The sequence below is a fragment of the Mesorhizobium sp. M0698 genome, from assembly GCF_040320455.1.
In the GTDB taxonomy this organism is placed as follows: Bacteria; Pseudomonadota; Alphaproteobacteria; order Rhizobiales; family Rhizobiaceae; genus Mesorhizobium.
This window is the reverse complement of the sequence record NZ_JAMYPQ010000007.1, coordinates 1-113108: the sequence shown is the minus strand read 5'-3', so window position 1 is coordinate 113108 and position 113108 is coordinate 1. Positions and strand designations below refer to the sequence as shown.

Below are 113108 nucleotides of genomic sequence, written 5' to 3'. Positions count from 1 at the left end.
ACTGGCGCCGCGCCCCAGTCGAGCCCGTCGAGCCGCTGTTCGATGGCGTTGAGGCGACGAACGGCACCCCCGTAGTTGTTTTCGTAGTGGCTTGCCAACAGCCGCTCGGAGAGGCCGACGAGCCGAGGCGGCTTGAACGGCAGCGGCATGATCTGGTGTGGCATCGGTTTCCCCCCCGCTCTGCGGCACGGCCCATCCGTGAGGAGGCGAACGCTATGCCTGAATCGAATATGATACAAGTGTTGCATTTGGCTTTGTTCGTGATACGGTTCACTTATGAGTGAGGGGCAATCACAGGAGCAGCGCTGGCTGCTCCTGATCCATCAGCTGCCAAGCAAGCCCGCCTACTTCCGGGTGAAGATCTGGCGACGTTTGCAAGGTATCGGCGCGGTCGCAGTCAAAAGCACCGTTTACGCCCTGCCGGCCAATGCCGAGATGCAGGAGGATTTCGAATGGCTTCTCAAGGAGATCGTCGCCGGCGGCGGCGAGGCGATGATGTGCGAGGCGCGCCTCGTAGATGGTTTGTCCGACGTGCAGGTCCGCGCGCTCTTCGACGCAGCCCGTGACGCCGACTATGCGGAGATCGTCAAGGAAGCGCGCAATCTGGCCGCAGCGATCAAGACCGACGCGACATCGGAAAAACATGCGGAAGCGCGTCCGCAACTCGGCCGCTTGCGCAAGCGGCTCGCCGACGTCGTGACGATCGATTTTTTCGGCGCCAGCGGGCGGCTCGCCGCCGAGGGACTGATCGCCGAGCTCGAGGCTCAGCTTATAGAGGACAAGGCCATGACCAACGAACCGAAGAAGGCGGCCGAGCCGGGTGAGCTCAAGGGCCGGACCTGGGTCACGCGCCGGGACGTGCATGTCGACCGCATCGCCTGCAGCTGGCTCATCCATCGCTTCATCGATGCCGATGCAACGATCCGCTTCGTGGCGGGCAAGGGATACGCGCCGAAGGAGGGAGAATTGCGCTTCGACATGTTCGAAGGCGAAATCACCCATGAGGGAGACCGCTGCAGCTTCGAGGTGCTGCTCAATCGTAGTGGCATAGTCGACCCGGCGCTGCAGGCCATCGCCGGGATTGTCCACGACATCGACCTCAAGGACGCCAAGTTCAGTCGCGAGGAAACCACCGGCATCGCCAGCCTGATCGCCGGGATCGCCATGGCCAATGCGGGAGACGAGCAACGGATCGCCGAGGGCGCTTCGGTGTTCGACAACCTCTATCGATATTTCCGCTCGAAACGAGGGTGAAGAAAATGAACGAGCCGATGAGGGTGAAGAGTATCGACTCGGCAACAGCTCCGCATGCGGGCATACCCGCCCACGGCATTTCGTTCGGAGAAGCTACTCGGGTTTGGGCGCGTGTCGCCGCGTTGAGCTTCGGCGGCCCGGCTGGTCAGATTGCCGTCATGCACCGGATCTTGGTCGAGGAAAAGCGGTGGATCGGTGAGACGCGGTTCCTGCATGCGTTGAACTACTGCATGCTGCTGCCGGGCCCGGAAGCCCAGCAACTCGCTATCTATATTGGCTGGCTCCTGCACAAGACCAGAGGTGGGCTGGTGGCGGGCATCCTCTTCGTGCTTCCAGGTGTTATCACCATCATGGCGCTGAGCTGGATCTACGCGCTTTTCGGCCATGTCGGCGCAATCCAGGCGTTGTTCTTCGGGCTGAAGGCCGCTGTGCTTGCGATCGTGCTCGAGGCTGTCGTCCGCGTCGGCAAGCGTGCGCTGAAGAACAACGTTATGATCGGGCTCGCGGCGGCGGCTTTCGTGGCCATCTTCTTCTTCCACGTGCCCTTTCCGCTGATCATCCTCGCCGCCGCAGTCATCGGCTTTGTCGGCGGCCGCGCGAGACTGGCTCCGTTCCTAACCGGCAATGGACACGGCAAGATCACAGGCAAACAGGTGGCTGATGCCGATACCGCGCTCGGCGAAGACGTGCCTGCACACGCCCGACCGTCCGTTGGCTGGGCGCTGAAGATCGCCTCGGTGTTTCTGCTGCTGTGGCTCATACCCGTTGTCGGCTTGCTGGTGTTTGTTGGCCCCGGCAACGTGTTTAGCGACATCGCCTTGTTCTTTTCCAAGATGGCGGTCGTCACGTTCGGCGGGGCCTATGCGGTCCTCGCTTATGTCGCGCAGCAGGCCGTCGATACTTACGGTTGGCTCAAGCCCGGTGAGATGTTGGACGGGCTTGGGATGGCCGAGACGACACCCGGCCCGCTGATCATGGTCACCCAGTTCGTCGGATTCATGGGCGCATTTCGTGCGCCGGCTGGCCTCAATCCACTGCTCGCAGGCACGCTTGGCGGTCTCCTGACGACCTGGGTTACCTTTACGCCTTGCTTCCTCTGGATCTTTCTCGGCGCACCCTTCATCGAGGCGCTCCGCGGCAACAAGGCCCTCTCGGCTGCCCTGGCGACCATCACGGCAGCAGTGGTCGGTGTTGTCCTGAACTTGGCGGTGTGGTTCGCGCTTCACGTCCTGTTCAGCGAGCTGCGTGAGGTCAGCTGGCTTGGCATGACGCTGGACGTTCCCGTGTTCAACTCCATCAACCTGCAGTCTCTGGTGCTGACGCTCGGGGCGCTGCTCGCGGTATTCCGTTTCAAGATCGGCATGATCCCTGTGCTCGCGACATGCTCGATCCTCGGCGTGCTCTATGGTGTTGCAACGGGATCGATCTAAGCTGTGCCGCGGGCGCAAACCCCTCTGCGGCAGGAGGCATCCCTGACAGCCCAGACGCCGACGAATGCTTCGCGCGAACCAGCGGTCAAACAGCGGTTTTCGCTGCTGCCTGCCGGTGCCAGGCCGGCAGCTGCCCTTCTGTTGATTCCAGGGGATTGAGGGCATTCGGCGACGGACTCGTCAGTCTTCTGCTTCCCGCCTATTTGGCCACACTTGGTTTCAACGCTTTCAAGATCGGGATTCTCACGACAGCGACGCTCGCGGGTTCGGCGGCGCTCACCTTGACCGTCGGGTTTGTCGCACACCATTTCTCCCGCCGCCCCCTGCTGATCGCAGCTGCCCTCCTGATGGTCGCCACCGGGATCGCCTTCGCGTTGGTTCAGGATTTCTGGCCCTGCTCCTTGTCGCATTCGTCGGAACGCTGAATCCATCCTCTGGCGACGTCAGTGTGTTTTTGCCGCTGGAGCATGCGCAACTCGCCCATAGTGTCACTGACCGCGACCGCACCGCGCTCTTTGCACGCTACAGCCTTGTCGGCTCACTTGTAGGGGCGGTCTGTGCTCTTGCGGCCGGAGCCCCTGACATTCTCCGACAGGTTGTCGGCCTGGATATCAAGCAAGCTCTCCAGATCGCCTTCCTGCTTTATGCCTTTCTGGGACTAGGAGCGCTGCTCCTTTATCGGAAACTGCCGGACGAGCCGCTCGATGCGAGTGCGGTACCGGCGGAGCCACTACGCAAATCCCGAACCATCGTCCTCACGCTCGCTGCGCTTTTCAGCCTTGACGCTTTTGCGGGCGGTTTCGTGGTTCAGTCATTGTTGGCTCTTTGGCTTTTCCAACGGTTCGGCCTATCGCTCGCCGCGACGGGCACAATCTTCTTCTTGACGGGTATCCTTTCGGCTGGGTCGTATCTGGTGGCCGTACAAATCTCTAAACGGATCGGGCTGGTGAACACGATGGTGTTCACGCACCTGCCATCCAGCCTTTGCCTTTTGCTCATTCCCTTCATGCCGAGCCTCGGTCCCGTAATCATACTTCTGCTGATCAGGAGCGCCTTGTCGCAGATGGATGTGCCGACCCGCACCTCCTACGTCATGGCCGTGGTATCGCCTGGTGAGCGGGCCGCAGCCGCGAGTGTCACCGCTGTCCCGCGCAGCCTCGCGGCAGCCGCCAGCCCGATGCTTGCCGGCTCGCTGCTCGCAATGTCCGGTTTCGGTTGGCCGTTGCTCATCGCCGGCGCCTTGAAGATTGTCTACGACATCCTTCTGCTTGCGATGTTCCGCAAGGTTCGTCCGCCGGAGGAACGACGAGACGGGCCATAGTAGCCCGCAGCATGCCCGAGCCAACATGAGAGGCGCGCCCATGTTATTCTGCAGGTCGACGCCTTGGCCACCGCTTGACCAGGGTACCAATGGGTCCATCTTAATCGTACCGGTGGCTCGCTCTTCAGCGCGAGGTGGAACTGATATGTGGAAAGCCCTCTTGGCTTTTGCGCTCGCAGGCGTCTGCCTGACGCCGGCGCATGCCGACAATGTCGATCTGGCGCTAGAAGCTTTTCACGAAACCTGTCTTGCCCATGGTCCAGACTTCGAGCGAACCGCCGCAGTGGCCAAGACGCGTGGATGGACACCGCTATCCGGTGACGCAGCGCTTACTCCAGTCGATGACGTGGATGCCTTTCAGGGATGGACGGTGACTGGCAATGATCTACCTGCCGGAACCATGATCGCGGTGACCAAAGCCACCTTAAGCGGCAAGGCCGTGCAGACCTGCTCCATCAGGCTGTTCGACGTCGACCGCGCGACATTCGAACAGCGTTTCTTCGCCCGGACGGACGCCGAAAAGATCAGCGAGGACCGGAATGGAGATCAGGTCTCCAAACTTTATGTATTGATTGCAGGCAACCGAAAACAGCTTGTCCATTTGACATCGCCGGTCGACATGGGGCGATCGGATTCGATCATTGCAAGCTCGATAGCCGACGACTAGTCAGGCGCCAATGCCTTTTCCGGCCATCCTCTGGAACAGGTCGTCTGCTTGTGCCGGTGAAAGGTTCATGTCGGTGGCGACCCACCAGGCGAGGACCGCAAGAAATGCGCCGGCGATGAACTGAATGGCGAATTCGGCAGGCATGCCGCGATCGCCGATCCGTTTCTCGACGAGTTCTTCCCGGACGCCTCGCCGGATACGCTCACGCAATTCGTCGTGGATCGTATCGCCGCTGCTTGCAAGCAATGCGTGGTGAAGCGGTCGGAATGCATGTGCGTGCTCGAACATGGGCAGGCTGAACTCGAACAGGCGGCTACCTGTTTCTTGACTTGCCGCCTCGCGCCTGCGGCCTATCGACCGCAGATGCGCCTCGATGGTCGCGCTGCGCAGAGCATCCTTGTCGGCATAGTGGGTATAGAAGGTCGACCTGCCGACATTGGCCCGCTGGCAAATGTCATCGACTGTGATGGCAGCATATCCCTGCTCCGGGATCAGGGCGATGAGCGCGTCCTGCAGCAGGCCGCGCGTCCGCGCGACGCGTCGATCGATCGCGTTCCGCTCGCCCGCGCGTTCGATTTTCATGGCCATGGCCCTCTGCGGTGCCCGGTTTCGGACATTCGGCGGTCCGGTGTCCGACAACAGCATTTCCAGACATTGTGTCCATTATGATACGCCAAGTCCAGGAGCTCAAATCGGGTTTGGGCACGCCGCAATGAAGCAGAAGGTCGCCAGACATGCACTCATCTGATCATCACGCCGGTAACGGACCGCATTCGCGCAAGAGGGTGATTGCGTTGGCCCTGCTTGCCAAGCTGTCGCTGGTCGCCGGCTTCCTCGTCCTCGCCGAATTGGGCATGGGCTATGTTCAGGCCGGCGCCTGGACGGCGGCATTCCACGGCCTCGTCCTTGCGGCGATCGCGGGATTGGCGCTGTGGGGCAGCCTGCGACACAGGGGGCTCGTCGGCAACGGTGCGCAGAGCGCGAGCGACAGGGGCATCGGCATCGTCCTGCATCGGGCGGCGGCCTATGACTTGCTTGCGCGCGTTCTGACCTTTGGGCGCGAGGGCCGCTTTCGCGAGCTCATGCTTCGCCTGGCAAAGCTCCAGCCCGGCGAAGCGATGCTCGATGTGGCCTGCGGGACGGGAACCCTTGCCATTGCCGCGAAGCGGCTGGTCGGTTCGGACGGAAGCGTCACCGGCGTCGATGCGTCGGTCGAAATGGTTGAGAGGGCGCGCGCCAAGGCCGAGCAGTCCGGTCTCGATCTGACTTTCGTCAACGGGACGGCGCAGCAGCTTCCCTTCCAGGACGCGCAATTCGACATCGTCGTCGGCACGCTGATGCTGCATCACCTGCCGAAGCCCGTTCGATCGGCCTTCATCCGCGAGGCAGCACGCGTCTTGAAGCCCGCAGGCCGGCTGTTGCTCATCGATTTCGGCAGGCCCATGCGCAAATCCAGATTGCCCAGGCTTCACAAGCATGGTCATGTCGATATGCATTCGGTCGCCTCGCTGTTGACCGAGAGCGGATTCCAGGTCAGCGATATCGGCGCCGTCGGAACCAAGAACCTGAACTATATTCGCGCAACGATGAACAAGGACCAGCCAGGCCAGGCGTCGTGATCATGCTCAGACGCTAGTTGCATGACGACCTGTTCTGGTATGTCCCATTTCGGCCTGCTTGCAATGGCAGGTGTCCTGCCTGATCCGGAATCGACGATCGAAATGTGAGCGAAAAATGCGACTGACAGGCATGGTATCAGGCGCGGCGTGCTCGCTTCCGCCGCGGCGGCGAACGCCCATCCGCATGTGTTTGCCGAAGCGAAGCTGGACCTGACCGCCGGTCCAGACAGGGCGGTCAAGTCGCTTCGGCATTCCTGGCGTTTCGACGACCTCTTTTCCAGCACTGTGCTGATGGAATTCGACAGGAATTCCGACCTTGTCCTTGATGCCAATCTTGCTGGGGTTCCTTCGGCAACCATTTCGGTCGCCAATAGAAAGCGCCGCGGCGAGCTTCTCGCCGCAATGCAGGCGTCATTCATGGTGAATGCGAAACGCCCAGCGCCTTCACCATCGCCGCCGCCAGTGTCGGCGGCGTGGTCAGCGGAATCCGCAGCCGCACCTTGCCGGCGACCTCCAGCTCGATCACCGCTGGTGGCGCCGCCGGCCGCGAAACGGCGACAGGCTCATCGGGAGCCACGACAACTTCGGCAAAGCCCGTCTCGCGGGCTCTCACCGTGCGGCGCCACTTATAGATCAGGCTGGTCGCGACATCGTACTGACGCGCCACCGCCGCCACTGTGGCCCCGGGCGCGAATGCCGCGGCCAATATCCGGCACTGATCCGCTTCACTCCAACGCCGACGCCGCTCCGGCCCGGTCAATAACGTCACATGGCTCATGCTGTGCTGCTAACTTCGCTCGTAAGGACGACTTTAAGAGCGCAGCCTCGCTACCGTGCCATCCTCTCGCAAGGCGGCCTTCGCCCGAGGCGTACCCTAACAGTGCATTTTGAATTTTGCTCCATGACCGCAAGGCGACGGCTGGATCGCATGTATCGACAGGTACTTTTTCGCGGTGAAGGTAGAGTCGAACGCGTAAACGCCGGCCTGACCTAATGAGCTATGATGGGCCCGTTGGAGAAACTGGGCGCCGCATCCAGGCACCCATGGCCTGCATGCTCGGCGGCGATAGGGCCCCGGAGATTGCCCGCGTGGCATTTCTCAGCGCCGCCAAGGAAGCGAAAAGCTTGAACGCCTGACATCTCCCGAATGCACGTTGCCATCCTGGGCTGTGTTCGCGTGTCGGCGCGCCGAGGCCTGGCGTCGTCTCGGCGCTCTCGGTCGCTGGCCTCCAGGCGATGAAGGCCGGCAATCTGCTTCTTTCGGTCGAAGCGATGAGATGGAACGGCGCTGCATGCCGAGCGCGACAGCACCATCGCCGAAGTGCAGATCAAGGCCGGCGACCAGACAATGCCAACGATCTGCTGATCGCATTCGGGTGAATGAGGGTGCTACACCTGAAGGGAAATCGGCCACACACACGCATGGCGCAGGAGATGACCAGCACAGTCGACCTTGGAGTAATCTAGCGTCAAATAATCATTGTTTGCAATTGCGCAGGCCGAATTTTCCAAATAGGAACGCCGGAGATCAACACGGAACGATTTTGATGGATGAAGCAATTGGGCAGCGAAGGGCTGATCTGCTAGGGATGACAGCAGATATCGTCGCAGCCTATGTCCAGAGCAACGCAACGCCCGTGGCGGATCTGCCGAATTTGATCGCCAGTGTTAATTCTGCGTTGTCTGGCCTGGCTGAGTCGGTCGCTGCACCATCGCCAATACTTACGCCCGCGGTAAATCCTAAGAAGTCGATCTTTCCCGAATACATCATAAGCCTTGAGAACGGGCGCAAGTTCAAGTCGATGAAGCGCCACCTGGGCTTGCTTGGCATGACACCTGATGAGTACAGAGCCAAGTGGGGTTTGGCGTGGGACTATCCTATGGTAGCGCCCAGCTATGCGGCTCAGCGGTCTGCGCTTGCCAAAGCTGCCGGTCTCGGCCGCAAGGCGGTTGCCAAGACGCCGCCAAGGAAAGCACCAGCAAAGCGCAAGGCCAAAGCCTGACAGTGCACGACGTTCGGGCCATGCCGTCAGGTCTAGATGGTCTAGGTGGCCTGGCTGGGAAAGAGCTGCCTGGCTTCGCGGTTCAGTAAGCGCCGCTCACGCCACAACACAAGCTTCAGCACGGCTTGCGTCTTCACGTCCTCGTATCCTGATGGGGCAGGAGAGGTCGATCAACGTGCGATCGACAAGTCGAGCCGATACATCGTCGCCCTCGACAGACAATCAAATAATATCGATAAAATCGCACTACATCGATACGTCACGCTCTGCTCGATGCCACAAAGCAACAAAGCCGCTGAATCCAGCAGCGCTCCGTGCTTCAAGGGCATGCCCATACGGGTGCTGGGTAAGCTAAATTTCTTCCCCGAGCAGTATCCTGGCCTCCTTGGCAGCAGCGATGAACGCCTGGCGCGCTATCCTTGGTGGTTTTTCTCCACGGATTACGGCAAGGCATGCTTCGATTGCGGCGAGCCGCGACTTGCCCTCCGGCCTCGGCCAATCCCTCAGCAGAACTTCGGCCGCGTCGGATACCGACGCAACAACTCTGTCGCGATCGATCCGGCCGGGTTGAACGACGACGGGCTTTCTGAAACGTTTCGTACGCACGACAGCCTCCAAGAACAAAATATGTTAGCTTCTGCTGATCCTTTGCGCCACATCAAACGTCCGCAAGCAACAGAAGGCATCCGCTTGGCCCAGAAGCCGCCGCCGCGACGCTGGCCAGTGCTTCAGCCGTCGGGCTTGGCCCCGACTTCGAAGAGCGCATCGCCAATAGCGGCGTTAAATGATCCACAAATACCCAGTGAAGGGGAGTTCTCCGAACACTGCGAAATGGAATCTCGGGCTGAATTTACTCCATATCCGGCACGTCACCGCAGGTGAATAGCACGGTCGGCGGGCCATAGTCGCCAATAGCCGGGCCGGCGTCGCGGCTCCATGCGATTACGCCAACGTGCTTCCCTGCGAGCGCCTGACCGGTGCGGATGGCGCGTTCCTCGCTTTGCTGATCGGCCGGACCAAAGGCGGAAACAGTTCGCCGTCCTCGCCACGATCGAACGCCACGACGACGGTTAGCTTGGGCTTCTTTTGACCGGGCAGAATATGATCAGACATGGCGGGAACCTATCACATGACCGAGGATTGAGTCGCGTTCGAGACTCGGGAGGTGCGCGTGCAAGGGCAAACGTGGCAAAGGCGGCCGGGTTCGCCAACACCAGCACCACGTTGACTTCTAGAAAAGTGATAAGGTCCTGCATGGTCTGTTTGCTCTGGCCTCCGCCGTGATCACCCCAACACAGGTGGCGTGTCGTTGTAGCTGACCTGCACCAGCTCCGGGTGTCGGTAAGCGAGGGTAAGTATTTGGGTCTCAAGCTCGCAGTTGTAGGCCATGAGCGCCTTGACGGTCTCCAGGGGACTCTCGTAGCGGGCGATGAGCTTCTCCGCCTCCGAGTGCAGTTCGGCTTTAGCCGCCGCGTCCAGGTGCATGATGCTCATCGGGGTCCCTCCTAACATCTTGCCCGACGCCGAGCCGAGAGTTCGTCAAGGCGATCGTGAAGGTGGCCATTGAGTACGATCATTTCCTTGAGCGCCTTCACCGCGTCGCCCTTGTGCTGGGCAATGAATTTGTCGGCGACGGCCTGGAGGGCTGCTTCTTGGCGGCTGTCCAGTGTCACGATGTGGTCCATGGCGATTGCTCCAAACGTTCCTGGCCACAGAGAACAAAAACGGCACAAAAGAGTCAAGGACTAAGTGACTCAGCGAGGAATAGGTTCGTATTTATTGACGGCACGTGAGGCAGTGCTCACAGCCATGGAGAGCCGCATGGGCAGACGAAAAAGCCGGTATGACAGACCGTTTGCTCGGGACGTTGAGGGATCATAAGGGAAGCACTAAGCCTTCGCGAGGTGGCGCTTTCGGCGCAACTCAACCTCAAAGCGAACGGTTGGGCTGTTCGACAAATTGCACGAGGTGTTGGCCACTGTCGCGGAGAAGGAGCCTAACTACCGCATGCCGAACCTTGGTCTCCTACCGCTCTCGGAGGACTACTCCACGCGGAAATGACCATGGCCGGGCCGATGGAGTGCGTATGGCGTGCCGCCAAGGCCAACATGCTGCTCATCGTCGAGTGCGGCCACTGCTACCATGTCGGCCGCTTCAGGGCCAATGACGTGGCCACATGGTCGGCTGGAACAAGCCGCTAAAACCCATCAGGTCCAGATGCAAACGTGGCGCAGCAACCGTCCAGGATTCAGACAACAGGACGTTCGTTTAGAAAACAAAACATCCGATTTGATATCCGACGAGTGATGTGCTATGAGTCCACAGCAGAGGGAACTTGCGCCATGGCACGCTCGACCGCTCAAAGCGCTTTGCGCTATCCACTCACCATTATGCTCGGCACCGAAGCAAGCGTAAGATTGCTCCGGGAATTGTCGCGCCACGGCGGCTTGCTTTCTTCTCCATTGCTTGCGACTCGTAGCGGGCTTGCAAGGGCAAGCGTGTGGTCTGCTCTCGCAACCTTGGAAGGGATTGGCATCGTATCTTCAGAGGGAACGGGCAGGGCTCGTCTTTACCGGTTGAATGATCGCCATCCGCTGGCGACATCACTGGAAGCCCTCTTCGAGCAGGAGGCGCTTCGGTATTCCAATATTCGCGCCGTAATCACTGAGGCGGTCTCCGCAGTTCGGCCGAACGTACTCGCGGCCTGGATTTACGGCAGCGTAGCGAGGGGCGAGGACCGTCCAGACAGCGATCTCGACATCGCAGTGGTTACGCCATCCGAAAAGCTAGAAAGCGCGCTCCAAGAAATCCGTGAGGCACTGGTGACCCAAGGTCAAAAGCTTGGCTTCAATCCCTCGGTCGTGGGACTCACTCCGGAGGATGTGGCAAGGCTGTCGAGCACGCGAGACCCGTGGTGGGGCGGGGTCGAAGCCAATGCCCTGCTCGTCTTGGGTTCACGCCCGGACGAACTCGCAACAAAAACTCGCCGGAAGGCGTTGGCATGACCAGAAGAGGTGCGACGAAAGCAGTCGAGACAGGCTTTGGCGAGGGGCGATTGCGCATCGCCCGCTCATATTTGAAGGCTGCCCGTTTAGAGGTGGCAATGTCCGGAACGGGTGACATCGGAAATCCGGCTATGTCGCAGATCGTGAATGCGGCAATAGCATACGCCGATGCGCTCACTGCCCGATTTGCAGGAAAGATCAACCGCGCGGATCATGCGGCCGTGGTGAAAACCATGCGCGACGCGCTTGGAAATCGCCTTCCTGCAGCGCAGGCCAGCAGGTTGCGGAGCATCCTCGATGAGAAGGACGAAACTCAATACGGAATCAGGGCAAAATCATTACCCGAAGCGGAGAGCTTGCTCGACAAGTTGGAAAAGTTCGCGGAGTGGGCGGAAAAAGAACTGGAAGTCTGATCAGCAATGGAGGCGGCATGTCGCTTATGGCGACCTGAATGTTACTTCAGCAGTTTGATCAGCACTGTGAAAGCCGCGTCGATGTCAGCGCGAACCGCGGCCCGGACCGCTTTCGCGTTGCGGTCTCGCAGCGCTGCAAACATCTGCTGATGGTGCTGGTTGGCGGTCGAATAGTTTCCGGAATCGTGCAGCATGTTGAAAAAGGGACTGATCTGCAGCCACAGGTTCTCGATGATGTTGAGCATGTTTTCCGAGCCCGCGGCTCGATAGATGGAGAAATGAAAGGCGTAGTTAGCCCTGAGGTAGGATCCGGAGTGGAACAGCGGGTTTTGACGAAGGTTGGGCACCAGCAAAAAACGTAGGTGAAGCATGGCTGCTCATCAGGAAAGCAAGGACCGCACTGAGCGTACGGCACGGGAGGCAAAAACGGCCAGACTACGGGAACGGCGGCTGAAGACTGGGACTGCTATGCAAGAGCGGAATGATGAGGGCGCAAAACGACCGTCAACACAGCGACGCCGCAATCGGTGACGCCTATCTTGTTGGCAGTTAGGGCCTCGTTAGCTCCCGGGCCTGCTCCGGGGACAAGGCCGAATGGGTCAAGCCCGACCTTGTCGGTCGGGTGAAATTTTGCCGCTCAATTTCCTCGATGAGACCTGACTGCCTTCAGCAGTTCGCGCTCGTCAGTGTGAGCATTTCGAAAAGTCGCCACTACCGTTTCCGCCAAGATTTTGCCCTGTTGGCTTAAAGGGTCGAGGTCTTCGTCTGCGCAAATCTGATCGAAAACGCGCTGGCAAATAGCCAAATCATGAGGACTAAGGCAGGTGCGATTGGTACGCTGGCGCTGCGGCATGTGCGAACCCTCAGGCCCGCTGCCCGTGCAGAGCAGCGGGCCTTTACAGCCAGACCGGAGAACGGAGGAGAGTTCAGTCTCGCGCAAAAAAACGTTTGATGTAGAGTGCTTGTTCCCGGCTAACGAAGTTGGTAATTTTCGTACAGTGCGCCATCTGGGGCCGATTGCCTTCCCGCAAGCAATTAGCCGTTCAACTGTTTCAATGATAGCCTTGGCAAGGGGCTCACCCTCATGCATGGGCTCTTGGCCATAAGAGCGGAAGACAGCCTCCTCGATCGGCAGCACGCCGGCCGGGCAGGTCTCCTCGATGCCACGCGCACCAGAGCAAGGGCGGCCAGGCCTTCCGGACTTGTCTTCGGCATCGATGATTTGATCTGCGTTCGCTAATCCGCCTCATCTCTGAGCGTCATCTTTTTGCGGCGGACAGGCGTCCAGTCGGTGATCGTATCGGCATCCACGGTGATTAGCCCGCCAGCTTTCACGGTCCCCTTTCGATTTTCCTCGTCGACCCGCGTGACCTCGCCAGTGAGCTGGAGCTCGTCACCTGGTTTGGACTTTTTAGGAGCAGGGATCGAATGCGGAAAACCATAGGAGGGGATGCTGACGCTAGCTCTTCCGTCGTCCAGGAGCTTCAGCACCGTCACGGTGATCGCCACCTCATCGCCGATATTGATGTCCGCAATTTCCCAAGCCATGATTCTGGAGCGGCTTTGACGGTAGTCAAGGGATTGCTAATATGCGCAAAATGCCAACGCCGCCAGCGTGCACCTTGTTTCGGAACCGATTCGAACCAGCGATTTTGATTCAAATCGTAGTGTCTGGAGTGCGGGCGCATGCTTCCGTCACAACCCATTTCGGGTAGGCTTGCAACCAAGGTCGCTTCTGGCGTGAACCGCAGTGCGGCAGTTAAACTGTTCGAGTTGAAAACGGCCGGAGCCCGATTGCTCAGCCGATCAGCAACACGGTTGTCGCGCAGGATCACCCAAGCAGAGGAACGCTCGCCCTCTGTCTTTGCTTTGCGGAGAGCCTGCTTCGCAACGCACAAACTTTTCTGATGCAGTGCGGTTTTGGCCTTCGCACCTGCACAGAACTATGCAAAACCGTCACCGCTGGAACTTGACCCGAGGGAATGTGCCCATGAGTGTGGCGGTTGAGACAAAGGCGCTGACGCCGCCGGACATTGTGTCCCGAAAGCACAAGAAGCCGATTGTCTGCCTAACAGCGTATACAACGCCCGTTGCGCGCCTCGCCGATAGGCATTGCGACGTGGTCCTGGTCGGCGACAGCGTCGGCATGGTGCTTCACGGCCTGACGTCAACTCTCGGGGTTACGCTGGAGATGATGATCATGCACGGCAAGGCCGTGCGCCGCGGTCTTGAACGAGCGCTGATGGTCGTCGACATGCCGTTCGGCTCCTATGAGGAGGGCTGCGAACAGGCCTTTCGCAACGCCGCCCGGCTGATGGCGGAGACCGGATGCGCCGCGGTCAAGCTGGAGGGCGGCGAGAGCATGGCTGACACGATCCGCTTTCTTATTGCCCGCGGCATCCCCGTCATGAGCCATGTCGGGCTGACACCGCAAGCGATCAATGTGCTTGGCGGCTACAAGGTCCAGGGCAGGGGCAGAGACGGCGACAGGATTTTGCGGGACGCTGTTGCTGTTGCCGAATCCGGCTCATTCTCCGTTGTGCTGGAAAAGGTGGCCGAGCCGCTCGCACGAAGAATAACCGAGGAGGTTACGATTCCAACCATCGGGATCGGCGCCTCCGCCGCCTGCGACGGCCAGGTTCTGGTCGTCGACGATATTCTGGGCATGTTCACCGGTTTTCGTCCGAAATTCGTCAAGCGTTATGCCGAACTGGGCTCAGAGGCCGAAGCCGCCATTGCGGCTTACGCGGCTGATGTGCGGGAAGGGCGCTTTCCGGCGGCCGAACATCTCTTCGCCGACGCACCGCAAGCCGGAGAAGCCGCGTGAGCGCGCCGATCGTCCGCACCATTGCCGAGCTTCGTACCGCTGTGGCGGGATGGCGCCGTTCCGGTCTCAATATCGCCGTGGTGCCTACGATGGGAGCCTTGCATGAAGGGCATTTGAGTCTCGTGCGTTCTGCGCTTCAAAAGGCCGATCGCGTGATCGTGACGCTGTTCGTCAATCCCAAGCAGTTCAACAGTGCGGCGGATCTTGCCGCCTATCCCCGCACGGAAGACGAAGACGCTGCAAAGCTCACGCGGCTGGGCGCCCACCTGTTTTATGTTCCGGATGCGACTGCGATGTATCCTGACGGCTTCGCCACGACCGTGTCCGTGTCCGGCGTCAGTGAAAGCCTGTGCGGTGCGTTCCGGCCCGGCCATTTCGATGGGGTGGCGACCGTCGTTGCAAAACTCTTCCTGCAGACCGGCGCTGATTTCGCCTTTTTCGGAGAGAAGGACTTCCAGCAGCTTCAACTTATCAGGCGCATGGTCCGGGACCTGGATATTCCGATCACCGTCGTCCCCTGTCCGACAGTCCGGGAAGCCGATGGTCTCGCTTTGTCATCGCGCAATGTCCGGCTCTCGCCGGCAGAGCGCGCCGTCGCCCCAAGGCTAGCATCGGTCCTATTCGATACGGCGTCGGGGCTCTCGAACGGCTCTCCCGTCCTGCCAACGCTTGCCGAAGCGCGCGCAGCGATCCTGTCCGCGGGCTATCGCGAGGTCGAGTACCTGGAACTCCGTGGCGAGGCAGATCTGCAACCGATAGCAAGCCTGGATCGGCCGGCACGCCTGTTTGCAGCGGCCTGGCTCGGCGAGACGCGGCTCATTGATAACGTCAGAACACTGCCGTCTCCCGTTCTTGTTGACAAGCCGCTCGGGCATGCCTTCACCCGTGCCGACGGTCACACCGCAACGCCAGCGATTAAGGATGAGCTTGTAGGCTCTGGCAAACGCTACCCCTGACCAACTCGGCCCTGTGAGCGCTGGATCGTCCCCTCTGGATGAATCACCGCAGCAGGGCGCTGGAAATGTCCGCTGATGCTCGGCGGTTCGGTTGTGGTGAGCATCGCCGTCCTGCCATGTCGGGCTTGGCGACCTGCGACTATTTCAGCAGTTTGATCAGGACAGTGAAAGCCGCGTCGATGTCAGCGCGAACCGCAGCCCGGACCGCCTCCGCGTTGCGGTCTCGCAGCGCTGCAAACATCTCCTGATGGTGCTGGTTGGCGGTCGAATAGTTTCCGGAATCGTGCAGCATGTTGAAATAGGGACTGATCTGCAGCCACAGGTTCTCGATGATGTTGAGCATGTTTTCCGAGCCCGCGGCCCGATAGATGGAGAAATGGAAGGCGTAGTTAGCCCTGAGGTAGGATTTGACGTCGCCGGCGGCATTGGCCTGTTCGAGTGCGTCCAGATGCTGGCGCAGCAGCATCACGCCTTGATCGTCCATGCGTTCGGCGGCCCATGCGGCGGCGATCGCCTCAATTTCGAACCTGACGTTCCTGAGATCGATAAGCCGCGCGCGGCTTAATGCAGGGATACCAATCGAACGGCCCGAAACCACCATCAAGGCGTTGGCGGCGCTCAGACGCCGCAGTGCCTCGCGAACCGGCATCGGGCTGACGCCGAAAGCGTCGGCAAGGCTCTGCACCGTCACCATTTCACCTGGAACGATACTGCCGTCGAGGATCAACTCGGTAACGTGCCGGTAAACCCTGTCCTGCAGGGTTTCCCTGGACAGCGGTGTGATCTCGACGCCCGGCTTCCTGAATGCCGCCCCAGCCATCTCTGCCTACCCTTCCCCATACGGGTGACGCTCTTGTCCTACCCGGCGCCTGTGCCCGGAATGCAAGGTTCGGATTGCCGCGTCAAGCGCCGGCGTATCCGGCTTTTACCTTTTCATCATTGATCTTTGATCAAATCATGATACGTTCAGCTGCGTCGAATGACAAGGAGTACGTTTCGTGCCCTTGGGAGGCATTCGGTCGTCTGAACTGGGAGGAGTTTTGAATGGGTATCGGATCGAAAGCCCGGCGGTTTGCGCTGCTTGCCGGCATGGCTGTTTGCGTTCTTGGTACGTCCGCCGCCGAAGCGGCCGGAAAGCACAAGATATTTCTCAGCATGAGCTTCATCGGCAATGATTGGCAGGCCGAGGCCGCCAACATGGTCAAGGCGATGGCGTCGCACAAGAGCATGGCCGACAAGGTGGACCTCCAGGTCCAGGTTGCGGGGCCGAACGCACAGCGCCAGATCCAGCAGATCAATGCCATGGTCCAGGCAGGCGCCGAAGCCATCGTGATCTTCCCGATCTCGCCGACCGCGCTCAACCAGGTGGTGAAGAACGCCTGCGACAAGGGCGTGAAGGTGTTTGCCTACGATGCCGAGATCACGGAGCCTTGCGCCTACAACGTCCATATCGACCAGGAAGAGGCTGGCCGCGTAACGGCGGAGTGGCTGGTCAAGAAGCTCAATGGCAAGGGCAACATCATCGCGGTGACCGGCGTTCCCGGCACCTCGGTCGATGATCTGCGCACCAAGGCCGCGAAGGAGGTGTTTGCCAAGCATCCCGACATCAAGATCGTCGGCGAGGCTGTCGGCATGTGGAGCCAGGCGGTGGCCCGTACCGAACTTTCCAAGATATTGGCGACGCGCAGTTGGGACGACATCAACGGGCTGTGGATGCAGGTCGGCTGCTTCACCGCCAATTCCATGCAACTCGAGGCCGGCAAAAAGGTCAGCGAACTCCTGCCTTGCGCCGGCGAGGGCTCCAATGGCGGGCGCATCCAGATGCTGCCGGAGGGCACGGAGGTCGAGGGCGCAACCTCTCCCTATGCGCCGCTCGGCGCGCCGCGCATTTCCTACGCGTCGCCGCCTTATTCCGGTGCGCTGGCCCTCAAGCTTGCGGTCGAGGCGCTTGACGGCAAGGAGGTTGCCAAGAAGACGATCCTGCCACTGCCGGTCGTCACCAACGAGACGATAAAGCTTTGTGACGAAGGCACCTGGGCGGAGATGAAGGCTGGCTGCAACGCGTTCAAACCGTCGTTGGTCTCCAACCCCGGCTGGTTCGCCTCGATCTTCTCCGACCAGACACCTGAAATCGGTCTCGCCGCCGCCCTTGTCGGCCAGCCCGAGGAGTAAGGCTCTCCGAAATGGAGCGTGGGGTGCCTTTCGAGGCACTCCACGCACCTTTCATGCAGGCCGGGACTGGGATAATGATGTCAGCGCATTCGACAGCTGTCGGCATAGAGGGCGTCCGCAAGGCGTTTGGCGCAACAGTCGCCCTCGATGACGTTTCCTTCGAGATCGCTTCGGGCAGCGCGCATGCCTTGCTTGGCGAGAACGGTGCGGGCAAGTCCACGCTCGTCAAGCTGCTGTCGGGACTGGTGCGGCCCGACGAAGGGCAAATCACCGTTCTTGGTGAACCGGCGCCACTCGGTTCGCCGCGCGCCGCGCACGCCAAAGGCGTGCAGACAGCCTTCCAGGAAATGACGCTGGTGCGCGATCTCAGCGTTCTCGACAACATGCTGCTGCCCTACGCGCCTGTCGGCCCGATCGGCCTGATCAAGCGGTCGGCCGCGCGCAAGGCGGTGCGCCAGCACATTTCAGATCTCGGGTTTTCGGTCGATCTTGATGCCGAAGTGGCAACGCTCGATCTCGCCGTCCGGCAGAAGATCGAGATCGCGCGCGCGCTCTATCGCAAGCCGCGCATCCTCTTGCTCGACGAACCGACCTCGACGCTGTCGGGCGGCGATGTCGAATGGCTGGGCGGCATCATCGCGCGGCTGAAGGCGGCCGGTACGACGGTCGTGTTCATCACCCATCGCATGCGCGAGGTGCGGGCCTTCTGCGATACGCTGACCATTCTCAGGAACGGCCGTCATATCGTGACCGCACCGGCTGCCGATGTCCCGGATGGAGAAGTAATCGAAAAGATCATCGGTCGCAGCATCGCCCAGACCTTTCCGCCGAAACCCGAAAGCGAGGCCGTCTTCGGTCCTCCGGTGCTCGGCGTACGCGATCTCAAGGCCGGGAGGAAGCTCGACGGCGTCGGTTTCGACCTGCGCAAGGGCGAGATTCTCGGCATTGCCGGGCTTCAGGGCATGGGCCAGCTCGACCTGTTCCTCGCCTGCTTCGGCATGGCCGAGATCGAGCGCGGCCATATCCTGGTCGACGGCCGCATGGTTTGGCTTGGATCGCCCGCCGATGCGCTCAAGCCCAACATGGCGATCGGGCTGGTACCCGAGGACCGCAAGACCGAAGGCCTGTTCCTGAAACTCTCGGGCCGGCAGAACGTATCGCTGCCGGTCGTCGCGCGTTTTACCCGATTTGGCCTGATCAGCAGGGACGAGGAGGCGCGGGCCGTACAGTCCGCCTTCTCGACGGTCGAGGTCGACCACCGCGCCATGTGGACTAGGGCGGGGGCGTTTTCGGGCGGTAACCAGCAGAAGATCGCCATCGCAAAATGGTTGGTCGCCGAAAGCCGCATCCTGCTGCTCTTCGACCCAACCCGCGGCATCGACGTCGGCACCAAGCACGAACTCTACGTGATGATGCGCGACTATGTGGCGGCCGGCGGCTCGATCCTTCTGCATTCAACCGAAATTCCCGAGCTGGTCCATCAATGCGACCGGGTGCTCGTCCTCTATGACGGTCGCCTGGTGGCGGAGCTTGCCGGCAACGACATCACGGAAGGCGCGATCATGCGACCGGCGCTGGGACACGGCGACTTGGTCCGGGAGGCGGCGGAATGAGCGTGACGAGTTTGCCCGCCGCGGCACCGGCCACGACATTGTCGCGGCTTCTCGCGCGGCACAGCGGCGCGATCATCGCGGCGATCGTCTTTGCCGTGCTCCTGCTGATCGTTGATCTGGTCAGTGCCGGGCGGCTCACCTATTTCGACATTTCGTTTCTCTCCAGCGGCGGCGCCACCTCGGCACTGGCGGCGATCGGCCAGACCGTGGTCATCCTGTCCGGCGGTTTCGACCTGTCCGCCGGCGCGGTGATCTCGCTGGTCAATGTCGTCCTGGCAAAAGGCATGGATCCGATGGCGACCGGCACCAGTGTCGCGCTGTGGACCTTGGCCGGAATTGGTGTCGGCATGCTGGTCGGCGCCTTCAACGGCTTCTTCATCGCCGTCCTGCGCATGCAGCCAATCGTCGTCACGCTGTCGACCATGTTCATCCTGCAGGGGGTAACGCTGCTGGTTATGGACAAGCCGGGCGGCTTCGTCTCTCCCGATCTTGGCGCCTTCTATCTCGGTGATGCCATCGCCGGCTGGATACCGATGCCGCTGGTGGTTATTGGTGTCGTCCTGCTCGGCTGGTTCTGGCTCAAAGGCACACGCTTCGGGACGGCTCTCTATGCGATCGGCAGCGATCCGGATGCGGCCACATCGGTCGGCGTGCGCGTCGTTCTCGTGCGCTTCCTGGTCTACGTCGTAGCCGGCGGCTGCTACGGGCTTGCCGGCGTCTTCATCAGTGCCCAGACCGGCAGCGGCGATCCGCTCGTCGGCAACCCGTTGTTGCTGTCGATGTTCGCGGCGGTCGTTGTCGGCGGTACAAGGCTGGGCGGCGGTCAAGGCGGGCCGGTTGGCACTGTCTTTGGCGCCTACATACTGATGATGGTCGTCAACATCCTGCTCGTACTCAACGTCTCGGCCTATTATTCGACGATCGCCGAGGGCACAATCCTGATCCTTGCCGTGCTTGCCGGCTCGCTGTCGCATGGCTCCGTGCTCGCCCGCCAACTGCGTGCGCTACGGGCGCGGTTGGCCGCATGGCGCGCCGGAATGCTGCCCTCGCAGATCGATCGCACCGACCGGCGGCTGAGAATCGCGCGTGGCAGCACCGACGATCAGCAGGCGCCGCAGCCGGCCTTCCATATCCGCAATGCCGAGACGCTGCGTTATGCGCTGCCGGCCTATGTCTGCCTGGCCATCGTCGTGATCGTCACCCAGATCTGGCTCGGACGCGCCATTGTCAACGTCACCTACTGGAACTCGCTGTTCGTGCTGTCGAGCTTCCTCGCCATCCTGGCGCTTGGGCAAGGTAGCGTAATCCTCACCGGCGGGCTCGACCTGTCGGTGCCGTGGATGATCGGTCTCTCGGGCATCCTGCTTGCCGGCATGGTCAACGGCTCGGATGCTGCACTTGCCTATGCGCTGCCGGCGGTGCTGCTCATCGCTTGCCTGATCGGTCTTGCCAACGGCATCGGCATCGTCTTCCTCGGCATTTCGCCGATCGTGATGACGCTGGCCACCAACGGCATTCTGCAAGGCGTCGCGCTGCTCTACTCGCAGGGTACGCCGGCCGGCTTCTCCTCGCCGATGCTGCGCTGGTTCATGACCGGGAAGGTATTCGTTGTGACGCCGGTGGTGCTGTTCATGATCGCCTTCGTCGTCTTTGCCGTGCTGCTGCTCGGCCGCACCGCTTTCGGCCGCCGGGTTTATGGCATCGGCAACAGCCTGCGCGCCGCCCAGCTCTCCGGCATCGCGGTCGGGCGCACGCTCATCCTCGTCTATGTGCTGTCGGCGGTCTGCGCGGGGCTCGTCGGCATCATGCTGACCGGCTTTTCCGGCCAGGCCAGCCTCGGCATGGGTGACGACTATCTGCTGCCCTCGATCGCCGTAGTCGTCGTCGGTGGTGCGCTGATTACCGGCGGGCGCGGGCACTATCTCGGCATGCTGGGGGGCGTGCTGCTTTTGACCGCGTTGCAGATGCTGCTCGCCGGCACGACGCTGCCTTACGCGACGCGGGCGATCCTGTTTGGGCTGGTGGTGCTCGGTGCCGTCATGGCGCTGCGCGAAAGGCGGATTCAGTGAAAGGAATGGAATAATGAGCTCAAGCGCACCGGCATCGGCGGACGAATTCCTGACCGGGCTCAAAGGCCAGCGCGTGCTGGTGACGGCGGGTGCCGGCGGCATCGGCTTTGCCATTGCAGAGACGCTGTCGAGGCTCGGCGCGCGTGTCGTGATCTGCGATATTTCCGACGAAGCATTGGCTGCCGCTCCGAATAAGATAGCGCTTGCCGCCGCGGTCAAGGCCGACGTCTCGCGCGACGACGATGTCGACCGGCTGTTCGAGACCGTCAAGGAGAAGCTCGGCGGGCTCGACGCCCTGATCAACAATGCCGGCATTGCCGGGCCGACCGGCGGGGTCGATGAGATCGATCCGGCAGACTGGCGGCGCTGCATAGACATTTGCCTGACCGGCCAGTTCCTGTGCGCGCGGCGTGCCGTGCCGCTGATCAAGGCGGCGGGCGGGGGCTCGATCGTCTCAATGTCTTCCGCCGCCGGCCGCCATGGCTACGCGTTCCGCACGCCGTATTCGGCTGCCAAGTTCGGCGTTGTCGGCCTGACCCAGAGTCTTGCCAAGGAACTCGGACCCCATGGGATCAGGGTCAACGCCATCTTGCCCGGCATCATCGAAGGGCCGCGCATCGACAAGGTCATTGCCGACCGGGCAAAGCAGCTCGGCGTTTCAAACGAGGAGATGACGCAGCGTTATCTGCAAAACATCTCGCTGCGCCGCATGACCAGCCCATACGATGTTGCCGCGATGGTCGCCTTCCTGCTTTCCGATGCGGGCGTCAATATTTCTGGCCAGTCGCTCGGCGTCGATGGCAACGTCGAGACACTCTGAGGGGGAGATCATGGCGAAGGTAGCAATTGTCGGAAGCGGCTTCATCGGGCGAGCGTGGGCGATCAGCTTCGCTCGTGCAGGCCATGATGTGCGCATGTGGGACCAGGCGCCGGCCGCGGCCAGCGGTGCGCGCGACTATATCGCTGGCGTGCTCGGCGACCTTGCCGCCAACGATTTGCTGCGGGGACAGGCGGTCGATGCCGTGCTTGGCCGCATCACCATTGTGGAGGAGCTTGGCGAGGCCCTGGCCGATGCCGTCCACGTCCAGGAGAACACGCCGGAAAACCTCGAGGTGAAGCGGGAAGTGTTCTCCCGGATCGACGCAATTGCCGGTCCGCAGGCGGTGATCGCCAGTTCCACCTCGGCGCTGTTGCCGTCGAAATTCACCGATCATCTTGAGGGGCGCCATCGCTGCCTCGTCGTGCACCCGATCAATCCGCCCTATCTCATCCCGGCGGCGGAAGTCGTGCCGGCGCCATGGACCTCCGCCGAAACGGTGGAAAGGACCCGCGCCTTTCTTGTCGAGGCGGGCCACGCGCCGCTGGTGATGAAGCGCGAACTCGACGGCTTCATCATGAACCGCCTGCAAGGCGCGCTGTTGGAGGAGGCGTTCCGGCTCGTCGCCGACGGCTATGCCAGGGTCGAGGACGTCGACACGGGCCTGCGCGACGGGCTGGCGCTGCGCTGGTCGTTCATGGGTCCGTTCGAAACGATCGACCTCAACGCGCCTGGTGGTGTGCGCGACTATGTGGAGCGCTATCAGGCGATCTATTCCAACATCTTCCCGCAGATGCTGCGTCGGGTCGACTGGGCCGGCGAGGTCATGGAAACGGTCGAGGCCGAGCGCCGCAAGCGGCTGCCGCGAGAAGAACTCAGCGAACGGCAGGTCTGGCGCGACCGCCGGCTGATGGCGCTGGCGGCGCACAAGAAAAAGTCGGATCAGGAGTTTGGACGATGACGCAAACAAGCCGCAAGCCCGGCGCCCAGCAACCCAGCGGCAAGGTCATCATCACCTGCGCGGTGACGGGGGCGATCCACACGCCAACCATGTCGCCCTATCTGCCGATCACGCCGGACCAGATCGCCCGCGAGGCGATCGCGGCGGCCGAGGCTGGTGCGGCAATCCTGCATCTGCATGCCCGCGACCCCGAGACCGGCAAGCCCGACCAGACGCCAGAGGCGTTCGCGCGTTTCCTGCCACGCGTCAAGCAAGGTACCAATGCCGCCATCAACATCACCACCGGCGGCAGCCCCTACATGAAGGTCGAGGAGCGTGTGCGTCCCGCCGCCCAGTTCAAACCGGAAGTCGCCTCGCTCAACATGGGGTCGATCAATTTCGGGCTCTATCACCTCGCCGACAAATACGAGACCTTCAAGTTCGACTGGGAAAGGCCGCATCTGGAAGCGACGCGTGATCTCGTCTTCCGCAACTCGTTCAAGGACATCGAATACATATTGGCGACCTGCTACGACAATGGGACGCGCTTCGAGTTCGAGTGCTACGACATCGCCCATCTGTATAACCTCTCCCACTTCGCTGATCGCGGACTGGTGAAACCGCCGTTCTTCGTGCAGTCCGTGTTCGGCCTGCTCGGCGGCATCGGCGCGCACCCGGAAGACGTTGCCCATATGAAGCGCACCGCCGACCGGCTGTTCGGCGATCAGTTTCGCTGGTCGGTGCTGGGTGCGGGCGCCAGCCAGTTGCGCATAGCCGCGCAATCGGCAGCGCTTGGCGGCAATATCCGCGTTGGGCTCGAAGACAGTCTGTGGGCCGGCAAGGGCAGGCTTGCCAAGTCAAATGCCGAGCAGGTGGTGCTTGCCCGCAAGATCATCGAAGGCCTCGGCATGGAAGTGGCAACGCCCGAAGAGGCGCGCGAAATCCTGTCATTGAAGGGCGGCGACCAGGTCGCGTTCTGACCGGTTTCTGCAAGGTTCGAACAGAGGAGGACGGCATGAAGATCGAAGTCGTGGTGGACGTGAAGACCACGCTGGGCGAGGGACCGCTGTGGGACGTTGAACAGGAGCGCCTCTACTGGATCGACAGTTTCGACGGGCGTGTGTTTCGGGCGACCGCCGACGGGAGCGAGATCCGTTGCTGGGACGTGCCGATGAAGATCGGTTCGATGGCATTGCGCAAGGACGGCGGTGGCGCGGTGGTATCGCTGCAGCGCGGTTTCCATCTGCTTGATTTCGCCACCGGCGAGGTGACGCCGATTCACGATCCGGAGCCGGACAGGCCGATGAACCGGCTCAATGACGGCAAGGTCGATCGGCGCGGCCGCTTCTTCGCCGGCTCAATGGACACGATGGAAGAGGGACCCTCCGGCGGGCTCTACCGGCTCGATCCGGATTTCTCCGTTACCAGAATAGATTCCGGCATCATCTGCTCGAACGGTCCGTGCTGGAGCCCGGACGACCGCACCTTCTATTTCGCCGACACCTGGACCGGCGAGATCTGGGCCTACGACTATAATATCGAAACGGGTGCCGCCAACAACCGGCGCACCTTCACCCGCGTCGATACCAGCCGGGGAGGGGCGGCTGACGGCTCGACCGTCGATGCGGAAGGATTCCTGTGGAACGCGCTGGTCTATGACGGCAGGCTGGTGCGTTACGCGCCCGACGGCAGCGTTGATCGCATCATCGACATGCCCGTCAAGAAGATCACCAGCGTCATGTTCGGCGGGCCGAAGCTCGACACCCTGTACGTCACTTCGATGGCCAAGCCGCCGCTGCCGCGCTTTCCAAGCGACGGTGTCTTGCGCGGCAGCCTTTTTGCCATCACCGGCCTGGGTGCAACGGGAGTTCCGGAGCCAAGATTTGCCGCATAAATCGGTGTTTAATGGCGATCATTCTCCCCGCCTCTTGGCGCCACCCCAACCTCCCGCCGCAGGGCAACCGGCGCTGGAAGCTCGTGCCGTGCGGTTCTGGCGTGGGGTCGTGTCAGGAACTAAGAGCACCAATGGCGGCAGCACGGCAGGCGCTGCGCGAGCCATCACCAGTCCCGTGTTGAGGCATGTGGGTTTCCGCCATCAACCGCTTCGTCATCGACCACAAGCTGCACGGATAGCGGTCTCGTCCAGTTCAACGCGATCGAGTGGCTCGGCACCGATCGCGACAAAGATTGCAGTTTTCATTCTCAAATTTCCTCTGATCAGGTTCGGCAACATGCCGGACTTGAGCATTGGATCAGGCGACGGACGCGAATGCGGAAAGGCCGCGTGCAATATTTTTCGACCGATTTGTTGCGGTGGATGCGGCGTCCATTCTCGGCGTCGCAAAGTCCATCGATGACGGAGAGATGGCTAGGCCGGGTCGTTCGGCGCCGCGCAAATCGTCGAGGGCGCCGCATAGGCGCCCCGCATCTGCTCATTTCTCGGCGGCGATCGCAGCGGTCGACCAGGCGCGCGCCGTCGCCGCGATGACTGCGAGCGTTGCCGTGGTTCCGTCCGCCTCGCCTTTTTCAAAGTCGCCTTCACTCCGCGCCATGGCATTGGTTACATGCGCGAAGCAGACGACCGACCGTTTCATCGCGGTTGCAAACGCATACAGGGCGGCAGCCTCCATTTCCACGGCAAACGCGCCCAGCTCCCGTGCAGACGCAATCGCGATCTCGGTTTCGCGATAGGGCGCATCCGTCGTCCAGGTCGCACCGCGATGGACAGTGACGCCGGAAAGACCCGACAAAGCCCTCTCGATGCGAGCGAGAAGCCCTGCGTCGGGGGCTTCGGCGAAGGTCGCTGGCGGAAGATAGTGGTAGCTCGTGCCCTCGTCGCGCAGGGCGCGATCGATCAGCACGAAGTAGGGCGTCGCTCCGTTGTCGGTGACCTGGCCAGCGGACGTAACGCTGACGAGCAGGCGGCAGCCCGACGCAAAAAGCTGCTCGGCCACGAGCACTGCAAAGGGAGCGCCCACCGCGCAGCCGATGATGCCGATCTCGCCGATGTCGTCGAGATCGAAGGCAAGAAGCTCGGTGTGGTAGCAGGCCCACCCCTCATGGATTCGTCCCGTGCCCGTTCGTCTGAGGTGCCGCACCACGTCGCCATCGGGATCGAGGACACACACTGGAGGAACGGCGATGAGCGGCAGTCCCTTCTGTCGACGCGCTTCGCGCAGCAGAGCCTCCGGCCGGAACACGGAGGGAGACGCATGGTCGTTGCCGTTCACGATCGGCCACGCCGCGCCCTCTCTTCCCGTTTCGCCTGCTTTTCGATCCATGGGACTAGCGCGTGTGTCTCGTTTCAGCCAACCGCTTCGACCGGCAGCCCTGCAGCCTTCCATTCGGGATAGCCGTCCTCAAGCCGACGGACGAGATAACCCCGCTCTCGCAAGGCGGCGACCGCTTCGAACGAGAGAACGCAATAAGGGCCGCGGCAATAGGCGATCACTTCCCGATCTGCCGGAAGCTCGCCCAGGCGGCGCTCCAGCTCGGCCAGCGGGATGTTGAGGGCGCCCGGGAGATGTCCGACCGCAAACTCGTCCTCCGGCCGCACGTCGAGAACCGTGACCGCCCCGTCATGCAGCCTCGAGACCAGGTCTTCGCGCGACACCGGCTCCAGCGCATCGCGCGCACGAAAGTAGTCGGCCATCACGCGGTCGACCTCGGCCACGTTTCGCTCGCCGACACGGCCGAGCGCCTTGATCAGTGCCACCACCTCGGCATCACCGGCGAGGTTGTAGAGCACATGCTTGCCGCGGCGCGCCGTCTCGACGAGGCGCGCGCGCCGCAGGATCTGCAGGTGGCGCGACGTGTTGGCGAAGCTCAGGCGGGTTCGCGCGGAGAGTTCCTCGACGCTGCGCACCCCTTGCGCCAGGTGCTCCAGAAGCTCGAGCCGGTGGGCATGGCCGAGCGCCTGCGCCACCTCGGCGAGGCTTTCGTAGATCGCTTGTTTCGGTCCGATGCTTGACACGGCAGCTCCTCAGTGGAACAGTCAGCGGAATGATTGAATGTTTCTAACCCTTCGCAGCAGGGAGTGCAACCCCATGATCCTTCGCCAATTCCTCCACACAGATCCGGTCGGCATCTCCTATCTTTTCGGCTGTGGCGGCAAGTCGGCCGCAGCCGTCGTCGATCCAGTCGGCGACATCAAGCCTTACCTGCGCGCAGCTGAAGACGCCGGCATGCGCATTCATTTCGTCATCGACACGCATGTTCACGCCGACCATCTCTCCGCCGGCCGCGCGCTCGCCGAGGCTACCGGTGCGGAGTACGTGCTGTCGACCGAGGCGGACGTCTCGTTCCCGTTCAGAGGAGTACGCGACGGCGACGTCCTCCCGCTCGGCAACGTGAGCGCGACGGTCATGCATACGCCCGGGCACACGCCTGAGCACATCTGCCTGCTCGTGATCGACCGCACGCGGGCCGCCGAGCCCTGGTTTGTGTTGACCGGCCACACTCTGATGGTCGGCGATCTCGGCCGCACCGAGCTAGCGGTCAGCGCCGAAGAAGGTGCCAAAGACCTCTTCCGGAGCGCCGGCCGCCTCAAGGCTCTTCCCGACCATGTCGAAGTCCTTTCTGGGGCCTATGCCGGCTCGGTCTGCGGCCGGCGTTTGAGCGGCAAGCCCTGGTCCACCATCGGCTTCGAGAAGCGCCATAACGAGGCCTTCGGAATCGAGGACGAGGCCGAGTTCATCTGCTTCATGCTCGCCGAGATTCCGCCGGCCCCGCCGCAGGCCGCGCAGATCAGGACCGCCAATTCCAGCCACACGGCTGCCGCGGCCTGACCGATGAGAGTGGCAAAATCGGATTCTCGGTCGGCGAGCTCGGCAGTCAGGCTGGGCCTTAGAGAGAACTGGCCGCAGTTCGCGCTGCTCATCCTGATCAACGCCTTCGTCGGCGGCATGGTCGGGATCGAGCGCACCGTTGTGCCGCTCATCGGCGCCGAGGAGTTCCACATCACCTCGACGACGCTCGTCGTCTCCTTCATCATCAGCTTCGGCCTGGTGAAGGCCTTTGCCAATCTCGTCTCCGGGCAACTCGCCGATATCTGGGGCCGCAAACGCGTTCTCGTCCTCGGCTGGCTTGTTGGCCTGCCGGTTCCCTTCATGATTATCTGGGCGCCGAACTGGGAATGGGTCATCGCCGCCAACGCGCTTCTCGGCATCAACCAGGGGCTTGCCTGGTCGATGACGGTGATCATGAAGGTCGATCTCGTCGGACCGAAGTCGCGCGGCTTGGCCGTCGGCCTCAATGAGTTCGCCGGCTATCTCGCCGTCGGCGTGACCGCGTTTCTGACTGGCTATGTCGCCTCGCGATATGGCTTGCGCCCGGCGCCGATCTATTTCGGCATCGGCTATGCAATGCTGGGAGCCGCGTTGTCGATCCTGCTGGTGCGCGATACGCGAGACCATGTCCGGCTGGAGGCCTCCTCGCACACGCAGAAGGCTGCGCCGATCCGTTTCCGGGAAGTCTTCGCGCTCACGTCGTTCAAGGACCGTAATCTCTTCGCCGCCTCGCAGGCCGGCCTCGTCAACAACCTTAATGACGGCATGAGCTGGGGTATCTTCCCGCTGTTCTTCGCCTCCTTCGGCCTCGGCGTCGAGCGCATCGGCATTTTGAAGGCGATCTATCCCGCGACGTGGGGCATCTTGCAGATCGCAACCGGCCCGTTGAGCGACCGTTGGGGCCGCAAGGGCCTGATCGTCGCCGGCATGTGGGTGCAAGCCGCGGGCCTATTCCTCACGGCCGCAACGCGCCAGTTCGAGTGGTGGCTCGTCGGCAGCCTCCTTCTTGGCCTCGGCACCGCCATGGTCTATCCGAGCTTGATCGCCGCCGTCTCCGACGCCTCGCATCCGACCTGGCGCGCCCGCTCGCTGAGCGTCTACCGCTTCTGGCGCGACCTCGGCTACGCGATCGGCGCGCTCTCCGCCGGGCTCATCGCCGATCGCTTCGGTTTTTCGTGGGCGATCGCTTCGATTGCCGCCCTGACATTTCTCTCGGGGTTGGTCGTGGCCGTCGCGATGCGCGAACCCGCTCTCTCTCGCGCGTCTTCGATGCCGCATCCATCCTCGAGGCGGGCAACCTGACGATGATAGCAGATCGAAGTCCGACTGGCCGAGCAGTTGATCCGGCGCAAATTCGCCGCGCTGCTTTTGACCTAGACTGCGGTTCAAATCGCGACCGCGACTTGCCGGTTTTTGCGTTTGGAAGCCGCAGCCGCAAGCGGGTTGGAACGGCTTCCGCTGAGCTCTGCACAAGAAGGAGGTTCCCATGACGTTGACTGCACTATCACGCGCGACTGCGTTAGCTGCCACCATCGCCACCGGCATGACGGCCGCAGACGCCGGGCAAACAACCGCCGTCGACCCGCACCACCCCGATTCGAGGACTGCACAGGCCACCCCACCTGCTGAGCCTGGAGATGCGGCGGGACAGGACCAAGGAGCACAGCCCGCTCAGCCCGGCGGGACGCCTCCTGGAATGATGGGCCAAGGCATGATGGGTCAAGGCATGATGGGTCAAGGGATGATGGGAGGCATGCCAATGATGCGCATGCACGGGCACATGATGAAGATCATGTTCGCCATTGCCGACACGAACGGCGACGGCGGGCTTTCCTTCGAGGAGATTACGACCATCCAAAAGCGAATCTTCGACAAGGTCGACGCAGACAAGGACGGCAAAGTGACGCCCGAGGAGGTTCAGACCTTCATGCGGGAGTAGCCGCACGTCGGGCGCGGGCGAGCTTCGCGGCCGCGCCGCCCATCCAATGCTGATCCATGATGAAGGTTCTGGTTCCGATATTCGTCGCTGCGGGCGCGGTCCTCGCGCCAAATGCTCTGTGGGCTCAGGCACTTTCGGACGCCGAACGATACGCACGGGGGGCCTCATATGATGGGGTGGGGTGGAGGCTGGCCCATGATTTTCGGGCCGCTGTTCATGATCCTCTTTCTCGCTGTGCTGATCGCGGCCGGGTCCCTCTCGTCCGCTGGGTCGGCGGCCCGTGAAGACAACGGCGCCACCGCATCACACGCTGCCGGCCGCACGCCGCTCGACATTCTCAAAGAGCGCTTTGCGCGCGGCGAGATCGACAAATAGAGTTCGAGGAGCGGCGCCGCGTTCTCGGCGAATGGGGCGGGCTCGTCGCACGGCTGATGGTTGCGGAAGTCGCCTTTTGATGGAGGCGCATTCGAAGAACCGAAGAAAGGGACACCTGTGCAGATCCGGTTCATCCTGAATGACCCGCCCTATGGCACCGAGCGGTGTTACAACGGCCTGCGCCTGGCTCTTGCTCTCATCAAGAACGAGCGCGGAACCGGAGTCACAGTGTTCCTGATGGCCGACGCCGTGGTGGCCGCAAAGGCGGGTCAGAAGACTGCCGACGGCTACTACAATGTCGAGTGCATGCTGAAGGGGGCAATTGCCGGCAAGGGGCAGATCTTGCTGTGTGGCACTTGCATGGACGCGCGCGGCCTGACTGAAGCCGATGTCATGGCTGATGCAAGCCGCAGTACAATGAATGAACTCGCGGCCGCCATCATCGCCGCCGACAAAGTACTGGTGTTCTGATCCGATGGCTCAGATCTATCTCGACTACAACGCCAGCACGCCGATCGATCCCGCGGTGGCAACGGCAATGCAACCCTTCCTCGACGAAGCCTTTGGCAATCCGTCCAGCGGCCATTGGGCGAGCACGCCGGCAAAGGCCGCACTGGAGCGCGCCCGCGGCCAGGTCGCCACGCTGCTCGGCGCGGCGCCCGACGAGATCGTGTTCACAAGCGGCGGCGGTGAGCCAATTACCTTGCCATCAAGGGCACGTTCTTCGCGCTCAAGCACGAGGGCGAGCACATCATCACCACCGCCGGTCGAGCACCCCGCCGTTCTCGCCCCCCTGTCGGTTTCTCGAGCGCCTTGGCGCGACGGTGACCTATCTGCCCGTCGGCTCGACGGGTGGGGTCGATCCCGAAGCCGTGCGCCGTGCCATCACCCCGCGCACCGTCCTGATAAGCGTGATGCACGCCAACAACGAGGTCGGCACGATCCAGCCGATCGAGGACATCAGCGCCATCGCCCGGGAGCACGACATCCGCGTTCATACGGACGCCGCGCAATCGGTCGGCAAAATTCCGATTAGGGTCGATGCACCCGGCGTCGATCTGCTCACGATCGCCGGTCATAAGCTTTACGCACCGAAGGGTGTGGGCGCCCTCTATGTCCGCCGAAGTGTCGAGTTGGAGCCCCTGATCCACGGCGCCGGCCACGAGCAAGGCCGGCGCGCCGGCACCGAGAGCGCACTGCTCGCTGTCGGCCTCGGCGCGGCCTGCATCTTGGCGCAGGACCTCGCGCCAATGGAACGCGTCCAGGCTCTGCGCGATCGCGCAGAAAAATACAACCGCCTTGCGGCGCTTAAAGCCCGCTTCGATCCTTCAAATCTCTTCCGGCTGAACCAGAATATTGAACCGACGCCTTCACTCGTTGCGCTTCGGTAAGTCTGCTTCCCACCCAATTGATACCTAGAACGCTCGATCGCGGTATAATCCCAGCCCATGCGCCGACCGGCTCGGTCGCGCCACTTCCTGACTTTCACGACAACAGCCGACAAGGTCGTGTTGCACTCCTGCAGATCTTCACGATCGGCAGATGGTGCGGGCGGGGTTTGATGAGCAGGCTTTTCGACGGGACATGATCCTCGTTTGTGTCGAGGCCCGCAAGCGGCCGCGCGCAAGGATGCACCACGAGTTCTGACGGTCATCGACGAATTCCTCGACTTCGTGCATGTCAAACCTCACTTGGCAGGCGATGCCCGAAGAGGCAGCACCAAGCTGCGCAGCACGTCTCTGCCATATCTCGTCATCGGCTCACGAGAAAGTTTCGCCAAGGAATCGGTCGAGCGCCGCCTTTCGGGAATCGCGGTCGAGAGCGGAGGTTAGTCTAGTTCAAATCGTAGACCGAACGAAGAAGACCGGTGGCCTCGTCCCGAGAGAGCGGCACATCGAACGCCTTGGGGTCCAGAGTATCGTCGGCTTGAGCAAGTTCGAGGAATTTTCGCAGATCCTCGCGGATCGGGTCGGCTAGCTTGATTGAGGCGTCTCTGCGCAACAACTGGACCAGGCGGAAGACATCGTTGCGATGTTTCTTGATGTTCTTGCCATCGATCTTCTCGCCTGCCTCTGCGCGTTTGGTCAGATCGAGAAAGGCGCGGGACTTGAACGGAATGAGCAGTGTTTCGTCTATGACCGTGACGCCATCCACCTTGCGTTTCGCGGCCTGCAGCGCCTCGTAGTAACCCTCGTCGAGGAGGATCGCCGAGAGACTGACGATGTCCTCTTCGACGGGGATGGGCGTGAGCGCTGCGTCCTCCGGAAGCTCGAGAGCCCCCGGCTTGCGCGAAAAGAGTTCGATCATGAACGGGAAGCTTTGGTTTTTCGGCTTGTGGAAGTGATAGAATTCCTTCTTGCCATCGCTGCGCTCCCGCGCCTGATAGCCGCCTGCATCAAGAAACGCCTTGAAAGCCGCGCCGAATGCGGGATCGACCACCTCGACACAGAGCACCATGTCGATGTCTTTGGTCGCTCTGAACGGAAGACCGGCCGCATCGAAGAGCAGGTCGCACGCGGCCCGCCGATGATCGCGTAGTGATCCTCATGTTGGGCGAAATGCTCCCGGAACTTCTCGATGCCGGTTACCATGCGATGTTCTCCAACAGATGTTCTGCCGCCATGGAGACACGCTCGTCACGGTGGTCCCTGAAGTGCGCATAAAGTGACAGCGGGTCCACGGTGTCGGTATCAGACAAGGCGGCAGGGTCGTACGACCATGTTTCGATGACGAGATCGGCTTGATCGCGGGAGGTTTCAACGAAGCCGGAGGCTTGCGCGATGGCTTTCCAGTTGCCGGCGGCGACGGCGTAGGCAATTATCGACGGCCGGGACAAATCGGTCAGCGCGGCAAGCGCCCATTCGCCCCCCTGCTTGAGCGGTGCCTGGGAGTGATCGCCTCGGACGAATTTCACCGCGCGTACCGGGCTGCGGAGGAGATCGCGCGCTGCCTCGAACAACTGGCGTCCTTCCGCCTTGAATCGGATGTGTCTTTCCTTGCCGTGCTTTTCGGTGCGTGCGAGGCCCGATGCAGCCAGATCGTCGAAAGCACGACCGATCGACATTGCCGAGTAGCGCAGTCGCGCGGCAATGAGCGACGGGATCATCGCCTTGTCGGCGTGCCGCAAGAGATGGTCGAACAACACAGCTTGCGCCGCCGGTGATAGACCGTCGTCATGCCGCTGTCTGGGGGCCCGAAAATGCTCACGCAAATCCATGGCGAGGTCAGGGATGTAGAGCTGGTTCCCGGGAACGACGAATGGGACGCGTTGACCGATCAGGCGTGCGCGGTTGTGTGCGCTCAGTGATGGAGCAGCGAATATGACGATTGCGTCAATCGAGTTGCGGACCAAACCGACGTGCTTGGTAATATCGGAAGGGGTAGCGGCACTGTCCAGGGCGGCAAGGAAGACGCACCGTCTTCCCGCTATCCGCGCTTCGTAGAAATGGTAGGCCCGATCGAGGAATGAAGGAAGGTTTTGTGGGGCTGTAGATTCCTGAACCCGAACGTGGTCATGAAGCGTATCTCCGAGATAGCGCTCAAGCGTCTCGGCGAACGCTCCTTCAGTGCTGATCCGGTCACGTTCTAACATTGATCTGCACGCTAACCCTCGTTAGTGTTATTATGCAAGTGTGATGTTAGAAGCAAATCAGGCAGCAGCTCCGTCCTATGGGGATTACATGACCGCATCGATCAGGCGGGCGTGCGCACCGAAGTTGCGGATGTCACGGCTTTGGCACGAACTCGAGCAACGGCGCGTAGGGCGGCCCCACCAGCGGCGGATAGCGGCGGTAGGTGTTGTAGACCGCTCCGTCCTCCATCGCGAAGACGCTCCACCCTGCGCTCACCGACACGGCCGACTGGAGGTCCGGCGCACCGACGTCGTCCCGGTAATCCTGCAGCCATTGCGGCGCCTCGCGGAGCAGCTGCCCCATGTCGAACTCGTCGCGGGCGATTCCGGACATCTCCTCCCGGTGGAATGCGAAGCCGTAGTCGAACAGGAAGTCGTCGCCGCAGGCCGACACGTAGGGCATCGTCCACCCGCGCTGTGCCTTAGTTGCCATCAGCTTCTCCAGCGGCGCCAGCGACATCGCGATGAGCGTCACGTCGCGGTCGTTCACGTGCGTGATCATGCCGCCCAGCCCATCGCCGACCGAGGTGCAGCCCGGGCACGCCATCTTCCAGTCCTCCCCGAACATCAGGTGATAGATGAGGAGCTGCGAGCGGCCATCAAACAGCTCCGGCAAGGACTTGGGCCCGTCGTCGGTGGCGAAGGCGTAGTGCTTCTCGACCGGAACCCAGGGCAACTCACGCCGCTGCTTGGTGACGCGCTGTTCGTGCGCCGCCAGCTCCTGCTCGGCCGCCAGCAGCTCCTTGCGGGCGGCCTGCCACTCCTGCTCAGTCGCGACCTTCATCCGATCTTCCTATGTTCGACCTCGTCCTTGTTGAAACCGCGCGGGAGCAGAAATCTCATCGGCACCTGGAAGTCGACGGCCTCCGCGACCCGTCCGTCCTCGAGGTGCAGGACGCACAGGGCGAATGGATGGTAGCCCGGCTCGCCCGGCGGGCACAGGTACACCGCGACGGCGGGCTGTAGGTTCGCCGCGGCGGGGACAAGGAGATGCGGGCGGGGCGCGGCGTGCTTGTCGCTGCCGCGGCGGAACGCGTCGAGGCTGTCGTACCACTGCGGACGCGGGCCAGTCAATTTGCGAACGGCGATAGTAGCGCCGGCGCTGCCGCCGGCACTCACGCCGACGTTATAAGTTTGCCCCGTCGTGCATGCACGCCAACGGTGTTGGTCTGATCGATATCGACGACACCCCTCGTGCCGAAATCCAGATCGCTGACAGTCTGAACTTTGCATTCAGCTTGGATCGTGATGCGCACGGTCATGTTGCCGGTCGCCATGGCGGCAAACGCCGGTCCAGCCAGCACAATCGCAGCAAGCGCTGCGATACTTGGCGGGAAAAAGTGGTTCGATCACGCGTTCCGAACGCATGGCCAAGTGGAACGAGATTCTCCGGATAGAGGAGCTGATGTTTCAAGCTCGTGCCTGGCGCCCAATCATGATCTGGCGAGCTCATGCTCGCTCGGATCATCCGGTCACCAAAACAGTCCGCAGCGTCCGCCGCCAATCCAGCGTGGACAGGGCAGGCGGCGTCTTTGCCTGCCGATCCATTGGTGGCAGGAGGTGGAGTGCCGCGAACTGGAGGGCGCCCCGTCATCTGGCGGGAAGCGGAGCGGCCGTTCAGGCCTCTACTACTATTGTCGGCGCGCCGGGCCTGGCATGGCCGATGATGCGAGCCGAAGGATAGCCGTCCGCGACGATCCTCTCGACGAGCGCCGCTGCGTGGTCGGTCTCGCAAGCAACCAGCAACCCGCCCGAAGTCTGTGGATCCGTGAGAAGATGGCGTCGCCACTCGGGCATGCCGGGAGGTAAGCTTACCGCGTCGCCATAGCTCGCCCAGTTGCGCCGCGATGCGCCGGTGACGTGGCCGTCGACCGCGAGCGAGGCAGCTTCGGAAAAGAGCGGCACGTCGTGGCTGCAAATTATCAGCGTGCACCCGGCACCGCGTGCCATCTCGAGGCCATGTCCGAGCAAGCCAAATCCGGTCACGTCGGTGACAGCGTGGACGCTCGCGTCCTGCGCCAGCTCCGATCCGATCCGGTTGAGAAGCGTGGTGGAGGCGATCATTTCGCGATAGCCGCTCTCGGAAAGCGCCTGCTTCTTGATGGCGGCGGAGTAGATGCCGACGCCGAGCCCTTTCGTCAGGATCAAGGCGTCACCCGGCCTGGTGTCAGAATTGCGTCGGATATCTCCGGGTCGGCATGTGCCGATGACTGCGAGGCCATAAATCGGCTCCGGCGAGTCGATCGAGTGGCCACCTGCAACCGGGATTCCGGCGTCGGCGCAGACAGCTTCACCACCTTTCAGGATTTCGCGGACCATGAGCATCGGGATCTTGTCGAGAGGCATCCCGAGGATCGCCAGCGCCATGATCGGCCGGCCACCCATCGCATAGATATCGGACAGGGCGTTGGTTGCGGCAATCCGGCCGAAATCGTAGGGGTCATCTACCATAGGCATGAAGAAGTCGGTGGTCGCGATGACGCAAGTCGCGCCGTCGAGTTGCCAGACTGCCGCATCGTCGCCGGTCTCCGTGCCGACGAGAAGCTGATGATAGGGACTGGCAGCCGCCGGATTAGCGAGAAGCTGCTGCAGCACTGACGGTGCCAGCTTACAGCCGCAACCGCCGCCATGGGCGAGGCTGGTCAGGCGCACAACGGGCGCATCGGTTTTTTCGGGCGAGAGGGCGATTGCCATAGTCGTCGAGCCTCCTCTGCTGGCACGCTTTAGTAGGGATCAAGGTCAACCGGAATGGAAAATACGATCGCGCCAACGCACAGCGCGTTTGGAGCACGCTTGCTCTCAGCGGATTTCATTAAGTTAGGAAAGGCAAGCACCGTATCCGGCGTGCGAGGCATCGCCGTCATTGGGTATCGATCGAAAGGCGCCCCGACCCGCGGGAGCTGTTTCATCACCACGCTTTACTGTATGGTAATGCGTTCGTTTTCGTCAATCGCAGTCGCGGTCACGAAAAGATGACAAGAATATTCAACAATAATACACAATGCCGATTTGCGGGCACAAACCTGTTGCAGGAAGGCGGTTCGGAGGGGCACTTTTGCTGCACCGTACGCACCTCGTTCTTTGGCATTGATTTTATTTGGTCCGAGACTAGTTACTCGGATTGAACCGTTGGTTCGAGTTGCCTTGTGGGGCACCGGCTTCGGGAGGAACCCATGAACATCGATCTTTCTCGACGCGCGTTCCTGCAAACAGCAGGCGCGGGTCTCGCCGGTACTACGCTTGGAGCCCTCGGCTTCGGCGATAGCGAGGCCGCACACGCGGCGGCTATACGGCCCTTCAAGCTCGCGAACACCACCGAAACACGCAACACCTGTCCATACTGCTCGGTGGCTTGCGGCATAATCTTGTATTCGAAGGGCGATCTCAGAAAGGGCGAGCCGGCCGAGATCACCCATATCGAGGGTGACACTGATCATCCGACCAATCGCGGCACCTTGTGCCCCAAAGGGTCGGCCCTGCTCGGATTTGTCAAGTCGCCGACCCGTCTGCAACATCCGATGATCCGCAAACCGGGCTCGGACAAGTTCGAGCCGATAAGCTGGGAAGACGCGCTCGGCCGCATCGCCCGCCTGATGAAGGACGATCGCGACAAGAACTTCGTCGCGACGAACAATGACGGCGTGACGGTCAACCGGTGGATCACCACCGGCTTCCTCGCCGCCTCGGCTTCGACCAATGAAACCGCGTTCGCGACCTACAAGGTGGTCCGCAGCGCGGGCATGCTGGTGTTCGACAACCAGGCACGTGTCTGACACGGCCCGACGGTGGCGAGTCTCGCCCCAACATTCGGCCGCGGCGCAATGACCAATTCCTGGAACGACATCAAGAACACGGATCTCGTCGTCATCATGGGCGGCAATGCCGCGGAAGCGCATCCTTGCGGCTTCAAATGGGTCACGGAGGCGAAGGCCAATCGCGGCGCCAAGCTCATCGTCATCGACCCGCGCTTTACGCGCTCGGCTTCGGTGTCGGATCTTTACGCGCCGATCCGCCAGGGAACGGACATCGCCTTCCTGCTCGGGCTGATCAACTACTGCATCCAGAACGATAACGTGCAATGGGACTATCTGAAGGCCTTCACCAACGCGACGTATGTCGTCAAGGAGGGCTTCACCTATCAGGACGGCCTCTTCTCCGGCTATAACGAGGCGAAGCGAGACTATGACAAGTCCAGTTGGGACTATGACATAGGCACGGACGGCTTTGCCGTTGTCGACGCGACATTGGCCAATCCCCGCTGCGTCTGGAATCTGCTCAAGAAGCATGTCGCGGTCTACACGCCGGAGATGGTCGAGCGCATCTGCGGCACACCCAAGGACCGGTTCCTGAAGGTGGCCGCGATGGTCGCCGAGACGTCGTCTCCGACCAAGGCGATGACCTCGATGTACGCGCTCGGCTGGACCCAGCACTCGAAGGGCTCGCAGAACATCCGCGCCATGGCGATGCTGCAGCTTGTTCTCGGCAATATCGGTATACGCGGCGGCGGCATGAACGCGCTTCGCGGTCACTCCAACATCCAGGGGCTGACCGACCTCGGGCTGATGTCGAACCTGCTGCCCGGTTATCTGACGCTGCCGACCGAGAAGGAGGTCGATCTGGCAGCCTACATGTCGACCCGAGGCTTCAAGCCGCTCCGGCCGAACCAGATGAGCTACTGGCAGAACTACAGGAAGTTCTTCGTAAGCTTCCAAAAGTCAATGTGGGGCAACGCGGCAACGCCGGAGAACGGCTTCGCCTATGACTACCTGCCGAAGCTCGACCTGCCGGGCTACGATCTGCTGCGGGCTTTCGAGCTGATGCACCAGGGCAAGATGAACGGCTATTTCTGCCAGGGCTTCAACCCGCTACAGGCAGCTCCGAACAAGAAGAAGGTGATCGAGTCCCTCTCGAAGCTCAAATACCTCGTCATCATGGATCCGTTGGACACGGAGACGGGCCGGTTCTGGGAGAACCACGGGCCGTACAACGATGTCGATCCGTCGCAGATTCAGACGGAAGTCTACCAGCTTCCCTCCACCTGCTTCGCCGAGGACGACGGTTCGCTGGTCAATTCGGGGCGCTGGCTGCAGTGGCATTGGGCCGGCGGCACGCCCCCCGGCGAGGCCAAACGCGATACCTGGATTATGGCGCAGCTCTATCTGCGCCTGAAGGAGCTCTACACCAAGGAAGGCGGCGCCTTCGCCGAGCCGATCGTCAAGCTCAACTGGCCTTATGCCGATCCCGGCGATCCGACGGCCGAGGAGCTTGCCCAGGAGATCAATGGTAGGGCGCTCGCCAGGGTAACCGACACGGCCGACCCGACAAAGGTGCTGGCCGAGGCCGGAAAGCTCTTGCCGGGCTTCGCCGCGCTGCGCGACGACGGCTCCACCTCCTGCGGCTGCTGGATCTATTCCGGCTGCTTCAACGAAAACGGCAACAACATGGCCAGGCGGGACACCACCGATCCTGACGAAACCGGCGCCTATTCCAAATGGGCGTTCTCATGGCCTGCCAACCGCCGCATTCTCTACAACAGGGCGTCGGCTGACCTCACCGGAAAGGCTTGGGATCCAAGCCGCAAGGTGATTGAATGGGACGGCACGAAATGGTCGGGCTACGATGTCCCCGACATCTTGCCAACGGCAAAGCCCGATCAAGTAGGCCCGTTCATCATGAATCCGGAGGGCGTCTCGCGCCTCTTTACCCGGGGCATGATGCGCGACGGACCATTCCCGGCGCATTACGAGCCATTCGAGTCGCCCATCGCGAACCCGATAGCTCCCAAAGTCCGCGGCAACCCCGCAGCGCGGGTGTTCGAAGGCGATATGGCCCAGTTCGCCGAATCGGCTTCGCAGGAGTTCCCCTACGCGGCGACCTCCTACCGACTGACCGAGCATTTCCACTTCTGGACCAAGCACGTCATCACCAATGCGGTGATGCAGCCGGAGTTTTTCGTGGAAATTTCGGAACAGCTTGCGGCCGAGAAGGGCATCACCAAAGGCGGCTGGGTGCGCGTCTGGTCGAAGCGCGGTTCCGTTGTGGCGAAGGCCATGGTGACCAAGCGGATCAGGCCGCTCACCTGCGATGGCAAGACCGTCCACATCGTCGGAATACCGCTGCACTGGGGCTTCACGGGAGCGGCGAAGAAAGGCTTTGGCCCGAACATGCTCACCCCCTTTGTCGGCGACGCCAACATCGAGACGCCGGAATACAAGGCGTTCCTTGTCAACATCGAGCCCATCGCCGGGCCGGTAGCGTAGGAGGAGTAAGCGATGTTTCCTCCACTTCCAAATCCTTCGACGACGGATACCGCACCGCGTTTTTCCGACAAGGACCTCATCCGCCGCTCTGCCTCGACGGTTCCCGCGCCCGAGCAGCAATTGACGGAAGTCGCCAAGCTCATCGATGTTTCGAAATGCATCGGCTGCAAGGCATGCCAGACGGCCTGCATCGAGTGGAACGACACGCATCCGGAGATCGGCTTCAATGCCGGCGTCTATGAGAATCCTGCCGATCTCACGCCGGACATGTTCACGCTGATGCGCTACAGCGAATGGGACAATCCCGAGACGAACGAACTCGAATGGCTGATCCGCAAGGATGGCTGTATGCACTGCGCTGACCCGGGCTGCCTCAAGGCTTGTCCGGCACCAGGCGCCATAGTGCAGTATTCGAACGGCATCGTCGATTTCGTCCATGAGAACTGCATCGGCTGCGGCTATTGCATCAAGGGTTGCCCGTTCAACATTCCGCGCATCTCCAAAGTCGATCACACGGCCTACAAATGCACGCTCTGCTCCGACCGCGTGGCTGTCGGCCAGGGACCAGCCTGCGCCAAGGCCTGCCCGACCCAGGCGATCGTGTTCGGTACAAAAGACGAGATGAAACAGCACGCCGACGGCCGCATCAAGGACCTGAAATCGCGCGGCTATTCGAATGCCGGCCTCTACGATCCGCCCGGGGTCGGAGGGACGCATGTGATGTATGTGCTGCACCATGCCGACCAGCCGGAGCTCTATTCGGGTCTGCCGAAGGAGCCGAAGATCAGTTCGCTCGTGGAGGCGTGGAAGGGCGTGACCAAATATGCCGGCCTCACCATTCTCGGCGTGGCGGCCGGCGTCGGCCTGCTTCACCATCTGGTGATGGGACCGAACAGGGTCTCCGAGACGGATGAGGAGCATGCCGAAGAGCTGACGGAAGGCGACAACGATGGCCGCATATGACGTGAAGCCGAACGAGCAGGTACATCCCGGCAAGCCAGTCATCGTGGACCGCTACACGGTGGGCGCGCGGATCAACCATTGGATCACGGCGGCCAGCCTGATCCTGCTCGCCTTGTCCGGCCTTGCCATGTTTCACCCGAGCCTGTTCTTCCTGTCGGGGCTGTTTGGCGGCGGCCAGTTCACGCGCTTCGCTCATCCATGGATCGGCGTCTTGCTCTTCTGCAGCTTCCTTGGGCTTTTCCTTCGGTTCTGGAAGGCCAATTTGTGGAGGCCCGAGGACGGAACGTGGCTCGCTCGTTTCCGTGACGTATTGTCCAATCACGAGGACAACGTCCCCGAAGTCGGCAAGTACAATGCCGGCCAGAAGCTCGTCTTCTGGTCAATGTCGATCCTCATCATCATCCTGATTTCGAGCGGCATCGTCATCTGGCAACAATATTTCGCCGCTTACACCACGATCGGTCAGCAGCGGGTGGCGCTGCTTGTTCATTCGATCGCTGCCGTGGCGATCATCGGCGTCTGGATTATCCATTTCTATTCGGCCATCTGGGTACGCGGCACCATTCCCGCCATGACGCGCGGACGGGTGACCGGCGGCTGGGCTTGGCGGCATCATCGCAAATGGCTGCGTGAACTGATCGCAGGCAAACCGGACGGACGTTCGGGATCGAATCCCGCCGAATGAGCGGGTATTTGTTTTTACGCAATTCCGGACGGAAAACCGTTATACACTTTTCGTGGAATTGCTCTGGAGCAGTATCAAGCCGACCACGTGGCCCGTGAGGTTCGTGAGGTTGAAATGCCAAAGCAACAAGATCCGTCACGCCCTGACCCGACTGTAATCGGCGAGGTCTCGGCCCCACCCTTTGCGCGCCTGCCTGATCCGCGGACCTTGTTCATTCGCCGCTCCGAGCGATTGGATGTGTTGGCGGATGACCACCAGCTCGGCCCCTATCTCCGCTTCCTCTCTGCACTGACGGATGCGCAGCACCGCATCCAGGACGGCTTGCCGGAGATCGAATTGCCGAGCGCGGAGGCGCGCGAGCGCGCACGAACCTTCGGTATGCCGCCGCTCGATCGCAACCAATCCACTTCGGATGCCGCCCTTGGAATGACGCTCGGCCGCCTGTTCGAAGTGGCAGCCACGATCGAAAAACCCAAGGCGGCCGCAGCCGCCTTGGACAGGCTGGCGAATATCGATGCGTCCGGGGTCGAATCCATGGTGCGCAATGTGCTCACCGATGCGATTCCAATGAACGCGCTTGCCGAGCATGTCTATGTCGCGGCCGCGCTGCAGGTTCACTTCGCCCGCCTCGCGGCATGTCTCGACAGCTCGAAGCTGGTTCCGGTTGCCGACGGCGCCTGTCCGGCCTGCGGTGGGCCGCCCGTATCCTCGATCATCGTCGGCTGGCACGGCGCACACGGGGCGCGGTTCTGCGCCTGCGCGCTGTGTGGAACATTGTGGAACCACGTCCGTGTCAAATGTACGCTGTGCGGCTCGACCAAGGGGATAGGCTATCAGGAAATAGAGGGAGGCCCTGGCACGGTCAAAGCCGAGACCTGCGATGCATGCGGCTGCTATGTAAAGATCCTGTACCAGCACAAGGATCCGGCTCTCGATCCGGTCGCCGACGACGTGGCGACGCTCGGCCTCGACCTGCTCGTCCGCGAGGGTGGCCATCGCCGCGGATCGTTCAATCCGTTCCTTGTTGGCTATTGAGGATACGATGACCGCTTCATCCGCAAACCCTTTGCGCAATCTTCCGTCGGTCGACCAAGTGCTGAGGACCCCGCTGGCGGCGGCCGCAATCGAGCGCTTCGGACGGCAGGCCGCGACGGAGGCCATTCGCCGAGCCGTCGCCGATGCGCGAATGGCCTCCCGCAATGCCGGAGCCGTCGTGCCGGAGGCAAACGATCTTGCCGGCGACGCGCTCGTGCAGCTCAGGGACGGCGAACGCTCTTCCCTGCGCCCCGTTTTCAACCTGACCGGAACGGTGCTGCATACCAATCTCGGACGAGCCCTCCTCGCGAAAGAGGCGGTCGAGGCTGTTCGGCTGGCGATGCGCGAAGCGGTGGCTCTCGAATTCGATGTCGAGAAAGGCGAGCGCGGCGAACGGGACGATCATCTTCGATCGCTCGTTTGCGAGCTGACCGGAGCCGAGGATGCAACCGTCGTCAACAACAACGCGGCTGCCGTCCTTCTCGTGCTCAACACGCTGGCGCTCGGTCGCGAAGCGATCGTTTCGCGAGGCGAGTTGATCGAGATCGGCGGCTCTTTCCGGATGCCCGAGATCATGACGCGCGCCGGCGCCAGGCTTGTCGAGGTCGGCACCACCAACCGCACGCATCGCAAAGACTATGTTGCGGCGATCGGCCCGGAGACCGGGCTCATCCTCAAGGTGCACACGTCGAACTACCGGGTCGAAGGATTCACGGCCGAGATCCGGGCACCCGAGCTCGCTTCCATCGCCAAGGCGCATGGGATACCGCTGGTCCATGATCTCGGCTCGGGCACGCTGGTCGATCTAGCCCGCTACGGCCTTGGGCGCGAGCCGACCGTGCGCGAGGCGGTCGCCGACGGCGCCGATCTCGTCACATTCTCCGGCGACAAGCTGCTTGGCGGTCCGCAGGCGGGGTTCATCGTCGGCCGCAAGGACCTGCTCGCAGCGATCAGCCGCAACCCGATGAAGCGGGCGCTCAGGGTCGACAAGCTTCGTTTGGCCGCGCTCGAGGCGACGTTGAAGCTCTACCGCGACCCCGACCGCCTGGCCGAGCGCCTGCCGACGCTAAGGCTGCTCTCGCGCTCGGTGTGGGAGATTGCAGCGCAGGCAAAGCGCCTTGCTCCCCTGGTTGCTGAGGCCGTGGGCGAAGCCTTTGCGGTCGACACGGTGGAGTGCCGGAGCCAAGTCGGATCCGGCGCGCTGCCGCTCGAAACGGTGCCAAGCGCCGGGCTTGCTCTCAAGCCGCGCTCAGGGAGCGGTCGGGCGCTCGAAGCGCTTGCGGCTGCGCTGCGTGGGCTGGGCGTCCCCGTGATCGGGCGCATCGAAAACCAGGCGCTCGTGCTCGATTTCCGCTGCCTGGAAGACGAGGCGAACTTCATCGCTAATCTAGCCGGCTTAAATCCGGGAGGAACCGATGCGCTGGCTTGACCGCCTTGCGCGCCGCCCAGCCGAGACGCCTGTGGCCGCACGCATGACCGAGGCCCTCGAAGCCGCGCGGCGAGGCGATCATGCCGTGGCTCTCTCCATATGGGAGCCGCTGGCTCACCAGGGCGTTGCCCGCGCTCAGAACAATATCGGCGCCTGCTTCGCCGAAGCGCTCGGCGTCGAGCGTGATGCGGAAATGGCCTTTCGCTGGCTGGCGCTCGCCGCCGAGGCAGGGGATCCTGTCGGGCAAAGGAATTTGGCGTCGCTCTATTTCCGCGGCGAAGGAGTCGAGCAGGACTTTCGCCGGGCGGCCGAGTTCTATCGGGCCGCAGCGGAAACTGGCGACGGACCGGCGCAGGATATGCTGAGCTGGATGCTGCTGGAGGGCGAAGTGATGGTTCCCGATGTCGGCGAGGCGCGACGTTGGGCGCTTGCCGCGGCCGATCAAGGCATCGCATCCGCGATGACCCGGATCGGCATGCTCTATCACAATGCGCTCGGCGTGCCGCGCGATCCGGACGAGGCTGTCCGCTGGTGGCGCCGTGCTGCCATGCGAGGAGACGCCGAAGGGCAGGCAATGCTCGGGGCCGCCTGCCATCTTGGCACGGGCGTGCCGGCTGACGCGGTCGAGGCGCTGGTTTGGCTCCTGCGTGCCGAGGCAGGCGGCAGCGCCCTTGCCAGCCGCTATCTGGCTGCAGTGCGGGCCGAATTGAGCGCGGGCGATGCCGCCGAGGCCGAGCGTCGCGCCGCCGCGCCGTGGCCGGAGACCGCATTATCATGATCGTTGGCACGGCGGGACATGTCGACCATGGCAAAACTGCGCTGGTGCATGCGCTGACCGGTATAAACACCGATCGTTTGCAGGAGGAAAAGACACGCGGCATGACGATCGATCTCGGCTTCGCCTATTTGCCGGTGCCGGGTGGGGATAGCATCGGTTTCGTCGATGTTCCCGGGCACGAGCGTTTCGTACACACGATGCTCGCCGGCGCCAGCGGCATCGACTTCGTGTTGCTCGTGGTGGCCGCCGACGACGGCGTCATGCCGCAAACCCGGGAGCATCTCGCCATCGTCGACCTGCTCGGTGTCAAGCGCGGCGCCGTCCTGCTCACGAAATGCGATCTGGCCGGTCCCGAGCGCCGCACCGCGGTGGCGAGCGATATCCGCTCGGTGCTTGCCGGGAGGATGCTTGCCGAGGCCCACCTGATTCCCGTCTCGGTCGTTACAGGCGAAGGTATCGATGAACTCAGGTATCTCTTGTTCGAGGAGGCGTCGCATCTTGCCCGGCGTGCAGTTTCGGGCCGTTTTCGATTAGCGGTGGACCGCTCTTTCACGCTGCGCGGCGTGGGCACCGTCGTGACGGGCACCGTGCTTTCGGGTTCTCTCGGTATTGGGGACAACGTGGTCGTAAGCCCGTCGGGATTGCTTGCGCGGGTTCGATCGATCCACGCCCAGAACCGGCCGACTGAACGTGGTCGGTCGGGAGACCGTTGCGCGCTCAATCTGACCGGCGAAAGGGTTTTCAAGGAGGCGATCCGGCGCGGCGACGTAATTGTCGATCCGAAGCTTCACGCGCCGTCGGACCGGATCGATGCAAGCCTTCGCGTTCTGCCGGGTGAACGCAAGCCGATCGGCCAATGGTTTCCGGTGCGGCTCCACCATGCCGCGACGGAGGTCGGGGCGCGCATCGTACTCCTCGGAGACGAACCGATCGAGCCTGGCGGCACGGCCAATGTTCAATTGGTGCTGGACAGTCCGATCGCGGCCGCTGCCGGCGACGTTTACGTGGTGCGCGACACCTCCGCGCAGCGAACCATCGGCGGCGGACATTTTCTCGATCTGCGGGCGCCCAGCCGCAAACGCCGCGCGCCGGAACGGCTGGTCCAACTCGATGCCCATGCGCTATTGGCGCCCGAACTGGCCGCCGCCGCACTCCTTGATGCGCCGCCCCACTATTTCGACCTGAAGGCTTTCGCGCGCGACAGGGCGCTTAGTGACTGCGAGACGGAAGGCCTGATCGATCAACTCGGGCTTGTCCGTTTTGCCGTCGGAGAAATGCTCCTCGTGCTGTCGCCGGAGCGCTGGTTGCGATTCAAGCGCGACTTGGCCGTGACCCTGGAGACCTTCCATGCCGACAATCCGGATTTGCCAGGCGTAGGAATGGAGAGACTGCGTATTGGGCTTGATCCACGTCTGCCGGCGCCCGCTTTCACGGCAGTTCTGCGGAGCCTTTCGCACGCTCGAGAAGTTGCCTTGGACGGCGCCTGGGTGCGGCTGCCCGGTCATGAGGCGCACCTGACGGCAAAGGATGAAACTCTCTGGCTGCAAATCCAGCCTCTCATCGGCGGACCCGAACGGTTCCATCCGCCGAGAGTGTGGGATATTGCCGAGGTGCTGGCCGCGCCGGAGACGGAAATCCGGCGGCTTCTGAAGCTTGCCGGCCGCATGGGGAAGGTCCACGAGGTCGCTCATGACCACTTCTTCCAGCGCGAGGCGTTGGCGCAGATCGTGGAGATCGCGCGCGACCTCGCTGCGTCGATGCCCACAGAGCAGTTCACCGCTGCTCAATTTCGCGATCGCGTGGGCAGCGGACGCAAGGTCGCCATCCATATCCTCGAATTTCTCGATCGGCACGGCGTGACGCTGCGGCGGGGAGACTTGCGCCGTCTGAACAGGCGCAGGCTGGACCTGTTCCGCCTGACAGGCGAGGGTGAGCCGCCGATGGCGCAAATTTCTGGAGGAGCATCGTCCCCGGTGGGGCGTCCGGACTTCAAATCCGGGAGGGGCCGCGAGTCGGTCTCTGGTGGGTTCGACTCCCACTCTCTTCCGCCATCCTAGTGAGCCAAGATGAACCCGACGGCTTCCTTTCTGAATGACCTGAAAACGACGGCTGAGACCGCCAGGACAACCGAGGCAAGCTTCAGGCGACAAGCGGCCAATCAGATCGCGGTTCTGGAACAGGAGCGCGCTTTCGCCTTTAGGCGGCTCAATCTCATGCAGGCGATCTCGGACGCCGTGGCCTCAGCCGAAAGTGAGGAGATCGCCGTGGCCAGCGCTTTGGCCGTCCTGCGCTTGCGGCTCGGCTGGAATGCGGACAGCGAGGCGCGCACGGAAGCGATCACGCATTTTGGCCCCGTTGCGCTTGCGTTGTTCCAGGCTGCGAGGCTGCCCGAGGACGAACCCGCCACCAATATCGGCGAGGCCCTTGCGATTTTTGAGCATTGGTACTCCGAATCCCGGGGATCGCCGTTCTGGTTGCTATTCGAGCACCAGATCGTGGACACGCCGCTGGTCGACTTTTGACCGACGGACTTTTCGGCATACCCGGATGTGAAAGCAGAGAGCGCAACGTCGCTTTATTACCGACGACACGATGCGGTAACCGGCGCGTCGGTCACCGCCGCAAGCAGCTGCTTTGGGGGCGGACGCCGGAAGGCGTTCACTCCCATGACATAGGAGCCATATTCGAGCCTTATGTCGTCGAGGTTGACAAATTGACCGGCTACCTAGAGATCGCGCGCGCTCTCAAGCCAGGGGATATGTCACAGAACGAAAGGCGCTCGGCGCCAGGAACGGCGCGCAAGAAGACAGAGAGCAATCAGCAGGCGGCCCGCGGAGCGCGGCAGCATGGCCACTCGCACTTCCTCTTTGGTGTCGAAACCCGGCCGAATCCGGCTAACTGAGCCAATGGTGCGTGGCATTTGGGCATTGACAGGCGATGTACGCGGAAAGGCGAGCTGGCCGACCATGCACCAGGACATAGGTGGTTGAGTTTGTTCGGTAAGTGACAACAACGTACGTCCGACGTTCACTTTGTGAGGCATTCGCATCAGATTCGCGACAAACAGATAGCCAATGCCGCCGACGCTATCCCTTGACCGCCGAGCCGACGATCGAATCCACGAAGAACCGCTGCAGCAAGACGAAGAGCACCAGTGGCGGGAGCACGGCAAGCGTCGCCCCAGCCATCACCAGTCCCGTGTTGAGAGCGCCTCGATTGTAGCTGAGCAGGCGACTAAGGCTGATGACGATCGGATATTCGTGTGCATTGCCCTGTAGAACGGTCAGCGGCCAGAGATAGCTGTTCCAGTGATAGACGAAGGCAAACAGCGCCAGTGCCGCGATTGCCGGCGCCACGCTCGGCGCGACGATCTTGAAAAGGATCAGGAGTTCCGACGCCCCATCCATCCGTGCTGCGTCGATCAGATCGTCGGGCACGCCGGCTATGAACTGGCGCATCAGGAAGATGCCGAACGCATTGGCGAGATTGGGCACGATGATACCGGCAAGGCTGGCGTTCAGGCCGATTGATCCGACGAGACGGTAAAGCGGGATCAGCGTGACGATCGGCGGCAGGAACATGGTGGCGATCAGCACCGAAAACAGCAGTGAGCGGCCGGGAAAGTGATGCTTGGCGAAGGCGTAGCCAGCCATCATGCTGGTGACCAGAATGCCGGCGGTGGTGATCGTGGCGATCACGAGCGAATTCCACATCGAGCGGCCGACATTGATGACGCCGGACACTTTCTCGTAGGCTTCGAGGGTCGGCGTGCGCGGTATCCACACCGGCGGCACCTGCATGGTTTCGGCCGGCGTTTTCAGGCTGGAGAGCACCATCCACAACAGCGGGAAGGCGGAGGCCACGGCAACCAGCAGCATCAGCGTGGCGAGCAGCGCTCCGCGGCCCGCCAGGCGTTTGCGCGCCAACCGGCTCGATGCTGAGCGGCCCGGCGCGCTCATTCGTCATCCTTCCGGTTGGCGAATGCAAACAGCGCACACACAATGACGATCAGCGCCAGCATCAGCATCACTGCCATGGCCGAGCCCAGGCCGCCTTGTGCCCGCTCGATGCCGACTCGGCGGATATGGTAGGTCAGCACGTTGGTCGAGCCGACCGGCCCGCCTTGGGTGATCAGCGCCACCGGCTCGAACACCTGCACGGCGTTGATGATGGCAATGACGGCGCTGAACAAGAGCGTGCGGCTCAATAGCGGCAAGGTGATGAAGCGGAACTGTTCGCGCCGGTTGGCGCCGTCAAGCGTCGCCGCCTCGTAAAGACTGCCCGGGATCTGGGTCAGCCCGGCAACGGCCAGCACCGTAAAATAGCCGATCTGCTGCCAGACATTGAGGACGACGATCGAGATCAACGCCGATCTTGGCGAGGACAACCAGAGTTGCGGGCCGATGCCGGCGAGACCGAGCACCTGGTTGAGCGGCCCCTCGCTCGGCGAATAGAGCTTCGACCAGACCAGCGTCACGGCGATCATCGGCACCATGTAGGTGGAAAACAACACGGTCCGCAGCGCCGTGCCGCCTGCGACATCGCGCTGGTGGACCATCAAGCCGAACACTACCGAAAGGGGCAGGATGAGCATCACCGACAATGCCGTGTAGATGGTGGTGTTGAGCAGCGCTCGCTTGAAATCCCGCCCGACCGAGGTCGGCCCGAATATTTCGCGAAAATTGTCGAAGCCGATGAAGCTCGCATTGGAAAAAGGCGTCTGCGTCGACCAGTCCTGGAATGACAGCCAGATGGTGAGCAGCATCGGCAGCAGGATGAAAACGCCGATCAGTGTCACGGCGGGCGCCAGCATGATGCCCGCCGAGGCACGATAGGTCCTGATCATCGCTCTGCTTCCAAAGCGTCGGGCTCTCGAAACAGCGCCTTCGCTATTTGGCGGCACGCTGCAGGATCGAGACGGCATCGGCCTGCGCGTTCGCCTGCGCATCCTTGGCCGAGAGCTGCCCATACTGCAACGCCTCGAGCGTCTGCTGCAGCGATTCGCTGAACTCCTGGCCGCCCGGGACGACAGGGAAGGGCTTGGCGTCGGCAAGCACGCTGACATAGCCGGACAGGAACTCGGAACCGAGCTTGTCCTTATGGGCTTCGATGTCGGAGGTCCGCGTCGGCAGGATGCCCATCGACATCAGAATATCCGACATTGCCGATGCGCCGTTCTTGCCGGACTTCGGACTGTTCAGCCATACCAGGAAATCCCATGCCGCTTTTTGTTCGGCCTGACCGGCATTGGCGTTGACGACGGTCATCCATGAATAGGAGATCGAGTGCGGCTTGTCGCCGCTCGGACCGACCGGGATGGGTGCGGTGGCGATATTGGAGAACTTGTCGCCCATGCCGCTCTTCAATGCGCTTTCCCACCAGTTGGCCATGATGATCATGCCGGTCTTGCCGGAGACGAAATTGTCTAGGAAGGGGCCGGTTGTGTTGGCGTCGGCCGTGGCCATCGCCGGATCGCTGGCGCCGGACTTGATCAGGTCCTCGTAAAGCTGGAAAGTCTCACCGGCTTGAGGACTGTCGAGCATCGGTTTGCCGTCCTTGACCAGCTCGCCGCCATTGGAGACCAGCAGCGAGGCGAAGGGATGGACGACGCCCGCCGCCCAGGAATTGATCATGCCGAAGCCTTGCTGGCCGGCATCTTTCCTGGTCAGCTTCTGGGCCGCATCCTTCAATTCGGACCAGGTCTTCGGCGCGGCTGTGATGCCTGCCCGTTTGAACAGCCCCTTGTTGTAGTTCAGCGCATAGACGTCGATCTCGTTTGGAATGCCGTAAAGCGTGGCGCCAACAGAGGCCGCACTGACGACACCGGCCGGCCACGCACTCTTGACCTCGCCGGCAACCGCATCGGGGGCCGGCGCGACCAGCTTGTCTCGCGCCAGTTCGGGCAGCCACAAATCATAGATGCCGCCGATCGTCGGCCCTTCCGAGCTGCCGCCCTGGGAACGCAGTGTCGTCAGGAGATCGCCGAAGGGGACGGCGCGCACGGTGACGGTCACATCCGGATTGCTCTTGGTGTAGTCCTTGGCCGCGGCGTCCAGCAAAGCGACCGTTTCGGGCGACCAGTGGGTCAGATAGGAGATGTTGACCGATTGGGCCCAACCAATGGTGGGCGAGGCCAGCAACCCTGCAGCCAGTGCCAGTTTCGAGATCCAAGCCAAAGACATCCGACCCTCCGCGTAGCCACACAGCGATGTCCATGACGTTATGACAACGTGAAGCAACGATGCAAGCGCTATCTTCGTGGAGAGCTCCTGCCGGTGTTGCGGCGTTTTCTTACTGCGGTCCACAAAAGCATGCGATATTACTTTGTGAAAACAAATTGTTAGCTGATACAGTTCGAGCTGATTCTCCCCTGCCGGCCATGCCCGAACATAGTGCAAGGCACTTGCGGTCGAAGTCATGTCGTTATAATGACATGGGAAAAGCTTATGACTGCCTCTCGGCTTTTGAACCGCCGTGGGAATGACAATCGACAAGAATGGGAGACTGAGTATGTTTTCAATTCATCGACGCGCCGCACTCGGCCTGATCGGCGGCTTTGCCGCAGTCTGCACCGGGGTCTTCACCGCATTGCCGGCAAAGGCTGACGACACCGTGACCCTGTGGAGTTGGCGCACCGAGGACGAGGCTGCGATGCGCCGCATCTTCGACGCCTTCGAGGCCAAGACTCCCGGCATTAAGGTCAACATCCAGTTCACCCCCGACGCCGACTACCAGAACCGGCTGAGCACGGCGCTGCGTGGCGGCCGCGGGCCTGATATCGCCCAGCTCAAGGCTTACGGCGAACTGCAGCCGTTCATCGAGGGTGGCTATCTCGACGCGCTCGACGACAGCGTGCCGGAGCTGAAGAGCATGCCCGATCGCGCGCTGGGCGGCGCTCGTGGCCGCGCCGACGGCAAGATCTATGGCGTGCCCTATTCGGTGCCGATGATGGGTGTCTTCTACAATCAAGACATCTTCGCCGCCCAGGGCATCGAAATCCCCAAGACCTACAAAGATTTCGTCGCCGCCTGCGAGAAGCTGAAAGGGGCGGGGATAATGCCAATAGCCGCCGGCGGCGCCAACGGCTCCGCCTGGGCGCTGGAGATCGGCGTCGGCGTCGTCGGCCCGACCATCTATGGCCCGGGCTTCTACGACGAAATGATGAGCGGCAAGGCGACCTTCGAGGATCCGCGCTACGTGGCTGCCCTGAAACGCTATGCCGAGTTGAAACCGTATTTCTCCGACGGCTTTGCCGGGGTCGATTACACCACCTCGACACAGCAATTCATCGGCGGCAAGGCGGCCATGTTCTTCGGCGGCTCGTTCGAGAACGGCAGCTTCAAGGCGCAGAACCCGAAGCTGAAATTCTCGATCTTCCCGTTCCCCGCCGACGATCCTGCCACCAAGCTCTACACCTCAGCCTTTTCAGACGGCTCCTATGGTCTGGTCTCTGAAAGTACCAACAAGGAGGCAGCGATCAAGGTGCTCAACTTCATGGCTTCGGCCGAGTTCGCGCAGCTCTTCGCCGACGAGTTGGGCTGGCCGCCGGCCCGTACCGACGTCACCGTGAAAGACCCGGTACTCGCTACGATGATGGAGATGTCGAAGAATTCCACCCCCTATCTGACGCTTGTCGGCTTCCGCTGGCAGACGCCTACGGCCTCCTCGATCCTGCAGTCCGAGATCATCGACATGGTCGAAGGCAACATCACGCCGCAGAAGCTGGCGGCCGACATGCAGGCCGCCGTCAGCAGCTGGTTCAAGCCGAAGCAGTAGGCGCTCACACTCTGCGCGAAACAGCACATGATCGCCCGTCGCCGCAAAAGCAGCCTCCAGCGCACCCAGCAGCGCATGGCCGTGCTGTTCATCCTGCCGGCATTGGTGGTTTATGCGCTGTTTGTCCTTTATCCGCTGCTGATGTCGCTGTGGGGCAGCTTCTTCGTCTGGAGGGGCCTGCGCATGCTGGAGTTCGCCGGCCTGTCGAATTTTACCCGCCTGTTCGTTTTCCCGAGCGGTGGGCGGCTCTACGGAGCGCTCTGGCACAACGTCGCCTGGTTCTTCGGCATCATGCTGTTCCAGAACGGCCTTGGTCTGCTGTTGGCCTGGCTGCTGTTCCTGCGCGCCAAAGGAGCGGCCTTCTTCCAGTCGGTCTTCTTCTTCCCGGCAGTGCTGAGCCCGGTCATCGTCGGCGCCCTGTGGCGGCTGCTGCTGGCGCCCGGCGGCACCATCGAATGGATGCTCAACGGCCTTGGCCTGCATCAAGGCAGCCTGACGGTTCTCGGCAACAGCCACACGGCACTCGTGATGCTGATCGCCGTCGACGCCTGGAACTGGATGGGCCTGCCGGTGCTGATCTACACCGCCGGTCTCAGGCAGATTTCGTCCCAGATATTCGAGGCTGCCAGGCTGGATGGCGCCGGCAGCGGCCGCATGCTGGTCTCGGTTGCCCTGCCTTTGCTGATGCCGGCCGTCGGCACGTTGACGACGCTGTCATTCATCAACACCTTCAACCAGTTCGACATCGTCTATGTCATGCAAGGCGTGCAGGGCAATCCAAGCTATTCGACCGACACGCTGGTAACCTATTTCTACCGGCTCGCTTTCGGCGCCGAAGGCGCGGTCGGTATCACCGATATAGGCCTGGCGCTGGCGCTCGGCACGCTGCTGTTCCTGATCCTGAGCATCGGCACGCTTTTGATGTTGCGCTTCTTCGACCGCCGCACGGTGCAACTGTGAACATGCTCGCCGTTCCTCAACAGCTTGCTCGGCTGCCCGGCTGGACGGCGCTCGTCTTGTGGACCGCGGCGGTGCTGCTGCCGCTCTACATTCTCGTCGTCTCCTGTTTCAAGACCACGGCGGAGATCTACGACAACAGGCTCGGCCTGCCGCAAAGCTTTGCCTTCGACAATTTCGTGGCGGCCTGGACGCGCGCCGATCTCGGCCAGAATTTCGTCAACAGCCTGATCGTCACCGGCGGCGCGGTGATCCTGACCATTGTCGTGTCGGCAATGGCCGCCTATCCGCTGAGCCGCTACCGGCTGGGATGGAACGGCATCATGCTCGGCCTGTTCCTGGCCGGCATCATGCTGCCGATCCGGCTTGCCTCGGTGGAGCTGTTCACGCTGATGCGCAACCTTGGCCTGCTCGATTCGCTGACCGGCCTGATCCTCGTCTATTCGGCCATCCGCATTCCCTTCGCCGTCTTCATCTTCGCAAACTTCATGCGGGTGCTGCCGTCCGAGCTCGACGAGGCTGCGCGCATGGATGGGGCCGGCGAGGCGCGCATCCTGTTCCAGATCGTGCTGCCAATGGTGAAGCCAGCCGTATCGATCGTTGCCATCTTCACCGCTATCGCCGTCTGGAACGACTTCTTCTTCCCGCTGATCTTCATTTTCGACGACCGCTACAAGACTGTTCCGCTGGCGATCAGCGTGTTTGTCGGCCAGTTCCGCACGGATTGGGGCCTGGTGTACGCCTCGCTTGCCATCTCCATGGCGCCCATCCTGATCATGTACTGTCTGCTTGCCCGCCAGATTCGCGAGGGCGTTGGCTCAGGGGGAGGCGCGAAATGATCGAGGACAAGGTCTATGCCGCACGCTCGATCCTGGTCGTCGGAGCGCACGCCTTCGATGCCGAGGTGATTGCCGGTCCACTGGCGGCGACGGTGGTGCAAGGCGGTGCCGAAGTCACCTTCCTGCATCTCAGCATGGGCGAGCAGGGCCATCCAAGCCTCGCCCCCGAGCACTATTGCGTCCAGAAGGAGGAGGAGGCCGCAAAGGCAGCCGCGCGGCTCGGGGTCGGCATGCGCAGTCTCGGGCTGCACGACGCCTTCTTGCCTTGCGACGACGAGACGGCGCTCAAGGTTTGCGATGTTGTGCGCGAGTTGAAGCCGCAAATCGTCATCACCCACTGGCATGGCAGCTGGCACAAGGACCATCGCGCCGCGGCCCGACTGACACAGACCGGTATTTTTTTTGCGGCATTGCCTACGCTGAAGCGCGACCATGGCGCATACACGCCGCAACTGCTGCTGTTCGGCGAGAACTGGGAGGACGACGAGGGCTTTCGTGCCGAGCATCTCGTCGACGTCAGCGACGGCTTCGACGCCTGGAGCGAGGCGGTGCAGGAATACGAACTTGCACGTGGCCTGAGCAGTTTCCCCTATGTCGATTATTACAGCGCACTTTATCGGCTGCGCGGCTGCCTGCGCGGCACGCGCTACGCGCAGGGTTTTGTGACAGCGTCGCAATCCTGGCATGCCGGCAGCGGGCTGTTCGCGCCGGCTGCCAATCGGAGCCGCTCTCGATGACACGCGTTCTGGCCATCGATCTTGGCGGCACCAATTTGCGCGTCGCAATCCATACCGGCGATGTTCGCTGGCTGGAGATGCTGAGCCGCGAGCCTGCGCCGGCAAGCCTTGATGCCTTCGTCGCCCGAATCGGTGCCTTGCGCGCCGAGGCCGGTCCGGTCGAGGCACTTGGCCTGGCGGTGCCGGGGCTTGTCGAGGGCTCGATCTGCCGCTGGGTTCCGAACCTGCCCTATTTCGATGGTGTCGACGTCGCGACCTTGTTTCCTCGTCTGTCTGTTGCCATTGGCAACGATGCGCAGATCGCCATGCTGGCCGAGGCGGTCGAAGGTGCCGCAAAAGGCCTGTCTGATGCCATCCTGCTGGCGATCGGCACCGGCATCGGCTCCGCCGTTCTGGCCAACAACCGCATCGTCGCCGGCGCACGGGGCGGCGCCTGCTCATTCGGCTGGGCCTGCGCCGACATCGAGGATGAAGGCGAGGACCGCAGCGGCTGGCTGGAGCGCTTCGCTTCCGGGCGGGCGTTCGACGCCGCGGCGCGCCAGGTCGGGCTGGCCAATGGCGGCAGGCTTGTCGAGGCCGCGCGGGCTGGCAACACGGCCGCACTTGACGCCTTGGAACTGCCGGCGCGCCGGCTGGGCACTGCCCTTGCGGGTGCGGTCGCGCTGCTCGATCCGCAGGCGATCCTGATTTCCGGCGGGCTTGCCGATGCGCTGGACGTGGTCGGACCGCCGCTGCTTGCGGCATTGCGGCGTCAGCTGCCGCCGCATCTGCGCGATGTCGTGCTGCGGTCCGGCGAATTCGGCTCCCGCGCCGGTCTCGTCGGCGCCTCGCTGGCCGGTCTCGCCGGAGCACAGTGGAGGCAGATAAGATGAGCCAAGTCAGCTTCCAGCTGCCCGACCGCCGAAGGCCCGAGCCGCTCTGGTATCAGGTGGAAGAGGCCATCCGCGCCATCGTCAAGAGTGGCGAGTGGGCGACTGGCGACCAGATTCCGGCCGAAGACAGACTGTGCGCCCTTTTCGGGGTGAGCCGCATCACGCTGCGCCACGCGCTGCGCAATCTGGAGGAGCACGGGCTGCTCAGGCGCGAACATGGCCGTGGCACCTTCGTGCGCTCCACCACGCTGGTCGCTGGCACCCGCGAACTCACCAGCTTCACGCAGGAAATGGGCAATATGGGCGTGGTCGCCGGCTCGCGCTTGCTCGACTGCAGCCTGACCACCGCCAATGCCGCTGCGGCCGGAGCGCTGGAGATCGAGGAGGGCGACCCGGTGGTGCGCATCCGGCGGCTCAGGCTCGGCAACAACGAACCGATCGGTATTCAGACTGCGCAGCTCTCGGCCGCGCGCGTGCCCGGCTTTCTCGATGCCGGCCTGTTGCAGGGCTCGCTCTACGAAGCGCTGGAACGCCATTACGGCATCGTGCCGGTCGCGGCACGCGAAAACTACCGTGTTGGCGCGGTCGGGGCGGCGGATGCCGAGTTGCTCGATCTGCCTGCGGGGAGCCCCGCTTTCGTGGTCGAGCGCATCACCACCGACGAGCGTGGCGCATTCGAATTCACCGTCTCGGTCATGCGTGGCGACCGCTACGAAATCCGCTCGACGCTGCGTGCCGGTCGCGCCGCGCCAACCGCAAGAAGCTGAGCCATACCCAAGCCGACCCATAACAGGAGTACCGACGTGTCCGATCTTTACATACCTCGCCTTGCCGCCCTCATCGAACAGGCCTCGAAAGCCAATGCCGAAGCCTTTGGCGAGGCGGCCAGCCGCTTTGCCGACACGCTCGAGAGCGGCGGGTTGGTTCATCTTTACGGCTCGGGTCACTCGGTGTTGCCGGTCCAGGAAGTGTTTCCGCGCTACGGCAGCTATGTCGGCTTCAATCCGCTGACCGACCCGCGTGTCATGTGGCATAACGTGCTCGGCGCCGGCGGCGTGCGCGAACTTCTGTGGCTGGAGCGGACCGAGAAATACGCCGAGAAATTCCTCGACCACCAGCCGCTGAACAAAGGCGATTCGATCATCATCTTTGGCCACAGCGGCCGCAATTCGTCCGGCATCGACACCGCGCTTTATGCAAAAAAACGCGGCATCTTCGTCGTTGCGATAACTAGCAAGAACAATCTCGACAAGCCGGCGACGCACTCTTCCGGCAAACGGCTTGCCGATGCCGCCGACCTTGTCATCGACACCTGCTCGCCGATCGAGGATGCCATCGTGCCGGTCGAGGGCTGGAGCCGACCGGTCTCCGGTTCGTCGACCGTGCTTGCCATGATCCTGGCGCATGAGCTGATCGCCCGCACCGCCGAGGCGCTTTCGAAACGCGGCATCGAACTGCCGGTTTTTGCCTCGCCGACAATTGCCGGCGTCACACTGCACGACACCGACGTCATCTATGGCGTCTATCGCGAGAAAATGCTCGAGGCACAGAAGAAGCACCTGCCGACCTTCCAGGCGACCATGCGCGGCGAATGACAACCGGGGAGGGCACGCAAAACGCCAGGACGTAGACTCATTACCGCGTAGCCAGATGCGAGTTGAGACGAGTCTCAGGGCAGCAAGGTAGTTTTCTGCCAGCTTGTCATATCGAGTTGCGATGCGACGCAACTGCTTGGCCTTGTTGAAGAAGCGTTCGACGAGGTTGCGGGCCCTGTAGAGGAAGGGGCTGAAGCACATCGGGTCCTTGCGGTTGGCCTTGGGCGGGATGTTGGCCCATGCCTTTTGCTCGGTGACGGCATTGCGCAAGGCGTTGGCATCATAGCCCTTGTCGGCGAGCAGCATGGCACCCTCGGGCAAATCCTTGATCAAGTCCGCTGCGTAGGCGATGTCACTCATTTGACCTGCCGTGAGCGTCAGCTTGATCGGCATGCCTTCGGCGTCGACAAGAGCATGGATTTTGGTCGTCAGCCCGCCTCGGGAACGACCGAGACAATAATCTCGATCCCCCTTTTTGCTGTCGCGCCATGCTGATGGACGCGAACAATGGAGGTATCGATCATCTGCATCGTTGCATCATGGGCTTTGGTGATGCCATGCATGAGGCGGTCCCACACACCTGCTTTCCGCCATCGAACGAAGCGATTGTAGCAGGTGGTGCGTGGGCCGTATCGCCCCTGGCAGATCGCGCCATGGCGCACCCGATCGCAGCACCCAGAAGATGCCGTCTGCCCGCTGTGCCTGGACGGTGATCGTGCCGAAGAAAACCAGTGCTGCAGCGAACGTTCCTCGTAATATTGCGTTTAACCATGAAAGACGACGATTCGCCCAAAGCATGCAAAAGGGCCCATCGGCTCTCGCGCCGCGATGCAAGGCCAGGAAAGCCTTACGCCAGATCAGTTTGTGAAAAGTCATTGCCCTTGTAAAGCAGGGCAAGCCGGTGAGCCTTCGCGCAAGCGTAGGCAAAACAATCGCCGAAATTGAGATCGGCTTTGTGCCCGACTGCTTTGCCGTATTTCATGCTGGCTTCGATCGCCCGGTCGCCGATGTCGCCGGATATCATGATTTCTTTGCCGGCGATCTCGATCAAAAAGGCGTCGACGGTATCACGGGCTTGCGCCAGCATGTCGGCCGTGGGCTTGGCGTTCTTTTTGATGGCTTCGGCCGACGCTCGCGCGAGACCCTGGACTGCCTCGAACCGGACGAGCGGGGAGATATACAGCGGCTTGGTCGCGGCCGCGAGCCGCTTTTCCAGTTCTTCCGCGCCAGGTTCCTCGTTCAGGATGGCAACGATCACCGAGGCATCGACGAACATCAGTCGTCGCTCCACATTTGGTCGGTGAATTTCTTCATATCGAAATCAGGGTTGGCCGGCCCGATCCGCCGCGCCATTTCCTTGACTTTGGCAAGTCTCTCGCGCAGCGGGACGCTGCCGCGGTTGCGCTCGATCTCGTGGCGCAAGGCGGTTCTGACGGCCTCGGTCTTGCTGCGCGCGTTGGTAATGTGCTGCAGCTCGACGGCCATGGCGTCGACGTCGGGATCGCGAATGAAGAGCGGCATTTTGTATATCCTCATGAGTGATATATGTATATCATACCGGAGATATACTCGCCAGCGAATTCGCGAGCGGCGGTTTTGATAAGGAGGGGAGGGAGGAATGCAGCTCGCGAAAATCCGTCGGGAGGTTCGGTTCTGGTGCTCAGTCCTTGGAATTGCTCGGCGTCTGAAACACGTCGCTCCGGCCATGTCACTGTCAACGCCGACATGCCCAAGGCGTATCGACGCTACGTGCGCCGACGCATGCGCATCCCAACATCCGCGGCGACCGATTGATGTCGATAGACCGCCCACGCGCCCGACGAGGCCAGCGCCAGCTGCATCGATTGCGTCAGGTTCATAACGGCCATAATCCCGGCCCAGCGAACTCTCTCGTTAGGGCAGCTCGGGGAATGCTACGGCTGGATGCTCTTGGGAACATCCCGAGCGCATGATCCGGCGGCGAGGATAAACAATCTGAACCACGCGCTGCCTCCACATGATGGCGCCGGCGAACTTAACGAAGCCGTGCCGCCATTCGTGGTGAACTGGATAACACGGCCTATCTTCTCGCTCGAAAATTCGGCGGCCTCGACAATCATTGCCGGGGTTACCTCGACCGATCCCTTCGCCGTCTATCCGCGTCTCATCGGCTGTCGCTGATCCGGATTGACAGCCACCCGCAATTAAAGGGCCGTTTGATGACACCTAGGCCTCCCCAGCAGTATTAGTTCACAAAGCAGGTCGGCACCTCTGCGATCCGCTGGATCCGGTCAGCGTGTGCTTCGGGTTCGGGGTGCAAGATCAGGCGGTGCCATTTGCACGGATGGCAGCGAACCAACCACCACGGCAGGGGCGCCAGATTGCTCACCACGTTGGCTCTCTAGTTCGCGGCTCATACTTTGGTGAGCAGCTTGCATCTCCGGAACGGTGAAAACCGGCACCTCGCCCTTGAAACCCTGGAGTTCAAAGGCGCCCGCCTGGACGACCGGCATCGATGCTCCTTCGGCAAAGCCGGGGCCAAGCACCAGGGGGATGCCCAGCTTCTTGGTCGTCGACTCGAGCCGTGCCGTGCGGTTCACCGGGGAGCCGATCGCGGTGTAATCGAAGCGCCGTTCGGAGCCGAAATTGCCTACCGAGCAAATGCCCGTCTCGATGGCGACGCCGATTGCGATGGAGGGGTGGCCGTCCGCGCTGAAGGCGGCGTCTTCACGCTTCACCCGTTCGATCAGGGCAAGCCCCGCGTCGAGCGCGCGCTCGCGATGGTCCGGCTGATCAAGCGGCGCGTTCCAGAAGGCGAGCACCGCATCGCCCATGAACTTGTCGATAGTGCCGTCGCGCTTGAGGATCTCATCGGTCGCAATGCCGAGGAAGTGGTTGACCACCTTGGCGATTTCCTGGGTATCGAGTTGTTCGCTCATTGTCGTGAAGCCGCGTATGTCGCTGAGCAGGATCGTAATCTCGCGCTTCTCGCCGGACAGGATTGCCTCGGTGTCCGAGCTTGCGAGACGCTGCACCACGGAGGGCGACAGATATTGGGAGAACTGTCGTGCCAGGGTGGACCGGCGCTGCTCGCTGCGCCGGTAGAGGACATAGCCTTCGAAGCCGGCTACCAGGATCGTCGCAAGCGCCGGCTGCAGCGGGTCATAGAGTGCACCCTGCAGGCTGTATTCGAGAGCGCCGAACACGAAAGGCGTGACGGCCAGCAGCGCGAGAGCCAGGGCACCAAGCACGACACGCCCGGCGAGCACTCCGGAAAGCCCGATGAAAACGATGGCGCCGAGGACAAACCAGAGCCGCTCAAGCGTACGTGCGTGCGTTGGCTCTGCAAGGTAGCGCCCGGCAAGCATCTGGCCGATCGCATCGGCGTGGATGTCCGCCCCTGGTCGCGCTGGACGCGTCGGGGTGGGCAGGTACTGCGTCAGTCCCACGGCCGACAGATCGACAATAGCGATGGCCTCCCGCAGCCGCGGATCGCCATGGCCCGAAAGGATAGTGCTGGCAGATATACGCGGCGTATCCGTGGCGGTTTCCCAGAGGCGGATGCTCCCCTCCGGCTCGAGCCGCACAATGGCGCCGGCCATCCTGAGTGCGTCGAACCCGGCTGCATTCATCCGGGCTATGTAGCCGTCCTGTCCGGCGTAAAGGCGCAGGAGCTCGAGTGCGAAGGACGGCCACAGCTGCACGCCTTGAGCGGTGTTGCGAAGCCACAGCAGCGGCACATGGCGCAGTACGCCGTCGGGATCGGGCAAGGTGCGAATCACGCCGAGGCCCGCGGCGGCGTTCGAGAATTCGGCAAGCGAGCCGGTCAGGCCGGTGAAGCCGGGAAGTGTGTCGGGTACCTGCCCGACGATCGACCAGCCGGCTTTGGGTTCTGCTTCTGAAACCGTCGCCTCATTGCCTAGGCTGACGGCAAGCGCCGTTCGATTTTTGGCCAGCGCCGCTGCCAGGCGCTTGTCTCCGGCGATGCCCTCAGGCGAGGTGTCGGCCTCTGGCAGTACCAGCGCAAGCCCGATCACCGCCGCGCCGGATTCGGTGATGCCATCGACCAGATCGGCCAAGAGGCCACGGTTCCAGGGCCATCGCCCATGTGCCTTGAGGCTGGCGTCGTCTATCGAGACGATCACGACAGGATTGCTCGTCGCCTGGCGTGGGGCGAGAAACTGGTAGAAGTCGTACGTCCGCTCACGCAGGCGCGACAACGGCCCGTCAAAAGCCAAATGGCAAGCGAGCAGCAGGAGCACGACCACAAGGCCGGATATTTTGCGCCTGCCAGCTTGCCGCCAATCAGCCCAGCGCCAACCGACCAAGAGGCTCATGTCGTGCGGCCAGGCCTAATTGCAGTAGTAGCAGCAACCCTCACCCTCACACTCGCCCTTATCCACGCCCCCGCCCACAGGTGGCGTTAGGCTGTCGGGGAACTCCATGACCACTCCTGGCAATGCGCCGTCCGTGGACTCACAGACTTTGAGCGAGCCGCCGAGTGCCGACGCACAAATCGCGCTTACGTCCAATCCAGGACCCGGTGCGCCTGGCAGGCCGGTGCCGGCTATCCGGTCGATGCTGTCCAATATCGGGAAGGTGTCGATTCCGCCGTAGCCGGTCAGCAGCTTGCCATCTTCCGATGTGCAGGCGTAGCCCGGGTTTGTGATGACCAGCCGTTTGCCATTGATCGTGCAGGTCATGCGGCCGGCGCGCAGTATGCCGACGGTCTGGCCGGCTGCCACCAGCACTTCGATGATGCCGCCTCTCGCCCCCAGCACCATGTGCGGCGTCGCAACCTGCATGACGCCCCCTTTCGAAACCTGGCCGCCATAAAAACGGGCCAGGCCGCTGTTCATCCCGATGTCGATCTTTCCCGATCCGGAGCCCGGATTGTAGACGAATTCATCGATCGTCAGGCTGGTGTTCGGACCAATCTTGGCGCTCGATTCGTCCCGGAACACCAGCATTCCAAGACCGGTGGGATTGCTGCGCAGCTGGTCGCCGAGTTCGACGCCGGCACCAACGTTCATTGTCCCGCCGTTGTTGCGCACGATGTTGGTCTGATAGGCCGTCATCGACCCGACCGTCTCAGCGGCGGATGGTGCCGCGAAGGCAAGGCAGGCGATAAAAATGGCGATCTGACGGTACGGGGTCCTCATCGCGGCCTCTTTCAATTGAGCGTCAACGTATAGCTCATGAGCATTTCGAACGATTTTCGGTCGCGGTTTGCGATGTCGAAATTGGTTTCGCGATAGGCGAGATCGACGCTGATCTTCTGCGCCTCCGTCAGCTGAAAATCGCTTTCGGACGCAATGCGCCAGAAGTCGCTCTTGATATTTGTGCCGATGCCGACAGACAGATCGGGAGTGTCGCTGTGGCCAGCCGAGAAGGCGATCTGGTGCGACCATGCGAAAAGATCCGGTACGTTCATCAACAGGCCGCCATAGCGGACCTCGCCCGTGTAGCTGTGGCCGATTTCGCCAGATCCGGAAGCGAAGTCATTCGAGCCGACCAGCCGCAGTCCGAGCGCCTGGCCATTGCGGAAGCGGTAGCTGCCGCCAGCCTCATAGAAAACCCTGCTATCGGCGAAAATGCCTTGCGAGGCGCTTAGATCGATGTAGCCGCCGCCTGCGAAAAGCGTCGTTTCGACCGTCGGGCGCACAAGAAAGCGCCCACTGACGCCGATGCCGGTCTCGTGGATATCGCTGTCGAAACGATCCGTAACTGTGAACGCCGAAAGCAACAGGCGCAGCGAATCGATCCCACTGTTCGGCAGCCCCTTGTCCCAGGTGATTGCGGCGTTGCCGTGGATGAAGGTCTCCTTGCTACCCGGAACCGACAGGTCTTCCGTGAAAAAGCGCTGTGTCGCCGTCAACGACCCTGAAAGGACGAGAGCGTCGGCGCTTGGCGTGCCGAGGTCCCACCGGACAAAGCCTTCCGCCCGCCCATAGGGCGAGGCGAAGCTGTCGTCGTCCTGCGCCCCGCCGGGCTCAAAGTCGGTAAATGCGCTGAACACGCCGCCGGTCAGGGCGAGTTCCCAGGTGACGCCACGCAACGCGCGCTCGATGCGGGCGAGCAGGCGAACGGCTTCCTGCTGCTCACTTGCGGTCAGGCCTCCGACTTCGATGCCGTACTGCACCTGCCGCCGGGCCAATTCATAGGAGCCGACATGATAATACAACCGGCTGGCCGCCAGCCGGGCGCGCGCATCGCGGGGATATTTGATCAGATACTGCTCGATTGAGGAGATCGCCTGATCGTATTGCCCCGCGTTGACGGCAACTGTGACGAACTGGGCGAGCGTTCCGTTGTCGGCCGGACTGGCTATGCGGGCCGAAAACGCATCGTCATATGCCGTAAAAAGACCTTGTGCGCCGGCCGGCAATACGCCGGTACAAAGCAGCGCCGCGGCGAAGCCGAAGATCGTTCGAAACGAAGATTGCATGCCGAGAACCCACCCCAAACCCGACTAGTGCGAAGGATTTAGCACGACTCTAAGAAAAAGGCGACTGAACTGTCACCAGACCATGCGAGTCTCAGCAGCTGTTGCAGCGGCGCAACAAACTATCGGGTTTATTCGTATTTCGGCTGCGCTGGTTGTCAAAATATCTTCTCAGCGTTGCTGTACATGATTGAAGTATTCGGCACCAGTGGCAACTAACTCAAATCATCATCAGTGGCGGATCGCGCAGCCGACAAGATTAATATTGTTTGCGCGATTCTGCGCGAATCTGGTCACCGAATGAGGCTTCAAGGTCATCCAAAGGTCTTCCGTCGCGTTGCGCAAGGGGTCGGAGAGCTGCCGGAAGGTGCTTCTCACGACGCGTGCGCGATGCGGCCTGGCTCTTGCTACTTCGTTGAACGCGACGAGGTCAGCTTATCGCCCCCGTCGCCCAGGGACGCGTCACCGGACGCGTCTTGCTACAGCACGAGCATGGTGGCCAGCCCCAGCATCAGGCCCATGCCTACAATATCGGTCACGGTGGTGAGAAAGATCGCCGAAGCGACCGCCGGATCGGCGCCGACCCGGCGCAGGCCCAGCGGGATCAGCACGCCGGAGATTCCGGACATGAGGCACGATCCGGACATGGCAAGCAGGATCACAAGTGCCAGCATGGGCGCCTGGGCCGCCGATTCCGGTTGCCTCGAGGCGTAGAACCACATCGCCGCAGCCGCAACAAGGCCGACGAGCACGCCGTTGGCGATCCCGAGCGCGCCCTCCCGCATCACCAGGTGCAGCTTCGGTCGTTTGTCCACATCCCCCAGGGCAAGGCCGCGCAGCGTCATAGCGAGTGCCTGGCAGCCGGTGTTTCCGCTCTGCCCGGCCAAGACCGGGAGGAACGCCGCCAGGGCGACGATCTTCTCGATCGTGCCTGTGAACGAACTGACCACGAAAGCGGCCATGAAGGCCGTCAGCAGGTTCAGCTGCAGCCACGGATGACGCTTCAAGAAGGCTGAAAACAGCGGCGTAAAAGAACGCTCCTCCTTCTGGACACCCACCATCTGGCCAGACTGGGCGGAAATCTCGATGATTTGCTGCTCGAACAAGCGCCAGCCGCGAACCTGCCCGAGCAGCCGGTTCTCCGCGTCCACCACGGGATAGACAGGGTACTGACGGCGTACTGCTGCCTTGCAGGCGTCGCTCAAAGACAGACCGACATTAAGGGCGAACGGCCTGGGCAGCATGATCTGATCCACCGTCGCGTCCGCTTCGCTCAGCATCAGATCGCGCAGGACCACCAGGCCAACCAGTTTATTACCCTCGTCCGTGACATAGAGATAAGTGAGCTCGGTCGGCACCTGGGCGCGTCTGACTGCCTCCACTGCGGCGGCAACCGTCGTCGCGAGAGGAACGCTGGCGGGAATCGGGTCCATCAGCTCGACGAGCGAGTCGGGGACCGCGAAATCCTTGCCACCGCCATGAGACCTGATGGGCCGCATATGCGGTGGCAAATGCTCGGCCACCTTACGGGCGTGCCCGTCCGGCAACAGCTTTAGCGTGTCGCGGATGAACTCGGGAGATTCTCGGGCCAGCAATTCAGCCGCGTCATCAGGTGCTCGAGCACGCAATGTGCGCACCAACTTCTGAACGTCGTTCTCTTCTTTCATTTGCTACGGCCCCCAAATTGCTAGTGTCTTGCCTCTGACAGTATGACACGGATCGGATCGCTCTGTCTGGCGCGCAGTGGCCCAAGCGCCTCGATCCCGAAATCTTCGCCTCTCTGGCCCGAGTGGACCGAACCCAGACAGATCTGCGTCATTGCGTGGGTGCATACAGGCGGGCTGTAACGTCAGAGTGTCGCCGAGAATTTGACGTGTTGCGAACTTCACCGGTCTTTTGGGCTTTGCGAGCACGCCGCACCCATGAAACTTAAACCCGAAAATTCTGCAGAGGCAGGCTCTCCGGCGTTCGAATTGATTGCCTCATCCGGCGCATCTTGCCAGTTTCACCAGCTATTGACGCCACGGCCGGTTAAGATCTGCGACTGCTTGCACAGAAGGATGTGGAGCACGAGCTCCTTCGAGGACGATTTCATGACGGTCTTGCACCAACGCAAAAACTTCGGCAAGTTCGTTGCGTCTTGGGAGAGGGCAACAACAATGAAATTAGCTTGCGTAGGCATGATGCCGGTCGCGGCAATGGTGATTTGCGCAAACTCGTTCGTTCCAACCGCCGCCCGCGCTAACTCGGTTGCCTTCGATTATGGATATCAGATGGCGGCTTATTTGTTTTGCTCTCAATCGATCTATAACGACAGACGTTTTGGCGACTTTCTTGTTGAGGGTGGGAAGTATGACAAAACGAAAGAGTACAATCGTGGCGTTGCCGCTCTGAAAGCCGGGCTCAAAGGCCCCCACCCTAGGAAAGTGTGCTTCGATGCCGCCCGCGCCAGCGGTTGGTGGACCGACCGCTGACGGCTTTCGAACTCGGTCTTTAGTTGGTTGCTTATCGGCTTCGGCTCACCGCCAATCGGCAGGCCGTCGAAGCCGTGCAACCATGCCTCGGCACGCTCGCTGTCGCGGCGCTGGCAATCCGGCTCCACGATTGACGTCCGGGGACGGATCTCGAAAGCCGGCGACTCGGATGTGCGGCGTGCGCTCTGCGAGGCGGTATCGGGTCTGGTGATCCGCTTCAAGGGCAGGGACAAGGTCAAGAGCTGGGGTGAGGCGACCGCCAAACGCTCCTGCCACTGCAGAGCCAGCATCGCGGTGGCCCCGCAAGCTGGCGGTGATCATCATCGCCTTTGAGAACCTCTTCGCCATGGAACCGGGTCAGTGCCGGTAGACCCCGGCCGAGGTGGCGCAGACGGTTAAGGCGGTCGGCCATCCGAACTTGGTGGCGCTTATCGATTTCAGTCACGCCTATATTGAATCCACCCATCGCGACCTGAACTTCCGCGAGCAGCTGCGGGCCATGACGCCGGTGGCAGGGCACCTGCATGTCCATGATTCCTTCGGGGCGGCCGTCTCCATCGAACCTACCTCCCGCAAGAGGATGCAGCACTAGGTTTGGGCGACCTGCACATGCCGCTCGGCTGGGGCGATATCGACTGGGATGACATCTTCAGTGAGTTGGTCTTCTTGCCGGGACCGTCCTAATCATGGAAATCGGACCCCGCTATCGCAACGAGCAGCCCGATTGCCTGGCCGGGCAAAAAACCTCATCAGCTTGAACAATCGCGCTGAGCACCGAGCGGCGGGGTAAAGGTCGAGTACCGCCCCCGCGATGCTGCCAATGTCGGCCAGAGCTGCCGAACTCGTTGGCAGCGAGCTGTGCCGCATTGGCAAGATCGGCCGCAACGAGTCTTGTCGATCCTGTTTTCAATGAGATTGTAAGAAGCGTGCGCCTGCCGTTCTACGATACGTCGGCCAGCATTTGGCTTGGCCAGTCCTTGGCGGTCGAGCACGGGCAGGGGCCGGAACGTGCCAGTCACCCACCCGTTGGCCAGCCGGGCTGTCGGCTGATTTCTGCCCTATGCAATTCGCATGCCCGCGCGCCAATTCGGCTTTGAGGTCGCAGGATGCTCCCGCATTTCGAGTGAGAGCAGTCGATCTGCAACAATTACAATCGTAAGTGGATCTGTAGATGGACAAACAGCAACCACTGTCGAAGACACTAGGCCGGAGATGGATGAACGAAGCCTTTGCCGTCCGTTTGGTGCAAGTCATTCGCTTTCCAGAGGGCGTGCCAGCCGAACGCCAGGCCCGCCGCCATTTTCGGGAATGAATTCGACGCCACCTGCCTCCAACGCACGCTTCAATGCTTCGATCGTTACCTGGTTGGCCTTCAACATGCCAGCGATTGGCTCAAGCCGCTTAATGGTCGCGACTGACACTTTTGACTTCGCGGCGAGGGCTTTTTGATCCCATTGCAAAAGTGCGCGGGCGGCCCGCAACTGCTCACTCGTTATCATTATTATACCTAACGCATCATTTGATGCCAAAAGTCTTGACTATGCCGGCGGTTTCGTTTAAGACTCTAGAGTGGACACTGCACTCGCTCAGCCCCAGACAATACTCGACCGAGGCAGGACGAGCCCGTGTGAAACGGCCGAATAAGGTGGTGCAACACCTTACCCGGCCTGACCACAACCCTAAGCTTCTGAGGAGCTCGGATCATGACTGATTCCGACAATATCACGAGTCTGCCATTCGTCACCCGCAGGCGCGTGCTTGCGGGAACAGTGGTGGCTACTACCGCGTGGACACTTGAAGGTAACGCGTCCGCAGGCGACGCCGGAAGGACCAATGTGCCTTCGGACCCAGCGCTGGCGCTTCGGCGGGAATGGCAGACAGCCCACAAGTTGACCAATCGGCTTTGCCGCAGGCAGCAGCGCCTGGAGACGAGGCTTGTCGAATGTGTCGGCTTTCCTTGTGTAGACGTCCGCCTTCCCGATGGCGAAGAACTGACAGTCTACTCGATTGAGGCGCTCAATCAGGTGCTCGGCAACGGGCCGGATACCGCCGCTCTCCGAGAGAAGGCCGAAACTGAGTTTGCTGCGCATCAGGCACGCTGGGATGCGGCTGCCGAGAAGACCGGTTACATTGCTGCGCTCAGAGCTGAACGCGAAGCTGGCGAGCGGACGAAGGATCTTCTGGAAACCTTCTCAACGACCCCTGCTACGACTCTCGCCGGTGTGGCGGGCAAGCTCGATGCCGTGTTGCGCGAGGGCGAAGCCTGGGAGGAATGCTCCGAGTTTCCTTGGCCGCAAATCCGCTCAGCGCTCTGCGATCTGGTGCGCATCGCCGAAGGCTTTGGTGCTGACCGGGTGCGGCGCCGAAGGATCCATCATGACCAAGGTGAAACTCTCCGCCATTCCCGATGACCGTCCGGTCAAGATCACGGTCGAACTGCCCGGCGCCGCTCATCGCGATCTTGTCGCCTATGCTGAATTGCTCGGCCGCGAGACCGGACAGATAGTCACCGATCCGGCAAAGCTGATAGCGCCGATGCTGACCCGGTTCATGACAACGGACAGAGCCTTTGCCAGAGCCGAAGAATCCTGAAGCCGGGATGACTATTCGGGTCATTGCGGTCGGACGGCTGTCAGGACCAATACCTATCGCGCAAGAATGCGATGAAGACCGTCAGGGCAGGATTGGCATTGTCCGGACGCCAACGGGCAAAGCTAAAGATTTGGATCGGCTTGCCCCCGATCCGCAGCTTGCGGCAGACGGCGCCGTCAGGGACGCTGTTGGTGTCTCCATCGTGGACCAGAGCGACTCCAAGGCCGTTTCCGACAAGGCGCAGAAGGATGCCCGCACTGACGTGATGTTCGACAATTGCGGGAAGCTGCACGCCATTTCCAACAGCGTCGGCGAGCAGAAATGCTTCGCCCCTACGCACGAGCAGCGTCTCTTGGCCCAACTCCAACCACTCGATCACGGGGCGGCTTGCGAGAGAATGATTTGAAGCGACAACGACGGCCAGAGTATCCTTCCACAACATTAGTTCGAATGGGCCGCCATTGGAGCGCGAGGAGGAGGTCACGGTGACGTCGACCTCCGCGCCGCCCAGAGCAGCCCTGGGCTCGGTGTGAGGCCCCTCTATCAAGCTGACGGTCACATTTGGATGACATTTCCCGAACTCGATAATCGCATCCAGCGCTCGCCCGGCGAGGATGAGTCCGTTGGAGCCGATGGAAAGCCTTTGTTGTTCATCTTTAATGCCGGTCCTGGCCAGCGTGAGAGTATTGTCCAGTTCGAGCAGCACGGAGCGCAGACGATCGAGGAAACGCTCGCCGGCCGGGGTTGGCCCAACGCCTCGAGCATGGCGATGAAATATCCTCGTTCCCATCGCGTATTCGAGATCGCGTATGCGCCGGCTGAGCGCGGAGTGATCGATACCGGCGCGCCGCGCCGCGCGCAGAAAGCTGCCCTCCTCGGCGACCACAAGCGCATAATTAAGTGTCGCGAGTTGAATGGAGCTCCGCATCTCTGCTCAAGGTCAAGGTAGCAACAAATCGCAGAGATTTGAGCGCTTTTGACGCCGGCGGGCTATCCCCAGATCTCGGTATTGACATGGAGTGAAACCATCCAGGCCTCTTTTAAACAGGATCATGAGAACAAGGACGCAAGAGGCGTGCAGCAAGACTTCCGCGATAATCGGAACATGCTGCGACGGAACGCGTGGGCTCCGCTCGTGGGGGCTCGCATAGCAAATGAAGCGAGCTCGTTTTGGCAGGCTGTGCTCGCAACGACAATCCCCGGAAGACACTCACCAGAGGATATCATTCCATTTTTCGGGTGAGTCTTATGGAGGGGACGTCGCAATCCAGGAGGAGAGCACAACTCAGACTGGTCACTTCGCTTGGATAATCCGGTGCTTGAACAAAGACGGAGCGGCGGACCGGCTCGAAGGTCCGCCGTTCCGGGTCGTTCAGACTACAAGGAACGAACCTGCTGCAAGCGACAGACCTGGAGAGAGAGTGGCGAACTGTATTTGAGCTGCGCCGCCGATCCCGTCGCTGTCGAAAGAGAGCGCTCCGGTTGAGTTGTTGTAGATGATATGGTCGGAGCTATCATGCGCGGTCGTACCGGCAAAGAAAGCATCGGATGAAAGGCCTCCCAGCTTAAGCCCGGCAAAAATGGCGTCGTCGAGCTGAATCTTGTCTTGGAGCTTGTTGAAGTCGGTGACCTTATCGATATTGCCGGCTCCAAGAGCGCTGTTGAACAGGAAGGCATCGTTACCGCCCCTACCGGTTAAGAAGTCGGCACCGCCGCCTCCGTTGATGATATTAGCGCCAGCATTGCCGAAGATGCTCTGGCCGAACTCGTTGCCAGTGAGGTTGATTGCCGTCGTGCCGGATGGGTCCTTGGCGACGAGAAGCTCAACCGACGAGCCAGGCGAAAGAGCATAGCTCACGCTGCTGAGCACCCTGTCGGCGCCCCCGCCCGTCACCTCATTTACCTTGTCTCCGGCGTTGTCGACAAAGTAGACGTCATTGCCGCCATAGCCGGTCATCGTGTCGGCACCGGCGCCACCATCAATAAGGTTGATCGCGGCATTGCCCTGGATGGTCTGGGCGAACGCATTGCCGGTCAGGTTGATCGCCGTGGTCCCGGACGGATTGTTGGTGGCGAGAAGCTCGATCTCGGAGCCGGCCGCAAGCGCATGACTTACGGAGGCGAGTACCTTATCGGTGCCGCCGCCCACCACCTCAAATACTTTGTCGCCGGCATTATCGACATAGTAGGTGTCGTTGCCGCCTCTACCGGTCAAGAAGTCGGCACCGCCGCCTCCGTTGATGATATTAGCGCCAGCATTGCCGAAGATGCTCTGGCCGAACTCGTTGCCAGTGAGGTTGATTGCCGTCGTGCCGGATGGTTCCCTGGCGACGAGAAGCTCCACCGACGAGCCAGGCGAAAGAGCATAGCTCACGCTGCTGAGCACCCTGTCGGCGCCCCCGCCCGTCACCTCATTTACCTTGTCTCCGGCGTTGTCGACAAAGTAGACGTCATTGCCGCCATAGCCGGTCATGGTGTCGGCACCGGCGCCACCATCAATAAGGTTGATCGCGGCATTGCCCTGGATAGTCTGGGCGAACGCATTGCCGGTCAGGTTGATCGCCGTCGTGCCGGACGGATTGCTGGTGGCGAGAAGTTCGATTTCCGATCCGGCCGCAAGCGCATGACTTACGGAGGCGAATGCTTTGTCGGTACCGCCGCCCGCAGCCTCGATCTCCTTGTCGCGGATGTCATCGACATAATAGGTGTCATTGCCACCATAGCCGATCATTGTGTGGCCGCCGGCCCCGTGAAACACATCGTCGCCGCTGGTGCCATACAAGGTGTCGCTTGTGTCGACGGGAGGCGGAGTGGTCCCCGTCGTTGCAAGGTTGTGTTCCCGGAAAACGGCCTGCAGTTCCGAAGAGCTCTCCAACGCTGTGTCGCCTCGCTGCGAACCCCAGGCGTATGCGTAGTCGAAGGCGGGTGACGGAACCAGCTTGGCCCAGTGGTCCATCATGGTTTCCATCTGGGCGGCGGTGGGCACGACATATTTGCCACCCATATCGGTGTTATACTCGCCGCCTCCAAACGCCTGGTAGCCCGGAACGATCTGGCTCGTCGGGATGCCCGATGCCTGAGCGGCGGCAACGAATTTATCGATCATGTTGTAGTCGACCGGGCCATCCGTGCGGACCGGATAGACATCTATGCCGTAGTAATCGATACCGGTATTGGCGGGATTGTACGTGCCTCTGAAATCCGGATTCGCCGACGTCCCCAAGCTCATCATTGTGATGTAGGTCTTGGCGCCTGGAAAATGCTCATGGATCCAGTCGGATTCTGCCTTCAGATTTGCGGCAGAGGCGTAGGTGCCCCATTGGCCGGTGGGATCCGGCTCGTCAACCAGGAAGAACCCAAATACGTTCGGATTGCCGAGGAAAGGAGTAACCTTGTCGATAAAGGATTGGGTTACTCCGTTGGCCTCGTCGAGGTAGACCAAGCCTTTCATGCCCTCTGGCAGCTCGTTGACCTGGTCAACATATTGCACGCTAGCCAGATTGAATCCGGCTTTTGCAATGTCCGTGCCGGATCCGCCCGACGTGTAATGGAGAGTCGCCATCCATAATCCCTCATTTTGATTCGATAGCGCCCCGCGGATGCCTGCCTACTAGAAGGTGTATATTAGCGCCAAATCACATACCTGCACGCCCTGATAGAATGATTGATCGGCGGCAGGATTCTCACGTTGCGGCGAAAAATATACTTACGGATAGTCGACATTGTGCGATAAAAGCAAATTTAACGTCAGAGATGCCCACGTTGTTTTCCGAGATATGCTTATTGATATTTCTACGACATTCTACTTGTTGCTGACAGCACAAGATAACATGATCACCGTCGTTAAAAACGAAATTGAATTTTATTAAAATTAGTTTGATGATTGCGCCGGTTACTACTAGAGAGGCGTTGGAGGCGCTGACTTATCTGAAGAAAAGCGACAAAAAAATCCGATGTTTTGGATTATAAAAGTCTCAAACTATAAGATCGAACGTCAAGCCGTGGCAGAAAAACTGCTTTTCTCCACAAGATGCATTTGACTGCCGGCCAATTGAGCCGACATTAAACTAAGATGCCAGCCGCATCGCGCTCTCTGCCGGAGACACCAATTTGTTGTGGACAGATACCGCAGATACCAGTCCGCGACCAAGGTGTCTGCAACTGAGATTACGACTCGGGAGATCGTCAGAATTTGGAGAACTGGCTGGGGCGCCAGGATTCGAACCTGGGAATGTCGGTACCAAAAACCGATGCCTTACCACTTGGCGACGCCCCAACAGCCGGAGCCTGCCCGCTGTGCGCGCGGCCTTATAGGACGAGCCGGGAGAAAGCTCAATGCCGACTATGCGCGACCGATCCACCAGTTTTGCAATCGCTACTTTGAACGGATCTATTCACCCCACACCGCCATTTCATTGCCGGCCGGATCGACGAAATGGCACCGCCTGCCGCCGGGGAATGAAAAGATCGGCTTGACGATGGTGCCGCCGGCATTTTCGACGGCGCTCAATGTTTCCTCCAGCCTTTCGGAATAGAGCACGGGCAGCGGCTTGGCCGGCGCATCTTGGCCATCCGCCCGAAAACCGCCGTCCAGCCCTTCGGCAAAAGCTGAATAGGTCGGCCCGTAATCGGTGAACGACCATGAGAAGGCCGCGCTGTAGAAAGCCTTCACGCTGTCCAGCGTTCCGCCCGTCGCCGGCATTTCCAGATAATCGGGCTTTCCGGTCATTCTCATCGCTCTACCTTTTGTTCTCGTTATGTTCTACAACAAAGCTTCCCAAAAAGCAAGTCTTTTCGACGCCGCTTTTCCTTAATCGATTGTAGAGGCCGGCCGGCTTGGTCGATGCCTTGCCTTTCGCACTGCAGCATCATATCGCTCGATTTGCCAATATTTCCAATCTTCTGCAACCGGGGAGCAAGCATGACCAAATGGGTGTACACCTTTGGCGACGGCGCCGCGGAAGGCCGTGCCGGCGACCGCAATCTGCTCGGCGGCAAGGGCGCCAACCTGGCCGAAATGTGCAGCCTGGGCCTGCCGGTGCCGCCAGGCTTCACCATCACCACCGAGGTCTGCAACGCTTATTACGCCAACGGCCACGCCTATCCGGCCTCGCTGGAAGCGGATGTGGCGGTCGCCCTCGATCACATCGGTCGGCTGACCGGGCGGCGTTTCGGCGATCCGTCGAAACTGCTTTTGGTGTCGGTGCGCTCCGGTGCCCGCGCTTCCATGCCCGGCATGATGGACACCGTGCTCAATCTCGGCCTCAACGACGAGACGGTCGAAGCCTTGGCCGCCGATTCAGGCGATCCGCGCTTTGCCTATGACAGCTATCGCCGTTTCATCCAGATGTATTCCGACGTCGTCATGGGCCTCGACCATGAGGTCTTCGAGGAGATCCTCGAAGACCAGAAGGGTGGGCTCGGCCATGAGCTCGACACCGAGCTGACAGCCATCGAATGGCAAGGCGTAATCGCACTCTACAAGGCCAAGGTCGAGGAGGAGCTCGGCAAGCCGTTTCCGCAGGATCCAAACGAGCAGCTGTGGGGCGCCATCGGTGCGGTGTTTTCCAGCTGGATGAACAACCGCGCGATCACCTATCGGCGCCTGCACGACATTCCCGAAAGCTGGGGCACGGCGGTCAATGTCCAGGCCATGGTCTTCGGCAATATGGGCGACACCTCGGCCACCGGCGTCGCCTTCACCCGCAATCCGTCGACCGGCGAAAAGCAGCTTTATGGCGAGTTCCTGGTCAACGCCCAGGGCGAGGATGTCGTTGCCGGCATCCGTACGCCGCAGAACATCACCGAGGCGGCGCGCATTGCCGCCGGTTCCGACAAGCCGTCGCTGCAGAAGCTGATGCCTGACGCCTTCCAGGCTTTCGTCAGCATCTCCGACCGCCTGGAAAAGCACTACCGCGACATGCAGGATCTCGAATTCACCATCGAGCGCGGCAAATTGTGGATGCTGCAGACCAGGTCCGGCAAGCGCACCGCCAAGGCGGCGCTGAAGATTGCCGTCGACATGGCCAGGGATGGACTGATTTCGAAGGAGGAGGCCGTCGCCCGCATCGATCCGGCCTCGCTCGACCAGTTGTTGCATCCGACCATCGATCCGAAGGCGGCGCGCGACATCATCGGCGTCGGCCTGCCGGCCTCGCCGGGCGCTGCCACCGGCGAAATCGTGTTTTCCTCGAACGACGCCGAGGAGGCCAAGACACAAGGCCGCAAGGCGATCCTGGTGCGCATCGAGACCAGCCCCGAAGACATCCATGGCATGCATGCGGCCGAAGGCATCCTGACGACGCGCGGCGGCATGACCAGCCACGCCGCTGTTGTGGCGCGCGGCATGGGTAAGCCTTGCGTTTCGGGCGCAGGCTCGCTGCGCGTCGACTACAAGGCCGGCACGCTGATGGCGATGGGATCGACGTTCCGCAAGGGCGACATCATCACCATCGACGGCGCCAACGGCCAGGTGCTGAAAGGCGCGGTACCGATGCTGCAGCCGGAACTCTCGGGCGATTTCGCCGCCATCATGGAATGGGCCGACGGCGCGCGCCGCATGAAGGTGCGCACCAATGCCGAGACGCCGCTCGATGCGCGCATGGCGCGGTCCTTCGGCGCCGAAGGCATCGGGCTTTGCCGCACCGAGCACATGTTCTTCGACGGCGACCGCATCATTGCCATGCGCGAGATGATCCTGGCCGATACCGAAAAGGACCGGCGAACGGCGCTGGCCAAGCTGTTGCCGATGCAGCGCTCGGATTTCCTCGAACTGTTCGAGATCATGGCCGGGCTGCCGGTGACGATCCGCCTGCTCGATCCGCCGCTGCACGAATTCCTGCCCAAGACCGAGGAGGAGGTGGCCGAGGTCGCCGCCGCCATGAATGTGTCGCCGGACAAGCTCCGGCGGCGCACCGAAGCGTTGCACGAGTTTAATCCGATGCTCGGCCATCGCGGTTGCCGGCTTGCCGTCTCCTATCCGGAGATCGCGGAGATGCAGGCGCGCGCCATTTTCGAGGCGGCCGTCGAGGCCGGCAGGAAGGCCGGCGCGCTGGTGGTGCCGGAGATCATGGTGCCGCTGGTCGGTCTGGTGAAGGAGCTCGACTACGTCAAGGCGCGGATCGATGCCGTCGCCAAAAGCGTGATGCAGGAAACCGGCGTCAAGATCGACTATCTTACCGGCACGATGATCGAACTGCCGCGCGCCGCGATCCGCGCTCATGTCATTGCCGAGGCGGCCGAATTCTTCTCTTTCGGCACCAACGATTTGACCCAGACCACCTTCGGCATCTCGCGCGACGATGCGGCCTCGTTCCTCGAGACCTACCGGAAAAAAGGCATCATCGAGCAGGATCCGTTCGTGTCGCTTGACATAGACGGCGTCGGCGAGCTGGTGCGGATGGCGGCCGAAAAGGGCAGGGCGACGCGGCCCGACATCAAGCTCGGTATTTGCGGCGAGCATGGCGGCGACCCGGCCTCGATCCATTTCTGCGAAAAGGTCGGCCTCGACTACGTCTCGTGCTCGCCATACCGGGTGCCGATCGCCAGGCTGGCCGCGGCGCAAGCGGCGGTGCAGGCTGCAAAGAACGGCCGCGGATAGGAGGTGGAGTCCACCGGCATCTGACCTTACCGATTTGTAACCGAATTCACGCGAACGTGCGTGTGTCGGCTCCAAATCCCGACATCGTTTCTGCCCAGTTTCCGGCCCTCGAACCCGCCCCGGTGCCAGAAACAGATGTTGCAGAACCCGCCCACGCACGTCCGCTCGATTCTCATCCTCCAGACGAAATTCATCGGCGATCTTGTCCTCGCTTCCGCGCTCGCCAGAAACCTGCGCCTCCAATATCCAAAGGCCAGGATAGTGTTCCTTTGCGAGGCGAACTTTGCCAGTTTCCTGTTGGCTCATGGCATCGCCTCGGACGTGGTGGCGTTCCGGCGCGTACGGATGCGTGGCACCCCTGTGCAGCGTGGTCGCGAGCTTTACGCGATGGTGCGCGCTCTGCGCCGGTTCGGGTTTGACCTGAGCATCGACCTGGCCGATTCCAAAACCTCACGCATCATCGTCAGGCTCGTCAATGCCAAGACCCGCGTCGGATACGATCCTCCCGAAAAACCGTTGCGCTGGCTGGAAAGTCAGCCCGCAAACGTCGCAGCCAAGCCGTTTGGCTTTGGTCGCCAGCACTATCTCTACCGCTATCTTTCGCCGCTTGAGGCGCTTGGCGTGGAGTTGCGTGCGCCTGTCCCGACGATTGAGCCGCTGCCGCTGGAGACCGCCAGGGCATTGGCGCTTCTCGACCGGCATCATCTTCGGCGTAACGCCTTCATAGCCGTTCATGCAGGAGCGAGCTTCCGGGGGCGGCAATGGCAGCCGGAACGTTTTGCGCTGGCGATCGACGAGATCTCGCGGCAGACCGGGTTGGACTTCCTGCTTGTCGGCGGCCCCGATGAACGGGCATCTGCCGAGCGCATCGTCGCCAAGGCCGCTTCGCCGGTCGTCAACGTGGTCGGGGCGCTGTCGCTGGCAACGCTGCTGGCGGTCCTCGGCCAGGCACGCCTGTTTCTGGGAAACGAGAGTGGCCCGATGCACATGGCCGCCGCCGCCGGCACGCCGGTTGTCGGCCTCTTCGGCCTGACCGACCCGGCCGTCTGGGGGCCTGTCGGCGTGGCCAGTGTTACGCCGCGGCCCTCCATGCCTTGCGAGTGCATAGCCAGGGACCTGTGCCGCCGACCCGATCCGAGCAAGGCTTGCTGCGTCTGGCGACTTGAGGTCAAAGCGGTGGTCGACGCGGTGCTCGCGATCCTTTCACGTAAGGTTAAGGACGTGGAGCACGCATTGTGACCTCGCGCTTGCCAAAGGTCAGGCCGGCGGTCAAATTGCCGCTGCCGACGCTTTTGCAGGGGCATCGTCCCGATTTCCGCCTTGATGGCGGTCTTGGGGTCGCCGCTTCAACTTTGATCCGGCCGACCTGGAAATAATCGATGCGCCCGTTCCAAAAGTATTTTTGCGCCATTGCGATATCGCTGTGGGCTGTTTCTCCTGGCAACGCCCAGTTGCTCGTCGCACCGACGCTGCACATCAAGGCCGAGGCGGGCGGCGGCCGCGTCGCGCTGACGCTCGATGCGTGCGGCGGAAGGACCGACACACGGATTCTCTCGGCGCTGGTGGAAAACAAGATTCCTGCCACCATTTTCGTCACCGGCATCTGGCTGAAGCACAACGCCGCCGCCGTCGAGATCATGCGGGCGCATCCCGAACTGTTTGAATTGGAAAACCATGGCGGCCGTCATGTCCCCGCCGTCGACACGCCGCAAAAGATCTACGGCATTCGCAGTGCCGGCAGCCCGCAGGCCGTGCTGGCCGAGGTCGAATCGGGTGCTGCCGCGCTTGCCGTGACCGGCGAACCGGCGCCGAAATGGTTTCGCGGCGCAACCGCCGAATACAGCCCGTCGGCAATCGCGATGATACGCAAGCTTGGTTTCAAGATCGCCGGATTCTCAATCAACGGCGATGGCGGCTCATTGCTCGGCGCAAAAGAGACCGCCCGGCGCGTCGCCGCGGCCAAGGACGGCGACGTCATCATCGCTCACTTCAATCAGCCGACCCATGCAGCCGGCGAAGGCGTGGTGCAGGGACTTCTGGCGCTGAAGGCCAAGGGCCTCACCTTCGTGCGTCTCGACGATGCCGACGGCGTCGGCGATGAAGGCACCACCGACTGATCAGTCGGGCGTCGCCTCGATGGTCACCTTGTTCGGATAGAACGCGCCGTGATCGCGGATATCGGCCATCTCGTCGAACGGCCGCTCATAGGCCCACATCGCATCCTTGCCTGCATCGCCGGCGGGCAGCACGCTCCAATAGCTGGCATCGCCCTTATAGGGGCAATGGGTCGAGTGTTCGGTCTTGCCAAGCTGTTTGAAGTCGATGTCGCCGAACGGAATGTAGAAAACCGGGGGGTAGGGCGATTCGGTCAGCACTTTGACCTTGTTGGACGAAGCGATGACGACATCGCCGGCGCTGACCGTCACGGTGCCCTTGTAAGGCTCGACTGTGATGACCTTGCCGGGATTGCGCTGAAAGCCGGGTGACCGGTTTGCGATCTGGTCCATATCGGATCTCCTTGCCTCTACCCCAAGATGTGTCTGGCAAGCGCGTTGCGCAAGACCTGCCCGCCATCGGCGGGCATCGCCCCACGGGGGCAAGTCTCGCGCTTTCCTCCGATACCTCGCCTAGAATTAGGCGGCGGCCTGGAATGCGTCCATCAGCCCGGCATACGCGGCGGCAATGCCGGCCACCGGATTGGTGCTTTTCGAGGTGGTCTCGACCTTCAGCGCACCACCGCTGGTCGGCAAGGTGAGCAGCAGGAACTGGCGATTGCCGCCGTCGCCGACGCAGGCGGCAGCGACGTGCTGACTTTCGCCCTCGTTCTCGACGCACATCTTGAACAAGAGCGTGCCGCCGACCGCTTCGAGGGCGCCACCGACGACCTCGACGAATTCATCTTCGGAAACGGCTTTGGCGTCAGGCACCAGATCTGCCTGCGCGACGTCGGCCGCCACCAGATCGGCCAGACTCTCGGCAAGCGTATTTTCGAGGGCTTTGTCGTCGAGCTGCGCGTCCATGCGAACCTCTTTCATTCGCCAATCACACCCCGCCTGTTAATCAACGTTAACGCCGAGCATGGCCGGATTGTGGCGAATTCCGGCTCATTTCGCTCTGTTCGCCGCTCCAGTCCGGTCACGGCTGGACAATCCGCCGGTTCGTCCCACAATGGCGAAAAAATAACGGGAGGAACAAGATGCTCGGGCTGATGCAGGAATGGCCGCTGCTTTGCCATAAGCTGATCGACAATGCCGAGCGGCAGCACGGCAGCCGCGAAATCGTGTCGCGTTCGATCGAGGGGCCGATCGTGCGCAGCACATATGCCGAAATCCATGATCGTGCCCTGAAGGTCGCCGAGCGGCTCGAGCGTGACGGTTTCGGGCTTGGCGACCGCATCGCGACCCTGGCCTGGAACACCGCGCGCCACATCGAGGCCTGGTACGGCATCATGGGTGTCGGCGCCATCTATCACACGCTCAACCCGCGGCTCTTTCCCGAGCAGATCACCTGGATCATGAACAATGCCGAGGATAAGGCGATCTTCGTCGATCTGACCTTCCTGCCGCTGCTCGAAAAGATCGCCGGCGCGGTCAAGTCGCTGAAGCAGGCTATCGTGCTGACCGACAACGCGCATATGCCGGAGACTGCGCTGCCCAATGTGGTTGCGTACGAAGAATGGCTTGCTGAAGCCGACGGCAACTTCGCCTGGAAGACATTCGACGAAAACACCGCCGCCGGTATGTGCTACACCTCGGGCACGACGGGCGATCCGAAAGGCGTCCTCTACAGCCATCGTTCGAACGTGCTGCACGCCATGATCGCCGCGATGCCCGACGCCATGGGCCTGTCGTCGCGCGATACCATATTGCCGGTCGTGCCGATGTTCCACGCCAATGCCTGGGGCCTTGCCCAGAGCGCGCCGATGGTCGGCGCCAAGCTGGTCATGCCCGGTTGCAAAATGGATGGCGCTTCGCTCTACGAGCTGCTCGACACCGAGCAGGTGACCTTCAGCGCCGCCGTGCCGACGGTGTGGATGATGCTCCTCCAGTATCTGGAAGAGACCGGCAAGAAACTGCCCTATCTGCAGAAAGTCGTCATCGGCGGCTCGTCCTGTCCACGCGCGCTCACGACGAAGTTCCAGGACAGTTACGATGTCCAAGTCGTCCACGCCTGGGGCATGACCGAGATGTCGCCGCTCGGCACGCTGTGCACCCTAAAGCCGGATTACGCCGGGCTGAAGGGCGAGGCCCGCCTCGGCGTCCAGCAGAAACAAGGCTTTACACCGTTCGGCATCGAAATGAAGGTGACGGACGACGCCGGCAACGAACTGCCATGGGACGGCAAGACCTTCGGCCGGCTCAAGGTCCGCGGGCCGGCCATCGCGCGCGCCTATTATGGCGGCATCGGATCCGAACAGTTCGATCAAGACGGCTGGTTCGATACCGGTGACGTCGCGCATATCGACCCCGGAGGCTATATGCAGATCACCGACCGCGCCAAGGACGTGATCAAGTCGGGCGGCGAATGGATCTCGACCATCGAGCTCGAGAACCTCGCGGTCGGCCATCCCGATGTGGCGGAGGCCGCCGCCATCGGCATTCCGCATTCGAAATGGGGCGAGCGGCCTTTGCTCGTGGTCGTGCGCAAGCCGGGCAGGGAGCCGACCAAGACGGATATTCTCGCTTTCATGGACGGCAAGGTGGCGAAGTGGTGGATGCCGGACGACGTCGCTTTTGTCGGCGAAATCCCACACACCGCTGCCGGCAAGATCCAGAAGATTACCTTGCGCCAGCAGTTCCGGGATTATCACCTGCCGACGGATTGACCGGAGATGCGGCGTCTTTGCGTCTTCAAGCCGCCGCTGAAAGGCACTATGCCTGTGTTCGGGTTGGGGCAGCGCGGAAACCAATGACGGGAATTCCCGAGCGACAAACGTCGAGGGCTGCCGGTTGGTCGCGGCGCGCCGGCGCGTTTTCGGCAGTCCTGCTGCTGACCGCTCTCATCGGCCATCGCTATGACCTCGTCGAGACCCAAGCTTTCCTATGGGTGCTTGGCATTGTCGCCTTGCTGGCCGCGTTTGCGCTTTTGTTTGCCGGGTTTGCCTTCGCGCGATTGTGGAACTTCGGTGATCGTGGCGGCCAAGACCTGACCGCCGGCGCCTTGCTGGCGTTTCTGGTGCTCATCCCTTACGCTGTCGGGGCCTATTGGGCGGCGACCTATCCGCCGCTGCGCGACGTCTCGACGGATTTCGACGACCCGCCGGCGCTCGATATTTCTACCCGGACAAAGGATATGAACGAGCTTTTGCCGCCGACACCCGGCGAGCAGCGCCTGCAAATCGAAGCTTATCCGCTTGTTACCGGACGCAGCTACACCTTGCCTTTCGATCGCGTTCTGGAGGCGGTCAAAACGGTGCTCGATCGGCGCGGCTGGCAGCTCACGGCGCCGTTTCCAGACGCAGCAGGGCAAAGCGACGTGACGGTCGATGCGCTGGCCAAGAGCTTGCTGCTTGGTCTTCCCGCCGATGTCGCCATCCGCGTGACCGACGACGGCGATGTGGTCATCGTCGATATGCGCTCGGCCTCGCGTTACGGCCGCCATGACCTTGGCGACAATGCAGCGCGCATCACCGATTTCCTTTCCGAACTCGACCAGGAAGTCGCCGGCCAGGTGGGCGTGGCGCCGGCGGAATGATATCCGAAGTGTGCTACGTTGCCGGCGAATAGATGCCGTCGATAGCCGGCGCGCCGTCGGTGTGGACCAGGCCCTGCGCCACCAGGTCTTCCAGATGGGCAAGCACCGACAGGCCGGCCGCGCCATGCAGGCGCGGGTCGGTGTCGCGATAGATCGCGTCCACCATGTCCTTGATTGTCCGGTCGCCGTTGTTGATCCGCTCCAGAATTGCGCGTTCGCGCATTTTTCGATGCGTTTTCAATCCGCGCATGAAGCTGCGCGGCTCGGTCACCGGCCCACCATGACCGGGCAGCAGCAGCCGGTCGTCACGTTCGATCAGCCGATCGAGCGATGTCATGTACTCGGCCATCGCGCCATCCGGCGGTGCGACGATCGTGGTTGCCCACGCCATGACGTGATCGGCTGAGAAAAGGATGCCGGTTCCCTCCAGCGCGAAGCCCGCGTGATTGGCGGTATGGCCGGGCGTCAGCACCGTCCGGATCGCCCAGCCGTCGCCGTCGATCACCATATCATCCGGCAGCGCGATATCAGGAACAAAGTCGGTGTCGGCGCTGGCATCGAGTGGATTGACCTCGCCGGTGCGCAACGGCCGCGCCGGGCGATGCCGGCCCTCCGCCAGAACCACCGCACCCGTATGCTGCTTTAACCGAGCCGCCAGCGGCGAATGGTCGCGATGCGTGTGGCTGATGAAGATATGGCTGACCGGCCTGGTCCCGATCGCTTCGAGCAGTGTTCGAAGATGTGCCTCGTCATCCGGTCCGGGATCGATCACCGCCAGCGTCTCGCGCCCGACGATATAGCTGTTGGTTCCGTGAAAGGTGAACGGGCTTGGGTTCCTGGCGGTGATGCGTTGAATACCAGGCGCAACGGCTACGCCCTGGCCATAGGCCGGATCGAAGCGTGTATCGAATTTCAGCGCCATGCGAACGTCGCGACCTTTTTTGGGGCGAGGGCAAAACCGATTGCCGCATAGCACGGAAGCCAATATAGGAAAACGCAAGGCCGCGTTCGGCGGCAATCCGGAACGGGGAAGACTATGGCAATTACAACGACGATGCGTCCGCTCATTTCTCTCGCTTTGCCTGAAAAGGGCGCGGCCCGGCTGGCAGGACAGCTTTTGCTGGCGATCGCCGGAACGTTGCTGCTGATCTTGTCTGCCAAGACCAAGGTCATGCTCGGACCGGTAGACATCTCGATGCAGACGCTCGCCGTCTTCCTGATCGCTGCCTCCTTCGGCATGCGCCTTGGCGTCGCTACGCTGCTTCTCTACATGGCCGAGGGCGCGTTGGGCCTTCCGGTCTTCCAGAGCACGCCCGAAAAGGGCATCGGTATCGCTTACATGCTCGGTTCGACCGGCGGTTATCTAGCCGGCTTCGTCGTCATGGCGGCGATCGTCGGCTGGGCTGCCGACCGTGGCTGGGATCGCCATCCTATCAAGCTCTTCAATGCCATGCTGGTGGCCGAGATCGTCATGATGGCAATGGGCTTTGCCTGGCTGGCGCTGTTGATCGGCCCGGAAAAATCCTGGCAGTTCGGGGTGTTGCCCTTTATCGTCGGTGATCTGATCAAGGTTGCGCTGGCCGCGAGCTTGGTGCCGGCTGTCTGGTCGCTGTTGAAGCGTTCGTGAAGCGGGTCGAGCGGTGATAACCTGTTCTGCGCGACAGTGATTTTTCGCCGCAGTTGGTGTGGCCGTGCAGGATCTTTGTCGCTGGCGGCAGGCTTGTGCGCGACGCCATCCGTCACATTAGCTTCAAGTCGACGGACTAAGTACCAGAACCAACGGGCGATTCGTCACGACCAGCGTAACCAAGCACCTACGCATGGAAATAAATTGCTCGACATAGCATCTCAGCCAGCTGAAAAAGAAAGCGGCTCGATGCTTATTTAGGCAGAGCTAAATTTCTGGACAATGTATAGGAAATTCTTAACCCAACCGCCTTGACTCTAGTGGCTTGGTTGCTTGCTGGTATCCACACACTGTCGTAACCGTTGACCTGAGATCATGCCGCCGACCGCCGAAGGAAGAAGGAAGACACGTGAGTAGCGCGGAAAAAACAACGACCAACGCGACCCTGTCGCCAGAGCCGGCCGCTGCGCCGGCAACGCGCTGGTATGCGGCCAGCGTCTTTCCCGGGAAGGAGCATGTCGCAGAGCGGCATCTCCGGATCCAGGGATTTCAGCCCTTTGTGCCTCGCTGCGAGAAAACCGTGCGTCATGCCCGGCGCCTCGAAACCCGGTCGGCCGCATATTTCCCGGGTTATATGTTCATCGCCCTTGACCTCGGGCTGCAACGTTGGCGCTCGGTCAATGGAACGTTCGGCGTGCGCTCCCTGGTGATGCAGGGCGACCGGCCTTTGCCGGTCCCCTCGGGTCTGGTAGAGCGCTTTATTGCGCTAACCGGCAGGCACGGCCTGCTCGATTTCAGCGGCGGCCTCGCAGCCGGTGCTTCGGTCCGGATTCTTTCCGGCCCGTTCGCGGAAATGATCGGTCGCCTTGACCGGCTCGATCCAGCCGGAAGGGCTCGGGTTCTGATTGCGATCATGAATGGCGAGATACCTGTCGACCTTGATACCAGGGATCTCGTCGCCATCGCATAGTCGTAAGCATCGAGGTGCGGCGAGGCGATGCAAATTGTTGTAGGATCGGCTCTCGGGTTTTCACCCGGGAGTGCGGTAGCCGTTCTTCGGTGGGACTAGGCGCTGTCTGACGAGATCGTCTCGTCGGCGCTGATGAGAGTACGCGATATGCGGATAACAATGATTGGTGCCGGCTATGTAGGGCTCGTCTCGGGCGCCTGCTTCGCCGATTTTGGCCATCAGGTCTGCTGCGTCGATCGTGATGCGGAAAAGCTTGCCATGCTCAAACTCGGCAAGATACCGATCTATGAGCCAGGGCTCGACGACCTCGTCACCACGAATACCGCGCAAGGTCGCTTGCGTTTCGACGACAATCTGGCCGATGCCGTTTCTCAATCGGATGTCGTCTTCATAGCCGTCGGCACGCCGTCACGGCGTGGCGATGGGCACGCCGATCTGTCCTTCGTTTACGATGCGGCCGCCGAAGTTGGCCGCGCGCTCAAAGGATTTACGGTCGTGGTGACGAAATCGACCGTCCCTGTCGGTACCGGCGATGAGGTGGAACGGATCATCCGCGAGCAAAATTCCGCCGCCGATTTTGCGGTGGTCTCCAATCCGGAATTTCTTCGCGAAGGATCGGCCATCGAGGATTTCAAGCGGCCCGACCGCATCATTGTCGGGACCGAGGCCGAAAGGGCCAAGGCGGTCATGGGCGAGATCTACCGTCCACTCTCGTTGAATGTCGCGCCGATATTCTATACGAGCCGGCGTACGGCTGAGCTTACCAAATATGCTGGCAACGCATTTCTGGCCATGAAGATCACCTTCATCAACGAAATAGCCGATCTCTGCGAGCGGCTAGGGGCCGATGTGCAGGATGTCGCGCGCGGCATCGGCATGGACAATCGCATCGGCGCAAAGTTTCTTCACGCCGGGCCGGGCTATGGCGGCTCCTGTTTCCCGAAAGATACGCTGGCACTGGTCAAGACCGCGCAGGACGCGGCAAGCCCGGTGCGGCTGATTGAAACGACGGTCTCGATAAACGACCAGCGCAAACGGGCGATGGCGCGCAAGGTGGTCGAGGCCTGCGGCGGCTCGGTTCGCGGCAAGGCCATCGGCATCCTTGGCCTTACGTTCAAGCCGAACACCGACGACATGCGCGACGCCCCCTCATTGGCCATCATTCAGGCACTCCAGGACGCAGGCGCTTCGATCAAGGCTTATGATCCGGTCGGCATGGAGCAGGCGCGCAAGATGATCGAGGGTATTGAGTTCGCAGAGAGCGCCTACGCGGTAGCCGATGGATCGCACGCAATCGTCATCGTCACCGAGTGGAACGCGTTTCGGTCGCTGGATCTGAAGCGGCTCCGTGCAATTATGGCGACACCGGTAATGGTCGACCTTCGAAACGTCTACCGCGGCGAGGACGTCTTGAAGGAAGGCATAGCCTATTCGAGCGTTGGCCGAGAGCGCCACTTTGTCAGGTGAACGTCCAGGTTTCCATGGGACCCGGGTTGCGGGATTCAATTTGAGCACCACCACTGTCCAATTGCCGAATCGAAGGCATCTGCTACTCCGGATGCGCTTTCAGCTGCTTGGCGGATTGACATTCGCTATCCTGCTGCCTGCGCTGATCCGCATGTCGTTTGATCAACAGGTTATCCTGTACTCAAACTTGCAGGTTACGATCGTCGCGGCAATCATCGCTCATACGACAGGCTACTTCCTCTACAAGCGCATCGGCAATTTCCCAGGCGTCGCGGCGGCTGGCTACATTCTGCCAACTTTCGCGCTGACCTATGGCCTTGTGTTCGTCACTATCTTCTTCTTCAGATTTGATTACAGCCGATTCCAGGCCGCCGCGAGCTTCATCCAGTCAACATTGTGGTACTTTGGCCTGAGCCTGGCCACGCGACGGCTCGATGCATATCGCCTGGCGATAATTCCTGGCGGAGATGTCGACAGGCTGGAGACAATACCGGGTGTGAGCTGGCATAGGATCCATTCGCCCGATACGGTTGTCGAATACGCCAGCGGCGTCGTGGCCGATCTTAGGGCCGATCTTTCAGATGAATGGGAGCGGTATATTGCGGACCGCGCACTGTCGGGAACACCAGTCTATCACGTCAAGCAAATCAGCGAATCGCTCACAGGCAGGGTGGAGATCGAGCATCTTTCTGAAAACACTCTAGGCTCTTTGAATCCAAACCAGGCTTACCTGAAAATAAAACAGTCGGTAGACTGGGCTTCTGCGTTGTTTGTGCTTGTTGTTTTCTCGCCATTGCTCTTGTTTGTGGCGATTGCCGTAAAGATCGATTCGCCCGGACCCGCACTATTCAGACAAAACCGGATGGGCTACAGAGGACTTCCTTACGACGTCTATAAGTTTCGAACGATGAAGCTCAGCGCCACCATTGGCGATGAGAAGGAAAACGCCATCACAAAGCCCGGCGATGCGCGCATCACCCGCTTGGGACAGTTCTTGAGAAAGTCCAGGATCGACGAGTTGCCGCAGGCCTTCAATATCCTGCGCGGGGAGATGAGTTGGATCGGTCCGCGGCCGGAAGCACTCGTGCTCTCGAAATGGTACGAGGCGGAACTGCCATTCTATCGCTACCGCCACATCGTGCGGCCCGGCATTACCGGATGGGCACAAGTCAACCAGGGGCACGTTGCGGCCGTGGACGACGTCCTGGAAAAACTTCACTACGACTTCTACTACATCAAGAATTTCTCCCCTTGGCTCGACGTGCTGATTGTGTTTCGTACCATCCGAACCATGCTGACCGGCTTTGGCGCACGCTGACAAGGCGATAAAGATCGGTAGTCGACGTAACCAAGCCGCCGGTCACGAACTTGGGGATAGTCTCCAGTTTTATGAAATGAGTATTTGTAACGTCCAAAGCCACGCTGATCAGCGTTGGGAATATCGCCTGTCGACCCCGGAGAAGTACAATGACTAGGAAAACCGCACTCATTACCGGCATCACCGGCCAGGATGGCGCCTATCTGGCGGAACTTCTTTTGGCAAAGGGCTACAATGTCCATGGCATCAAGCGGCGTTCCTCTTCGTTCAACACAGGTCGCATCGACAATCTCTACCAAGATCCGCATGAAAAGAACGTAAGGCTGTCGCTGCACTATGGCGACATGACCGACGCCACCAACCTCATCCGCATCGTCCAGGAGGTGCAGCCCGACGAGATTTATAATCTCGCCGCGCAATCGCATGTCCAGGTGAGCTTCGAGACCGCAGAATATACGGCGAATGCGGACGCGATTGGCACATTGCGTCTCCTCGAAGCCATCCGACTGCTTGGCTTGACAAAAAAGACGCGTTTCTATCAGGCATCGACGTCCGAGCTCTACGGCAAAGTGCAGGAAATCCCGCAACGGGAGACGACGCCTTTCTATCCTCGGTCACCCTATGCGGCCGCAAAGATCTATGCCTATTGGATCACCGTGAATTACCGCGAAGCTTACGACATCCACGCGTCGAACGGCATTCTCTTCAATCACGAAAGCCCGATGCGCGGCGAGACATTTGTCACCCGCAAGATCACGCGCGCGGCTGCTGCAATCAGCCTCGGCCTTCAGGACAAACTCTACCTTGGCAATCTATCGGCTGAACGGGATTGGGGGCACGCCCGCGATTATGTCGAAGGCATGTGGAGAATTCTCCAGCATGAGGTGCCCGACGATTATGTCCTTGCAACCGGCGTAAAGAATTCGGTCCGCCGCTTTGTCGAGCTTGCATTTAACGAGGTCGGGATCGAGATCCGATGGGTTGGTTCCGGCATTAACGAAAAAGGCGTTGATGCAAAATCAGGAGCCGCTCTGGTCGAGGTGGATCCGCGTTATTTCAGGCCGACCGAAGTGGAGCTTCTGATCGGCGACGCCTCGAAAGCGGAGCGCGTTCTCGGGTGGAAGGCGACAACGTCGCTCGCCACGATGGTCCAGGAAATGGTCCAGTCCGACCTCGAAACGGTAAGGCAGGAATCCGAACATCGACGCCTGGACGAGGATCGGAATCGCGTTGCGGCACAGTAAGCGGGCGGCATTGGGCCGGGTCGACATGAAAATCTCCGTCTTGACCGTCTGTTGGAACTCTGCGGCGACTATCAGGCATACGATCGACAGCTTCCTGGCCCAGGATCATGACGACAAGGAGCTGGTGGTCATCGACGGCAACTCGTCGGACGAGACGCTGGAAATTATCCGGTCTTACCCTCAGGACCAGATCCGGCTGGTCAGCGAGCCCGACAGCGGAATGTATGATGCCCTCAACAAGGGGCTGCGCCTCTATACCGGAGACGCGGTAGGCGTGCTGAATTCAGACGATTGCTTTCATGATCATGCGGCGCTGGGACGGGTCTCCGCAGGCCTCGCAAAGGCCGATATCCTGCATGGCGACCTGGATTTTGTCGAAGACCATCTGTGCAAGCGGATCGTGCGCCGTTGGCGTGCTGCGGCTCGACCCGCCAAGGGCTTTCGGACCGGATGGATGCCGGCCCATCCAACATTCTACGTCAAGCGCAATGTTGCCGACGCGGTCGGTGCATTCGACCTCAGCCTCAAAGTGGCATCGGACTATGATTGGATGCTGAGAGCTGTTGAACTCCACGGATTCCAAACTGATGCCACCAGCCATGTGCTGGTGGACATGATGGTTGGTGGGGCCAGCACGCGAAGCCTTGTCTCGCATATCAGGCACAATCTGGAAGCGCTTCGGTCGCGCCGCCGCTGGCTGGGGTCAGGTCCTCTCGACTACGCGCTTGTTGCCAAGCCGGCGCGGAAGCTAGGGCAGTTTTTGTCCAAACCACGTCGAAGCAATAATCGTTCCGCTTGAAAGGCGACAGTTCGGCTCCTTGCGAGGCGGCCGGTTTCTCGATCCGTCCTGAAGCAATGCCTAGCGATGGAGTCCTACACGTTATATGGATCCTCAACCATGAATGGCCATGAATTGAACAATCAACAATGTCCCAAATTGCAGAACCTCGACCATGAATGAGCCAAAGAGCATCTTCGAGCCGATCGGAGGCTATGTCCTTGATGTCGTTGCAAAACTGCGCAACCGGCAGTTTGTTCCGCACTCGCTGACGAAGCTTCACAATATGAAAACGTGCAGGGACATGACAGGCGCGACGACTGCGGTAGAGATTGGCTCCTACAAAGGGATCACAACGAAGCGTCTCTCTTACCTTTTCGATAAGGTGATCTCGGTAGAGATTGACGAAGCTCTGTACCAGCAGGCCAGCAAGCGCTGTGCGAGGCGGAAAAACGTGGAGCTGCTGCTGGGGGACGGCGCAAAGCTGCTTCCAGAAATAGCTGCGCGGGCGCGAACAGCGCTTATTTTTCTGGACGGTCATTTTAGTGGCGGCCTCACCGGTCAAGGTGACGAACCGGAGCCTGTATTGAAGGAACTGGATCTCATCCAGGCAAACTTGGACCACTTCTGTGCGGTCATCGTGGACGATTTCCGTCTGTTTGGCGTCGAGCCCGGATGGCCGCGAAAAGCCGAAGTGATGCAGAAGTTGGAAGATGTTTTGCCGACGAGCGAATGGGCTCACAGCGTCCTGAACGATCAGTTCATAGCAGTCCGTAAAAAATCGGCAAAATGACGAGCGAGCATTGCATCTCGTCGCATCCAAAACAGGTCGGAGTCAGTGCGTATCCAAACGCCGTGGAGCGACCTGGGCAAATATGCTCTTCGTGACAGCGCGTTCAGCAATTCAACTTACAGGTAGCAAACAAGGAACCATTTCATGAGGGTGAATCTGGCGATCGCAGCGCAGCGATTTTTCGGTCTATTCGGCTACCACTTGAGAAAGCTTGATCGCGGCGTTCACATCGATGACTCTATGGAGGAACAATTGCGTCTCGTAGGTGACGCAGTGTCCACGATTTTTGAAGTTGGCGCTGCCGACGGACGTGACACGGGCACCTATGCAAACAGATGCCCTAAGGCGACAGTTCACGCCTTCGAACCATTGCCAGAAAACTTTGCGAAACTTAGCGCTGTCGCTGAGCGTGAGCCGCGAATCGTTCCGGTCAACATGGCCGTCTCTTCAGAGGAAGGAATATCTTCCTTCCATGTCACCGCGCTGCCAGACGCCAGTTCCCTCTTTAGTCCGAGATCTACCGGTTCAACATTTGACAAATATATGTTAGAAGAGAACGTGGTAGAAGTTAACGTTACGAGCTTGGCTGAATATTGCAAAAAAAAGGGCATAAAAAACATAGACCTGCTAAAGATGGACGCGCAAGGGTCAGAGCTAAACATCTTGAAGGGTGCGGAGCACCTAATCAAGGAGAAGCGAATAAAGCTTATATATTCGGAGGTTTTATTTATGAAAATATACGAAGGGTGTTGCCAATTTCATGAGGTGACAGCATATCTTGATCGATTGAATTATCGACTACATGCGATATACAACCAACATCATAATCAATCTGGCCAACTGGCCTGGGCTGATGCCATCTATCTACCGAATATTGACTGACGCGCCGATTTGGATAAGGCAGGCGGTCATGACACATCTCTATGGATATCCGGATATCGGCCGCTTCGGTCTCGGCCACAGCATGCTAGCCTGGGCGCGTTGCGAGATATGGTGTCGAAACAACAATGCGCGGATGCTCGGGCCGCGCTGGTTGCGCCCGCGCATCGGCCCCTATTTGCGCCGTGAACGGGACAGGCGCGAATATTTCAAGCTTTTTACCAATGATGGCTATGTGGGAGAGCCGTGGCGCACGGTGCTTCTCGCCACGGCGCGCAAGATTCCGGCAGATGCCGCTGAGCCTGCGGAATATACGGGGAGGAACACCGTTGTGGTCTTCAAGAACACAGGGACCTCGAACTTCGAAAGTCATTTCCATGAAGTCCGCGGCCACGGGCGCGTGCTGTACGAAGCATTTCGCCGGATCACCCGCAAAAAGTACCTGCCGCACGCGCCGGTGGCACCTTTCGTGGCCGTCCATGTGCGACTTGGCGATTTTACCCGCTTCGATCAGAGCAGGGTCAAGGCGGGAATGCACAACAACCGGCTTCCAATCGAATGGTATTGCGATAGCCTTACCGCGCTTCGCGAGGGACTGGGAACAAACATACCAGCTCGCGTCTTTTCTGACGGAAGCGATTCCGAACTTCTTCCGCTGCTTGGTCTGCCGGACGTACGGCGAGCAGATGATGCGGAATCGGTCACGCATATGCTTGAAATGGCTCAGGCAAGTGCGATCATCGGAGCTGGCTCGAACTTCAATCTGTGGGCTGCCTTTTTTTCACAGGTTCCGCGGATTACTTACCCAGGCCAGGCGATCGTAACAGTGAACGACGATCCCTCCTGCGAAACGAGTTTCCTCGACAACATTCCGCTTCCTGATTTGTTTATTGACCATGTCAGGAGACAATTCCCGCAATGAGGGGCGTGAGGCAAATCGGGCTGATTGATTTGACGTCTCTAGTTTGGATGGCGTCCGCCCCAGGAGCTTCAGCCAGACTGCAGATGGATCGCAGCTTTGAGTGAGTATCTAGAAAATGCTGTTCGGCTTTTGCGTGAGGCCCCGAGCGGCATTTTGCGAAAAGGGCTTGGGCGAAATTCGGCGCTGTCGTTCGCCCAAGGCGCGGTCGGAACAATCTGCTATTTTCTTGTGTACCGCCTACTGATTGCCGAGGCGGGGACCGAAGTATTGGGCCTCTGGTCACTGACTGTTGGGATTGTTGCATTCGGACGACTAGCTGATGTCTCGGGCGGAGCAGGTCTGTCGAGGATGGTAGCCATCGCTGATCACGATAGTGAAAGTGCTGCCGTTTACATCGACACCGTTACAATAGCTACAGCGATTTTATATACGGCGATCATAGTGGCTACCTTAATTCCGTTCAGCAGAATGGTGGTTGCAAGTATCGAAGATAGATTTCACGAAATCGGGCAATGGCTCGTCGTTGTCACTTCAATGTCGCTTTTCTTGAATGTCATGGTTAGTAGTCAGCTGAGCGCTCTAGATGGATTGCATAGATCAGACATCAGGTCAATTATTCAAATCTGCGGATTTCTTATATTCATTTTATTGAGCTACGCGCTTATCCCGCATATCGGCGTAAAGGGTATGGCGTTGTCACAAGTAGCACAGTTCGTTCTTGTTCTTGTGTTAGCAAGGGCTGTTTTGGTCGCAAAGATATCTGGGTTAGGCTTTGTTCCAATGCAGTTCTCACGCAAAGCTTTTTTGGAAACGATGAGCTATGGAATAAAGTTGCAGGTTACATCACTAGCGGGGCTAGTGTTTGATCCGCTGTCTCGAATTATGATCAATCACTTCGGAGGGCTGTCGGTCCTTGGTATTTACGATCTTGCTTACAAGATAACAGCGTACACTCGTATGCTCATAGTGTCAGCTTCGATGCCGCTCATCCCAGAATTCTCAAGGCGCTATATACATGATCGGGCAGCCGGCAAGAATCTTGTGAATACGGTCTTTCCGAAGTTTGCCGCTTTGACTGCCTTGGCTTTCGGTATGACCTGTCTCTGTGCCCCCTTGGTTTCCTATTTTGTGTTGTCGCAGATATCATCGATTTTCATCATTAACGTCGCTGTGCTTAGCATTGGATGGTACATCTCGACCCTTGGTAATGTGATCCAATTGTATGCACAGGGAGCAGGGATGCTGCGCTGGAACATTGCTGGCCAGTGGGCTATCGCGGCAGGAAGCGTCATCTTCGGGTACATAGCTGGGGAAGCCGGCTACGGTGCTTATGTTGCAGTTGGGGTTGCGACCGCTGTCGCCTTCGGCTCCCTGGTCGGGATCGTTGGAAATCTGCGCCTTTATGGGCTAAACGTTAATCTCGTGCCTTTGACGCGATCGTCGCTGCTGTCGTTGGCTATGTTCATTGGCTCGCTTGGTTTCTTGTGTGTGGTGGCCTGGCGGTGAGATGCGCGCGTTCCCAAAAGTAGCCATAGTCATTTTGTATGAAAGATGACGGGCGGTCGTCGACACGAGCAGAAAACTCTTAGCCGAGAGCGAAAGTGGTTAACTTAAAAGACCCATATATCCTGCTATGCCTTACGGGCATTTTTGGGTTTCCACTCTTGGCGGCGACGATGGAGTTTGTGAGTCCCGGTAACGCGAGTGTATCGATAATTTTTCGCGGATTCGTGTTAGCACTCTCAATACTTGTTATTTGGGGTGGATACCGCTTCAGAAACAACGCTATATTCAACGTCGATATAGCATTGTTTATGGCGTTTTGGGTCGTATATTTCTTCCGTATTCTTAATGATACTATTCTGCAGGACGTTCCACTCGGCAGACCACGGTGGTTCTATTGGGTCTGGGCATTCGGCGTCTGTTTTGCTCCAGCTTTAGCCCTTATTCTCCCTCGGCAATGGGTTAAATTCGATGCCCTGGGAGTTGTGCTGCTCTATGCCGGCGCAATTTGCAGCGTGCTCATATTGGCAAAAGGGAACTTCGACTTTGTTACGAGTTCGGGAGATGTCGTTGACGGCGGAAGGCTGAACGTAGCAGCCCTCAACCCGATCTTCGTAGGACACGTTGGAGTATCCTCTTGCTTGCTGGGTGCCTGGATGTTTTTCAAGGCATACCTTCGTGGCTCGGGCTGGATATCGAAGGGAATTGCGGTCTTGGCGATGATAGCTGGCACCATTGTGCTCATTAAAGCGGACTCGCGAGGTCCGCTTGCAGCTTTGCTTGTGGTTTCGCTTTTTTGTCTGGCGTCGCTGCGGATGTCCAAACTAATAGTCGCATCATTATTCGCGCTATCCGTCGGCATCATCTTCATGCAAATGGGTGTCATTGACAATCAATTGTTGGACTCTGTGGGGCTAAGCCGTGTCTCTGCCTCGTTTTCCGACGAGCTTGACATATCTGCCAGGCAACGGCAGGTAAGTGCTCATTCCGCTTACAATCAGTTTTTAGAGAATCCGATCGTTGGAGACGCTCTCGAGGAGCGGACTACGCTGTTCTATCCGCACAATGTCGTCATTGAGAGCCTAATGGCAACTGGCATACTCGGCGGGGTCCCCTTTATTTTACTTCTATTCCGAATTTCATTTCAATGTTGGAAACTGCTGCGGGCAGGCGACTCAAATGCCTGGGCATGTCTGATATTTCTGCAGTACCTGGTCGGAGCACAATTTTCCGGATCGTTGTACACCTCGTATACGATGTGGGCATCTCTTTCTATGGTCTCGCTTCTGTTCCAACAGAGATGGTTTCCCTACAGGTATATTCGCCCGCAGCTTATTCCGAGATCGGCGCAGCCTTTGGTTAACCGATGATTCAATTTCGAAATTTGCGAGGCAGCAGGGTCAAAGGTACTCAAGCTGTGGTCTCTGACGGTAAAGTGACAACGAATATGGGCAGCCGAGAACGTGTTGCGGTAGTGTATTCACATTTTCCGCACTACAGAGAAGCGATATTCAATGAGCTGAATAAGAGCGAAAAATACAGCTATACGTTTTTTGTCGGGTCAAAGAACAGATATGACTTAAAATCTGGGACAAGAACAGGTGGAATTGTTCTCGTAAGTCAAATGGTCATTGGACCTTTCACGATTCAGATCGGGCTAATGAGAAAGCTCCTGGCCGGAAAATTTTCACACATAATATTTCTCGGAAATCCTTATATTTTAACAAATTGGCCTTATGCGCTACTCGCACGCTGGACTGGTTATAAAGTTTACTTTTGGACTCACGGCTGGCTGAATGCAGAAGGTAAATTACGCCAAGTGTTGCGCAATTTATACTACCGGATACCGCACGGATTGATGCTATATGGAGTTCGAGCAAAGAGCATTGGCGCCGGATTTGGATTTAAGGAAAGGAATTTGCACGTAATCTACAACTCTCTCAATTATGAGTCGCAAAAGACAGCGAGAATTAGAATTGAGCGTGAGGATAACGATGGTTCGCACCTCAGCGATTACATAGTTTGTGTTGCTCGCTTAACCAGGGAGTTGAAGATCCATCAGGCCATCGAGGCCCTGAATGTCGTCTATCGAAACACGGGCAAAAGTATTGTGTTGCAGTTGATCGGAGATGGGCTCTTACGAGATGAATTGGAGGATTTAGCTAGAAAGCTAAACGTGAATGTAGTCTTCAACGGCGCCATCTATGATGAGCAACGCATCGCAGACATTGTCTATCACGCGCGAGCAATGGTTTCTCCGGGGAAGGTTGGTCTTACGGCGATGCACGGACTAGCCTACGGGATTCCAATAATCACGCATGGAAATTTTGACAATCAGATGCCAGAGGTGGAAGCGATTGAGCCAGGAATTACTGGTGATTTTTTCAAGGAAGACGACGTCGAAAGCCTGGCGGCTGTGTTGACGAAATGGATGGAAACACCACGCACGAGGAAAGAGCGATTGCGTGCCATTGCAACGATCGAGGATCGGTATACCCCCCGGTCACAAGTTCTGATGATCGAGTGCGCCCTAGCCTCCGGAGACCGTTGATGAGCGGAGGGTTTTTTGCTGCTCGCGTACGGCCGTTTATTCGGCAACTCCGTATGAGCTTCAATCGAATGAGGTATCGCGCGTTTTCCGTAGATAGCACCAGCTATCTGGCCGCGGGTTCAGACATTAGCCGTGATCTTCAGATGGGCCCTTATGGCTATATAGGGCCACGGGCCCGAATTTGCGGATCTGTGGAAATGGGAAAGTATGTTATGATTGGCCCCGATGTAGCTATCGTCGGCAAAGAGCATAACTATGACAGGATAGGAGTCCCGGTAATATTCTCCGGGAGGCCTCCTTCGGAGAGAACATTAATCGGGAACGACGTCTGGATAGCGACTCGGGCAACCATACTTGCAGGCGTGACCATTGGTGAAGGCGCTATTGTTGCGGCCGGTGCGTTAGTTGTAAATGATGTTCGACCATATGAAATAGTTGGGGGGGTGCCTGCAAAAGTTATCGGTTGCCGATTTTCTAACGAGGAGGGAACAAGACATTCGGAGCTGCTTCGCGGACCCGCGCGCTTAGGAAAATTTGCTTCTCGGATAGTCTGAACAAAGCCGACGTTAACGGACCTTGCCTAATTCGCGCAAGAATCTCAAAGTTGCCTGCCACCACTCGGCGTTTTCGTCCCACTGCATCGGGCGATATGTTGGCCCCGGGGCGCTCGTTCCCCAGATGACGATCCCGTCAGCCAGTCTCCTGCAGGTATCCAGTTCGGCATACCAGAATTCGCCAGGCAGAAAAGCAAGGGTTTTTGGAAACTGGGGCCATAGGAAGCAGTAGACCGGCCTTCCTTGTGAAATTCTTCGCGCTTCCTCGATGTTGGCCTGCGCGTAGGTCACCCAAGCGTCTTGGTCGCCGTACGGGGTGTAGAGGGACGGAAAGAGCATATCGACATGGGGGATGAGGGCGGAAGCAATCTCGGTGTTTCGAGACCTCCATCCCTTGAGTCCATCCTCCCCTCGCGCGCCGATCGCACGCCAGTAGTCTGCAACTGGCAGGACGTTATAGAGCCCAAGCTTGAGGTTTGGATCTGCCTGCCTTATGGCACTGAGGGTCGCCTCATAGTTGGCGATCGACGAGTCACGATCCGCTTCGGTGCCTGTCAGCGGCCAGTGTTCAATATCGATGGCCAAATATTGGTTTTCTCTCGGAAGGGCGAGAGCTTTTTGCACCTGGTCAATCTTGGGAACATCATACCCTAGAACGTGAGGATCGGCGATGGTGAGGTGCTCGAACCCGAACGACTGAAATTCGCGTGGTCCGCCGGAGAAAAACAGGTTCTCGAACAGCCTAAATGGGACGGGGGTCTGCGCCGTTGTCGGCAAGGAGGTAGCGGCTATGCACGTCACAAACAGGACCGAGAGCCTCAGCAGTTGGTGTCGCCAAGTTGAAAATCTTTGCAATAGTGAGCCCTGCATGGTTCGAACCTCTGATTTCAGATTCATCGTCACCCGATCAGAATAGGCCATGCCCGAATTGACCCCACGACACCTCACGTTAAAAACGGTTCCCACGCCGGGGTTCAAAGACAAATCAAGACGACTGATTTGGCAAATTGTGGAAGCTACATTGTACAGATGGTCTCCCGTTCCGGCTCACGGCTGGCGCCGTTTCCTATTGCGACTCTTTGGCGCAACTGTAGCCAAGGGAGCTCATCCATACCCATCGGCACGTATTTGGGCGCCGTGGAACTTGCGTCTTGGTGCCGTGAGCAGCCTTGGGCCTAGAGTGATTTGCTACTCGGTCGGGCCGATTACGGTTGAAGACTACGTCACCGTGAGTCAAGGTGTACATCTCTGCGCCGCGACGCATGACTATCGGAATCCTGCGTTCCCCCTTGTCGTGGGAGCGATCTGGATTGAGGCAGGGGCGTGGATAGCGGCTGATGCGTTCATTGGCCCCGGAGTGCGTGTAGGGCGTGAGGCAATTGTAGGGGCGCGTTCGGTGGTCACAAAGGACGTCTCTGATAGAGCTATCGTAGTCGGCAACCCTTCCCGTCAGATAGCGTCCCGGTAGTCCGTTGCAATTTTTGTTCAAGCTACTAATGGCGTCCCCAGCATGATCGGCAATGACAAGCCTACGGCGAGAATCCACGGCGTGATTCTCACCTTAAATGAATCTATCCATATTGCCCGCTGCATAACGAGTATTAAAGACCAGGTCGAAAGCATCACTGTTATTGACAGCGGGTCCACCGATGAAACGGTCGAGATAGCTGAAAGGCTTGGCGCAGAGGTAATTCACCATCCTTGGGTAAATTATGCGACCCAACTGAATTTCGGCATTTCCGCACTTGCCGCCAAAGGCGGGTGGCTCCTTCGGATCGACGCGGATGAGGTCTTAGATCCAGCAACACCAAGTCGGCTTACCGAAGTTGTGTCGCAAGTTGGCTCCGATTGCGACGGCGTCCTAGTGCGGCGCCGAATATACTTCCTTGGCCGACGGATGAGGCACGGAGCAATTGAGCCCAGTTGGCAACTGCGGCTTTGGCGTAATGGCCGTGGGCGCTGCGAGCAGCGTTGGATGGATGAACATGTCATCGTAAATGGGAATGTCCAAAAGTCGGAGATAGTAATCTCAGATATCAATTTAAATTCCTTAACGTGGTGGTCAACGAAACACAATCAGTACGCCTCTAGAGAGGCTATCGATCTGCTCAACGCAAAATTTCAATTTTTAAAAGCAGATAAACTTCCAGCTTCGGGCTCTAGCCGTCAAGCGCGTGCGCGCCGTTTTCTTAAGGAAAAGATTTATTTACGGACCCCCGCCGGCGCTCGAACGATTGCTTACTTCATGTATCGGTATTTGTTACGCCTAGGATTTCTGGACGGCAAACCCGGGTTCTATTTCCACTTCTTGCAAGGGCTATGGTATCGAGGTTTGGTTGACGCCAAGGTCTTTGAGATAGAAGCACTCGCGGAGCAGAAAAATACGTCCATAGTGAGCGCCATCAAAGATCGCACCGGATTTGTCGTAGACGATGGTTAGGGTAGACCTTAGTTTAATTGCATCGATTGTTTAACGGTAAAGTAGCAGTTTCTAGGAGAGTTGCATGAGCGAAGAACAAAATGCCGAATATCTCTATGTCTCTCATGAGACAAATGATTCTCACAATATATTATTGCCTGCTGTTGACAAAATCGTGAAGGAATTTTCTCCCTCTACTATCTTTGATTTAGGTTGTGGAAACGGAAGTGTTGCTAAACACCTTAGCGACAGGTGTGTGGTAACGGGGATAGATCCGTCAAAGTCCGCTGTGGCGATCGCCAATAAAGCCTATCCAGACATCAGGATTGAGAACGGATCTGCATACGATGACCTGCGAGCCCGCTATGGTACATTTGACATGGTCCTCAGCCTCGAAGTCGTCGAGCACCTTTATGATCCGAGGGCATTTGCTAGGAACGTTTACGAACTCCTCAATCCAGGTGGCGTAGCGGTCATTTCTACGCCGTATCACGGTTACATCAAGAATTTGGCTCTGGCTGTAACTGGCCGTATGGATGCACATTTCTGGGCGTTGTGGGATGGTGGCCATATCAAATTTTGGTCAATCCAAACCCTTAGCGCGCTGCTCAACGAGGTCGGGCTGGAGGTTGTACGTTTCGAACGGGTGGGGCGTATCCCTTCGCTTGCGAAGAGCATGATAGCGATCGCGCAAAAGCCTAAGTAAATACGCTACAAGATAGCAACTGCCAGGGAGAGGGGCTTTGTCGCTCAGGGTGATCGGATTGCTCGCGCTTGCGATCCTGCTATTTGTTGTTGTTTTTCTTGTGATTATCATAGAGATGGGAACACTCCGTCGCCCGCCGGGTCCAAAACCACGCGAGATACTCGCACCATTCGACGGCCAGCTCTATGTTCTCTCCCTCGACGACCTCCGCGTCGGCCCCCGCAAGATCGTGCTGTGCGGCGTGACTTTCAGCAAGCCTCAATCCATGCGGCCGGCGCTAACGTTGGAAGCGCGCCGGTATCAGGGGCTCGCCTTGACGTGCAAGCCCGTAGGCTCGGGGACGCCTTGCGACGGCAACGTCGCGCCAAAGTTTCGTGACGCCGTCGTGGTGCAGTGCCTCACGTCCGACGGTACGGATCTGGCTGCAAAGCTCGTCGAGGCCGGCATCCTATGCGGACAGCCCGCGCAAGCGGGCTCGACCTACAAGTCTTGCTCGCCAGGCTCGTAGCTCCTGCGGACCCCTGCGCAAAGCGCCGAAACGATGGCGACGCCATCGCCGCTAGGGACGCCAGATTGGCTCGCTGGCAACCGGCTCTATTGCGGCCGGTTGTAAAGATGATACATTTCGACATTCTAATGGTGTCTAATGGTGTGTTCAATCAACCACACCGAAACCAAAAATTATCTCGCACCTGCGAAACGGGTTGGAATTGGCGCAGAAAGCTGTTACGCGCTTTTGAGTACCTTAGCGGTTGGGTGGGCCTCAGGTAACGTGGGACAGAAGGATTGATGCGGATGAACCTAGTTTTGAAAAGTGCGTTGGCCGGAGTTGTTGTGTTGGCCGGCTTCGCCCCGGTGTCGTCTTTCGCGCAGGATGGGTCGTGCACCTGTGCAACCGCCTATAACGGCGTAAATCCGATTGGATCGCTCGGCAGCGTCAATGGCGACGTCATGATCTCGCAGGTGGCTGGCTATGGCCCGGCGCAAGCGGGCGGCGCGCTTGATTTCGGCAGCCGTGTCGTGGTTGGCTCCAAGGGCTCGGCTTCGGTTCAGGTTGGTGGCTGCAATGTGAGCGTCCCGGCGAATTCGACGCTCGATATCTCGCGTGTCGAGAATAAGATCTGCCTCAATGTCCTGGGTTCTGAGAAGACCGCCCAGACGGGCAATACCAACGGCACCAACTACACGCCGGCCCTTATTTTTGGCGGCATGGCTCTTGGGGCTGGTGTTCTGGCTGCAACGGCGGACAAAGATCACGGCCACGCCGTTAGCGACTAAGTTGACCGCGTAGTAAATAAGGCAACGGCAGCAGAGGCGTATGGCGCTTCTGCTGCGCGTCTATTGTTGGCGACAGGACGGCCCTGGCGTGTATGCTGGTGTCGTAGCCGGTGTGTCAGCCGGATCGCTTAGGCCAAGGTGACACGCGGATGTCTGAGGCTAGCGAACATGCCGGGATGAAGGGCGAAATTCCGATCTATCCAGCCAACATGGCCGAATCGCAATCGTCCGTTTCGCCGTTATGCGTCGGTGTGAATTGCAGTTTCGACATTCCGGCGGCGGTTAGAGTCGATCCCGGGAAAGGCGGCATGTGCGTAGTGCTGGACACAGCGGGACTTCGCCTTGCGCCAACTCTGTTGGGTGGCGCTGTTGTCGGCCTGTGTGATGACAACTCTCTCAGCCAGTAGCTGGAGCCTAGGCTTCATCGCATCGCATGAGCTTGACACATGCGCCACTCGCGGTACGGCGGGTGACGCATTTATGTGTTTTTGGAATGACGTCGCTACATTGCTTTGTTGCAGTCACAAACGCCCATGATCGATCTGCATTCCCATATCTTGCCCGGCCTCGACGACGGCTCACCCAGTCTTGCTGAATCGCTGGAAATGGCTCGATTGGCGGTGGCCGACGGAACGACCCACATGGCGTGCACACCGCACGTGACTCCCGGCGTTTACGAAAACGGAACATCGAACATTGTCCGGGCGGTTCAAGAGTTGCACCAGGCGCTGCGCCGCGCCGCCATACCACTTGCTCTCTACGTCGGCGCCGATGTTCACATAGCACCGGATCTTCCGGATCAATTGGCCTCTGGCAGCGTCCCGACCTTAAACAGGTCCCGCTATTTTCTGTTCGAACCGCCTCATCATGTCCTGCCTCCACGAATGGAGGATCTTGCCATACGCCTCATAAACGCCGGGTTCATCCCGATTCTTACTCACCCCGAGCGTTTGACCTGGATCAAAACGAACTACGACGTTATCGAGAGGTTGAATGCAGTGGGCTGCCTTATCCAGCTTACCGCAGACTCGATTGTTGGTGCTTTTGGACGCACGGCGCTTTATTATTCGGAAAAGCTGATTGACGAGGGCAGGGTGGATATCATCGCATCGGATACGCATAGCGCTACCCGCCGCCGTCCTGGGCTTTCGCAGGCGGTTGCTGCTGCCGCCAAGCGATGCGGGGAAGACGAGGCCCGCAACATGGTGTTGAAACGTCCAGGCGAAATATTGGCGAACCGGCCCATCGAAGCGGTCGGAAAAGCACGTCCGAACAAAACAAACGCCGGCAATGCTGGCCGCTTTGGAGGTTTGGGCCGCTTGTTTAAGGGCGGGACAGCGTAATGGGAATTTTTCGTTTTGCAGAAGGCCACATAAACACGATACTCGTCTTGCTTGCTTCACTTGCAATATCGGCATGCACGAGCACCTCGTCGACGACACCATCTTCATCGAGTTCGGTCGATGCGCTTCAATTGACGTCGTCATCGACGCCACTTGCGGGTGGCGGTGCTCTGCGGGTGGTGAAGGACTTGCCCGCGCCCCAAAATACCCAGAACGGCAGCGAGCAGCCATTATCTCCGAACGATGTGCTCGAGGTGAATGTGTTCCAGGTCGACAATCTGAACAGAACGGTTCAAGTCGATGCTGGCGGGCAGATTTCGCTCCCGCTTATCGGAACCATCACCGCGGCAGGAAAAACCGTCCGTCAGTTGGAGCAGGAAGTCGAAACCTCCTACGGCGCCAAATACCTGCAGTCGCCTGACGTAACGATTTTCGTAAAGGAATCGATTGGACAGCGCATAACGGTCGATGGCGAAGTCAACAAGGCTGGTCTCTATCCGGTGTCGAGCAATTCGTCTCTCATCGATGCAATTGCTCTGGCTGGAGGGTTCAATAATGTTGGCGATGCAAAAAAGGTCTTTGTCTATCGCAATATCGGTCCAAACAAATTGGTAGCTAATTACAATGTGGAGGCGATTCGTGGTGGCAAGAGCGGCAATCCACGCATCTATGGCGGCGACACGATTGTCGTCTTCGCCTCAAAATCGAAAATTGCCATGAACAATCTCAAGGACGCCCTCGGTGTCGCCTCAAGTGCGGCCCGAATTGCCGTGGTCCCGGGATTATAGGTCGCAGCCGGTCATAATATTGTCGAATCTAGGATCACCTCGCGCCATGCTCGATCGCAACAGGCAGCATCAAATTGCAGGTCCAGGACATGGCCAAGCCTTGTCCGCCGATCTCTATTATGATGGTGGGCAAAACTATAGCCCCTATGGCCGCGACTATTCGGAGCAGGAACAAGGCTTCAATCCACTCAAGCTATTCTTCTACGTCGTCCAGTATCGGTGGCTGTTCGTCATTATGATGGCGGCCGGGCTTGTCGCCGGTGTCATCATAACGATGATGCAAACCCCGAAATACCAGGCAACGACGCAATTGGAAGTGCTGGTCCCTTCGGCCAAGGTCTTCCAAGACATAGAGGTCGTTTCTGAAAATGCCGACGTGCGGGCCTTCCTCACTGCCCGTGAAAAGCTTAAAAGCCGTGCGTTAGCGCAGCGTGTTGTATTTCAACTAGGTCTCAGCGAAAAACCGGACTTCCTGTTTCCCACGCCGAATTTCTCACTCGGCAATATCTTCTATCGCGCGTTCGGCGTTTCCAAATCGCCTTCCATTGAGGAGAAAACGCCGGAGCAGCGTGAGGAAATTGCGATCAGGCGCATTTTGGACGACCTCACGGTCAATCTGGTCACCAGCACAAGCCTACTGTCGATCACGTTCGTTGACCAAAAGCCAAAATATGCAAGTGATGTAGCCAACCAGGTTGCGCAAAGCTTTATTGACCAACGCCTCGACCAGACCAGCGAAACATCCGACCTGGCGCGGCAATTCATTCAGGAACAGGTCCTGCAGGTAAAGCAGAAGCTTCAGAAATCGGAAGAAGAACTGGTCGCGTATGCGAAGGATGCCGGCATCACGATAACCGGTGACGACAAGTCGCTAATAGGGTCGAACATCGAGGCGCTGAATACCGCCCTTGCGACGGCCATTCAGGATCGTCTCGATGCCGGACGTGTGGTGGACCAGATAGACAAGGGCCGGGGATCGAGCCTGGCCCCAGTCCTGGAAAGCGAAGGTCTGCAGAAGCTCAGCGACAAGCTGGCAGATTTGACCAGTCAATACCAGCAGAAGCTGGGTATCCTGAAACCCGGCTTCCCCGAAATGCAGCAGCTTCAATCGCAGATTAAGGAGCTGCAACGTCTCTATAGCAATGGTGTTCTCGCTATAACGGATTCACTCCGGCTGAAATATCAGGAGGCGCAGAACAAGGAGGCCGATCTCAAGTCCAAACTTGCTGAGATGGAAAAGCAGCAGGTCATCTTCAACGACAAGAACATCAAATACACAATTCTCAAGCGCGAGGTCGATTCGAACCGGTCGCAATATGACAACCTTATCGCCAAACTGAACGAAGTTGGTGTCAGCTCCGAGCTCAAGACGCAAAGTGCCGCAATCGTCGATTTCGCGGCAGTGCCGGATCACCCATATTCCCCACGCTTGACCATCAATCTTGCGATTGCGTTGGCCCTTTTCATGGCTCTGAGCGCGTCGGTCATTTATGTCATTGAACTGCTGAACAACACCTTCACCAATCCCGAGCAGGTTGAAAAGGAGCTCGGCTTGGCGATGCTCGGCATCTTGCCGCTGGTCGATGACCGGGAACTCATGGCCAGTATTGCCGATCAGAAATCCGGCCTGTCGGAGGCCTATCGTTCGCTTCGAACATCGCTGCAGTTTTCCGGTGCGGAAGGCGCGCCACGATCACTGGTCGTCACGAGTTCGGAGCCTTCGGAAGGCAAGTCGACCACATCGTTCAAACTCGGCCAAGATTTTGCAGCACTCGGCGCAAGGGTTCTCATTGTGGACGGCGATCTTCGCAAACCGAACCTTCATCGCCTGTTTGGTCTCGACAATACGATCGGGCTAAGCAATCTGCTGACAAATACCGTGCGCAAGGAGGATCTGGCGAGCATCTTCAGGGCGACCAAATATCCCAACGTGACGGTTCTAACGTCTGGAACGATTCCTCCAAATCCCGCCGATCTGCTCTCCTCACCGAAAATGGCTTTGATCATAACCAATCTCGGCAAGCGCTTCGATCTTGTTATCATCGACGCGCCGCCGATCGTCGGCCTTTCGGACGCTCCTATTCTAAGCCGGCTTGCCGAAGGCACATTGATGGTCATCTCGACAAATCAGGTGACACGCAAGTCGGCCAAGACCGCGTTGAAGCGCCTGCGAGCTGCTGGCGCAAACGTGGTGGGAGCCGCGATGTCAAAGTTTGCGGTGAACAAATTCGACTACAACTACTCCTACAAATACATGAACTATCAGTACTACAACTACGGCACGGACACGAGTACTCCGAAGATTGAGGGCAAAGTCGATGATGGAGCAGGCCAGCCCGCTTATGCAAAACCTACGGCGTTCAAGCGTTTGGTTCGTCGCGTCCGTTCTAGTGTTGGTGGCTTCCTCGATCGGGCTAAGTCGATTTCTTGAGACCGAAACACCAACCGTCTCTCTTGCGCTCGATCCGTTCAACGTTGATGCGTTAGTAGCTGAAATCACCAGCGAGCTGAACGACACGAACAATTCTCCCGATCTTGATGCCTTGCTTGCCAAGGCCAGGCGCGCGCTCACCTTCGATTTGGCCGATGCACGTCTCTATAGCCTGATTGGTGAGATCAAATACCGGCAAGGCGAAAAAGACGAGGCCTACCAGCTCTTCGATCAAGCCCGAAAATTGTCCAAGACAGAGATCCATGCGCTACAGAGGTCAATTGGCCGCAACATCGAAGCAGGTGATTTGCCCAAGGCCGTTGGCGAGATCGACATCTTGCTGCGCCGCTGGCCGGACCAATTTCCGGCGATCGCCGAGGGCATGCCGCCAATTCTCTCGAATCCCGATGGCTATCAAGCCGTGCTGACGGCCATCAGGGCGCAGGCGCCCTGGAGAGCCAGTCTGATCTACGCTCTTATCAAAACTCCTGAGCAGATCAATTTCGCAAATCGGCTGCTGCTCGATTTGACCGGATCAAGCGCACCACCGAATTCGAGTGAACTCACAGCCGCGATCAGCGGCTATATTCGTCAGAAGCAATATGAACCAGCCTATCGGCTGTTTCTTTTCACCCTGTCTGAGCAAGAGCGAAAATTAGGCGGATACATTTTTAACAGCACGTTCGAGCCGGTCCCCAGCGGCAAGCCCTTCGATTGGCAGGTTCCCGGTCAATCGGGCTTGGAAGTGACATTTGCAGCATCCCAGGATGCTGTGGAGGGCGAGGGTGGGGCAACGGTCCGGTTCTTGAATACCCCGGTCAAGAACACTGCCCTGCAGCAATATGTTCAATTGCCTTCAGGCTCGTATAAGATTTCCCTCGTTGCCTCTGCGCGAAACCTGAAGCTTCCAAAGGAATTGTTCTGGTCGATCAAATGTTTGGGGCCGGCCGGCGAAATAGCAAGGGTCAACATCCCCGAGGGCACATATAACCGACAAAAGCTGAGCCAGGACTTCTCGGTTGTACCGACTGGCTGCCCCATGCAACTATTGACGCTGCAGACCGCCGCCATTGCCGAGAGCTGGCGATTTCGCTATGTCGGAACCTTGATAATGCACAAATTGAGCGTTGAGAGACTTCCATCTTGAACGACCGGCCGTCGGAATGGGATAAATATCTCCTCGGCACGGTCTTGTTTGTATCGCTGCTGATCGGTGGTGGTACTGCGAGCGGCCTTTACACAGACACTCTGATCGAGGTCGCGGCGATAGTTTCGGCCGTGGCCGTCTTTTCGCAAACCCCCGGCCAGAGAATCCCCCGGCCCGTTCTGTGGCTGCTGATCTTCGCTGTGGCGTTGATCGTTTTGCAAATTGTCCCGCTGCCGGCGGCCATATTCAACGGGTTGCGGCCGGAGCTGTTGCTCGGAGATCCCTGGGTTGGAGAAAGCCGATTTCGTTTCATCAGCGTAGGGGTCGGCCGGACGGTCGAGTGCCTGCTTTATCTTCTGGCCGCCGCAGCGTTTTTTTTGGCCGTATTGCGTTTGCGTGCCGAGCAGGTCAGCGCGCTCCTTCCGTTTTTCTTCATGGGTGTTATCTGCAATGGTTTGGCGGGTGCGATTCAATATTCGCTCTCAGACGACATCGCTATTGAGGGACTGTTGCCGTTTACGATCAATGCAGGGCTTTTTGCCAACCGGAATCATTTCGCGGCTTTGCTTTTTGTGTCGATCCCCTTCGTCGTTTACCATGGTCTCTTCCGTGGGCGCCTTTTGTCCGGGTCGCTTGGATTGGTCACACTTTTGCTGCTGCTTTTGGCAGCCGGTTCGCGTGCCGGTGTTCTGATCGGGTTGGCGATCACCGTATTGTCCGTGATCTTTCTCTCAGCTCGTTCAAGGGCGAGCGGGTTCAGCGTTCTCCTGATTTTTGTCGGGCTTTCGATCTACACGATCGGCGCTTGGACCAAGATCGACGTGGAGGCAATCGATCCGGCTTTTGGGCGAGGAGAATTCGCCCGAACCACAATCGAGGGGATAAAGAACAATTGGGCGACAGGTGTCGGATTTGGGAATTTTCAAAACGCCTATCAAATTTACGAAAAGGAGGGCATGATTTTCAAGCAGTATGTGAATCATGCCCATAATGAATACCTTGAAATAGCTTTCGAAGGTGGATTTCCTGCTATCCTGCTTATGGTAGGCTATTTCGTACTGCTTTTCGCTGCACTGGCCAGGGTTCGCCGTGACCCCCTTCAGAAGGCGGCATTCCTCTCGGTGTCTTTTCTTCTCATTCATTCGCTGGTCGATTATCCGCTGCGAACCGGGGCGCTGGCGATGACCTTTGCCTATATGAACGCCATCATCTTCCACAAAGGATTTGCCGAACGCTTGAGCCGCAAGAGCGAGATGATCGAGATCGATCACAACGGTGACAAGCTGTTTGTTCCCATCGGAACTTCGTCCTAGCGACCTCGTCGCCACGGCTGGCGTCGCCAGAACATGGCGGACCGCTGTGGGGCGAGCCGGCTCCTGGCTCTCGGGTTCCGAGGCTCAGGCAACATTTTCCTGCCCCTACCAAGTGCAATCGCTCGCTGAGCAGAAATTTCCCGATTTTGCCGGCCGTACGGAAAATTCATTCCCGAACCATTCGGCCGCTGGCTTGTCTTGCATTGTTCTGGGCAGGAACGATCTGCTAGAACGCCCGCACGAGAATAGATTGTCCGGAAGTGCAGTTTGAATCGGGCGGCTGAAGGTCGCCTCCGATGCAGGGCCTTCCGTGGGTCGGTACGAAAGAACGTTCGCAGTCCATGAACATCGCACTTACGCACCTTCAGCGGCTTGAGGCCGAGTCCATCCATATTTTTCGCGAGGTGGCCGCAGCTTTCGCAAAGCCGGTCATGCTCTATTCGGTCGGCAAGGATTCGTCCGTGCTCATGCACCTGGCGATGAAGGCGTTCTATCCCGCCAAGCCGCCCTTTCCCTTTCTCCATGTCGACACGACCTGGAAATTCCGCGAGATGATCGCCTTTCGCGACCAGATGCAGCAAAAGCTCGGTTTCGACCTCCTGGTCCATGTCAATGAAGACGGCGTGCGTGACAACATCAATCCGTTCGAGCATGGCTCCAACACCCATACGCATGTGATGAAGACGGTGGCGCTGCGGCAGGCGCTCGACAAATACGGGTTTGACGCTGCCTTCGGCGGCGCCCGTCGCGACGAGGAGAAGTCGCGCGCCAAGGAGCGCATCTTCTCGTTCCGCAACGCCCAGCATGTCTGGGATCCGAAGAACCAGCGGCCGGAGATGTGGAAGATTTTCAACACCCGCATCGCTGCCGGTGAATCGATCAGGGTGTTCCCGTTGTCGAACTGGACCGAGCTCGACATCTGGCAGTACATTCTCCAGGAAGACATCCCGATCGTGCCGCTGTATCTGGCCAAGGAGCGGCCGGTCGTCGAGCGCGATGGCATGCTTATCCTGAGGGATGATGAGCGCATGCGACTGCGGCCCGGCGAGACGGTGGAGAACCGGATGGTGCGGTTCCGCACGCTCGGCTGCTATCCTCTGACCGGCGCGATCGACTCGGAAGCCGACACTCTGGAGGCGATAGTCGGCGAAATGCTCACGGCGCGCACTTCCGAGCGGCAAGGTCGCCTGATCGACCGCGACGAAGCCGGCTCGATGGAAAAGAAGAAGCGCGAGGGGTATTTCTGAGCATGCGCCACATCATGGCCAAGAGCCTCGCCCCAACCGACGGCGTCCGTGACTATCTGGCGGCGCAGGAACGAAAGTCGCTGCTGCGCTTCCTGACCTGCGGCTCGGTCGACGACGGCAAGTCGACGCTGATCGGGCGTCTGCTTTCCGATACCAAGCAGATTTTCGAGGACCAGCTGGCCACGCTCGAGCGCGATTCGCGCAAGCACGGCACCACCGGCGACGACGTCGACTTCGCGCTGCTGGTCGACGGCCTCGAGGCCGAGCGCGAGCAAGGCATCACCATCGACGTCGCCTATCGCTTCTTCGCCACGCCAAAGCGCAAGTTCATCGTCGCCGACACGCCCGGCCACGAACAATACACGCGTAACATGGCGACGGGTGCATCGACGGCGGATCTCGCCATCGTACTGATCGATGCCCGCCAGGGCGTGCTGCGTCAGACCAGGCGGCATTCGATCATTGCCTCGCTGCTTGGCATCCGCCACATTGTGCTCGCCGTCAACAAGATCGATCTTGTCGGCTTCGACGAGGCGGTTTTTGAACGGATCGTCGCGGATTACGCACAGTTCTCACGTGAACTCGGCTTCCAGACGATCGTGCCCATTCCGATGTCGGCCCGTTATGGCGACAATGTTACCGGCCGTTCCGATAGGACGGACTGGTATTCCGGCCCGACGCTGATCGAACATCTCGAAACGGTCTCGGTCGACGAGGCCGCGGTCGAACTGCCGTTCCGGTTTCCCGTCCAATATGTGAACCGTCCAAACCTCGATTTTCGCGGCTTCGCCGGCACCATAGCGTCCGGATCGGTTGCGCCGGGCGACGAGGTGGTCGTCGCGAAATCCGGCAAATCCTCCCATGTCAGGCGCATCGTTTCGCATGGCGGCGATCTTCAGCAGGCTATTGCCGGCCAGGCCATCACTCTTGTCCTCGATGACGAGGTGGAAGTCTCGCGCGGCAATATGCTGGTATCGCCGGCAGCGCGGCCGCAGGTCGCCGACCAGTTCGCCGCCAACATCGTCTGGTTCGACGAACATGCGCTGCTGCCTGGCCGCTCCTACATCCTGCGCACCGAGACCGACCAGACCAGCGCCACCGTCACCGACCTGAAATACCGCGTCAACGTCAACGACTTTGCCCATGAGGCGGCCAAGTCGCTTGAAATGAACGAAGTCGGCATCTGCAATATCTCGACGCGGTCGCCGATCGCCTTCGATCCGTTTGCCGAAAACCGCACCACCGGCGCCTTCATCCTGATCGACCGCATTACCAATGCCACGGTCGGCGCCGGCATGATCCTGCATTCGCTGCGTCGCGCCGAAAACATCCACTGGCAGTCGCTCGATGTCGGCAAGCGCGCCCGCGCCGATATGAAGAACCAGCGGCCGGCCGTGTTCTGGTTCACCGGGCTTTCGGGCTCGGGCAAGTCGACCATCGCCAATCTGTTCGAAAAGAAGCTGTTCGCCACTGGACGCCATACGTACATTCTGGATGGCGACAACGTCCGTCACGGCCTCAACCGCGATCTCGGCTTCACCGACGCCGATCGTGTCGAAAACATTCGCCGCGTCGCCGAAGTCGCGCGCCTGATGGCCGACGCCGGGCTGATCGTCATCGTGTCGTTCATTTCGCCGTTCAGCGCGGAGCGGCGCATGGCGCGCGAATCGATGGCCGACGGCGAATTCGTCGAGGTGTTTGTCGACACACCCTTCGAGGAATGCGCCAGGCGCGATCCGAAGGGCCTTTATGCCCGGGCGTTGAATGGCGAGATCAAGAATTTCACCGGCGTCGATTCACCGTATGAGGTGCCGGAAAAGCCCGAAATCCATCTCAAGACACTCGGCAAATCCGCCGAGGAGATGGTAGAGGCCCTGGAACACTGGCTGATAGAGCGCGACATTGCCGAAGACCAATATGATAGCGGCGGCGGTATCTGACGACGAAGCGATGCTCGCCGTCTTCGAGCACCTTGCCTTGGCGGCAGGGCGCGAGGTGATGCGTGTCTTTCGTGTCGGCTGTGCGGTCGACAGCAAGTCGGACAGTTCGCCAGTGACGGAGGCGGATCGCGAGAGCGAAAAGATCATCCTTGCCGGGCTACGCGCCGCATTTCCAGAGATTCCATGCGTGGCAGAGGAGGAAGCCTCTGCCGGCATCATGGCGCCGGATCTCGGCGACGCCTTTTTCCTGATCGATCCGCTCGACGGCACCAAGGAATTCGTCAACCGCCGCACCGATTTCACTGTCAACATCGCGCTGGTTCGCCATGGCGTGCCCGAGATCGGCGTCGTCTTCGCGCCTTGCACCGGCCGCTTCTTTTCCGGCCGGCCGGGCAAAGCGGAAACGATCGAGATCAATGACGACTACGAGATCGTCGATCGCCAGCCGATTTCGGCAAGGGCCGGTATGGTGCCGCTGACCGTCGTTGCCAGCCGCTCCCACAACACGCCGGAAACCGACGCCTATATCCGCGCGCTTGGCGCCGCCGAGATCGTCTCGGTCGGCTCGTCGCTGAAATTCTGTCTCGTCGCCGGCGCCGAGGCGGACGTGTATCCACGCTTCGGCCGCACCATGGAGTGGGATACGGCCGCGGGCGATGCGGTGCTACGCGCTGCCGGCGGCATGACGCGCACGCTGGATGGCGAGCCGCTCGCTTACGGCAAGCGCAACCAGAGCGATGACGAGGATTTCGCCAATCCGCATTTTATCGCCAGCGGCAAGGCTGCTCAATCCCCATAGACCTTGGTTGCGCAAATCAAAGGACCGCGTCAGACCTGACCGGCGTTCTTCGGATGCACGACCTATCGCCTCCGGTAAGCGCAGTTCCAGACCGGTGTGAAAGCGCAGGTGTGACGGTGTGACACTAACTGCTGGCCGCGATCAGAGCTTCTCGGATCGATGATCGAATAGGGAAATTGGCTGTCGGAATGTGCAGCGTGACGCGATCCGCGATGCGCTTGCCCACAGTAGCGATGATCGCCACCAAGGATGGCGTCGGGAACTTCGCGCTCTCAATCCGAATTGTGTTGCTCCGGCCGTTCGGCGATAAAGAGAGTATCGGGGAGAAGCCCAAGACGCTCGCGATCGGCGGCAGGTATACGGTCTGAATGTATTCGAGCGACCGTAAAACCCACGGTAAGCGGGTAGCTGATGCCGTTCAGCGGTGGTAGTTCCAAGGCATGAGCGCCTCGATAGCGCTGTTTGGCCAGCCATTGGCGATGCGCTCGAGGGTCTGGGTGAGCCAGGCGTGCGGATCGACCTGGTTCATCTTGGCGGTGGTCA

Annotated in this window: 106 protein-coding genes, 2 tRNA genes and 10 pseudogenes (1 of these 118 running past the window's edge); 82 read left to right on the top strand and 36 right to left on the bottom strand. The window is 60.1% G+C overall.

All coding sequences use genetic code 11. From position 1 onward, the window contains the following. Positions 1-164, bottom strand: partial view of a Fe-Mn family superoxide dismutase gene (locus NKI16_RS16845; protein ID WP_352622633.1) — the beginning only. Its footprint begins 811 nt before the window's first position; only the first 164 of its 975 coding nucleotides appear in the window; the start codon lies at positions 162-164; the stop codon falls past the left edge of the window. A 112-nt stretch (positions 165-276) separates the two neighbouring features. On the opposite strand from NKI16_RS16845, the gene NKI16_RS16840 reads away from it, so the two are divergent. The 4 genes and pseudogenes from NKI16_RS16840 (at position 277) to NKI16_RS16825 (ending at position 4672) form a co-directional block, all read left to right on the top strand. Beyond that, positions 277-1254: a chromate resistance protein ChrB domain-containing protein gene (locus tag NKI16_RS16840; protein ID WP_352699565.1), complete on the top strand. Its 978-nt coding sequence runs from the start codon at positions 277-279 to the stop codon at positions 1252-1254. 17 nt (positions 1255-1271) lie between these two features. Beyond that, positions 1272-2684, top strand: coding sequence for a chromate efflux transporter (gene chrA / locus NKI16_RS16835; RefSeq protein ID WP_352644500.1), 1413 nt, complete (start codon positions 1272-1274; stop codon positions 2682-2684). 155 nt (positions 2685-2839) lie between these two features. After that, positions 2840-4005, top strand: a pseudogene (locus tag NKI16_RS16830) (MFS transporter). Between the two features lie 145 nt (positions 4006-4150). Further along, positions 4151-4672 carry a hypothetical protein gene (locus NKI16_RS16825; RefSeq protein WP_352842438.1) on the top strand — a complete coding sequence of 174 codons (522 nt, stop codon included), beginning with the start codon at positions 4151-4153 and terminating at the stop codon, positions 4670-4672. Here the strand turns inward: NKI16_RS16825 and NKI16_RS16820 are convergent, their stop codons facing one another. Then, positions 4673-5260, bottom strand: a complete 588-nt coding sequence (locus tag NKI16_RS16820) for a TetR/AcrR family transcriptional regulator (RefSeq protein WP_352842439.1) — start codon at positions 5258-5260, stop codon at positions 4673-4675. It abuts the gene before it with no gap. Between the two features lie 146 nt (positions 5261-5406). Here NKI16_RS16820 and NKI16_RS16815 point away from each other — a divergent pair, with 146 nt between their 5' ends. Both NKI16_RS16815 and NKI16_RS16810 read left to right on the top strand, forming a co-directional pair. After that, positions 5407-6291 carry a class I SAM-dependent methyltransferase gene (locus tag NKI16_RS16815; protein ID WP_352842440.1) on the top strand — a complete coding sequence of 295 codons (885 nt, stop codon included), beginning with the start codon at positions 5407-5409 and terminating at the stop codon, positions 6289-6291. A gap of 135 nt (positions 6292-6426) precedes the next feature. Then, positions 6427-6618 (top strand): annotated as a pseudogene (locus NKI16_RS16810) (DUF1007 family protein); the annotation flags it as partial. Positions 6619-6706: 88 nt separating this feature from the next. Here the strand turns inward: NKI16_RS16810 and tnpA are convergent. Beyond that, positions 6707-7069, bottom strand: a complete 363-nt coding sequence (gene tnpA / locus NKI16_RS16805; protein ID WP_352621733.1) for an IS66-like element accessory protein TnpA — start codon at positions 7067-7069, stop codon at positions 6707-6709. A 392-nt stretch (positions 7070-7461) separates the two neighbouring features. Here tnpA and NKI16_RS16800 point away from each other — a divergent pair. The 3 genes and pseudogenes from NKI16_RS16800 to NKI16_RS34065 form a co-directional block, all read left to right on the top strand. Next, positions 7462-7671 (top strand): annotated as a pseudogene (locus NKI16_RS16800) (biotin/lipoyl-containing protein); the annotation flags it as partial. Positions 7672-7838: 167 nt separating this feature from the next. Next, on the top strand, positions 7839-8294 hold the full coding sequence (locus tag NKI16_RS16795) for a Ros/MucR family transcriptional regulator (RefSeq protein ID WP_352644347.1): 456 nt from the start codon (positions 7839-7841) through the stop codon (positions 8292-8294). Between the two features lie 45 nt (positions 8295-8339). Then, positions 8340-9176, top strand: a complete 837-nt coding sequence (locus NKI16_RS34065) for a hypothetical protein (protein ID WP_502897604.1) — start codon at positions 8340-8342, stop codon at positions 9174-9176. On the opposite strand, the pseudogene NKI16_RS16785 reads toward NKI16_RS34065, so the two are convergent. The 3 genes and pseudogenes from NKI16_RS16785 to NKI16_RS16775 all read right to left on the bottom strand — a co-directional run bounded on the left by NKI16_RS16785 (position 9145) and on the right by NKI16_RS16775 (position 9979). Next, a pseudogene (locus NKI16_RS16785) lies at positions 9145-9407 on the bottom strand (hypothetical protein). The gene NKI16_RS34065 and the pseudogene NKI16_RS16785 overlap by 32 nt on opposite strands. Positions 9408-9578: 171 nt before the next feature. After that, complete coding sequence (locus tag NKI16_RS16780) at positions 9579-9788, bottom strand: hypothetical protein (protein WP_352699576.1); 210 nt, start codon at positions 9786-9788, stop codon at positions 9579-9581. 11 nt (positions 9789-9799) lie between these two features. Beyond that, positions 9800-9979, bottom strand: a complete 180-nt coding sequence (locus NKI16_RS16775; RefSeq protein WP_352621744.1) for a hypothetical protein — start codon at positions 9977-9979, stop codon at positions 9800-9802. A 378-nt stretch (positions 9980-10357) separates the two neighbouring features. Here NKI16_RS16775 and NKI16_RS16770 point away from each other — a divergent pair, with 378 nt between their 5' ends. From NKI16_RS16770 to NKI16_RS16760, 3 genes are all read left to right on the top strand, one after another. Next, positions 10358-10495 carry a hypothetical protein gene (locus NKI16_RS16770; protein WP_352621746.1) on the top strand — a complete coding sequence of 46 codons (138 nt, stop codon included), beginning with the start codon at positions 10358-10360 and terminating at the stop codon, positions 10493-10495. Positions 10496-10636: 141 nt separating this feature from the next. Continuing rightward, positions 10637-11299: a nucleotidyltransferase domain-containing protein gene (locus NKI16_RS16765; protein WP_352644342.1), complete on the top strand. Its 663-nt coding sequence runs from the start codon at positions 10637-10639 to the stop codon at positions 11297-11299. Further along, positions 11296-11712 (top strand): hypothetical protein, encoded by a 417-nt coding sequence (locus NKI16_RS16760; RefSeq protein ID WP_023722279.1) that lies wholly within the window; start codon positions 11296-11298, stop codon positions 11710-11712. The genes NKI16_RS16765 and NKI16_RS16760 overlap by 4 nt, the downstream gene beginning before the upstream one ends. A 41-nt stretch (positions 11713-11753) precedes the next feature. Here the strand turns inward: NKI16_RS16760 and NKI16_RS16755 are convergent, their stop codons facing one another. After that, entirely contained in the window at positions 11754-12083 is a 330-nt protein-coding gene (locus tag NKI16_RS16755; protein WP_352644340.1) for an FCD domain-containing protein, read from the bottom strand. An 865-nt stretch (positions 12084-12948) separates the two neighbouring features. Next, positions 12949-13260, bottom strand: a complete 312-nt coding sequence (locus NKI16_RS16750; protein ID WP_352923416.1) for a hypothetical protein — start codon at positions 13258-13260, stop codon at positions 12949-12951. A gap of 442 nt (positions 13261-13702) precedes the next feature. Between NKI16_RS16750 and panB the strand changes: the two genes are divergently transcribed. Together panB and panC are read left to right on the top strand one after the other, a co-directional pair. Continuing rightward, positions 13703-14539 (top strand): 3-methyl-2-oxobutanoate hydroxymethyltransferase, encoded by an 837-nt coding sequence (gene panB / locus NKI16_RS16745; RefSeq protein WP_352923413.1) that lies wholly within the window; start codon positions 13703-13705, stop codon positions 14537-14539. Continuing rightward, positions 14536-15495 carry a pantoate--beta-alanine ligase gene (gene panC, locus NKI16_RS16740; RefSeq protein ID WP_352923410.1) on the top strand — a complete coding sequence of 320 codons (960 nt, stop codon included), beginning with the start codon at positions 14536-14538 and terminating at the stop codon, positions 15493-15495. The genes panB and panC overlap by 4 nt, the downstream gene beginning before the upstream one ends. Before the next feature lie 139 nt (positions 15496-15634). Here panC and NKI16_RS16735 read toward each other — a convergent pair whose 3' ends face one another. Beyond that, positions 15635-16315, bottom strand: coding sequence for a GntR family transcriptional regulator (locus tag NKI16_RS16735; RefSeq protein WP_352923406.1), 681 nt, complete (start codon positions 16313-16315; stop codon positions 15635-15637). Between the two features lie 224 nt (positions 16316-16539). On the opposite strand from NKI16_RS16735, the gene NKI16_RS16730 reads away from it, so the two are divergent. The 7 genes from NKI16_RS16730 to NKI16_RS16700 all read left to right on the top strand — a co-directional run bounded on the left by NKI16_RS16730 (position 16540) and on the right by NKI16_RS16700 (position 25000). Next, entirely contained in the window at positions 16540-17667 is a 1128-nt protein-coding gene (locus NKI16_RS16730; protein ID WP_352644330.1) for a sugar ABC transporter substrate-binding protein, read from the top strand. 74 nt (positions 17668-17741) lie between these two features. Next, positions 17742-19280, top strand: a complete 1539-nt coding sequence (locus tag NKI16_RS16725; RefSeq protein WP_502894611.1) for a sugar ABC transporter ATP-binding protein — start codon at positions 17742-17744, stop codon at positions 19278-19280. After that, positions 19277-21349, top strand: coding sequence for an ABC transporter permease (locus tag NKI16_RS16720; RefSeq protein ID WP_352906994.1), 2073 nt, complete (start codon positions 19277-19279; stop codon positions 21347-21349). The genes NKI16_RS16725 and NKI16_RS16720 overlap by 4 nt, the downstream gene beginning before the upstream one ends. A 13-nt stretch (positions 21350-21362) precedes the next feature. Continuing rightward, positions 21363-22169 carry an SDR family oxidoreductase gene (locus tag NKI16_RS16715; RefSeq protein ID WP_352644326.1) on the top strand — a complete coding sequence of 269 codons (807 nt, stop codon included), beginning with the start codon at positions 21363-21365 and terminating at the stop codon, positions 22167-22169. A gap of 10 nt (positions 22170-22179) precedes the next feature. After that, entirely contained in the window at positions 22180-23127 is a 948-nt protein-coding gene (locus tag NKI16_RS16710) for a 3-hydroxyacyl-CoA dehydrogenase (RefSeq protein ID WP_352678607.1), read from the top strand. Continuing rightward, positions 23124-24086, top strand: a complete 963-nt coding sequence (kce, locus tag NKI16_RS16705; protein ID WP_352906993.1) for a 3,5-dioxohexanoate:acetyl-CoA acetone transferase — start codon at positions 23124-23126, stop codon at positions 24084-24086. Before NKI16_RS16710 ends, kce begins: the two co-directional genes overlap by 4 nt. Positions 24087-24121: 35 nt before the next feature. Then, positions 24122-25000, top strand: a complete 879-nt coding sequence (locus NKI16_RS16700) for an SMP-30/gluconolactonase/LRE family protein (protein WP_352579365.1) — start codon at positions 24122-24124, stop codon at positions 24998-25000. A 538-nt stretch (positions 25001-25538) separates the two neighbouring features. On the opposite strand, the gene NKI16_RS16695 is transcribed toward NKI16_RS16700, so the two are convergent. Together NKI16_RS16695 and NKI16_RS16690 are read right to left on the bottom strand one after the other, a co-directional pair. Further along, the gene (locus tag NKI16_RS16695) at positions 25539-26387 is read right to left on the bottom strand and encodes a nucleoside phosphorylase (RefSeq protein ID WP_352906992.1); all 849 of its coding nucleotides are present in this window, start codon (positions 26385-26387) and stop codon (positions 25539-25541) included. A gap of 23 nt (positions 26388-26410) precedes the next feature. Further along, positions 26411-27079: an ArsR/SmtB family transcription factor gene (locus tag NKI16_RS16690; RefSeq protein ID WP_352644317.1), complete on the bottom strand. Its 669-nt coding sequence runs from the start codon at positions 27077-27079 to the stop codon at positions 26411-26413. A gap of 73 nt (positions 27080-27152) precedes the next feature. Between NKI16_RS16690 and NKI16_RS16685 the strand changes: the two genes are divergently transcribed. The 7 genes and pseudogenes from NKI16_RS16685 (at position 27153) to NKI16_RS16655 (ending at position 31598) form a co-directional block, all read left to right on the top strand. Further along, positions 27153-27893 carry an MBL fold metallo-hydrolase gene (locus NKI16_RS16685; protein WP_352906991.1) on the top strand — a complete coding sequence of 247 codons (741 nt, stop codon included), beginning with the start codon at positions 27153-27155 and terminating at the stop codon, positions 27891-27893. A gap of 9 nt (positions 27894-27902) precedes the next feature. Then, a complete protein-coding gene (locus NKI16_RS16680; RefSeq protein ID WP_502894609.1) occupies positions 27903-29195 on the top strand; it encodes an MFS transporter in 1293 nt (430 codons plus the stop codon). A 184-nt stretch (positions 29196-29379) separates the two neighbouring features. Further along, on the top strand, positions 29380-29832 hold the full coding sequence (locus NKI16_RS16675) for an EF-hand domain-containing protein (RefSeq protein ID WP_352923403.1): 453 nt from the start codon (positions 29380-29382) through the stop codon (positions 29830-29832). A gap of 195 nt (positions 29833-30027) precedes the next feature. Next, positions 30028-30207 carry an SHOCT domain-containing protein gene (locus NKI16_RS16670; RefSeq protein ID WP_352877083.1) on the top strand — a complete coding sequence of 60 codons (180 nt, stop codon included), beginning with the start codon at positions 30028-30030 and terminating at the stop codon, positions 30205-30207. Positions 30208-30324: 117 nt separating this feature from the next. Beyond that, positions 30325-30678, top strand: coding sequence for a DsrE/DsrF/TusD sulfur relay family protein (locus NKI16_RS16665; RefSeq protein WP_352906989.1), 354 nt, complete (start codon positions 30325-30327; stop codon positions 30676-30678). Beyond that, positions 30629-30853, top strand: a pseudogene (locus tag NKI16_RS16660) (aminotransferase class V-fold PLP-dependent enzyme); the annotation flags it as partial. The gene NKI16_RS16665 and the pseudogene NKI16_RS16660, both read left to right, overlap by 50 nt. A gap of 178 nt (positions 30854-31031) precedes the next feature. Continuing rightward, positions 31032-31598, top strand: coding sequence for a cysteine desulfurase family protein (locus NKI16_RS16655; protein ID WP_352923400.1), 567 nt, complete (start codon positions 31032-31034; stop codon positions 31596-31598). Between the two features lie 442 nt (positions 31599-32040). Here the strand turns inward: NKI16_RS16655 and NKI16_RS16650 are convergent, their stop codons facing one another. The 4 genes and pseudogenes from NKI16_RS16650 to NKI16_RS34060 form a co-directional block, all read right to left on the bottom strand. Then, positions 32041-32664 carry a hypothetical protein gene (locus NKI16_RS16650; RefSeq protein ID WP_352923397.1) on the bottom strand — a complete coding sequence of 208 codons (624 nt, stop codon included), beginning with the start codon at positions 32662-32664 and terminating at the stop codon, positions 32041-32043. Positions 32665-32791: 127 nt separating this feature from the next. Then, entirely contained in the window at positions 32792-33799 is a 1008-nt protein-coding gene (locus NKI16_RS16645) for a hypothetical protein (protein ID WP_352923394.1), read from the bottom strand. A gap of 133 nt (positions 33800-33932) precedes the next feature. Next, entirely contained in the window at positions 33933-34622 is a 690-nt protein-coding gene (locus NKI16_RS16640) for a DUF899 family protein (protein ID WP_352923391.1), read from the bottom strand. A 278-nt stretch (positions 34623-34900) separates the two neighbouring features. Then, positions 34901-35163, bottom strand: a pseudogene (locus NKI16_RS34060) (spore coat protein U domain-containing protein); the annotation flags it as partial. 41 nt (positions 35164-35204) lie between these two features. On the opposite strand from NKI16_RS34060, the gene NKI16_RS16625 reads away from it, so the two are divergent. Then, positions 35205-35522, top strand: coding sequence for a hypothetical protein (locus tag NKI16_RS16625; protein WP_502897607.1), 318 nt, complete (start codon positions 35205-35207; stop codon positions 35520-35522). Here the strand turns inward: NKI16_RS16625 and selD are convergent. After that, positions 35456-36532 (bottom strand): selenide, water dikinase SelD, encoded by a 1077-nt coding sequence (gene selD / locus NKI16_RS16620; RefSeq protein WP_352923379.1) that lies wholly within the window; start codon positions 36530-36532, stop codon positions 35456-35458. The genes NKI16_RS16625 and selD overlap by 67 nt on opposite strands. A gap of 479 nt (positions 36533-37011) precedes the next feature. On the opposite strand from selD, the gene fdnG reads away from it, so the two are divergent. The 9 genes and pseudogenes from fdnG to NKI16_RS16575 all read left to right on the top strand — a co-directional run bounded on the left by fdnG (position 37012) and on the right by NKI16_RS16575 (position 47510). Then, positions 37012-40098, top strand: coding sequence for a formate dehydrogenase-N subunit alpha (gene fdnG, locus NKI16_RS16615; RefSeq protein WP_352923376.1), 3087 nt, complete (start codon positions 37012-37014; stop codon positions 40096-40098). Positions 40099-40110: 12 nt separating this feature from the next. Then, positions 40111-41061, top strand: coding sequence for a formate dehydrogenase subunit beta (gene fdxH / locus NKI16_RS16610; RefSeq protein WP_352923372.1), 951 nt, complete (start codon positions 40111-40113; stop codon positions 41059-41061). Further along, the gene (locus NKI16_RS16605) at positions 41048-41746 is read left to right on the top strand and encodes a formate dehydrogenase subunit gamma (RefSeq protein WP_352699605.1); all 699 of its coding nucleotides are present in this window, start codon (positions 41048-41050) and stop codon (positions 41744-41746) included. The genes fdxH and NKI16_RS16605 overlap by 14 nt, the downstream gene beginning before the upstream one ends. Positions 41747-41860: 114 nt before the next feature. Further along, positions 41861-42781: a formate dehydrogenase accessory protein FdhE gene (gene fdhE / locus NKI16_RS16600; protein ID WP_352923368.1), complete on the top strand. Its 921-nt coding sequence runs from the start codon at positions 41861-41863 to the stop codon at positions 42779-42781. A 7-nt stretch (positions 42782-42788) separates the two neighbouring features. After that, a complete protein-coding gene (gene selA / locus NKI16_RS16595; protein ID WP_352923365.1) occupies positions 42789-44210 on the top strand; it encodes an L-seryl-tRNA(Sec) selenium transferase in 1422 nt (473 codons plus the stop codon). Further along, on the top strand, positions 44197-44988 hold the full coding sequence (locus NKI16_RS16590) for a tetratricopeptide repeat protein (RefSeq protein WP_352923362.1): 792 nt from the start codon (positions 44197-44199) through the stop codon (positions 44986-44988). Before selA ends, NKI16_RS16590 begins: the two co-directional genes overlap by 14 nt. Continuing rightward, a pseudogene (gene selB, locus NKI16_RS16585) lies at positions 44985-46820 on the top strand (selenocysteine-specific translation elongation factor); the annotation flags it as partial. The gene NKI16_RS16590 and the pseudogene selB, both read left to right, overlap by 4 nt. Before the next feature lie 123 nt (positions 46821-46943). Then, a tRNA-Sec gene (locus tag NKI16_RS16580) sits at positions 46944-47039 on the top strand. A 15-nt stretch (positions 47040-47054) separates the two neighbouring features. Next, the gene (locus NKI16_RS16575) at positions 47055-47510 is read left to right on the top strand and encodes a hypothetical protein (protein WP_352923359.1); all 456 of its coding nucleotides are present in this window, start codon (positions 47055-47057) and stop codon (positions 47508-47510) included. 564 nt (positions 47511-48074) lie between these two features. On the opposite strand, the gene NKI16_RS16570 is transcribed toward NKI16_RS16575, so the two are convergent. The 3 genes from NKI16_RS16570 to NKI16_RS16560 are packed head-to-tail and all read right to left on the bottom strand — an operon-like array spanning position 48075 to position 51170. Beyond that, a complete protein-coding gene (locus NKI16_RS16570; RefSeq protein WP_023678712.1) occupies positions 48075-48947 on the bottom strand; it encodes a carbohydrate ABC transporter permease in 873 nt (290 codons plus the stop codon). Further along, a complete protein-coding gene (locus NKI16_RS16565; RefSeq protein WP_352923356.1) occupies positions 48944-49834 on the bottom strand; it encodes a carbohydrate ABC transporter permease in 891 nt (296 codons plus the stop codon). Before NKI16_RS16565 ends, NKI16_RS16570 begins: the two co-directional genes overlap by 4 nt. A gap of 43 nt (positions 49835-49877) precedes the next feature. After that, positions 49878-51170 carry an ABC transporter substrate-binding protein gene (locus NKI16_RS16560; RefSeq protein ID WP_352923353.1) on the bottom strand — a complete coding sequence of 431 codons (1293 nt, stop codon included), beginning with the start codon at positions 51168-51170 and terminating at the stop codon, positions 49878-49880. 328 nt (positions 51171-51498) lie between these two features. Here NKI16_RS16560 and NKI16_RS16555 point away from each other — a divergent pair, with 328 nt between their 5' ends. The 7 genes from NKI16_RS16555 to NKI16_RS16525 are packed head-to-tail and all read left to right on the top strand — an operon-like array spanning position 51499 to position 57764. Beyond that, positions 51499-52764: an extracellular solute-binding protein gene (locus NKI16_RS16555; protein WP_352756160.1), complete on the top strand. Its 1266-nt coding sequence runs from the start codon at positions 51499-51501 to the stop codon at positions 52762-52764. 27 nt (positions 52765-52791) lie between these two features. Continuing rightward, on the top strand, positions 52792-53724 hold the full coding sequence (locus NKI16_RS16550) for a carbohydrate ABC transporter permease (protein ID WP_352877136.1): 933 nt from the start codon (positions 52792-52794) through the stop codon (positions 53722-53724). Between the two features lie 2 nt (positions 53725-53726). Further along, the gene (locus tag NKI16_RS16545; RefSeq protein WP_352644276.1) at positions 53727-54560 is read left to right on the top strand and encodes a carbohydrate ABC transporter permease; all 834 of its coding nucleotides are present in this window, start codon (positions 53727-53729) and stop codon (positions 54558-54560) included. Next, positions 54557-55297 carry a PIG-L deacetylase family protein gene (locus NKI16_RS16540; protein WP_352906979.1) on the top strand — a complete coding sequence of 247 codons (741 nt, stop codon included), beginning with the start codon at positions 54557-54559 and terminating at the stop codon, positions 55295-55297. The genes NKI16_RS16545 and NKI16_RS16540 overlap by 4 nt, the downstream gene beginning before the upstream one ends. Further along, positions 55294-56169 (top strand): ROK family protein, encoded by an 876-nt coding sequence (locus NKI16_RS16535; RefSeq protein WP_352923350.1) that lies wholly within the window; start codon positions 55294-55296, stop codon positions 56167-56169. The genes NKI16_RS16540 and NKI16_RS16535 overlap by 4 nt, the downstream gene beginning before the upstream one ends. Next, positions 56166-56936, top strand: a complete 771-nt coding sequence (locus tag NKI16_RS16530; RefSeq protein ID WP_352644270.1) for a GntR family transcriptional regulator — start codon at positions 56166-56168, stop codon at positions 56934-56936. The genes NKI16_RS16535 and NKI16_RS16530 overlap by 4 nt, the downstream gene beginning before the upstream one ends. Positions 56937-56972: 36 nt before the next feature. Then, positions 56973-57764: a sugar isomerase domain-containing protein gene (locus NKI16_RS16525; protein ID WP_023722251.1), complete on the top strand. Its 792-nt coding sequence runs from the start codon at positions 56973-56975 to the stop codon at positions 57762-57764. A gap of 51 nt (positions 57765-57815) precedes the next feature. Here NKI16_RS16525 and NKI16_RS16520 read toward each other — a convergent pair. The 3 genes and pseudogenes from NKI16_RS16520 to NKI16_RS16510 all read right to left on the bottom strand — a co-directional run. Then, positions 57816-58454: pseudogene (locus tag NKI16_RS16520) on the bottom strand (IS5 family transposase); the annotation flags it as partial. 157 nt (positions 58455-58611) lie between these two features. Continuing rightward, positions 58612-59040 carry a type II toxin-antitoxin system VapC family toxin gene (locus NKI16_RS16515; protein ID WP_352451707.1) on the bottom strand — a complete coding sequence of 143 codons (429 nt, stop codon included), beginning with the start codon at positions 59038-59040 and terminating at the stop codon, positions 58612-58614. After that, a complete protein-coding gene (locus tag NKI16_RS16510; protein ID WP_023678723.1) occupies positions 59040-59285 on the bottom strand; it encodes a type II toxin-antitoxin system VapB family antitoxin in 246 nt (81 codons plus the stop codon). Before NKI16_RS16510 ends, NKI16_RS16515 begins: the two co-directional genes overlap by 1 nt. A gap of 408 nt (positions 59286-59693) precedes the next feature. Here NKI16_RS16510 and NKI16_RS16505 point away from each other — a divergent pair, with 408 nt between their 5' ends. Next, positions 59694-59924, top strand: a complete 231-nt coding sequence (locus tag NKI16_RS16505) for a hypothetical protein (protein WP_352906977.1) — start codon at positions 59694-59696, stop codon at positions 59922-59924. Between the two features lie 110 nt (positions 59925-60034). On the opposite strand, the gene NKI16_RS16500 is transcribed toward NKI16_RS16505, so the two are convergent. The 4 genes from NKI16_RS16500 to NKI16_RS16485 all read right to left on the bottom strand — a co-directional run bounded on the left by NKI16_RS16500 (position 60035) and on the right by NKI16_RS16485 (position 65855). Beyond that, positions 60035-62080 carry a CHASE2 domain-containing protein gene (locus NKI16_RS16500; protein WP_352923346.1) on the bottom strand — a complete coding sequence of 682 codons (2046 nt, stop codon included), beginning with the start codon at positions 62078-62080 and terminating at the stop codon, positions 60035-60037. Positions 62081-62095: 15 nt separating this feature from the next. Next, complete coding sequence (locus NKI16_RS16495; RefSeq protein WP_023678725.1) at positions 62096-62920, bottom strand: FecR family protein; 825 nt, start codon at positions 62918-62920, stop codon at positions 62096-62098. Beyond that, positions 62917-64191, bottom strand: coding sequence for a tetratricopeptide repeat protein (locus NKI16_RS16490; protein WP_352923343.1), 1275 nt, complete (start codon positions 64189-64191; stop codon positions 62917-62919). Before NKI16_RS16490 ends, NKI16_RS16495 begins: the two co-directional genes overlap by 4 nt. Before the next feature lie 476 nt (positions 64192-64667). Beyond that, positions 64668-65855 carry a magnesium transporter gene (locus tag NKI16_RS16485; protein WP_352923341.1) on the bottom strand — a complete coding sequence of 396 codons (1188 nt, stop codon included), beginning with the start codon at positions 65853-65855 and terminating at the stop codon, positions 64668-64670. A 426-nt stretch (positions 65856-66281) separates the two neighbouring features. Here NKI16_RS16485 and NKI16_RS16480 point away from each other — a divergent pair, with 426 nt between their 5' ends. From NKI16_RS16480 to NKI16_RS16470, 3 genes and pseudogenes are all read left to right on the top strand, one after another. Next, complete coding sequence (locus NKI16_RS16480) at positions 66282-66662, top strand: hypothetical protein (protein WP_352923339.1); 381 nt, start codon at positions 66282-66284, stop codon at positions 66660-66662. A gap of 102 nt (positions 66663-66764) precedes the next feature. Beyond that, positions 66765-66990 (top strand): annotated as a pseudogene (locus NKI16_RS16475) (transposase); the annotation flags it as partial. Further along, positions 66985-67452, top strand: a pseudogene (locus NKI16_RS16470) (TIM barrel protein); the annotation flags it as partial. The pseudogenes NKI16_RS16475 and NKI16_RS16470, both read left to right, overlap by 6 nt. A gap of 460 nt (positions 67453-67912) precedes the next feature. Here the strand turns inward: NKI16_RS16470 and NKI16_RS16465 are convergent. Then, positions 67913-68161 (bottom strand): helix-turn-helix domain-containing protein, encoded by a 249-nt coding sequence (locus NKI16_RS16465; protein ID WP_352923336.1) that lies wholly within the window; start codon positions 68159-68161, stop codon positions 67913-67915. A 204-nt stretch (positions 68162-68365) separates the two neighbouring features. Here NKI16_RS16465 and NKI16_RS16460 point away from each other — a divergent pair, with 204 nt between their 5' ends. After that, positions 68366-69073: a hypothetical protein gene (locus tag NKI16_RS16460; protein WP_352923333.1), complete on the top strand. Its 708-nt coding sequence runs from the start codon at positions 68366-68368 to the stop codon at positions 69071-69073. Continuing rightward, the gene (locus NKI16_RS16455) at positions 69039-69254 is read left to right on the top strand and encodes a DUF2274 domain-containing protein (protein WP_352923330.1); all 216 of its coding nucleotides are present in this window, start codon (positions 69039-69041) and stop codon (positions 69252-69254) included. The genes NKI16_RS16460 and NKI16_RS16455 overlap by 35 nt, the downstream gene beginning before the upstream one ends. A gap of 40 nt (positions 69255-69294) precedes the next feature. On the opposite strand, the gene NKI16_RS16450 is transcribed toward NKI16_RS16455, so the two are convergent. The 4 genes from NKI16_RS16450 to NKI16_RS16435 form a co-directional block, all read right to left on the bottom strand. Then, positions 69295-70182, bottom strand: a complete 888-nt coding sequence (locus tag NKI16_RS16450; protein WP_352923327.1) for a LysR family transcriptional regulator — start codon at positions 70180-70182, stop codon at positions 69295-69297. Positions 70183-70626: 444 nt separating this feature from the next. Then, positions 70627-72816, bottom strand: coding sequence for a calcium-binding protein (locus tag NKI16_RS16445; protein WP_352923324.1), 2190 nt, complete (start codon positions 72814-72816; stop codon positions 70627-70629). A 639-nt stretch (positions 72817-73455) separates the two neighbouring features. Next, a tRNA-Gln gene (locus tag NKI16_RS16440) sits at positions 73456-73530 on the bottom strand. Positions 73531-73644: 114 nt separating this feature from the next. Then, positions 73645-73989: a VOC family protein gene (locus NKI16_RS16435; protein ID WP_352923321.1), complete on the bottom strand. Its 345-nt coding sequence runs from the start codon at positions 73987-73989 to the stop codon at positions 73645-73647. A gap of 186 nt (positions 73990-74175) precedes the next feature. Between NKI16_RS16435 and ppdK the strand changes: the two genes are divergently transcribed. The 3 genes from ppdK (at position 74176) to NKI16_RS16420 (ending at position 78971) form a co-directional block, all read left to right on the top strand. After that, on the top strand, positions 74176-76854 hold the full coding sequence (gene ppdK, locus NKI16_RS16430; protein ID WP_352923318.1) for a pyruvate, phosphate dikinase: 2679 nt from the start codon (positions 74176-74178) through the stop codon (positions 76852-76854). A 297-nt stretch (positions 76855-77151) separates the two neighbouring features. Then, positions 77152-78093, top strand: a complete 942-nt coding sequence (locus NKI16_RS16425) for a glycosyltransferase family 9 protein (protein WP_352923315.1) — start codon at positions 77152-77154, stop codon at positions 78091-78093. Between the two features lie 140 nt (positions 78094-78233). Next, complete coding sequence (locus NKI16_RS16420; RefSeq protein ID WP_352923312.1) at positions 78234-78971, top strand: polysaccharide deacetylase family protein; 738 nt, start codon at positions 78234-78236, stop codon at positions 78969-78971. Here NKI16_RS16420 and NKI16_RS16415 read toward each other — a convergent pair whose 3' ends face one another. Next, positions 78972-79361 carry a DUF427 domain-containing protein gene (locus NKI16_RS16415; RefSeq protein ID WP_352923309.1) on the bottom strand — a complete coding sequence of 130 codons (390 nt, stop codon included), beginning with the start codon at positions 79359-79361 and terminating at the stop codon, positions 78972-78974. 126 nt (positions 79362-79487) lie between these two features. Then, the gene (locus tag NKI16_RS16410) at positions 79488-79874 is read right to left on the bottom strand and encodes a hypothetical protein (RefSeq protein WP_352570751.1); all 387 of its coding nucleotides are present in this window, start codon (positions 79872-79874) and stop codon (positions 79488-79490) included. Positions 79875-80050: 176 nt separating this feature from the next. Here NKI16_RS16410 and NKI16_RS16405 point away from each other — a divergent pair, with 176 nt between their 5' ends. Then, positions 80051-81679, top strand: a complete 1629-nt coding sequence (locus NKI16_RS16405) for a fatty-acid--CoA ligase (protein ID WP_352923306.1) — start codon at positions 80051-80053, stop codon at positions 81677-81679. Between the two features lie 83 nt (positions 81680-81762). Next, positions 81763-82548 carry a DUF1499 domain-containing protein gene (locus NKI16_RS16400; protein WP_352923303.1) on the top strand — a complete coding sequence of 262 codons (786 nt, stop codon included), beginning with the start codon at positions 81763-81765 and terminating at the stop codon, positions 82546-82548. 13 nt (positions 82549-82561) lie between these two features. On the opposite strand, the gene NKI16_RS16395 is transcribed toward NKI16_RS16400, so the two are convergent. After that, positions 82562-83470: an MBL fold metallo-hydrolase gene (locus NKI16_RS16395; protein ID WP_352699664.1), complete on the bottom strand. Its 909-nt coding sequence runs from the start codon at positions 83468-83470 to the stop codon at positions 82562-82564. Positions 83471-83584: 114 nt separating this feature from the next. On the opposite strand from NKI16_RS16395, the gene NKI16_RS16390 reads away from it, so the two are divergent. The 13 genes from NKI16_RS16390 to NKI16_RS16330 all read left to right on the top strand — a co-directional run bounded on the left by NKI16_RS16390 (position 83585) and on the right by NKI16_RS16330 (position 97154). After that, a complete protein-coding gene (locus tag NKI16_RS16390; protein WP_352923299.1) occupies positions 83585-84175 on the top strand; it encodes a biotin transporter BioY in 591 nt (196 codons plus the stop codon). A gap of 409 nt (positions 84176-84584) precedes the next feature. Further along, the gene (nusG, locus tag NKI16_RS16385) at positions 84585-85145 is read left to right on the top strand and encodes a transcription termination/antitermination protein NusG (protein ID WP_352923296.1); all 561 of its coding nucleotides are present in this window, start codon (positions 84585-84587) and stop codon (positions 85143-85145) included. Positions 85146-85292: 147 nt separating this feature from the next. Then, entirely contained in the window at positions 85293-86612 is a 1320-nt protein-coding gene (locus tag NKI16_RS16380; RefSeq protein WP_352923294.1) for a UDP-glucose dehydrogenase family protein, read from the top strand. Between the two features lie 40 nt (positions 86613-86652). Then, positions 86653-87930 (top strand): sugar transferase, encoded by a 1278-nt coding sequence (locus tag NKI16_RS16375; protein ID WP_352923291.1) that lies wholly within the window; start codon positions 86653-86655, stop codon positions 87928-87930. A gap of 149 nt (positions 87931-88079) precedes the next feature. After that, complete coding sequence (gene gmd, locus NKI16_RS16370) at positions 88080-89174, top strand: GDP-mannose 4,6-dehydratase (protein ID WP_352923289.1); 1095 nt, start codon at positions 88080-88082, stop codon at positions 89172-89174. A gap of 25 nt (positions 89175-89199) precedes the next feature. After that, positions 89200-89973: a glycosyltransferase family 2 protein gene (locus tag NKI16_RS16365; protein ID WP_352923286.1), complete on the top strand. Its 774-nt coding sequence runs from the start codon at positions 89200-89202 to the stop codon at positions 89971-89973. A 154-nt stretch (positions 89974-90127) separates the two neighbouring features. After that, the gene (locus tag NKI16_RS16360; RefSeq protein WP_352923283.1) at positions 90128-90745 is read left to right on the top strand and encodes an rRNA adenine N-6-methyltransferase family protein; all 618 of its coding nucleotides are present in this window, start codon (positions 90128-90130) and stop codon (positions 90743-90745) included. 144 nt (positions 90746-90889) lie between these two features. Next, positions 90890-91627, top strand: coding sequence for an FkbM family methyltransferase (locus tag NKI16_RS16355; RefSeq protein WP_352923280.1), 738 nt, complete (start codon positions 90890-90892; stop codon positions 91625-91627). A gap of 28 nt (positions 91628-91655) precedes the next feature. Further along, positions 91656-92546, top strand: coding sequence for a hypothetical protein (locus NKI16_RS16350; protein ID WP_352923277.1), 891 nt, complete (start codon positions 91656-91658; stop codon positions 92544-92546). A 96-nt stretch (positions 92547-92642) separates the two neighbouring features. After that, positions 92643-94052: an oligosaccharide flippase family protein gene (locus NKI16_RS16345; protein WP_352923274.1), complete on the top strand. Its 1410-nt coding sequence runs from the start codon at positions 92643-92645 to the stop codon at positions 94050-94052. A gap of 158 nt (positions 94053-94210) precedes the next feature. After that, positions 94211-95419, top strand: coding sequence for an O-antigen ligase family protein (locus NKI16_RS16340; protein WP_352923271.1), 1209 nt, complete (start codon positions 94211-94213; stop codon positions 95417-95419). Beyond that, positions 95416-96600 (top strand): glycosyltransferase family 4 protein, encoded by a 1185-nt coding sequence (locus NKI16_RS16335; RefSeq protein WP_352923268.1) that lies wholly within the window; start codon positions 95416-95418, stop codon positions 96598-96600. Before NKI16_RS16340 ends, NKI16_RS16335 begins: the two co-directional genes overlap by 4 nt. Then, entirely contained in the window at positions 96600-97154 is a 555-nt protein-coding gene (locus NKI16_RS16330) for a CatB-related O-acetyltransferase (protein ID WP_352923265.1), read from the top strand. The genes NKI16_RS16335 and NKI16_RS16330 overlap by 1 nt, the downstream gene beginning before the upstream one ends. Before the next feature lie 12 nt (positions 97155-97166). On the opposite strand, the gene NKI16_RS16325 is transcribed toward NKI16_RS16330, so the two are convergent. Beyond that, positions 97167-98075 (bottom strand): hypothetical protein, encoded by a 909-nt coding sequence (locus NKI16_RS16325; RefSeq protein WP_352923262.1) that lies wholly within the window; start codon positions 98073-98075, stop codon positions 97167-97169. Between NKI16_RS16325 and NKI16_RS16320 the strand changes: the two genes are divergently transcribed. The 13 genes from NKI16_RS16320 to cysQ all read left to right on the top strand — a co-directional run bounded on the left by NKI16_RS16320 (position 98074) and on the right by cysQ (position 112565). After that, a complete protein-coding gene (locus tag NKI16_RS16320; protein ID WP_352923259.1) occupies positions 98074-98622 on the top strand; it encodes an LbetaH domain-containing protein in 549 nt (182 codons plus the stop codon). The genes NKI16_RS16325 and NKI16_RS16320 overlap by 2 nt on opposite strands. 42 nt (positions 98623-98664) lie before the next feature. Continuing rightward, positions 98665-99594 (top strand): glycosyltransferase family 2 protein, encoded by a 930-nt coding sequence (locus NKI16_RS16315; RefSeq protein ID WP_352923257.1) that lies wholly within the window; start codon positions 98665-98667, stop codon positions 99592-99594. 64 nt (positions 99595-99658) lie between these two features. Then, on the top strand, positions 99659-100279 hold the full coding sequence (locus tag NKI16_RS16310; protein WP_352923256.1) for a class I SAM-dependent methyltransferase: 621 nt from the start codon (positions 99659-99661) through the stop codon (positions 100277-100279). Between the two features lie 37 nt (positions 100280-100316). Further along, the gene (locus NKI16_RS16305) at positions 100317-100787 is read left to right on the top strand and encodes a hypothetical protein (protein WP_352923253.1); all 471 of its coding nucleotides are present in this window, start codon (positions 100317-100319) and stop codon (positions 100785-100787) included. Between the two features lie 287 nt (positions 100788-101074). Further along, a complete protein-coding gene (locus NKI16_RS16300) occupies positions 101075-101557 on the top strand; it encodes a hypothetical protein (protein ID WP_352923250.1) in 483 nt (160 codons plus the stop codon). A 533-nt stretch (positions 101558-102090) separates the two neighbouring features. Further along, positions 102091-102900 carry a tyrosine-protein phosphatase gene (locus NKI16_RS16295; RefSeq protein ID WP_352637052.1) on the top strand — a complete coding sequence of 270 codons (810 nt, stop codon included), beginning with the start codon at positions 102091-102093 and terminating at the stop codon, positions 102898-102900. Continuing rightward, the gene (locus NKI16_RS16290) at positions 102900-103688 is read left to right on the top strand and encodes a polysaccharide biosynthesis/export family protein (RefSeq protein WP_352892091.1); all 789 of its coding nucleotides are present in this window, start codon (positions 102900-102902) and stop codon (positions 103686-103688) included. The genes NKI16_RS16295 and NKI16_RS16290 overlap by 1 nt, the downstream gene beginning before the upstream one ends. Before the next feature lie 46 nt (positions 103689-103734). Beyond that, positions 103735-106119, top strand: coding sequence for a GumC family protein (locus tag NKI16_RS16285; protein ID WP_352923246.1), 2385 nt, complete (start codon positions 103735-103737; stop codon positions 106117-106119). Beyond that, entirely contained in the window at positions 106085-107266 is a 1182-nt protein-coding gene (locus NKI16_RS16280) for a tetratricopeptide repeat protein (RefSeq protein WP_352923244.1), read from the top strand. Before NKI16_RS16285 ends, NKI16_RS16280 begins: the two co-directional genes overlap by 35 nt. After that, positions 107263-108579: an O-antigen ligase family protein gene (locus NKI16_RS16275; RefSeq protein WP_352923242.1), complete on the top strand. Its 1317-nt coding sequence runs from the start codon at positions 107263-107265 to the stop codon at positions 108577-108579. Before NKI16_RS16280 ends, NKI16_RS16275 begins: the two co-directional genes overlap by 4 nt. 341 nt (positions 108580-108920) lie before the next feature. Then, positions 108921-109826: a sulfate adenylyltransferase subunit CysD gene (cysD, locus tag NKI16_RS16270; protein ID WP_352456018.1), complete on the top strand. Its 906-nt coding sequence runs from the start codon at positions 108921-108923 to the stop codon at positions 109824-109826. Between the two features lie 2 nt (positions 109827-109828). Then, complete coding sequence (cysN, locus tag NKI16_RS16265) at positions 109829-111766, top strand: sulfate adenylyltransferase subunit CysN (protein WP_352923239.1); 1938 nt, start codon at positions 109829-109831, stop codon at positions 111764-111766. A 10-nt stretch (positions 111767-111776) separates the two neighbouring features. Beyond that, positions 111777-112565 carry a 3'(2'),5'-bisphosphate nucleotidase CysQ gene (gene cysQ / locus NKI16_RS16260; protein WP_352647368.1) on the top strand — a complete coding sequence of 263 codons (789 nt, stop codon included), beginning with the start codon at positions 111777-111779 and terminating at the stop codon, positions 112563-112565. Positions 112566-112983: 418 nt separating this feature from the next. On the opposite strand, the gene NKI16_RS16255 is transcribed toward cysQ, so the two are convergent. Further along, positions 112984-113108: transposase domain-containing protein (locus NKI16_RS16255; protein ID WP_352923541.1), on the bottom strand; the 125-nt coding region annotated here is incomplete at its 5' end.

What these genes read in the sequence shown, in the direction of transcription:
- NKI16_RS16840 (WP_352699565.1), top strand. Translation starts at nt 277, where the DNA reads ATGAGTGAGGGGCAATCACAGGAGCAGCGCTGGCTGCTCCTGATCCAT.
- chrA (WP_352644500.1), top strand. Translation starts at nt 1,272, where the DNA reads ATGAGGGTGAAGAGTATCGACTCGGCAACAGCTCCGCATGCGGGCATA.
- NKI16_RS16825 (WP_352842438.1), top strand. Translation starts at nt 4,151, where the DNA reads ATGTGGAAAGCCCTCTTGGCTTTTGCGCTCGCAGGCGTCTGCCTGACG.
- NKI16_RS16820 (WP_352842439.1), bottom strand. Translation starts at nt 5,260, where the DNA reads ATGGCCATGAAAATCGAACGCGCGGGCGAGCGGAACGCGATCGATCGA.
- NKI16_RS16815 (WP_352842440.1), top strand. Translation starts at nt 5,407, where the DNA reads ATGCACTCATCTGATCATCACGCCGGTAACGGACCGCATTCGCGCAAG.
- tnpA (WP_352621733.1), bottom strand. Translation starts at nt 7,069, where the DNA reads ATGAGCCATGTGACGTTATTGACCGGGCCGGAGCGGCGTCGGCGTTGG.
- NKI16_RS16795 (WP_352644347.1), top strand. Translation starts at nt 7,839, where the DNA reads ATGGATGAAGCAATTGGGCAGCGAAGGGCTGATCTGCTAGGGATGACA.
- NKI16_RS16780 (WP_352699576.1), bottom strand. Translation starts at nt 9,788, where the DNA reads ATGAGCATCATGCACCTGGACGCGGCGGCTAAAGCCGAACTGCACTCG.
- NKI16_RS16775 (WP_352621744.1), bottom strand. Translation starts at nt 9,979, where the DNA reads ATGGACCACATCGTGACACTGGACAGCCGCCAAGAAGCAGCCCTCCAG.
- NKI16_RS16770 (WP_352621746.1), top strand. Translation starts at nt 10,358, where the DNA reads ATGGCCGGGCCGATGGAGTGCGTATGGCGTGCCGCCAAGGCCAACATG.
- NKI16_RS16765 (WP_352644342.1), top strand. Translation starts at nt 10,637, where the DNA reads ATGGCACGCTCGACCGCTCAAAGCGCTTTGCGCTATCCACTCACCATT.
- NKI16_RS16760 (WP_023722279.1), top strand. Translation starts at nt 11,296, where the DNA reads ATGACCAGAAGAGGTGCGACGAAAGCAGTCGAGACAGGCTTTGGCGAG.
- NKI16_RS16755 (WP_352644340.1), bottom strand. Translation starts at nt 12,083, where the DNA reads ATGCTTCACCTACGTTTTTTGCTGGTGCCCAACCTTCGTCAAAACCCG.
- NKI16_RS16750 (WP_352923416.1), bottom strand. Translation starts at nt 13,260, where the DNA reads ATGGCTTGGGAAATTGCGGACATCAATATCGGCGATGAGGTGGCGATC.
- panB (WP_352923413.1), top strand. Translation starts at nt 13,703, where the DNA reads ATGAGTGTGGCGGTTGAGACAAAGGCGCTGACGCCGCCGGACATTGTG.
- NKI16_RS16735 (WP_352923406.1), bottom strand. Translation starts at nt 16,315, where the DNA reads ATGGCTGGGGCGGCATTCAGGAAGCCGGGCGTCGAGATCACACCGCTG.
- NKI16_RS16730 (WP_352644330.1), top strand. Translation starts at nt 16,540, where the DNA reads ATGGGTATCGGATCGAAAGCCCGGCGGTTTGCGCTGCTTGCCGGCATG.
- NKI16_RS16725 (WP_502894611.1), top strand. Translation starts at nt 17,742, where the DNA reads ATGATGTCAGCGCATTCGACAGCTGTCGGCATAGAGGGCGTCCGCAAG.
- NKI16_RS16720 (WP_352906994.1), top strand. Translation starts at nt 19,277, where the DNA reads ATGAGCGTGACGAGTTTGCCCGCCGCGGCACCGGCCACGACATTGTCG.
- NKI16_RS16715 (WP_352644326.1), top strand. Translation starts at nt 21,363, where the DNA reads ATGAGCTCAAGCGCACCGGCATCGGCGGACGAATTCCTGACCGGGCTC.
- NKI16_RS16710 (WP_352678607.1), top strand. Translation starts at nt 22,180, where the DNA reads ATGGCGAAGGTAGCAATTGTCGGAAGCGGCTTCATCGGGCGAGCGTGG.
- kce (WP_352906993.1), top strand. Translation starts at nt 23,124, where the DNA reads ATGACGCAAACAAGCCGCAAGCCCGGCGCCCAGCAACCCAGCGGCAAG.
- NKI16_RS16700 (WP_352579365.1), top strand. Translation starts at nt 24,122, where the DNA reads ATGAAGATCGAAGTCGTGGTGGACGTGAAGACCACGCTGGGCGAGGGA.
- NKI16_RS16695 (WP_352906992.1), bottom strand. Translation starts at nt 26,387, where the DNA reads ATGGATCGAAAAGCAGGCGAAACGGGAAGAGAGGGCGCGGCGTGGCCG.
- NKI16_RS16685 (WP_352906991.1), top strand. Translation starts at nt 27,153, where the DNA reads ATGATCCTTCGCCAATTCCTCCACACAGATCCGGTCGGCATCTCCTAT.
- NKI16_RS16675 (WP_352923403.1), top strand. Translation starts at nt 29,380, where the DNA reads ATGACGTTGACTGCACTATCACGCGCGACTGCGTTAGCTGCCACCATC.
- NKI16_RS16670 (WP_352877083.1), top strand. Translation starts at nt 30,028, where the DNA reads ATGATTTTCGGGCCGCTGTTCATGATCCTCTTTCTCGCTGTGCTGATC.
- NKI16_RS16650 (WP_352923397.1), bottom strand. Translation starts at nt 32,664, where the DNA reads ATGGTGCTCTGTGTCGAGGTGGTCGATCCCGCATTCGGCGCGGCTTTC.
- NKI16_RS16645 (WP_352923394.1), bottom strand. Translation starts at nt 33,799, where the DNA reads ATGTTAGAACGTGACCGGATCAGCACTGAAGGAGCGTTCGCCGAGACG.
- NKI16_RS16640 (WP_352923391.1), bottom strand. Translation starts at nt 34,622, where the DNA reads ATGAAGGTCGCGACTGAGCAGGAGTGGCAGGCCGCCCGCAAGGAGCTG.
- NKI16_RS16625 (WP_502897607.1), top strand. Translation starts at nt 35,205, where the DNA reads ATGGCCAAGTGGAACGAGATTCTCCGGATAGAGGAGCTGATGTTTCAA.
- selD (WP_352923379.1), bottom strand. Translation starts at nt 36,532, where the DNA reads ATGGCAATCGCCCTCTCGCCCGAAAAAACCGATGCGCCCGTTGTGCGC.
- fdxH (WP_352923372.1), top strand. Translation starts at nt 40,111, where the DNA reads ATGTTTCCTCCACTTCCAAATCCTTCGACGACGGATACCGCACCGCGT.
- NKI16_RS16605 (WP_352699605.1), top strand. Translation starts at nt 41,048, where the DNA reads ATGGCCGCATATGACGTGAAGCCGAACGAGCAGGTACATCCCGGCAAG.
- fdhE (WP_352923368.1), top strand. Translation starts at nt 41,861, where the DNA reads ATGCCAAAGCAACAAGATCCGTCACGCCCTGACCCGACTGTAATCGGC.
- selA (WP_352923365.1), top strand. Translation starts at nt 42,789, where the DNA reads ATGACCGCTTCATCCGCAAACCCTTTGCGCAATCTTCCGTCGGTCGAC.
- NKI16_RS16590 (WP_352923362.1), top strand. Translation starts at nt 44,197, where the DNA reads ATGCGCTGGCTTGACCGCCTTGCGCGCCGCCCAGCCGAGACGCCTGTG.
- NKI16_RS16575 (WP_352923359.1), top strand. Translation starts at nt 47,055, where the DNA reads ATGAACCCGACGGCTTCCTTTCTGAATGACCTGAAAACGACGGCTGAG.
- NKI16_RS16570 (WP_023678712.1), bottom strand. Translation starts at nt 48,947, where the DNA reads ATGAGCGCGCCGGGCCGCTCAGCATCGAGCCGGTTGGCGCGCAAACGC.
- NKI16_RS16565 (WP_352923356.1), bottom strand. Translation starts at nt 49,834, where the DNA reads ATGATCAGGACCTATCGTGCCTCGGCGGGCATCATGCTGGCGCCCGCC.
- NKI16_RS16560 (WP_352923353.1), bottom strand. Translation starts at nt 51,170, where the DNA reads ATGTCTTTGGCTTGGATCTCGAAACTGGCACTGGCTGCAGGGTTGCTG.
- NKI16_RS16555 (WP_352756160.1), top strand. Translation starts at nt 51,499, where the DNA reads ATGTTTTCAATTCATCGACGCGCCGCACTCGGCCTGATCGGCGGCTTT.
- NKI16_RS16550 (WP_352877136.1), top strand. Translation starts at nt 52,792, where the DNA reads ATGATCGCCCGTCGCCGCAAAAGCAGCCTCCAGCGCACCCAGCAGCGC.
- NKI16_RS16545 (WP_352644276.1), top strand. Translation starts at nt 53,727, where the DNA reads ATGCTCGCCGTTCCTCAACAGCTTGCTCGGCTGCCCGGCTGGACGGCG.
- NKI16_RS16540 (WP_352906979.1), top strand. Translation starts at nt 54,557, where the DNA reads ATGATCGAGGACAAGGTCTATGCCGCACGCTCGATCCTGGTCGTCGGA.
- NKI16_RS16535 (WP_352923350.1), top strand. Translation starts at nt 55,294, where the DNA reads ATGACACGCGTTCTGGCCATCGATCTTGGCGGCACCAATTTGCGCGTC.
- NKI16_RS16530 (WP_352644270.1), top strand. Translation starts at nt 56,166, where the DNA reads ATGAGCCAAGTCAGCTTCCAGCTGCCCGACCGCCGAAGGCCCGAGCCG.
- NKI16_RS16515 (WP_352451707.1), bottom strand. Translation starts at nt 59,040, where the DNA reads ATGTTCGTCGATGCCTCGGTGATCGTTGCCATCCTGAACGAGGAACCT.
- NKI16_RS16510 (WP_023678723.1), bottom strand. Translation starts at nt 59,285, where the DNA reads ATGCCGCTCTTCATTCGCGATCCCGACGTCGACGCCATGGCCGTCGAG.
- NKI16_RS16500 (WP_352923346.1), bottom strand. Translation starts at nt 62,080, where the DNA reads ATGAGCCTCTTGGTCGGTTGGCGCTGGGCTGATTGGCGGCAAGCTGGC.
- NKI16_RS16490 (WP_352923343.1), bottom strand. Translation starts at nt 64,191, where the DNA reads ATGCAATCTTCGTTTCGAACGATCTTCGGCTTCGCCGCGGCGCTGCTT.
- NKI16_RS16485 (WP_352923341.1), bottom strand. Translation starts at nt 65,855, where the DNA reads ATGAAAGAAGAGAACGACGTTCAGAAGTTGGTGCGCACATTGCGTGCT.
- NKI16_RS16480 (WP_352923339.1), top strand. Translation starts at nt 66,282, where the DNA reads ATGACGGTCTTGCACCAACGCAAAAACTTCGGCAAGTTCGTTGCGTCT.
- NKI16_RS16465 (WP_352923336.1), bottom strand. Translation starts at nt 68,161, where the DNA reads ATGATAACGAGTGAGCAGTTGCGGGCCGCCCGCGCACTTTTGCAATGG.
- NKI16_RS16460 (WP_352923333.1), top strand. Translation starts at nt 68,366, where the DNA reads ATGACTGATTCCGACAATATCACGAGTCTGCCATTCGTCACCCGCAGG.
- NKI16_RS16455 (WP_352923330.1), top strand. Translation starts at nt 69,039, where the DNA reads ATGACCAAGGTGAAACTCTCCGCCATTCCCGATGACCGTCCGGTCAAG.
- NKI16_RS16450 (WP_352923327.1), bottom strand. Translation starts at nt 70,182, where the DNA reads ATGCGGAGCTCCATTCAACTCGCGACACTTAATTATGCGCTTGTGGTC.
- NKI16_RS16445 (WP_352923324.1), bottom strand. Translation starts at nt 72,816, where the DNA reads ATGGCGACTCTCCATTACACGTCGGGCGGATCCGGCACGGACATTGCA.
- NKI16_RS16435 (WP_352923321.1), bottom strand. Translation starts at nt 73,989, where the DNA reads ATGAGAATGACCGGAAAGCCCGATTATCTGGAAATGCCGGCGACGGGC.
- ppdK (WP_352923318.1), top strand. Translation starts at nt 74,176, where the DNA reads ATGACCAAATGGGTGTACACCTTTGGCGACGGCGCCGCGGAAGGCCGT.
- NKI16_RS16420 (WP_352923312.1), top strand. Translation starts at nt 78,234, where the DNA reads ATGCGCCCGTTCCAAAAGTATTTTTGCGCCATTGCGATATCGCTGTGG.
- NKI16_RS16415 (WP_352923309.1), bottom strand. Translation starts at nt 79,361, where the DNA reads ATGGACCAGATCGCAAACCGGTCACCCGGCTTTCAGCGCAATCCCGGC.
- NKI16_RS16410 (WP_352570751.1), bottom strand. Translation starts at nt 79,874, where the DNA reads ATGGACGCGCAGCTCGACGACAAAGCCCTCGAAAATACGCTTGCCGAG.
- NKI16_RS16405 (WP_352923306.1), top strand. Translation starts at nt 80,051, where the DNA reads ATGCTCGGGCTGATGCAGGAATGGCCGCTGCTTTGCCATAAGCTGATC.
- NKI16_RS16400 (WP_352923303.1), top strand. Translation starts at nt 81,763, where the DNA reads ATGACGGGAATTCCCGAGCGACAAACGTCGAGGGCTGCCGGTTGGTCG.
- NKI16_RS16395 (WP_352699664.1), bottom strand. Translation starts at nt 83,470, where the DNA reads ATGGCGCTGAAATTCGATACACGCTTCGATCCGGCCTATGGCCAGGGC.
- NKI16_RS16390 (WP_352923299.1), top strand. Translation starts at nt 83,585, where the DNA reads ATGGCAATTACAACGACGATGCGTCCGCTCATTTCTCTCGCTTTGCCT.
- NKI16_RS16380 (WP_352923294.1), top strand. Translation starts at nt 85,293, where the DNA reads ATGCGGATAACAATGATTGGTGCCGGCTATGTAGGGCTCGTCTCGGGC.
- gmd (WP_352923289.1), top strand. Translation starts at nt 88,080, where the DNA reads ATGACTAGGAAAACCGCACTCATTACCGGCATCACCGGCCAGGATGGC.
- NKI16_RS16365 (WP_352923286.1), top strand. Translation starts at nt 89,200, where the DNA reads ATGAAAATCTCCGTCTTGACCGTCTGTTGGAACTCTGCGGCGACTATC.
- NKI16_RS16360 (WP_352923283.1), top strand. Translation starts at nt 90,128, where the DNA reads ATGAATGAGCCAAAGAGCATCTTCGAGCCGATCGGAGGCTATGTCCTT.
- NKI16_RS16355 (WP_352923280.1), top strand. Translation starts at nt 90,890, where the DNA reads ATGAGGGTGAATCTGGCGATCGCAGCGCAGCGATTTTTCGGTCTATTC.
- NKI16_RS16350 (WP_352923277.1), top strand. Translation starts at nt 91,656, where the DNA reads ATGACACATCTCTATGGATATCCGGATATCGGCCGCTTCGGTCTCGGC.
- NKI16_RS16335 (WP_352923268.1), top strand. Translation starts at nt 95,416, where the DNA reads ATGATTCAATTTCGAAATTTGCGAGGCAGCAGGGTCAAAGGTACTCAA.
- NKI16_RS16330 (WP_352923265.1), top strand. Translation starts at nt 96,600, where the DNA reads ATGAGCGGAGGGTTTTTTGCTGCTCGCGTACGGCCGTTTATTCGGCAA.
- NKI16_RS16320 (WP_352923259.1), top strand. Translation starts at nt 98,074, where the DNA reads ATGCCCGAATTGACCCCACGACACCTCACGTTAAAAACGGTTCCCACG.
- NKI16_RS16325 (WP_352923262.1), bottom strand. Translation starts at nt 98,075, where the DNA reads ATGGCCTATTCTGATCGGGTGACGATGAATCTGAAATCAGAGGTTCGA.
- NKI16_RS16315 (WP_352923257.1), top strand. Translation starts at nt 98,665, where the DNA reads ATGATCGGCAATGACAAGCCTACGGCGAGAATCCACGGCGTGATTCTC.
- NKI16_RS16310 (WP_352923256.1), top strand. Translation starts at nt 99,659, where the DNA reads ATGAGCGAAGAACAAAATGCCGAATATCTCTATGTCTCTCATGAGACA.
- NKI16_RS16300 (WP_352923250.1), top strand. Translation starts at nt 101,075, where the DNA reads ATGAACCTAGTTTTGAAAAGTGCGTTGGCCGGAGTTGTTGTGTTGGCC.
- NKI16_RS16295 (WP_352637052.1), top strand. Translation starts at nt 102,091, where the DNA reads ATGATCGATCTGCATTCCCATATCTTGCCCGGCCTCGACGACGGCTCA.
- NKI16_RS16290 (WP_352892091.1), top strand. Translation starts at nt 102,900, where the DNA reads ATGGGAATTTTTCGTTTTGCAGAAGGCCACATAAACACGATACTCGTC.
- NKI16_RS16285 (WP_352923246.1), top strand. Translation starts at nt 103,735, where the DNA reads ATGCTCGATCGCAACAGGCAGCATCAAATTGCAGGTCCAGGACATGGC.
- cysD (WP_352456018.1), top strand. Translation starts at nt 108,921, where the DNA reads ATGAACATCGCACTTACGCACCTTCAGCGGCTTGAGGCCGAGTCCATC.
- cysN (WP_352923239.1), top strand. Translation starts at nt 109,829, where the DNA reads ATGCGCCACATCATGGCCAAGAGCCTCGCCCCAACCGACGGCGTCCGT.
- cysQ (WP_352647368.1), top strand. Translation starts at nt 111,777, where the DNA reads ATGCTCGCCGTCTTCGAGCACCTTGCCTTGGCGGCAGGGCGCGAGGTG.